This window comes from Bradyrhizobium sp. AZCC 1578 (genome assembly GCF_036924675.1).
Lineage (GTDB): Bacteria > Pseudomonadota > Alphaproteobacteria > Rhizobiales > Xanthobacteraceae > Bradyrhizobium.
Map to the genome: position 1 here is coordinate 2,267,368 of NZ_JAZHRZ010000001.1, position 111,894 is coordinate 2,379,261.

Below are 111,894 nucleotides of genomic sequence, written 5' to 3' on the forward strand. Positions count from 1 at the left end.
TTCTGATTACCGCCCTCCTTCCACCCGGCCGTAAGATATTTCTTGCAAGCGTCTTCGGCCATCTTGAACTGCTCGAACAGCATCGCCGTATCGGTGTGCTCGAAATTGTGCCGGGAATATTCCTGCTCGGCCTGCAGGAAGACGTCACCATAGGTGACCTTGTCGGCGCCGTCGCGGCCATTGAAGTTGAGATCGTAGACGCGGTCGACGCCCTGCACATACATCGCAAGACGCTCGAGTCCGTAGGTGAGCTCGCCGGAAACGGGTGCGCATTCGACGCCCGCGACCTGCTGGAAGTAAGTGAACTGGCTGACTTCCATGCCGTCGCACCAGCACTCCCAGCCCAGCCCCCATGCGCCAAGCGTCGGGCTTTCCCAATCGTCCTCGACGAAGCGGATGTCGTGCAGGCTCGAATCGATGCCGATCGCGGCCAGCGACTTCAGGTACAGATCCTGAAGGTTCGGCGGCGACGGCTTCATGATCACCTGAAACTGATAATAGTGCTGCAGCCGGTTGGGGTTCTCGCCGTAGCGTCCGTCCTTCGGCCGGCGCGAGGGCTGCACATAGGCCGCATTCCAGCGCTTCGGCCCCAACGCGCGGAGCGTCGTCGCCGGATGGAAGGTGCCTGCGCCCATTTCCATGTCGTAGGGCTGCAGGATCACGCAGCCCTGCTCCGCCCAGAACCGCTGGAGAGCAAGGATGAAGCCCTGGAACGAACGTTCCGGGCGCATATGGGCAGGCAAAGCGTCCATCGGCAGAATCGGTCTCGCGAAGGGGGGTTTTAAAGTGCGCGGGACCGTATCGGCGTAGGGGCGTGGAATCAAGGCGATGGAGCCCTGTATTCCTCATGGTGAGGAGCGCGGCGGGCCGCGCGTCTCAGGACGATGCCAGCATCGCCGAGCGAGCCATGAGGCCCCGAACGTGTGGGCCATCCTTCGAGACGCGGGCTGTCGCCCGCCCCTCAGCATAAAGGCCGGAGGCTAGCCCGGCCGGTAGGCGCCGGTGACGGGGTCGCGGCGCAGCGTTGGGATGTCGGCCGTCTGTGTGGCCTCGGCGACGCGCGCCAGCCGTGCCTCTTCGAGTTCCCTGTTGATGCGGACGGCGGTCTTGTAGGCCCAGCGGACCACGGCGAGCCCTCCCAGGGCACCCGCGAATGCGATCAGCGGCGGCATCGGTCGATCCTTGTCGTTCACGTGTCAGCCCCCAATGGCTCGCATTCTCGCCGAAGCCGGCCTGCATCGCAATTACGCTTTTGGGACTAAATGGCGCGGGTACCCCCGGCCTAGAACCCGAATTTGGCCCAAATTGCCCGGGTCTCCAGCGCCGAAATCAGGTCATCCGGCAATCCCCCGATACCGTCGGCCAGCGAACCCGCGCCCGGTGATCTCCGGCCCAAGAGCCCGGCCAGCATTCCGCTTGCCGGCGCGATAAGCGGCGTCAGCACTTTGTCACCATAGCGCTCGCGCAGCGTCGAGCGGAGATCGCCGATTTTGTCCGCAAGGCCGAGCGACACCGATCTCTCGCCCGCCCAGTATTCGCCGGTGAACAGGACGTCGTCGGCCCCCTTGAGGCGTGCACCGCGGCTGCCTTTGACCAGCGCGATGAAGATGGCGTGGATCTCGCGCTGAAGCGTCTTCAGGCGGGCGACGTCATCCGGGTCTTCGGGCAAGAAGGGGTCCAGCATCGCCTTGTGCTCGCCTGCCGTGTAAAGCCGCCGCTCGACACCAATCCTCTTGATCAAGTCCTGAAAGCCGAAACTGCCGCCGACCACACCGATCGAGCCGAGGATCGAGGACGGATCGCAGAATATCTCGTCGCCCGCGCAGGCGATCATGTAGCCGCCGGATGCCGCGACGTCCTCGACGAACACCAGCACCGGCAGTTTCTTTTCCGCAGCAAGCTGCCTGATCCGCAAATAGATCTGTCGCGATTGCACCGGCGAGCCGCCGGGCGAATTGATCACCAGCGCCACCGCCTTGGCGTGTCGGGTGGCGAACGCGCGTTCGAGCGTTTTGGCGATGCCGGCCAGCGTCAGGCCCGGCCGCAATGGCGTCACCGCACCGATGACGCCCGACAGGCGAACCACCGGAACGACCGGGACGTCGCGCCGGAATTTTGCCGGAATGAATCGTTTCATCCTGTCAATGAGGCCCGGCAATCCCGTGCGATCACTTAATTGTTCACTCATGCCGTTACCTCGAATTAACCATTTTTTATCACACCAATGTCATTGGAAAGGCCGGAACGCCTTTTGGCAGGACGCCTTTTGCATCGCAGACGAGAGACTGCAATGGCGCAGCGGAGACTGACATGAAAATCTACCTGCTGATAATGCTCATCGGCAGCCTTCTGACCGCGATTCACTTTACGTCGGCGCCCAAACAACAGTCCGAGACGCTTCCGCAATAGCGAGTAATTGGGAGTTGCGGGCCGACTTTACAGGTTCGCCAACGGCAAGGTTCCCTTCCCGGCCAGAATCTCCTGCACCCTTTTATGGGGCTGACCTTGCTCGTCATTGAGCATCAGGGCGGGATGGATTTGCGTCGGCGCCCGCCCACCCTTGATGGCGCGAACCAGGATGCGATTGGCAGGCCCCCGTGCGTCACCGTGAACCGGCAGCACCTGCAGGCTCCCGAAACCGTGATCGAGCGCCGAGAGCACCTCGGCGATTCCATCGGCACGCCAGATCAGCGTCAGCGCCCCCTTCGATTTGAGAATGCGCCGCGCCGCGTGAATCCATTTCGAGAGCGTTGTTGCGGTCGCCATATGCGCGGTCCCGCGTGCCGTGTCCGGCGAGACGCGATGCCGCGCCGGGTCGTTGAACGGCGGATTCATCAGCACCGCATCGACCCTGTCAGGAAGGAGTCCGGCAGCGGCAAAGGCCGTGGCATCGGCCTCCACGTCAAGCACGATCACGTCGGCTCGAATCGCATTCGCCTCCGCATTGGCGCGCGCAAGGCCCGCCAGCACAGCATCGATCTCGACCAGAACCAGATCGATGCCGGCCACGCGCCTGGCGACCGAAAGCCCCGCGACGCCGACGCCGGCGCCGAGATCGGCCACGCGGTCACCCGGACGGGCTGCCGTCGCTGCCGCCAGCAGCACTGCATCGTGACCGGCGCGATGTCCCGATTTCAGTTGCTTCAAACGCAATTGCCCGCCGAGAAACGCATCCTCGGTGAGTTCGAGGTCAGTCATCGGGGCGCAATTCGTGAGCCAGACCCGCCTCGGCCAGCAACTGGCGGGCTGCGCGATTGTCGTCCTCATGAACCAGGATGCGGCGTGGCAGGATGCCGATCGATCCCTCGATGACGCTCATGTTCTGGTCCAGCACCAGATGATGGATATTGGCGCCGTCGAGCAGCGCGCCGATCGCAGAAACCAGCACGATATCGTTGGTCCTGACCAATTCCCGCAAGTGGTGTTCTCCTTTTCGCCCCGATGCGACGCGGCACCAGGTCTGTCAACTGCTACGTGCCCTTGCCGCGATTGCCGGCACTTTCTATTGTAGAATAAGGATAGTGCGAATTGGCCAAAATTGGAGACCCGTGTGGCGGTTATTGTACCCTTCGAAAGCCCGTCGAACGCTTCGATAGATGCGCTGGTCGGGCTGGTCGCCGCCGACATGGAGCGGGTCAACGCCACGATCCTGTCGCGCACGGGATCGGAAGTCACCATGATTCCGGAAGTCGCCAACCACCTGATCTCATCCGGCGGCAAACGTCTGCGCCCGATGCTGACGCTGGCGATGGCCCAGCTCTCCAACTATTCCGGGGACGGCCATATCAAGCTCGCCGCCGCGGTCGAGTTCATGCACACGGCAACCCTGCTGCACGACGACGTAGTCGACGAGAGCGAACTGCGCCGCGGCAAGCTGTCGGCGCGGATGTTGTGGGGCAATGAGGCCAGCGTGCTGGTCGGCGACTTCCTGCTCGGCCAGGCCTTTCGCATGATGGTCGAGGTCGGCTCGCTGCGTGCGCTCGACATTCTCTCCTCGGCTGCGGCCACCATCGCCGAAGGCGAAGTGATGCAGCTTGCGGCGGCCAAGAACACCGCGACCACCGAGGACGAATACCTCGCCGTGATCAGGGGCAAGACCGCCGAATTGTTCGCCGCCGCCTGCGAAGTCGGACCCGTGATCGCCAACCGCCCGAAGGCCGAGCAGACCGCATGCCGCTCGGTCGGCATGAATCTCGGCATCGCATTCCAGCTCGTCGACGACGTGCTGGACTATGGCGGCAAGGCCGCGAAACTCGGCAAGAACATCGGCGACGATTTCCGCGAAGGCAAGATCACGCTGCCGGTGGTGCTGGCGTTCCGCCGCGGCAATGACAGCGAGCGGAAGTTCTGGATCAAGGCATTGGAGCGCGGCGAGATCGGCGACAGCGATCTCGATCACGCCATCGGCCTGATGACCAAGCACCGCGCGCTGGAGGACACGATCAGCCGCGCCCAGCACTACGGCGCAATGGCCGTTGACGCGCTCGCGCTATTCCCGGCCTCGCCGATGAAAACCGCACTCGAACAGGTCGTGGCGTTCTGTCTGGCGAGGTCACATTGATTCCGCTTCCGTCATACCCCGCGAAGGCGGGGTATCCAGTACGCCGCGGCCTATCGATTCAATCACTGATGTCTCTGGAATACTGGATCACCCGCCTTCGCGGGTGATGACAGCGCTCTGCCCATCCTCCGAGAGAGATCGCATTGAACAGCACCAATTTCACGTTGTTCCTCTTGGCCGCACTCGTCATTGCCGCCGTCCCCGGTCCAGGAATCTTTTACGTCGCCGCACGGACGCTGTCGGGCGGCAAGAGCGCCGGTATCGCGTCGACGTTCGGGACTGCGCTCGGCGGCTTGGTGCACGTGGTCGCGGGCGGGCTTGGGGTCTCGGCGCTCATCCTGGCCAGCGCTGAGCTGTTCACCGCGCTCAAATTCGCCGGCGCAATCTATCTCGTGTGGCTCGGCATCAAGACGTTTCGCGAAGCGCGCGATCTGCTGCCGCAACAAGCCGTCGCGGTCGGTACAGAGCGGGCGTTTCGGGAAGGCGTGCTGGTCGAAGCCTTGAACCCGAAGACCGCGGCGTTCTTCCTGGCCTTCATTCCGCAATTCCTCGACCCGGCCGGCAGCTATCCGGCGCTCCAGTTCATGGCGCTGGGCCTGATCTCGGTCGCGCTGAACACGCTTGTCGATATCATCGTGGTAATGATGGCCGCGACGGCGCGCAGTGGTCTCACGCGCAGGCCGAACTTGCTTCAACGATTGCGACAGGGCTCGGGGCTGTTCATCGCGGGCCTCGGTGTTTCGCTGGCGCTGGCGCGGCGGCCTGCGAGCTAACTCAGCGTTCCCGCATACACCCACCATCCGGGGTGATCGCGCCGGATCTGCTCTGCCGCGCGTCCGGCTTCGACGGTGTTCTCGTAGATCGCAAAGCAGGTGGCGCCGGAGCCGGACATCCGCGCCAGCCAGGCGCCGTTGGTCGCGTTGAGCGCTGCGATGACCTCGCCGATCACGGGCTGGACACGCATGGCGGGCGCTTCCAGATCGTTGGAGCTGGCGGCGAGCGCTTCGACCCAATCCTCCAGCGATGCCTTCTCGTCCGGCCAGCGGTCCCGCAGCAGCACGTCGGTGACACCGACAAGCAATTCGCCGCTGCGGAGGCCCAGCGCATTGAAAACGTCGCGGGTCGCGACGGCAACGCCGGGGTTGACCATCACGCACGGCATTTTCGGCAGACTGAGCGGCTGCAGCGTTTCGCCGACGCCGGCCATGACGCAGCCGCGTGAGTTAACGCAGACCGGCACGTCGGCGCCGGTCAGTTGCGCGACCTCGACGATACGGGGATCGTCGAGCGCGAGCCCGTTCAACTGTGCAAGCAACCGCAGCGCCGCCGCGGCATCGGCCGAACCGCCGCCGATTCCGGCCGCGACCGGCAAGACCTTGTCGAGCGTAAAGCTGCCGACTTTCATGTCCGGTACGCGCTCGGCCAACAGGCGCGCGGCCTTGAGCACCAGATTGTCCGAGGTCTCGCCGCAGGCCTGCGCCAGCGGTCCCGACATCTTCAAATCCAGATCCGAACCCGGCGTCAGCGTCAGCCGGTCGGCGCAGTCGGCGAACGCCACCACGCTTTCGAGATCATGGTAACCGTCGGCACGGCGGCCATTCACCCGCAAGGTCAGGTTGACCTTGGCGCGCGCCTTGTCATTCAACAGCGGCATTGCCGAACAGCCCCCAAAGTCCTTGCCTCAGCCACCCCTACCGTCTTCTTTCTTCTTGTCGGCGGAAGCCGCGGAGGAAGTGTCTTCGGGCAGGCCGTTGGCAATCTTGGCTTCGATCTTCGGCAATTCCTCCGCCTCGGGCTTGAGGTCGCGGGCATGGGCCCACTGGAATTTGGCTTCCAGCGTCCGCCCGACGCGCCAATAGGCGTCGCCGAGATGGTCATTGATGGTCGGATCCTCCGGCTTGAGGTCGATCGCACGCTCGAGATGCTTTACCGCGTCTTCAAAATTGCCGATCCGGTAAAACGCCCAGCCCAGCGAATCCACGATGTAGCCATCATCGGGGCGCTGGTCGACGGCGCGCCGGATCATCTTCATGCCTTCGTCGAGGTTGATGCCCTGGTCGATCCAGGAATAGCCGAGATAGTTCAGGACATGCGGTTGCTCGGGCTGCAGCTCCAGCGCCTTGCGCATGTCGGCCTCGGCCTTGCTCCACTGCTTGGAACGTTCCTCGCAAATGCCGCGATAGTAATAAGTGACCCAGGTGTTCTTGTCCGTCACCCCGGGCATCGCGTCGATCGCCAGCGTATAGGTATTGGCGCAATCGCTGAACTTCTTGCGGCCGCGCTCGATGTTGCCGAGCGCCATGATGGCTTCGATGTCCTTCGGCGCGTCCGCGGTGACGCCTTTCAGGATCTTGATCGCCTCTTCGCTGCGGTCGGCGGCGTCGAGATTGGTGGCGAGCTGGATCTGCGCATTGCGCTTGAGCGGCGAACTGGCCGGCATGCGCTCGTAGACCTTGATCGCCATCTGCGGTTTCTTCACGGACTCGTAGAGATCGGCGAGCGACAACAGCGCCAGCGGATGATTGGGCTGCAGGTAGAGCGCGAGCTGCAGATAGACCAGCGCCAGATCCTCGCCGCCGCGGCGTGTCAGCGTGGCGCCGATGCCATACAGCGCCTCGGCCGCGCCGGCCTGCGCCGAATCGACCAGCGCCGACATCTTCTTGCCGGCCCGGGTCTCGCGCAGGCCTTCCTGCACCAGCGGATGCCGCGGCAACTTCTTGTCGAACGCTTCGTAAATGCCGGCCGCCGCCGCGCCATCCTTGTTGCGAGACAGCCAGCGCGCATAGGCGTCGGACACGCGCAGCATTGAATCGTCGAGTTTGTAGGCGCGCTCGAACCGCGTGCCGGCGTCCTTGTCCTTGCCCGAGATCTCCAGGATCATGCCGGTGTGGAGATCCTTGAAGATCGGATACCATTCAGGCCCGGTCAGCTTGTCAATATTGGCAACCGCGGTCTTGGCATCGCCCGCGCCGTAGCTCGCCCATCCCGACAACAGCGTCGCCACCAGGTCGGTGATCGGTCCGCGGATCGACTGGTTGATGTTGAGCTGCGCGGCCGCATATTTCTTCTGCTTGAGGTCGCGGACGCCGACCACCAGCCGCGCGACGCGGTTCGCCTTGTCCATCGTCAGGATGCGATCGGCGAGCTTGACCGCTTCATCGATGTCGCCATCGGCGAGCGAAGAGATGAAGGCGCGATCCAGGAGTTCGTTGTTCTTCGGATCGGTGCGCAGCGCGGAGCGATAGAATGCCGCAGCCGAGGCCGCATCGCGCTCGACGCTGGCATGGCGCGCGGCGAGATAGCTGCCTGCCGTCGTCAGCGACTTCAGATCGGATTTGGTGGGGAATTGCGCGGCGTTGTCGGCCGTATGTTCGGGCGTCTGGGCCCAGGCCACGCCAGGCGCGGCCAGGCTAGCAACAGTAATTGCGGCGATGGTCCAACGATTCATACGAGTGGAAAGCATCACAGTTCGCCTAGCTCCAGGATGTATGGCGGGATCGTTACGATCGGTCTCGAATGCAAACCCAAGCGGCGGCATCTCAGCCTGCGACAATGCCGCTTTTGGCCTTCAACCGCAAGGATACGGGTTGGCGAATCGATTGGCAGATAGGCCCTTAGGGCTCCGATTTAGCCAGCCCAACCCGGAAACGCTTTTACTGTGGCGGTATCGTGGCCGGAGGCGGTATCACCCTCCTCCAACTCACGCAATCGTGGTCTATACGGCCTCTCTACATGCCCTGGTAATTCGGCCCACCGCCGCCTTCCGGCGGAACCCAGGTGATATTGCCGTTCGGGTCCTTCACGTCGCAGGTTTTGCAATGGACGCAGTTCTGGGCGTTGATCTGGAAGCGCGGACCTGAAGCCTCCTCGACCCATTCATAGACGCCGGCCGGGCAATAGCGGTTCGACGGACCGGCATAGACATCGTGCTCGGATGCCTTCTGCAGGTTCATGTCGGCGACCTTGAGATGAACCGGCTGGTCCTCCTCATGGTTGGTGTTGGAGAGGAACACCGAGGACAACTTGTCGAAGGTGAGCTTGCCATCCGGCTTGGGGTAGGCGATCGGCACATGCGCCTTGGCCGGATCCAGCGTCTTGCGGTCGGACTTGGCGTGCGACTGGGTTCCGAACAGCGAGAAGCCCAGCGTGTTGCACCACATGTCGAAGCCGCCGAGCGCCACGCCGATGATGGTGCCGAATTTCGACCATAGTGGCTTGACGTTGCGGACCCGGTGCAGGTCTCGACCTACGGCGGAATCGCGCCAGGCGTTTTCGTATTCCACCAGTTCGTCATTGGCGCGGCCGGCGCCGAGCGCCGCCGCAACATGTTCGGCCGCGAGCATGCCGCTGCCCATCGCGTTGTGCACGCCCTTGATGCGCGGCACGTTGACGAAGCCTGCCGCGCAGCCGATCAGCGCGCCGCCCGGGAAACTTAAGCGCGGCACCGACTGATAGCCGCCTTCGGTGATGGCGCGCGCGCCGTAGGAGATACGCTTGCCGCCTTCGAACACGGTTCGGATGGCGGGATGCGTCTTAAAGCGCTGGAATTCGTCGAATGGCGAGAGATACGGATCGTCGTAATTGAGATGCACGACGAAACCGACCGCCACCTTGTTGTCGTCGTAATGGTAGAGGAACGAGCCGCCGCCGGTCTTGTTGTTGAGCGGCCAACCGAACGAATGCTGGATCAGGCCCTTCTGGTGCTTGGCGGGATCGATCTCCCAGACTTCCTTCAACCCGATGCCGAATTTCGGCGGCTCGCTTTTCGCGTCGAGCGAGAATTTCGCGATCAGTTCCTTGCTCAGGCTGCCGCGCGCGCCTTCGGCGAACAGCGTGTATTTGCCGAGCAGTTCCATGCCGCGGGTATATGAATCCTTGTGGCTGCCGTCCCTGGCGATGCCCATGTCGCCGGTCGCGATGCCGCGCACCGCGCCGTTATCGTCATACAGCACCTCGGCCGCGGCAAAGCCGGGATAGATTTCGACGCCGAGCGCCTCGGCCTTCGGCGCCAGCCAGCGGCAGACATTGCCGAGCGAGCCGATATAGCAGTGATGATTGTTCATCAGCGGCGGCATTGCGAAGTTCGGCAGCCGGATCGCGCTGGTCGCGGTGGTCCAGTAGAAGCGGTCGTCCTTGACCTCCGTCTTCAGCGGGCAATCGGCGTCCTCACGCCAATCCGGAATCAGCTTGTCGAGCGACACCGGGTCGATCACCGCGCCCGACAGGATGTGCGCGCCGACCTCGGAACCCTTCTCCACCACGACGATGCTGAGATCGGCATCGAGCTGCTTCAGCCGGATCGCCGCAGCGAGGCCAGACGGCCCGGCGCCGACGATCACGACGTCGAATTCCATGGATTCGCGGGGAGGAAGCTCTTCTGCACTCATGATCTGATCTCAGCCCAATTGAGAACGGCTCTAAAGGCTCGTTGTTTCCGATTTTTGCGGGGAGGACAACCATGGAAATGCAATGCGAGGCGTTTCACGCCGGCGCGATCCATACTAGATTGGCATCATGGATTTGATCTCCGAACCCGCGCCTAATGTCAGGCAATTGCTGGCTTTTTATCTGGAGGCCGGGGTCGATTGCGCGTTGATGGAGGAACCAGTCGATCGGCTGACCGAGCCCGCCCCCCCTGCTGCCCCCATCGCTGTCCGCGAGACTGCGCCACCCCGCCCCGTCAGGGAAATGCCCGCCGCGATGCCGGCGGTTCCGCGCAGCGAAATAGCGCCCGCGCCGGAGGCGGCCATCGCGCTTGCGCGCGAGGCGGCGCGAACGGCGCCGACGCTGGAAGCGCTGCGCGCGCTCCTGGAAACTTTCGACGGCTGCGCGCTCCGAAACACCGCGACGCGGCTGGTGTTTGCCGACGGCAACCCGCAGGCGCGCATCATGTTCGTCGGCGAAGCACCTGGACGCGACGAGGACATCGAGGGCCTGCCCTTCGTCGGCCGTTCCGGCAAGTTGCTGGACCGGATGATCGCGGCAATCGGACTGGACCGCAGCAAGGCCTACATCGCCAACGTGATTCCCTGGCGGCCGCCCGGCAACCGGACGCCAACGCCGCAGGAGACGCAAATCTGCTTGCCGTTCATCCAGCGGCAGATCGAACTCGTGAACCCCGACATACTGGTGACGCTCGGCAACCCCTCGACGCAAACGCTGCTGTCGACCCGCGATGGCATCATGAAGACCCGCGGAAAATGGTTCGACTACGACACCGGCACCCGCACGATCCGCGCCATGGCGACGTTCCACCCGGCCTATTTGTTGCGCTCGCCGTCCTACAAGCGCATGTCCTGGCAGGACCTGCGCGCGATCGCAACGGCGCTGGAGCAAGCGAATTAGCTCGTGTCCCGGACGCGGTGCAGCGCCTCTACTGCGCCTTCGGCCGTACGATCGCCCAGCCGATCCGCAGCAATGGCTGGCGGCCGTTCACCATCCATTCGAAGGCGCGCGGCACTTCCGGCACCAGGCCGGGAAAGCGTTGCGCGATATCGGGCGGCGGCGCGCCTGAGGTATCGGAGGCGCGCCAGACCACGACACCGCCGGTTTCGTTGAATTTCGCGACCGACAGCCATGGGGTTCGCTCCGGCGTGGCATCGAGCAACAGATGCGGACGTCCGCTGTTCATGGCGATGAAGCTTGCCAATTGCGGATCGCCAGCGACCGCACGCAGGCGCTGGTTGGTCCGGCGCTCGAAGCTGTCGCCGAAGAAATGCGCGATCGCCTTTGCTGGCAGCGAGGTCGACACTTCGCTCGCGGTCCACGGCAAAAACAGCGTGGCCGCGATCGTCACCAAGGCAGGCGCGACGACCGCCGCCGCCCATGCCGTCCGCAACAGGCGCTGGCGCCGCAGATGGATCAGATCGCCGCTCGCCACGATTACGGCGAGCCCCGACATCAACAAGGCGACGCCCTCCCCGCCGACGACATGATCGAGGTTGAAGATGCCCGCGATCAGGCTTCCGAGCAGCGCCGGCGCAAGCGCAAAGAAATAGACGAAGTCGCGCGCCAGCGGATCGACCGGCGGCCGGTAGATAATCGGCGCCTCCCCGGCATGGCGGGCGAACCGGCCGGAGTTGAGGATCGCCAGCAGCACGATGGCAGACATTGCGAGCACGAGGCCAACGAGTAGCCAGCCCCATTGCAGGACGCGCCCGCCCAGATCGTAGATCGCGGGCCACGGCGGCATCGCGAGCGCATCGGCGCGGAGCAACCAAATCAGATAGGGCAAGACCAGGACGGCGATCACGAGCAGCGCATAGAGCGGATCGAGCGACATCAGCACGCGCCGCCCCCGCGCGGTGGCAACGGCAAATCCGGCGAGCAGCAGCAGCAATCCGAGCGCAGCCGGCGTCGTCAGCAACAAAAGCCCGGCCTCGATCGACCAGGCGAACCAGGCGTTGCGCCGGTTCTGGCCGATCAATTGCCAGGAATGCAGCAAAAGCAGCGCCCATAACGGGCGCGCCAGCACCAGCGGGCCGAACTCGACGCCGGGCGAGCTGAAGGCCACCACCGTCATCGACAGCAGCACCGCGAGCACCGCCTGCTGCCCGCCGACAATCGCGCGGCCCAGTTGATAGTAGATCCAGAAAGTGACGACGGCGCAGACCTGCGCCAACAGATAGACGCCGAACATATGGTTGCCGGCGGCACGAAACGCGATATCGGCGAGCCAGAACGCCAGCGGCGGACCGAGCCATGTTCCGACCTGGTATTCCCGGCCGAAGGCCAGCGCGGTCGCAAGATCACCGGGCGGGCTGCGGTACAGCAGCATCGGCAGGATCAGCCAAATTGCGGCCTGCACCAACACCACGAGCCAGACCACCAGCCGCGGCCGGGCGCGGATCAGTTCGACAACGAGCGATGTGAAGCGCATGAAACGTCCGAATGCCGGGCCGGGCAGCCCTGTCCCCCGACGGTTGATAGAGCGCAGGAGCCGTCGAGGCAACCGATCTCAGATCGTGGCCGAAACCTCGGAAGCAATCTCTCCGTCCACGCTGAAGAGGTCGGGTTCGACCGTCTCTTCGACTGTCTCGGGGAAGTGTTTCAGCCGCGCGGCAATGACGGGTGCAAAAAACCGGCGGTGGTGGATGCTTGGACCGAGGCGGTCCAGCGCCTCGCGGTGTTCCGGCACCGCGTAGCCCTTGTGGGTTTCGAAGCCATAGCCCGGGCAATCCAGCGCCAATGCGCTCATCAGGCGGTCGCGCGTCACCTTGGCGATGATCGAGGCGGCTGCGATCGACACGACAAGGCCGTCGCCGCCGATCACGGCGTCACAGTCGCAGGGCGCATCGATCTTGTCGCGGCCGTCGACGAATACATGCTTCGGCATTTCGGGCAGCGCGCGCACGGAACGCGCCAGCGCCCAGAGCGAAGCGCGCAAGATGTTGTCGCGGTCGATCCGCGCGGGCGAGGCAAAGGCGACCGCAAACGACGAGGTGGCGCAGATCTCCTCGAACAGTTCCTCGCGGCGTTCGGGCGTCAGCCGCTTGGAATCGTCGATGCCTTTGGGGATTCGCTTGGGATCGAGGATGACCGCGGCCGCCACCACCGGACCCGCCAGCGGGCCGCGCCCGGCCTCGTCGCAGCCGGCAACCGGCCAGACGCCGCGCTTGATCAGCGCCCGCTCGCGGCGAAAGCTCGGCGGGGCAAGCGTGATCACGCCCTTGAGCAGCTCGGCATCTTCCTTGCCGGCTTTCTTGGCCGATTTCCCGTCAGATTTCTTGGCAGACTTGTCCCGAATCATGGTCGAGATTCGTGCGCCAGCGCGCGGCGGCGCGCAACCGGGAACCCGGCACAATTCCCGTTATTCAGCGTGACCTCGTCGCCACTCCCCGGCCTCGATCACATAAACGCCCCGGCTGCCGCGCTTGGGCTCCGCAATCGTCTGCCGGTAACGCATTCCGAGCTTCTCGAGGGCATGAATGGATGGCACATTTCTCGGGTCGACGAGTCCGAGCAATCTTTCGCATTTGAGTTGGTCGAACCCGAAAGCGAGCTGCGCCTTCCCAATTTCGGTCGCGATCCCCCGGCCCCATACCCGGCGCGCAAGCACAAACCCGATCTCGAAATCGTTAGTTCCCAACGCATCGCATGGGGACAAGCCGGCAAAGCCGATGATTTCACCCGCAGGCTTTTCGGTCAAAACCGCCATCCCCGTGGGGCTGCCACCGAAGGTGAAGAATCGCCGAATGAAATCCTCGGCAGCCTCCCTTGCCAGCGGCGCCCCGGCGAATGCAAAGCGCATTACATCGCTATCGCCAAGAATCAGATCCTGCAGGACCGGTATGTCCCTTTCAGCCGCAGCGCGCAGAATCAGGCGCGGCGTTGTCAGAATGACGAGCGGCTGCTCTTCCGACGCTGGCGCGGGCTGCTGGTTCATCAAACCGCAATACGGCAATTCACCGGCCGGGAGAAGTGGCGCTGCCGCAACGTCGCGCGTTTAATCCGGCAGGTGCACCCGCCGGTCCTCGCCGACCTCGATACCGGGCGCCACCACGACTTCCCAAATGTGGTTGTCGGGATCGCCGAAATAGCCGGAATAACCGCCGTAATCGGTCTTGTGCGCCGGCTTCAACAGCGACGCGCCGCAGGAGATGGCGAAATCGAGCGCAGCGTCCACCTCCTTTGTAGAGCTGCAATTCCAGGCGAGCGTCGTGCCGCGAAACGTCTTCGGCCGCGGCTGATCCGGCAGCTTGGCGTCGCCGGCGAGTTGATCCCACGGGTAGAGCGCAATCACCGTGCCGCCGGTGTCGAAGAAAGCGACGGCCTCACCGGTTGCGCGCATTTTTCTTGCAAAACCGAGCGCTTCATAAAAGGCGATGCTGGCGCGCATGTCGCTGACGCCGAGCGTGATGACCGTGAACCGGGGGATTGGCCTGCCAGTGCTCATGCAAATCTCCATCCGTCATTGCGAGAAGCGGAAGCGGCGACGTGTCCGCCGTAGCCCGGAGAGCGAAGGCGGAACCAATCCATTCTTCCTTGCTTGGCGCGATGGATTGCGTCGCGGAGCCTGTCATCGGGCGCGCATTCGCGCGACCCGTTGGCTCACAATGACGACAACGACCTAGAACAAACTAAGTTGCTGTCCGCTTCGCTTCGGCTTGACGAAATGATCGGTCGTCAGTTTCGAACGCCGCTTGTTGAGGCCGAGCTTCTCGCAGGCAATTTCGAACCGCCGTCCGATCATCCAGGCCATCGGGCCGGTGCCCTTCATCCGCGTACCCCATTGCGAGTCGTAGTCGCGCCCGCCGCGCATGTCGCGGATCAGGGTGAAGACGTGACGGTAGCGGTCGGGATAATTCGCCATCAGCCATTCGCGAAAGAGGTCGCGCACCTCAAGCGGCAGCCGCAGCAGCACGTAGCTCGCCTCCTTGACGCCGGCGTGAGCCGCAGCATCGAGAATCCGTTCGATCTCGGAATCGTTCAGCGCGGGAATAACGGGTGCGACCATCACGGTGGCAGGGATGCCGGCCTGCGACAATTGCCGCAGCGCCTCCAGCCGCTTCGGCGGCGTCGAGGCGCGCGGCTCCATCGTGCGGGCGAGCTTGGGGTCGAGCGTGGTCACGGAAATCGCGACCTTTGCCAAATGACGCTTTGCCATTCGCTGCAGAATATCGATGTCGCGCGTCACCAGCGCCGATTTGGTGACGATGCCGACGGGATGACCGGCCCGATCGAGGACTTCGAGAATGCCGCGCATGATTTTGTGCTCACGCTCGATCGGCTGATAGGGATCGGTGTTGGTGCCGATCGCGATCATGCGCGGCTCGTAACCGGGCGCCGCCAATTCTTTCTCGAGCAATTCCGGCGCATCCGGCTTGGCGAGCAATTTGGATTCGAAATCGAGCCCGGGCGACAGGCCGAGAAAGGCGTGGGTCGGCCGCGCGAAGCAGTAGACGCAACCGTGCTCGCAGCCGCGGTACGGATTGATCGAGCGGTCGAAACCGATGTCGGGCGAGTCGTTGCGGGTGATGACCTTGCGCGAGGTATCGAGCGATACCGTGGTCTTGAACGGCGGCAGCTCGTCCAGACTCTGCCAGCCATCGTCGAAGGCGACCCGCGCCTCGGCTTCGAACCGGCCGCTGTCGTTGGACTGCGCGCCGCGGCCGCGCCGCCGCTGGCGTTCGATGGCGACCGCGAGTTCGGGAAAAGGTGTCGCACCCGCCGGTTCGGAGGGCGGCTTGACCGGCGGGTGCTTGAGGGCATGAGAGGATGCTCGGCTCATGAAGCGAACATAGCACACACCAAGAACAAATCAAGAACATAACCGACAACAATTCACCGGAAGCGCAAACACCGGCGACGGAGCCGGCGCCCGATGCCGCAAAAATCTGCACGCAAGCGGCTGTTTTGATTGTGACAAGATGATAACTGTGCAGCGTTTTTCACTGCTCGAGCCATCGAAAACCTCACTCATGTTGAGCGTGATCATTCCGACCGAAGGAATAGAACAGCCCGCCGTCGCCACGCTGGCAGCGTTGGTGCCGGGAGCCGCAGCCGGCGTCATCCGCGAGGTGCTGCTGGTCGACCGGGCCGGCAACGGCGTGATCGAACGGGTGGCCGACGTGGCCGGTTGCCGCTTTCTTAAATTCGAGGGAACACGCGCCGCGGCATTGGCCGCCGGGGCGCGGGCGGCACGCTCGCCATGGCTGATGTTCCTGCACGCCGGCGCGGTGCTCGACAGCGGCTGGATCGACGAGACCACACAGTTCATCCAGAACGTGTCGCTCAGCGGCCGGCCGCGCGCCGGCGTCTTTCGCTATGCCCGATCGCCCTATGCCGATACGAGCCTGCGCGACGGCTTGAAGTTCATGGCCCGCATGATTGTCGGACCGTCGGCGGAACAGGGGCTGTTGATTGCCCGCGATCATTATGAGCGGCTCGGCGGCCATGGTGTGGATTCCCGCCGTCCCGAGACGCGGCTACTCCGCCAGCTCGGTCGCGCCTCGCGCACCCAGTTGCGCAGCCGGATCATGGTCGTCGCCTAAAGCGATACGCCGCAGGCCCGACACAAAATATCGAAAACAACCCCATGCAAAGTAGAAGCGGAACGAGCCGGTGCCTCCCCCATGAGAATATACTTGCCAAAGTCAAATATCTATTTGACAATGGCAAATATCGAGGTGCCCGAGGTCCCAGATGAATTCCGAACAAGAAGTCGCGGCAGTTCGCGCCTTCAACCGTTTCTATACGCGCAAGCTCGGGATTATCGAGCCGAAGCTGCTGCATAGCCCGTTCACGCTGCAGGAAGCGCGCATCATCTACGAGATTGCGCATCGCCCGGCCTGCACCGCCACCGACCTCACCCGCGACCTCGGGCTCGATCCCGGCTTCCTGAGCCGCACCCTGCAGGCGCTGCAGCGCCGCCAGATCGTGACGCGAAAGCCCTCAAAGGATGACGGCCGCGTCAACGAACTCTCGCTGACCGCCAAAGGCCGCGCCGCCTCTGCCGAGCTCGAGCGCCGCTCGCGCGAGGAGGTCGGAAGCCTGCTCGCTTCGCTCGAAGACAGTCAGCGCGCCGCTGTCGTGCAAGCGATGACGACCATCGAGCAGGCGCTGGAACGGCCCACGGCGAAGCCAGCCGCCTTTCTCCTGCGCAGCCACCGGCCCGGCGACATCGGCTGGGTGATCTCGAGCCAGGCAAAGGCCTATGCCGAGGAGTATGGCTGGGACATCAGCTACGAGGCACTGGTCGCCGAGATCTGCGCGCAATTCATCAAGACCTATGACGCTTCGCGCGAGCATTGCTGGATCGCCGAAGCTGGCGGCGAGCCGGTCGGCTCGATCTTTCTGGTGAAGGGCAGTGATGACGTCGCCAAGCTGCGGCTGTTGCTGGTGGAGAAAAAAGCGCGCGGGCTCGGCGTCGGCCGCGCGCTCGTCGAGCAATGCGTCCGCGCGGCGCGCGAGAAAGGCTACAAGAAAATGACGCTGTGGACCCAAAGCATCCTTGTCGCCGCGCGAGGTATCTATCAGGCCGCGGGCTTCCGTCGCGTCAACGAAGAGCCGCACCACAGCTTCGGCGTCGATCTCGTCGGCGAAACCTGGGAGCTGGAACTGTGAAGCCCGGGCGCCGCGATACCTCGCGGCGCGTCACGCCGGAATTGCTCGCGTTCCATACCAGGCACGCGCATCAATTGCGCGTCGAGGGCCTGGCATAACATGTGGCGTGCGTTATGGGCGTTGCTGGTCAGGCTGAAGCGCCTTGGGCTTTAGGCCGCCGCAGGTGCTCATCCAGCCGCGGCATGATCTCGACGAAATTGCACGGGCGCGTGCGGTAGTCGAGCTGGGCGGCGAGAATGCCGTCCCATGCATCGCGGCAAGCGCCCGGCGATCCTGGCAGGCAGAAGATGAAGGTCGCCCCCGCCACGCCGGCGGTGGCGCGGCTCTGCACCGTCGACGTGCCGATCTTGGCATGGCTCAGCATGTGGAAGGCGATGGAAAATCCATCCATCCGCTTTTCGAACAGCGGCTCGACCGCCTCCGGCGTCACGTCACGGCCGGTGAAACCAGTGCCGCCGGTGGTAATGATCGCATCGACGCCAGGATCGGCGATCCAGCGCTTGACGATGACGCGGATCGCATCGACGTCGTCGACAATGATCTCGCGCGCGGCAAGGTGATGGCCGGCCGCCGTCAGCCGGTCGGCCAGCGTGGCGCCGGATTTGTCATCGGCTAGCGAACGCGTATCCGAAATGGTCAGCACCGCGATGTTGAGCGGCACGAATTGTTTTGATTCATCGATGGAGGACATGTCGCTTTCCCCGTGTCCCGGACGCGGTGCAGCGCGAAGCGGTGCGCCGCAGAGCCGGGACCTATGTGTGTCCAAGTGGTTTGGGCCCCGGATCAGCAGCGCATCGCCGGAGTCGCGCGGAGCGCGATCCCGGACGCGCTGCGCAGCATCCGGGGCACGAGACCATCACAACGCACCCGCCGCAAACGTGTTGCAGGCCTGCACCGTGCCTTGCTGATAGCCGGTCATGAACCACTGCTTGCGCTGCGCTGCCGAGCCGTGGGTGAAGCTGTCGGGCACCACCCTGCCCGTCGACTGCCGCTGCAGCGTGTCGTCGCCGATCGCGGTTGCCGTCTTCAGTGCCGCATCGATATCGCCGGGCTCGATGAAGCCCGGACGCTTCTTCTCTTCGCGATTGACCCAGACGCCGGAAAGACAATCCGCCTGCAGCTCGACCTTGACCTGCAGCGCATTGGCTTCCGCCTTGCTGCCGGCCTGCTGCTGCAGCCGTGTCACGCGCGGCAGGATGCCAAGCAGGTTCTGGATGTGATGTCCCGCTTCATGCGCGATGATGTAGGCGGCCGTGAACTTGCAGGCACTGCCCGAACAGCCGCGGAAGCGCGTTTCGACTTCGCGGAAGAAACTGGTGTCGAGGAAGATCTGCTTGTCCGGCGGGCAGTAGAACGGCCCCATCGCCGACTGCGCCATGCCGCAGCGGCCGCCATTGGTGGCGTTGCGAAACAGCACGATGCGGGGACCGGTGTAATTTTGGCCGCTGGACTGGAAGATCTCGCTCCAGCGGTCGTCGATCTCGCCGAGAATGCCTGCTATCATGCTGCCGACTTCATCCTTCGGCGCGCCGGTCTTGGCCGGCCCGGACCGGCGATCGGTCTGGTAGGTCGGCGCCTGACCGCCGCCGGTCAGGATTTCGGCGCCGCCGATCAGGATGCGTGGATCGATGCCGAAGGCGTAGCCGACGAGGCCGAGCACGATGATGGTGCCGATGCCGAGCCCGCCGCCGCCCATCGGCAGGCCAAAGCCGCCGCCGCCACCCATTCCGCCGCCGCCCTGGTCGCGACGGTCTTCGATGTCGTCGCTGCGGCGGAAATCATCGTAACGCATGGCGCTATTTCCTCATCCCCGGCTGTCGGCCCGAACCTTCAACGCGGCAATCACGTAAAATTTCCATTCCATTAATCAATAACCCGCCCGGCAAAAATTGCCTAGTGCGCAAGCCACCGCAATCTCTGCTGGCAATCTGGCCGATGATCTCTCTTCGCATTCTGCGTCGATAACTTTCTTGGTTAAGTCGATTTTTACTTTGCCCGGTCAATGTATCGCCAGTCGGTTGTTTAGTCCCGCGTCGCCGACAGCGTCGCCTGAGTCAGAGTAATTGAGTCATGGTTGTGTCGCGTCGCGGGGCGTCTGCAAGGGCGCCCCGCACCAAATTTGAGTCTGACTCAAGCGTGCGTATCGTCGTCGGCGATTGCGTCGCCGAGATGTCGAAGCTTCCGGCCGGTTCGGTCGATCTGGTGTTCGCAGATCCCCCGTACAACCTGCAGCTCAAGGGCGATCTGAAGCGTCCCGATGAATCCCATGTCGATGCCGTCAACGACGACTGGGACAAGTTTTCATCGTTCGCCGCTTACGATGATTTCACCCGCGCCTGGCTGCTCGCCTGCCGCCGCGTCATGAAACCGTCGGCAACGCTGTGGGTGATCGGCTCCTACCACAACATTTTCCGTGTCGGCGCGATCATGCAGGACCTCGGCTTCTGGGTCCTCAACGACATCGTCTGGCGCAAGACCAATCCGATGCCGAATTTCCGCGGCCGCCGCTTCACCAATGCCCATGAAACCATGATCTGGGCGGCGCGCGACGAGAAGGCCAAGGGCTATACGTTCAACTATGAGGCCCTGAAGGCCGCCAACGAGGACGTGCAGGCGCGTTCCGACTGGCTGATCCCGCTTTGCACCGGCGAAGAACGCCTCAAGGGCGCTGACGGCAAGAAAGTGCACCCGACCCAGAAGCCGGAAGGGTTGCTGGCGCGCGTGCTGCTGTCCTCGTCAAAGCCCGGCGATCTTGTGATCGATCCCTTCAACGGCACCGGCACGACAGGCGCCGTGGCAAAGCGTCTCGGCCGCCGCTACATCGGCTTCGAGCGCGAAAAGACCTATGCGGCTGCGGCCGAAGAACGGATCGCAGCGGTCGAACCGCTGCCCGAGGCGACGCTGGCGCCGTTCATGACGGCGCGCGACGCCCCGCGCGTGGCATTCTCCGAACTGATCGAGCGCGGCATGATTCCGCCCGGCACCAAACTGGTCGACTCCAAGAAGCGCCACGGCGCGCTGGTCCGCGCCGACGGCGCCATCATGCTCGGCGACAAGGTCGGCTCGATCCACCGCATCGGTGCGGTCGCCCAGGGCTCCGGCGCCTGCAATGGGTGGACCTTCTGGCACGTCGAGACCAAGAACGGCCTCAAGCTGATCGACGAACTGCGCGCCGAAATCCGCTCCGAAATGGCGGCGGGCTAAGGCCTGGTTCACCACATCGCGTCCCGTGCGCGGTCCGATGGCAGGGCCGCGCCAAAGCACCGTAACATGCGTACGGTTTGCGGGCCGACATGGCTCAAAATGCGGCTTGCCCAGACCATGCGCAGCCGGCGTGATTGGCCGGCATGGCAGCCGTGCCACGCTTGCAGGTGGCGTTGTGCCTTTTCGCCCCTATTTGAAGGCAAATAAGCTATATTCATTTTCCCATTGCGAGATTACGCCCATGCGCACACGAGGCTCCGAGTCCTTTATTGTGCTGCCGCTGCTGCCGATCTTCCTGATCGGCCTGTTTCCGATGCTGCTGTTGAGCTTGCTGGGTCCGGCTGGGCTGATCATCCTCGGCATTCTGGTCGCCTGCGCAGGTCTGACCGACATTCTCGACGCCAGCGGCACTTTCAGCGAGCAGATCATCGTCCACGGCTATGCGCGAGGATCGGAACGCGCGGGACAGCGAACGGCGCTGCGTTCGGAAGTGCGCTTCGCATCCGTCATGATCGCTGCCGGTGCGGGCCTGGCCGTCGCCGGCATAGGTGGTCTGGCGCTGTCTTAAGGGTCCGCCCCCGCCGGTCACAAACTCGTCGCTTGCGCATCCCGCAAAATTTGAGCATGGACGTGGCGCCCGGCGGTAATGCGCCGCTTGCCACCCAAGTTTTCCTTGCAAGAAGCAATGGAGGAGAATTCCAAATGCTCAAGTTCTATTTCAACGGCTCGCCCAACCCGACCAAGGTCGCGCTCTTCCTGGAGGAAGCCGGCATCGCGTATCAGCCGGTCGCCATCGACACCCGCAAGGGCGACCAGTTCAAGCCGGAATATCTCGCCATCAATCCGAACGCCAAGGTACCCGCCATCGACGACGACGGCGTCACGGTGTTCGACAGCAACGCCATCCTGCTTTATCTGGCGGAAAAGACCGGCAAGTTTCTGCCCGCGAACACGCCAGCCAACCGCGGTGAACTGCTGTCATGGCTGATGTTCGTCGCCACCGGCGTCGGGCCGTTCTCCGGCCAGGCCGTCCACTTCAAGCATTTTGCGCCGGAAAAGGTCGACTACGCCCACAACCGCTACCAGTTCGAGGCGCAGCGACATTTCGGCATTCTCAACGATCATCTGGCCAAGCGTCGCTACATGGTCGGCGACACCTACACCATTGTAGACATGGACGTGTGGGGCTGGGCACGCATGATCCCCTTCGTTCTCGGCGAAGAAGCGGCCGCAAAATATCCCAACGTCAAGCGGCTGGTCGACGAGATCTCGGCCCGTCCGGCAGCGGCCAAGGCGATCGCGCTGAAGGACAATTTCAAGTTCAAGGCCGAGATGGACGACGAGGCCCGCAGCAACATGTTCAGGCATCTGTCGGTGAAGGCCGCTTGAGCGCAGCACAATAGATGAAACGGCGCCCTCGCGGGCGCCGTTTTTGTTTCAGTCATCACTTTCGCCAGAACGGCTTGGCCGCCTCCGCGGCGACCTCCGACCAGCTCGTGCCGATATCCTGCAACTCGCGATCGCTCATCGCGGCCAATTGATGCCGGACGCGAGCGCGCCTGCGCCAGATCCGCATAACCGCAAGGGCTCTTGTCGCGTACGCTCCGGCCCCCTGCAAGTGCAGTTCGTCGCGCGGCCGACTCTCCGCGCAAACGTGGTTCAATGTCTTAAACCGCGGCAGCAAGCTTCCGCTCTGCCGGGAACGGCCCGAGCACACGCTCGACCAGCGCGGAGTCGCAATATTCCCTGATCTCCTTGATCTTGCCGTCCTCGATGCGCCAGACCATGCAATATTGATTGTCGTAGCGGACGCCGTCCTTGGTGATGTTGTCGCCGCGCGCTTCGACGACAACGTAATCGCCTTCTGCGATGAAGTTGAAGGCCACCGTGCGCGGGCGTGCGGTAGCGAGACGTGAGCGCAAATGGCCCATCAGCCCGTTATTGATCGCATCGCGCCCCCTAAATTCGTGCGACCACGAATACTGGCCGGTAACGATCCAGGTTGCGTCCTCGGCAAGGTTGTCGAGAAATGTCGTCCCGCCGCGGTTGGCGGAATCCGTGTAGACCTGCTGCACTAGCCTCTTGTTCTCTGCTGCACTCATGGCGGCTTCTCCTTTGATCCGATGTCGACATCATCGCGCGCCGCACGCCATTCTTCCAATCAATAGAGACTATGATATATATTCGCTCCATGAATTTGCATTCGCTTGACCTCAATCTGCTGGTGGCGCTCGACGCGCTCTTGAGGGAAACCAGCGTCAGCCGCGCTGCGATGCGGATCGGGCTGTCGCAGCCGGCGGCGAGCCACGCGCTGCAGCGGCTGCGCGACCTGATCGGCGATCCGCTGCTGGTTCGAACCGGCGCGCGCATGGAATTGACGCCGCGGGCGCAAGCCCTGCGCGCGCCGCTGGCGCAGGCGCTCGACCAGGTACGCTCGCTGTTCATCGCCGATGAATTCGACGCCGCACGGAGCGAGCGCCAGTTTCGCTTGATGATGCCGGATCTGGCGGTCGAGCTTCTGATGCCGCCGCTGATGGAGAAGATCACCAAGGCTGCGCCGAACGTCCGGATCGACGTGGTACCATGGCGCGGGCCGGCGATCTTCACCGCGGAATTCGCTCGCACCATCGATCTCGTGATCTCGATCGGCAACGCCTTCACCGGATTTCATCGGCAACGTCTCTACACCGACAGCGACGCGCTTGCCGTCCGGCGCGGTCATCCCGCCGGCGCGCGGCTGAAGCGGATCGAAAGCTTTCTCGACGCGCGCCATGTCGCGGTCGTGATCCGCGGCCAGAGCGAGGACCTGATCGACATATGGTTACGCCCCAAGGGCATCGAGCGACGGATCGCGCTGGTCGTGCCGGGCTATATCGAGGCGCTGCACGTCGCCGCGCGCACCGATCTCGTCGCCTTCGTGCCGCGCCGGCTGATCGGTGCGCTGGCGAAGCGATTGTCGCTTTCAACCGTCGCGCCGCCGCTCGATCCCGGAATCGACGAGCAGTTCATGTTCTACCCGACCCGCGCCCAGATGGACCCCGGCTCGATCTGGCTGCGTAACATCATGCTCGGCATCGGCCGCGAGATGGAGCGCGCCACGATTCGTGCGTCATAACAACTGTCGTCCCTGCGAACGCACTAGGGCATCTACACGCTTGCCGGGCCATATACGAGGAGTTGGAAGCGAGCCATTCCCATGTGGAAGGTGATTGGTCCAGGTGGGCGATGAGAGGCGTAACCGGTCCATCCGCCGAGCTTTGCGATGATCCATGCCGCCCAGGCGACAGTGTTGGGGCGATGGTGGTTCTTCTGGAGCTCGGTGCGGCCTTTCAGGGTTTTGTTGATGGCCTTGAGCGCTTCGATCTCGTCCGGCGTGAACACAAATTCGACCTGCAATTGTTCGCCGCCATTGCGGGCTTGAACGAGCTGGATGACGATACATGCTACTCTGGTGGCGATCGCCACGAGTTTGATCAGGCCTTCAGCGCTGTCGAGCTGACTATCCTCGATGCGCAGACCCTGGCTCTTCAGCGAGCGAAAGAGCTGTTCGATGATCCAGCGCTGCTTGTACCAGGAGACGATCCGCCAGGCATCGGCGGCGGTGACGACCGGATGAGTGGTCAGGAGCAACCAATGAATGGGCTTGGCGCTCTTCGGGGGGTGCAACTCGACGACCTCCACGAAGCTGACTTTGACGCCCTGTGGCAGGTCTTTCACGCCGGGGCGCTGCGGTCGTTTGAGCACAACGGTTCCGAGGCGCATGGAGAGGTGGGCCTGGCGACCGTGGCGATCCATTCGCTTTGGTAGATCGATCACCGCCTTGTCGCAGAAGCGGGCCCGCGCGACCGCCTGATAAAGCGTGCCGCCATCGACCAGCGCATGGTCGTGCATGGCGCGCGACAGGAGGTGGACATTGTCAGCGGGTGTCAGCGACCAGTGAGCAAAGAAATCCCCCTCGCGGTCGTTGACGACGGTGATCATACGAGCAGCGACCAGAACCTCGCAGCCTTGCTTAGCCGTCGTCACCCAGCGCGCCGATTCCTTGTCGGCCAAGGCGCGCTTCTCGTGAGCGATCCTGGCCTTGCGCTTGCGCGTCCACACCTCACCGCCGGTGAGCCCGAGACAGACCCCGCTATCGGCATCGACCGCCATCATGGCATGCAGCAGCACGCCGCGAGCATTGCCTTTGCCGACCTTGCCCAAGTCGCGCCGATGTCCCGGACGAGTGTGGAAGTTGATCTCGCTGGTGTCCTGGATCGACAGCACATGACGCCCGCTGACCGCCATCGACGTCTGCAGGCTCCAGCCTTCAATCAGCTTGTCGATCGTGACTTGCGGATTGTTCACAAACCGCCAGAACGCCATGTTCGCGGCCCAGTTGCCCTGCGCCATCTGGCGCAAACAGACACTGCGCGTGCAAAGCATAGCCCGGAGAAGCACCGCCCCCTTTTATCGAGGCGAACGTCTCCAAACTTACCCAGGGACAAATCCGGTTCCTGCTGCATCTCTGGCGCTCCTTCGAATCAAAGCGCCAGAGAGAGAATCATACAAAACGCTGCGGCGAACGCACATCATGCCGCCCCGAGTCAATCTGTCGCGTCCCCAAGACGTGTAGATGCCCTAGTGCGAACGCAGGGACCCATAACCACAGCGCGATGTTGCTGAAACGAGCTGTGGTCCCAGCGAAGCACAACATTGGCGTTCGTGGTTGGGTCCCGGCTCGCGCTTCGCTTGGCCGGGACGACGGCTTAAGCCTTCTCCTCCGCCAGCACCGTCACTACCGCTGGCCGCTCCTCCATCCGCTTGCGATGCGCGACGACCTTCGGCAGCTTGGATAGATCAACACCGTCGGCCTCCAGCCAGCCTGCGATGGTGTAGAGATAGGGGTCGCAGATCGTGTACTGCTCGCCCATCACCCACGGCCCCTTCAGCATGTCGCGCTCGATCAGCGCAAAGCCGGCGGCCATGGTCTCCGGCACCTTGCGCTTCATATCGGCAAACGAGGACTCCTCGGCCGCCCAGCGATAGCCGCGCATTTTGTGGGCGTGGGACACATGCACGGTGGAACAGAGATAGCTGTTGAAGGACTGCGCCTGCGCGAAGGCGAAGGGATCTTCGGGCGCAAGCTGCGCCTTCGGAAAACTGCTCGCAATGAAGGCGAGGATCGCCGGCGTTTCGGTCAGCGTGCCGCGGTCCGTCACCAGCGCGGGCACGCGGCCCTTCGGGTTGATGGCAAGATATTGCGGGGTGGTCTGCTGGCTGTTCTTGAAGTCGAGCCGCTCTGCCGTGTAGGGGGCGCCGGCCTCTTCCAGAGCGATATGCGATGCGAGTGCGCAGGTGCCGGGGGCGTAGTAGAGCTTGAACATAGCTGTCCTCACGGGAAAGCCGGACGTTAACGGCATGCTCATCCGCCGTCCACACCCAAGTGTGTGGAGCGGCCTTCGCAGTTCAATTCGCCCGCGGCTGAAGCGTTCCCTCGATATAGACGCTGACGATCGTATCGTCGGGGGGATAGTGCTCGGGAGCCACCGCTGTTAGCTGGGCCTGGATGCACTTCCACGCGCCGTTCTCGAACAGATATGTGTCGGTGTACATGGTCATGCCGGTCACTTCGTTGCCGTCGCGGCGGCGGATGTGCTTGTTGGTCGAGCGCACCAGCGCAACGTCGCCGATGATGGTGATGAACTCGTCACGGACGTCCCAGTAGACGATAACGTTAGGATCGAAGGCGGTCGCCCAATAGTTCAAATAGGTCGCGCGATCCCACCGCTGGCCGGTCGGCCAGATATTGATGAAATCAGGGTGCAGTAGTGCATCGTGCGAGGCCACGTCGCGCGTTACGAAATTATGGATGAAGCGGGCGTTCAGGGCACGCAGCTCGTCCATCGTCCCGCCCGATGGATCATTCCGCAGGGCATGCTGCATTTTTGTCTCCCGAACTTTGTGAAAGGGCCATCTGGTGCGCCTTCCTGGCGGTCGCATTATCAGCCGGAAAGAAGCACTCGATCTTGATCTGCTGCAGAGCTGCGTCCATCGGCATCGCCAGCGTCGTGAAGGTGGAGAAGAAGGCGAGACGATAGTCGCCCTTGGCCAGGTGCATCGTCATGACCGGCGAAGACGCCTGCGGATGCCGCGGCAGCCGCCAATCGGCCGACAACCCCGGATAGGCCATGATTTCATCGAGCAGTCGCGCCGCGGCCCGGCTGCCCTGCGCGACGTCGCGGTGCAGGATCTGGATCAACTGTCGCGCGAACTCGTCCCAGTTCAACATGAACTGCCGCAGGCCCTTTGGATGAAAGACGACGTGCATGGCGTTGTCTGCAAGGCGATTTTCCATCTCATACGAATCGCGGAAAGGCTTTAGCAGGCGGGCCGACGCCTGATTACGGATGCGAACGTCCCAATCCCCGTCGATCACAATGGTAGGATACGGCTCCTGCTGCCGGAGAATGAAGTCCAGCGCCTGCCGCACCGGCTGCAAATTCTCGGCCGCCAGCCCCTTGTCGCCGAAAGGCGGCACGAAACCCGCGGCGACGTGCAGGGCATTGCGCTCCTCGAGCGGCAGGTCGAGCGCGCTGCCGAGCAACTGCACCATCTCGCGGCTCGGCTGCGAGCGGCCGGTCTCCAGAAAGCACAAATGCCGGGCCGACACGTTTGCGTCCGCCGCCAGTTCGATCTGGGTCAGCCGACGAACGCTGCGCCAGTGCTTCAGCAGGCGGCTGAAATGTCCAGCCGGGATTTCGTGCGAGTTCGTGTCTGAAGCAGCCATCCCGACAATCTAGAGCATCGCTTCGGAAGGGCAATTACCTCGGATGTAAGTGACGAGCTTCGGAATTCCTTGCAGAGTGAACCCTGTAGAGACCCGAAGTTCAAGGACAGCACGGATGGACAAGAGCGCAATCGCGAAAACCGTAACGCAGTACATGGCGGCATGGAACGAGCCGGACGATGCGGCTAGACGCACCCTGCTCGCGCAATGCTGGAGCGACAACGGCGTTTATCTCGATCCGAACGTCTCGCTGGCCGGATGCGACGCGCTGGTGGAGAAGATCGGCGAGGTGCTGGCCAGCCGGCCCGGCGCGCGGCTGGAGTTCATGAGCGGCATCGATGTCCATCACCATGTGGTCCGCTTCCTCTGGCGCCTGGTGCGTGCGGATGGAACCTGCGGCGACACCTCGATCGATTTCGGCGAGGTCGGTCCCGATGGCCGGCTAATCAGGATCGTCGGCTTCTTCGGCCCGGCCCCGCCGCTTCCGTAAATGACCGGGGCCGTGAGGGACTTCTGCCGGCCCTTCGCAGTTGCCCCCTGCCCTCCCTCATGCCATGACGCCTGGGAAGCAACAGGGGCGTACCATGACTGTTCTCATCGCGGGCGGCGGCATCGGCGGGCTGACGCTGGCGCTCAGCCTGCATCAGATCGGCGTATCGGCTAAAGTTTTCGAAAGCGTGCCCGAACTGCGGCCGCTCGGCGTCGGCATCAACGTGTTGCCGCATGCGGTGCGCGAGCTGATCGAGCTCGGGCTGTATGATGTGCTTGATGCGGCCGCCGTCCGCACCAAGGAGCTCGCGTATTTTTCCAAACACGGCAAGCCGATCTGGAGCGAGCCGCGCGGCATCGAGGCCGGTTACAAATGGCCGCAGTTCTCGATCCATCGCGGCACGCTGCAGCAAATCCTGCTCGACGCCGCAATCGAGCGGTTGGGAAGAGAGAACATCCTGACCAGCCATCACCTCTCCGGCTGGACCGAAACGGAGAATGGCGTCCGCGCCGAATTCATCGACAAGGCGACCGGCAAATCGCAAGGCGCTCACGATGGCGCGCTGTTGGTCGCGGCCGACGGCATCCATTCGGCGGTTCGGGAAAAGCTCTATCCCAACGAAGGCCCGCCGATCTGGAATGGACGCATCCTATGGCGCGGCATCACCGACAGCGACGCCTTCCTGTCCGGCCGCACCATGATCATGGCCGGCCACGAAATTCTGAAATTCGTCTGTTACCCGATTTCGAAGCAGGCCGACAGCGCCGGCAAGTTCCGGATCAATTGGGTGGCCGAGCGGCACATGCCGCCGACCTATCAGTGGCGGCGCGAGGACTACAACCGCACCGCAAAACTCGAAGAGTTTCTGCCCTGGTTCAAGGACTGGAAGTTCGACTGGCTCGACGTGCCCGGCCTGATCGAGAACTGCCCGCACGCCTACGAATATCCGCTGGTAGATCGCGATCCGATCCCGCAATGGACATTCGGCCGGGTTACACTGATGGGCGATGCCGCGCACCCGATGTACCCGATCGGCTCCAACGGTGCGTCGCAGGCAATTCTGGACGCGCGCGTCATCGCCCGCGAGATCCTCGCGAAAGGCACGACCAATTCCGCATTGTCGGCGTATGAAGCCGAGCGCCGGCCCGCCACGACCGACCTCGTGATGCTCAACCGCCGAAACGGCCCCGAGCAGGTGATGCAGATGGTCGAGGAACGCGCGCCTGATGGCTACAACGTCGTGACCGACGTGCTCTCGCTGCAAGAGCTGGAAGACATCGCCGCCAATTACAAGCGCGTCGCCGGCTTCCAGGTCGAAGGCCTCAACGCCAAGCCGCCGATTGTTCAGATTATGCGGGAAGCGTCGCGGGCTGGCGCCGGCTAAAAAACCAAGGCATCGGCATGAGCGACTGGCTGCATAATTTACCGGTGTGGGCCATGGCGCTGGTCGTCTTCGGCTTCACCTATCTGCTCGCCATCGCCGTTTTCCTGGGCGTGACCGCCTTCGCGACGGAGGAGCGGGCAAAGTCGTTCAAGACCATCTCTCCAGGCATGCTGCCGGTACTGGGCATCATGTTCGGCCTGTTCGTTGCATTCACCGCTGCGCAGGTCTGGAATGACGGTGACCGCGCCGCCGCGGCGGTGAGCCGAGAAGCAAGCGCGCTGCGAGCTGCGATGCTTCTCGCCGCCGGCTTGCCCGCGGAGAATGAGGCCAAGTTGCGCGGTCTCGTTCGCGACTATGTCGAACACTCCGCAACGGTGGAATGGCCGATGATGGCGCGCCAGACAGCCTCGCTGCGGGCCGCTCCGCCGGCGCTCGTCGAAGCCCTGCAACTCGTCGTCGCGATCGCGCCACAGGGAGAAGGTCAGCAGAACGCGCAGCGCGAAATCATCTCCGCACTTCAGTCCGCCCTGGATGCGCGAAGGCAACGCATCATTGTCAGCCAGGCTGAGGTGAACCGGGTCAAGTGGTGGTGCCTCTATCTGCAGGCGATATGTGAGCTGCTGGTGATCGCGATCGTTCACTGCGACAATCGGCTGGCGTCGGCCATTGCGTTGGCGCTGTTCGCGACCGGTGTTGCCGCGTCAGTGCTGCTGATCGCCGCACATGACCGACCGTTTACGGGCCAGATATCAATCGGTCCGGAGCCCCTGCTGCAAATCATGCCGAGCGATCTCACCAGCCGGTAAACGGCTTGCGGCCCGCCCGGCCTTATCAAACTATCGAATGGCCTTTGTGCTCTCGACCAGCCGCGCGCTGGTCGTAGCCGTCGCCAGCAGCGTGCCATCCTCGGCCGTCAGCCGTCCCTCGACAAAGGCGACGGTCTTGCCGAGCTGGGTGACATTGGCCTCGCCCGTGATCGGCCCCGGCCTGGCGGGGCTGAGAAAATTCACCGTCATGGTGATGGTTGCGGTGTAGAGCCTTCCCTCGGTCATGGCGAACACCGCAGGCCCCATGGTGTCGTCGAGCATCGCCGAGAGAATGCCGCCCTGCACGAAGCCGGCCGGGTTACAGAACTCCCGCTTGCCGTCGAATCCGATACGGATCCAGCCGTCCTTGGGACGCGCGTCAAGCAGATGCCAGCCGAGCAATTTGGAAGATGGCGGGGCGGTGAAATTGTCGAAGACAGTGCTGATCATGGGAACCTCCGTGAGGCTCCCTCCTAACGCAGCCCTGCTGCCAGCATGGTGTCAGCAGCGAGCAGCCTCGCATTTTCAAATGTCCAGCCCGTGGGCAATCGCCTTGCGCATCACATTGGGCAACGCCTCGTCGGCGAGCGTTGCAATCGGCACCCAGCGCATGCCCGCAGGTGGGCGCGTGCGCGCGGCGACATCGGCGGTGTAGATCACGAGCTCGAGCGGAAAATGCGTGAATACGTGAGTGACGACGCCGGTCTTGCGGTGCCAGCGCGTCACGCCGTTGAGCTCAGGCGCCTGCTTCAGCGCCATCTTGTCGTCCTGCCCGGCGAGCCAGGCCGAGCCGGGTACTTCCGTCATACCGCCGAGCAGGCCTTTCTCCGCCCGGGTGCGAACGAGGAGTTCGTCGCCGCGGGTGACGATGAAGGCGGCTCCGTGGCGCAGCGTTCCCGCTTTCTTCGGCGCCTTGCGCGGAAAGGTCTCTTGATCGCCGCGCAGGCGAGCGGCGCAATCATCATTCAGCGGACACAGCGCGCAAGCCGGCTTCTTCGGAGTACAGATCGAGGAGCCCAAATCCATCAGCGCCTGCGCGCTATCGCCGGGGCGGGAAGGCCCCAGCAACGTCTCCGCCAATTCCCCGATCAGCGGCTTCGCCTGCGGCAATGGCTCCTCGACCGCGTAAAGCCGCGACACCACGCGCTCGATATTGCCGTCGACCGGCATGGTTCTGATATCGAAAGCGATCGCTGCGATGGCCTTTGCCGTGTAAGGCCCGATTCCCGGCAATCGGCGCAGGCCTTCCTCGGTATCGGGAAATATCCCGCCATGGTCACGCAGCACGGCGACCGCGCAGGCATGCAGATTGCGCGCGCGCGAATAGTAGCCGAGCCCGGCCCACATCCGCAGCACGTCATCCAGCGACGCGCGGCCGAGCGCAGCGACATCGGGCCAGCGCGCCAGAAATTTCTCGAAATACGGCCCGACCGTTTTGACGCCGGTCTGCTGCAGCATGATTTCCGACAGCCAGACCCGATACGGATCGGCCCGCTCGCCCGCTGCCGCCCGCCACGGCAAGCGACGGCGATGACGGTCGTACCAGTCGAGCAGCAGCGCGGGGCGGGAGGCGCCGTGTTCCGTAGCGGTCTGTTTCTTGCGGGCAGCGAATGAGGGCACACCCTACCTTAAAATCGGATTCGAGCCATGACCAGAGTTTACAGACTATAACGCAGCACGTTATAGTCGAACATGATTCAAAGCTTCACCGATCCGGAAGCAGAGTTGATCTGGTCCGGCCGGCGGAGCCGAAGACTGCCGGCCGATATTCAGAATGTCGCGCTCAGAAAACTTCGTCTTTTGAACCAAGCGCGGGTACTCGGCGATCTCCGTGTTCCCCCGGGCAACCGACTGGAAGCTTTGAGGGCAGACCGGCAGGGCCAGCATTCGATCCGGATCAACGACCAGTGGCGGATATGCTTTGTCTGGCATGAAGGAGGACCGACGCATGTCGAAATCGTCGACTACCACGACTAAGAGCGGGTTGCTCCAAAATCCACACCCTGGCGAAATTCTGCTGGAAGAGTTCCTCAAGCCGATGGGGCTCAGCCAGAACGGACTGGCGCGCGCAGTGCACGTCGCGCCGCGTCGGATCAACGAGATCGTACTAGGTAAGCGGGATATTACTGCCGATACCGACCTGCGGCTGGCGCGCTATTTCGGTGTGTCGGAAGGATTTTTCCTCGGCTTGCAGATGGATTACGACCTGATGCAGCGGCGACGTGAGATTGACCGCGATCTGAAGACGATTCGTCCGCGTGCGGCGTGACCACGGCGGTTGCCTCGGATAGAGTCGCCCCATGTCCAAACCCCTCCCGATCTCGGCGAAACCTCTCTCCGTCCTGCTCGGCGACGTCTTTTCCGACGCCTATGCCAAGCAGGGATTTGCCGCACGCGAACTGGTGACGCGCTGGGCCGAGATCGCCGGGTCCGAGATCGCCGCCCATTCCGAGCCGCTCAAGATGCAATGGCCACGGCCGGTGGAGGGGCAGCCGCAGGAACCGGCAACCCTGGTGCTGCGGGTGGAGGGCCCGATGGCGCTGGAGATCCAGCATTCCTCCGACGTGATCCTGCAACGGGTCAACCGCTTTTTCGGCTGGAGCGCGGTCGGCCGGCTGGCGCTGCGGCAGGCGCCGCTGTCGCGGCGAAATCGCCCCGCGCCGCCCCGCGCGCCCGACCCGAAATCGGTCGCGAAGGTGGCCGAAACCCTGTCCGCCGTAGAGGATGAGGAACTGCGCGCTGCGCTGGCCCGGCTCGGCGCCTCGATCAAGCGAAATTGAGCCCACAGCGCGGCACGACCGCCACGACCCGCCATTGCCACAACTGGCGTTTCAAGCTAGCGAAGGCTTCTTTTTCGCAGTTCTTTCGGGCGTGAACGCGCCATTCGGGAGCAGACTTTGATGATCACGCGCCGCGCCTTCACCACCGCTCTCTCGCTGACCGGGTTTGGCCTGCTCGCCGGCTTCTCGCCGCTGCGCCTGATCACCGATGCGATGGCGCAGAGCCCCGCTGACGTCGCCAAGCCGCAGTCGCTGCCCGACATGGCGCTCGGGCCCGCCAACGCGACCGTGACCATCACCGAATACGCCTCGATGACCTGCCCGCATTGCGCCGCGTTCGGCGAAAAAGTGTTTCCGAAGATCAAGTCGGAATTCATCGACAGCGGCAAGATACGCTACGTGTTCCGCGAATTCCCGCTCGACATCAAGGCCGCCGCCGGATCGATGCTGGCCCGTTGCATCGCCAAGGATGACGCCCCGAAATATTTCGCCGTCATCGATCTCCTGTTCAAGCAGCAGAACGACTGGGTGGCGAAGAATACCACGGAGACGCTGATCCGGATCGGCAAGCAGGCCGGGCTTACGCAAACGCAGGTCGAGGATTGCCTGAAGGATCAGGCGCTGCTCGACAAGATCGCGGCCGACCAGAAATATGCCGCCGAGGTGCTGAAGGTGCAGTCGACGCCTACCTTCTTCATCAACGGCGAGATGATCAAGGGCGAGCAGAGCTTCGAGGAGTTCGCAAAGCGCATCAATGCAATGTTGAAGAGCTGATTCGCGCGAACCGGATTCATTCGCGCTCTTAAGTCCAGCAAAAGGCGCCACACAAGCGCCTCAAATCCCTTGGGAAAAGCCCGCGGGGGCGTTGCCCTCCGGCCTCGGCCTCGCCATTGTCGCGGCTCATAAGCGCCGCAACGGGCGGCTCATCCACACTGACATTGCCTTCTATGGTATTGTCACGGCAGGGAGATTCGCGCCCGGCCAACAGAGAATTGTGTTCATGAAACTCACGCGCCTCCGCCTCCACGGTTTCAAGTCGTTCGTCGAACCCACTGATTTCATGATCGAACCCGGCCTCACCGGCGTGGTCGGACCGAACGGCTGCGGCAAATCGAATCTGGTCGAAGCCTTGCGCTGGGCGATGGGCGAAACTTCGCACAAATCGCTGCGCGCCGCGGACATGGATGCGGTGATCTTCGCCGGTTCCGGCAACCGTCCGGCGCGCAACCACGCCGAAGTGACGATGACGATCGACAATGCCGATCGCACGGCGCCGGCCGCCGTCAATGACAGCCAGGTGCTGGAAATCTCCCGCCGCATCGAGCGCGAGGCCGGCTCGGTCTATCGCATCAACGGCCGCGACGTACGCGCCCGCGACGTGCAGATCCTGTTTGCCGACGCCGCCACCGGCGCGCGGTCGCCGGCGCTGGTCCACCAGGGCAAGATCGGCGAGATCATTCAGGCCAAGCCCGAGCAGCGCCGCCGCGTGCTGGAAGATGCCGCCGGCGTCGCCGGCCTCCACGCCCGCCGCCACGAGGCCGAGCTGCGGCTGAGGGCTGCCGAAACCAACCTCACCCGCGTCGAGGACGTGATCGGGCAACTCTCCGGCCAGATCGACGGGCTGAAGAAGCAGGCGCGGCAGGCGATCCGGTTCCGCGAAGTTGCGGCCAAGGTGCGCAAGGCGGAGGCCACGCTGTTCCACCTGCGCTGGCTGGAGGCCAATGCCGACGTCGCGGAAGCCGCGCATACGCACGACGTCAACGTGCGCGAGATGGCCGAGCGCACCCGCGAGCAGGCCGAAGCGGCGCGTATCCAGGCGATCCGCGCTTCCGAATTGCCGGCCTTGCGCGAAGGCGAAGCCCGCGCCGCGGCGGGACTGCAGCGCCTCACCAACGCCCGCGAACAGCTCGACCGCGAGGAAGAGCGCGCCAAGGAGCGTGTTGCCGAGCTCGACCGGCGGCTGAATCAGTTCGCCGCCGACATCGCGCGCGAACAGCAGCAGACATCCGATGCCGAAATCGCGCTGCAGCGCCTCGACACCGAGGACGCCGAGCTGAAGGAAGAGATCAAGTCACGCGTCGAAAAGCGTTCTGGCGTCGACGAGCGCGTGTCGGAAGCGGAAGCGACACTGGCCGCGGCCGAGCGCATGTTCGGCGAACTGACCACGGCGCTCGCCGACCTCACGGCCAAGCGCAACCAGTTAGAGGCCGGCGTGCGCACCCATCGCGACCGGCTGGCCCGGCTCGACCAGGAAATTGCCACCGTCCAGGCCGACGAAGAAAAGCTCGCGCAGGAGACCGGCAATCTTGGCGACCTCGACGCGCTCGCCGCCGCCATGGAGACCGCGCAGGAAACGCTGGCCGTATCCGAAGCGGCAGCGCAAGCCAACGAGACCGGCCACATCGCCGCACGGCAAAAGCTCGAAGCTTCCCGCGCCCCGCTCACCGAGGCCGAAAAGCGCGTGCAGCGGCTCGAGACCGAAGCGCGCACGATTTCAAAACTGGTCAATGTCGAGACCAAGAATCTGTGGCCGCCGATCATCGACGGCGTCACCGTCGCCAAGGGCTATGAGAAAGCGCTCGGCGCCGTCCTCGGCGACGATCTTGACGCGCCCGTCGATCCCTCCGCGCCGATGCGCTGGACCAATGCCGGTGCAAGCTTCGACGATCCGGCCCTGCCGGACGGCGTGGAGGCGCTGGCTGCGCATGTCGAGGCGCCGGCCGAACTGGCGCGCCGTCTCGCGCAAATCGGCGTCGTGCCGAAGGAGCGTGGCGCGGAGTTCGTTTCGCAATTGAAGACCGGCCAGCGGCTGGTCTCGCTGGAAGGCGACGTCTGGCGCTGGGACGGCTTTGTCGCCGCCGCGCATGCGCCGACCGGTGCCGCTCGGCGTCTGGCCGAACGCGCCCGCCTGGTTGATATCGAACACGAGCTGGACCAGGCCCGCACTGACGCCGCTGCCAAGCGGCAGGCCCTGGATGACGCCGAGGCGGAACTGAAGATGGCATCCGCTGCCGAAACCGCCGCCCGCGAGGCCTGGCGGGCCGCGCAGCGCGAGGCCGATGCGGCGCGCGAACGCCATGCCGCGACCGAGCGCGAGATCAATCGCCACGCCGCGCGCAAATCGGCGCTGACCGAAGCCCATACCCGTCTTGCCGCCGACCGCAGTGAAGCGGAGGCCGCGCATGAGAGCGCCACTGCCGCGCTGACCGAACTGCCGCCGACGGATGAGACGGAAGCGAAACTGAGCGCCGTTCGCACCGAGATCGACGGACACCGACGCTTTGCCGCGCAGGTGCGGGCCGAAGCCCAGGCGCTGGCGCGCGAAGCTGAATTGGCCGACAAGCGCGTACAGGCGATCACGGCCGAACGCACCGAATGGCAGAACCGCAAGCAAAGCTCGGCCTCACAGGTCGCCACCGTCGAGGCGCGCATCACCGAAGTAACGGCCGAGCGCGCCGAGCTTGAAAATGCACCGGCCGTGTTTGCCGAAAAGCGCCGCGCGCTGATCAACGAAATCGAGTCTGCCGAAGGTGCCCGCCGCGTCGCCGCCGACGCATTGGCCGCCGCCGAAAGCCTGATGGCGGAGACCGATCGCGCGGCCAAGGCATCGCTCGAAGCGCTCTCCTCTTCCCGCGAGGCCTGCGCCCGCGCCGAGGAACGCATGGAGGGCACCAAGCGCCGGCTTTCCGACATCGAGCGCGAAATCCACGACATGCTCGAAGTCGAGCCGCACGCCGTCGCCACGCTCGCCGAGATCGAGCCCGGTGCGGAATTGCCGCCGCTTTCCGAAATCGAGGAAAGCCTCGAAAAGCTGCGCCGCGACCGCGAGCGCCTTGGCGCTGTCAATCTGCGCGCCGAGGAAGAATTGCGCGAGGTCGAGACCCAGCACACGGCGCTGACCACCGAACGCGACGATCTGGTCGAAGCCATCAAGCGGCTGCGCCAGGGCATCCAGAGCCTCAACAAGGAAGCCCGCGAGCGGCTGTTGACCTCGTTCGAGACCGTCAACGAGCACTTCAAGCGGCTGTTCGTCGAACTGTTCGGCGGCGGCGAAGCGGCGCTTCATCTGATCGAGAGCGACGATCCGCTGGAAGCCGGCCTCGAAATCATCGCCAAACCACCCGGCAAGAAGCCGCAGACGCTGTCGCTGCTTTCGGGTGGCGAGCAGGCGCTGACCGCGCTGGCGCTGATCTTCGCGGTGTTCCTCACCAACCCGTCGCCGATTTGTGTGCTGGACGAAGTCGACGCGCCGCTCGACGACCACAATGTGGAGCGGTTCTGCAACCTGCTGCACGAGATGACCTCGTCGACGGAAACCCGCTTCATCATCATCACGCACAACCCGATCACGATGGCGCGGATGAACCGGCTGTTCGGCGTCACCATGGCCGAACGCGGCGTCTCGCAACTGGTCTCGGTCGGCCTCGACGACGCCGTGAAGATTTTGGATCAGAACGTGGCGTGAGGCAGTTCGCCTCCCCAGTTGACGTCATCATCCGCGAAGGCGGATGATCCAGTACACCGCGCTGTCCGTGATCGTCACAGCCGCCTCGGCGTACTGGATGCCCGCCTGAGCCTGTCATCGGGCTCGCCGAAGGCGAGACCCGGTGGCGGGCATGACAGGAAACGATGACCTCACCCGATCTCCCCGCCGAACTGAAAGCCGCGCTCGATGGCAAGCTGCGGGGTTTTTCGCGCAGCGACGCCGCCGGCCGCGCAGCCGTCATCTCGAAAAACTACCGTGAAGGACGCGGCTCCACGACCATCCGCTCAGAGACGGACGCGCTCGCCTATGCGCTGGCGCGGATGCCTGCAACCTATGCCGCGGTCACGGCCAGCCTGAACGCGCTCGTCGAGAACAGACCTGACTTCGCTCCAAAGACCCTGCTCGACGTCGGCGCCGGGCCGGGTACGGCCTCCTGGGCAGCCGCCGAAGCATTCCCGTCGCTAACAGGTTTCACGCTGCTGGATGCCAACGCGGCGTTGCGCACGCTGGCGCTAGATCTGGCGCACGACAGCACCCGGTTACGCGGCATCGGCTACCAGCTCGGCGAGGCCCGCGCCGCGCTTGCCAAAGCGGATACGGCAGACCTTGTCGTGGCGAGCTACATGATCGGCGAGATCGGCGAAGCGCAGCAACGCGCGCTCGCCGAACTGTTGTGGCAGAAGACCCACGACACGCTGCTCGTGGTCGAACCAGGCACGCCCGCCGGCTATGCCCGGATCATTGCGCTGCGCGCGCACCTGATCACGCTGGGCGCACATGTCGCCGCCCCCTGCCCGCACGACAGCCAATGCCCGCTACAAGCACCGGACTGGTGCCATTTCACCCAGCGCCTGCAGCGCTCACGCGCGCACAAGCAGGTCAAGGGCGCAGAGCTGCCATACGAGGACGAAAAATTCTCCTATGTCGCGTTGACGCGCGCGGCGGTGGAACGGCACCCCTCTCGCGTGCTGGCGCAACCGATCGTCACCAAGGTCGAGGTAACGGCTAAGCTTTGCACGCCTGAAGGTCTCAGCTTCGCGAAAATGCCCCGCCGCGCCAAGGCAGATTATGCCCGTGCGCGCCGCTGGCGGTGGGGCGATGCGGTGATCGAGGAGAGCTGATCTATTACCGGTCGCGTGCCCCGGACGCTGCGCAGCGCGCCGCGCTTGCGGCGTGATGCGCAGCAGAGCCGGGGCCCAGCTCTGCTGGCGACAGTGGGTCCCGGCTCTGCGGTGCACCGTCAAGAGACGCTGCACCGCGTCCGGGACACGCAAACCGACACAATCCGGTCTTGAACTTATCCCGCCCCACTTCCGACTAAAGCCATGCCCCACCTCACGGCGGGCTGCCGCACGCCCCGGTTTTCGTCTAGGTTCGCTGTCTTTCGTCCCCTTTAGGAGTTCTCCATCATGTCGACCGGCTGGATCGTTCTCGGCGTCATCGTCATCATCGTGCTGTTTGCCTTCGCTGCGTATAACCGCCTGGTCGCGCTCAGCCAGCGTGTCGGCCAGGCCTTTGCCGATATCGACGTGCAGCTCAAGCAGCGCCACGACCTGATCCCGAACCTGGTCGAGACCGTGAAGGGCTACGCCTCGCACGAACGCGGCACGCTTGACGACGTCATCAAGGCGCGCAATTCCGCGATGTCGGCGCAGGGACCGGCCCAGGTATCGGCGGCGGAGAACCAGTTGAGCGGCGCGCTCGGCCGGCTGATCGCGCTGTCGGAGGCCTATCCGGACCTCAAGGCCAACGCCAATTTCCAGCAACTTGCCAGCGAACTCTCCGACCTCGAAAACAAGATCGCGGCCAGCCGCCGCTTCTTCAACAACGCCGTCCAGGAATACAACACCGGCATCCAGCAGCTTCCGGCGGCGCTGTTTGCCGGCATGTTCGGCTTCACCCGCAAGGAATTCTTCGATCTCGGCACCAGCCGCACCGAAGTCGAGACCGTGCCGAGCGTGAAGTTCTGAACGGATGAGAACTCACTACCGCCGTCATTCCGGGACACGCCAAAGGCGTGAACTATGGTGCGCAATTGCGCACCTGAGAATCTCGAGATTCTCCGATGTGCAATTGCACATCGTAGTTCGCCGCTTCGCGACGCCCCGGAATGACCGTGGTTAGCGAAAGTCCATCATGGCCGCGTATGGTCTCTACACGCATATCGCATCGAACAAGTTTCGTTCGATGCTGCTGCTCGCCGGGCTATTTCTGCTGATCTACGTGCTGGTCTTCGCCGGCGCGCTGGTTGCGGAAGTGGTACTCAACAGCGGTGCTTCACTCAACTATTATCTGACGCGCGCCTCTCGCGACCTGATCTCAGCCCTCCCCTATGCGACAATCATCGCCGCCTTGTGGATCGTGATCGCCTATTTCTTCCACCAGAACATGATCGACGCCGTGACCGGCGGCGAGCGCGTGACGCGGCAACAGCAGCCGCGGCTCTATAATCTCCTGGAAAACCTCTGCATCTCGCGCGGCATCACGATGCCGAAGCTGAAGGTGATGGACAGCCCGGCGCTGAACGCCTTCGCCACCGGGCTCAACCGGCGGCAATATTCCATCACGGTGACCTCGGGCCTTCTGCAGGCGCTCAACGACCAGGAGATCGAGGCCGTGCTCGGCCACGAGCTCACGCATATCCGCAACGGCGACGTGCAGTTGATGGTGATCGCCATGATCATCGCCGGCGTGGTGGGCTTCTTCGGCGAACTGTTCTTTCGCACGTTCACCAACCTGTCGTGGAACTCGACCGGCAGCGATTGGTCTTCATCTTCATCCTCCTCCTCCTCATCATCATCGTCCTCTTCTTCGTCCGACCGCGGCAAGGGAGGCGGCGGCGCCATCATGGCGATCATTATTGCGGTGGTGCTGATCCTGCTGGCCTGGCTGCTGTCGCAAGTCGTCAAGCTGGCGCTGTCGCGGTCGCGCGAACTGTTGGCCGACGCCGGCTCGGTCGAACTGACCAAGAACCCCGACGCGATGATCACGGCGCTGCGCAAGATCGAAAATCGCGGCGAGCTGCCCGGCGCGACGTCTGCGGTCATGGAGCTCTGTGTCGACAATCCGCGCGAAGGCTTTGCCGACCTGTTCGCGACCCATCCGTCAGTCGACCGGCGCGTCAAGGCGCTGGTGCAGTTTGCCGGTGGCCGCGATCCCGGCCCGCTCGCCCTCCCGTCCGATACGGCGGATGAACCCGAGTCGGAGGAATCTTCCACGGAGCAACTCCAGCCGCCGGTTCCCCCCGGCCCGTGGAGCGACGCCAGCGAGCCTGCCGGCGTTCCGGGCGCCCGCTCCGGCCCCCTGGACGGCCCTTGGGGCCCGCATCGCTAAACAGCGCCCGCCGACGCGCGGGATTAACGAATTCCGTGCGGAATAATGGCGACGGCCGTCTAATGAATTGAATTCTCCCTTGTTTCTGCCATGTTCGCGCCCAAAGCAGGGAATGGGGCAAGCCGGCCGCTCCCGCGGTCGGAACTGCTGTTCAAGGGAATTCCATGGCAAAGCCAGTCGTGATTGTGGTGGGCGCGGACAAGGGCGGGGTCGGCAAGACGACCGTGTCGCGGACGCTCCTGGACTATTTTAGCGCCAATAACGTGCCGACCCGGGCATTCGATACCGAATCGCCGCGCGGTACCCTGAAGCGCTTCCACCCCGACATCACCGAGATCGTGGACATGACGACGACATCGGATCAGATGAAGATATTCGACACGCTGAGTGCCGGGCCTTCGGTGACCGTAATCGACGTCCGCGCCGGACTGCTGTCGCCGGCGCTGGCTTCGCTCCGCGACATCGGCTTTCTCGATGCCGCGAAGGCCGGGCAGATCACCTTTGCCGTGTTCCACATCCTGGGCCCCTCGATCGCCTCGCTGGACGAAATCGCCGAGACCGCGAACTTCATGCACGGTGCCAAATATTTCCTGGTGAAGAACTTCATCAACGACACCCAGTTCTTCCAGTGGGATCAGTCGACCTACAACTCCTACTTTCACCGCATCAAGGACGCCACCGACCTCACGATCCCCAAGCTCAATGAGATGGCCTATGAGCAGGTCGAGGTTTCCTCGGTGCCGTTCCTCAAATTCGTCGCCAACAAGGGCAAGGACGACGAGGCCGCGAACTATTCGTTCGTGCTGCGCGGCTATGTCCGGCACTGGCTCGCCAACGTCTGGAGCGAGTTCGACCGCATCAAGCTGACCGATCTCGTCGGTGCCAAGCCTGGCGTGCGCGGCGGCGAAAAATAGTCGGATAGCCGCCGCGACGGGGCTGGATTAGGCGAAAAATTCCTTTGATATAGCGGGTGATGAGCTCCACGCCTGTCTACATCATCTGCTCGCCCCGGCCGCTAGTCGGCAAGACGCTGCTCGCGCGCCTGTTGAGCGAGTTCCTGCTGCTGAAGGATGGGACGGTATCTTCCTTCGACATCAACCTGAAGGAACCATCGCTGCTCGAATATCTGCCGCGCATCACCGAGACCGCCGACGTGATGGACACCTATGGCAAGATGCAGCTCATGGATCGCCTGATCGTCGACGACGGCGTCGCCAAGGTGATCGACCTCGGATTTCATGCGTTCGACGAGTTCTTCAAGATGATCAACGAGATCGGTTTCCTCAAAGAGGCCGCACGGCGTGGCGTGGCGCCGATCATCCTGTTCGTGGCCGATACCGACCGCGTTTCCGCGCGCGCTTATTCGACGTTACGGGAGCAGATTCCGCTGAAAGCGCTGATTACGGTCGACAACGAGTATGTGGTGCGTGGCGAACTGCCCGAGGCGATGGGCCTGGGTCGGGTGCTGCGCATATCAGCGCTGCCCTCGTTCCTGAAAACCTATATCGACCGGCTGACCTTTTCCTTCACCAACTACCTGCGCAACGAGCGGGACTCGTCGACCGAGCTGCATCAGTGGATCCGCAGGAACTACACCTGTTTTCGCGAGCTCGAGTTCAGCCTGCTCCCGCAGCGGCCGTGAAGCCTCCACGACGGCAAATATTACCCGGGTAATATTGACGCTGGGCGGCCAGTCTGTTAGTGCCTCCTCCTACCCCTGACCATTTCCCGCGAGGCATCCCGTGACATCAGCCAGAAAGGCAGCCATTGCCGCCTACAAGGAGCGGAAGACCATCGCGGGGGTCTTCGTCATCCGCTGCAAGGCGACCTCCGAGACATGGGTCGGCCAGACGCCCAATCTGGAGAAAATCCAGAACCGCATCTGGTTTTCGCTGCGCCAAGGGAGCCACCCCTGCCGCAGCCTGCAGGCGGCGTGGGCCGCGCACGGGTCCGACAGCCTGACGTTCGAGACATGCGAGCGGCTGGAAGACGAAGAGACGTCCGATATCCGCGACGCGCTTTTGAAGGAGCGCGCTGCATTGGAGGGTGGAGCTCAAAGCAGAGGCAGTTTGATCTAGTCCGGATAATTGGTGGTCGTCGTCCCTGCGAACGCAGGAACCCTACCGCGTTGCTCTCGCGGTTGAGGCGACATGGCTGACGTTTTTTCTACCAACTAATGACGGTGGCTATGGGTCCCTGCTTTCGCAGGGACGACGCGTGGAGAGTTTCGCGCGCAAAAAAACTTAATGCCCCTCGAACGCCATCAGCGTGCGCACCGGCACTTCCATCGCGCGCAGCTTGGCGGCGCCGCCGAGATCGGGCAGATCGATGATAAAGCAGGCCGCGACCACGTTGGCGCCGATCTGGCGCAGCAATTTCACCGCGCCTTCCGCGGTGCCGCCGGTGGCGATGAGATCATCGACCAGGATGACGCGCTCGCCAGGATGGACCGCGTCGGCATGCATTTCCATTTCATCGAGGCCGTATTCCAGCGAATAGGCGATCCGCACGGTGGTATGCGGCAGCTTGCCTTTTTTCCGGATCGGAACAAAGCCGGCGGAAACCTGATGCGCGACCGCGCCGCCGAGGATGAATCCCCTCGCCTCGATGCCGGCGACCTTGTCGATCTTCAATCCCGCCCAGGGCTGCACCAGCTCATCGACCGCACGCCGAAAGGCACGCGCGTCCGCCAGCAGGGTCGTGATGTCGCGAAACAGGATACCCTTTTTCGGGTAGTCCGGAATGGTGCGGACGGTGGCCTTGATGTCGTGATCGAATGTCATTGGTGCTTATCTCGCTTTCAATTGTCCCCAATGTCATTGCGAGCCACCCGGTCGGCGCAAAGCGCCACCGGATGACAGGCTCCGCGAAGCAATCCACCGTACCACGAAAGGTATGGATTGCTTCGTCGCTTCGCTCCTCGCAATGACGGTCAATCAATTCATCCCACATTCAGCCGAAACGCATTCTCGACGATGCGCAGTCCCACCTCGCCGCCGAGCGACATCAGCGATTCCGGGTGAAACTGCACGCCGCCGACCGGCAAGGTCTTGTGTTCGATCGCCATCGCGACGCCGTCCTCGGTGGTCGCGGTGACTTCGAGAACATCGGGCACGCTGTCGCGCTCGACATAGAGCGAATGATAGCGGCCGATCACGATCTCATTCGGCAGGTTCTGCATCAGCCGTCCGCCGCGGACCTGAACCCGCGACGGCCGTCCATGCGCCGGCTGGGTGAGCTGACCGAGCTGGCCGCCAAAATACTCGCCGATCGCCTGCACGCCGAGGCAGACACCGAAGATCGGCAGTTTTCGGTCCAGCGCCGTTCCAATGGTCTTCGAGATTCCAAAATCTTCAGGGCGACCCGGGCCCGGCGACAAGACCAGGAGATCCCAGCCCTTCCGCTTCAGCATCTCCTGTGCATGCACGTGCCGGACCACGGTTACGCTTGCGCCGACCTGCCGGAAATAATCCGCCAGCATATGAACAAAACTGTCGTCGTGGTCGATCAATAGCACCTTGCGGCCCGAGCCGGTCGCGTCGGGCGCAAAGGTCGAGAGCGGCTTCGGCGCGTCGCCCCGCAGCGCCTGGAACAGCGCAGCCGCCTTCACCTGGCACTCGCGGTCTTCGGCGGCCGGATCGGAATCGAACAGGCAGGTGGCGCCGACGCGCACTTCGGCCAGCCCATCCTTCATGCGGATGGTGCGGATGGTCAGCCCGGTGTTGATGCTGCCGTCGAAATTCACGGCGCCGATGGCGCCGGCGTACCAGCGCCGCGACGAACGCTCATTGTCCTCGACGAACTGCATGGCCCACAATTTCGGCGCACCGGTCACGGTAACCGCCCAGGCGTGCGTCAGGAAGGCATCCAGCGCATCGAAGCCCGGGCGCAGCATGCCTTCGACATGGTCGACGGTGTGGAACAGCTTCGAATAGGTTTCGATCTGCCGCCGCGCCAGCACCTTGATCGTGCCGGGGACGCAGACGCGCGCCTTGTCGTTGCGGTCGACGTCGGTGCACATGTTGAGCTCGAACTCATCCTTCTCCGAGTTCAGCAATTGCCTGATTTGCTCGGCATCGCCGATCGCATCGACGCCACGCGCGATGGTGCCCGAAATCGGGCAGGTCTCGACCCGGCGGCCGTCGGAGCGCACGAACATTTCCGGCGAGGCCGACACCAAAAATTCGCCGTCCCCGAGATTCATCAGCGCGCCATAGGGCGACGGGTTGATGCGGCACAGCCGCTGGAACACCTCCGCCGGCGAACGCTCGCAGGGCTCGGCGAAGAGTTGCCCCGGCACCGCCTCGAACAGGTCGCCGCGCGCAAACGCCGCACGCGCGACTTCGACCGTTGCCTGATATTCGCCGGGCGCATGATCGGCAAATCCCTGCCGCGGCGTTTTGGCGTAAACGCTCTCGGCGGTGTCGCGCGGCAGGCCCTGGGTGGACCTTCCCTTCCAGGAGAAATCGTAGCTCAACACCACGCCACGGCCGGTGGCGCGGTCATAGGCCAGAAGGCGATCCGGCACGTAGAGCACAATATCGCGCTGGTCAGCCTCGCGCGCCCGCTTCTGCACGAGGTCCTCGATCTGGAACACGAGGTCGTAGGCGAAGGCACCGAACAAACCGAGCAGCGGATCGTCGTTTGCGGTGAAGGCGGCGACGAGATCGCGCACCAGCGACATCACGCTGGCACGGCGGGTGCGCTGATCTTCCTCGACCGGCGCGGCGCCGCGGACGATGTGGCCCGCCAATCGCCGCTCGCTCCGCTCCGAAATGACGACGCAGGGCTCGCGCAGCACATCGCCGAGGAAGGCGATCAGCACCTCGCCGCGCGCGTTCAGCGCTTGGAGCGAGAAATTCGAGCCGGCCGTTTCCAGCACCAGCGGCGGATCGGCAAAGCCGAGGTCAAAGCTTTCGTAGCGCCCCGGCACCGTGGTGCCGGAGGACAGCACCACGCCACGGCGGCGATCGAGCAGCTCGATCAGGTCGTCAAGGCGCTTGGCGTTGCCGGTGAACTGCTCGACGACGCGCGAAATCGCCAGACCGCCGCTGGTCCGGTATTCGCTGTGCTCCGGCAGGGAGAAGGCTGTCCTGTTCATGTGATCCTCTTACGAAACCTCGGGAGGGCGCGCCACACAGGACAAACGAAGGAACCGTCGCACTGCGATGGCGACCTTCGACGATTGAAAAAATGAAATCGCACCGGCCACCTCTTAGGAGGTGCGCCACCAGAGACGGCAGGGGGCAACAACGGTGCTCATGGGAACCTAATCACCATCCGGCGGAGGCGATGTCAAGGGAGGGATGGGCCGGGACGCCCGCCCCAAGCCCAACTTTGGGTGGTTCGTGGTCAGAAGTATCGCCCAACAAACCGCGTCGTCCCTGCGAACGCAGGGACCCATAACCACAGGGAGCAGTCGTTGCGCGAAGTCGTCGAACAGCCTTGCTAAAATGAGAGGCCGCGGCGTATGGGTCCCTGCTTTCGCAGGGACGACAGTTGGGTTGCGGCGCTACTCCCGATAACACCCGCTCTCGATCTCCTCGATCAGTCCCCGCGCCTTCGGCTGCCAGCCAAGTTCCTGCCGCGCGCGTTTCGCCCGCACCCTGCTGTTCGACGCCATCGTGTCCTCGGCCGTGCCCTCGCCCCATTCGGCGGCGGCTTCGGCCATCGACATCGCCGTCGGCGGTCCCGCAAAACCGAGCATGCGGTTGATCGCCTCGCACGCTTCACGCATCGAGCTCTCGCCGTTCTCGACGAAATAGAAGCTACCTGCCGGCGCCTTCTCGATGGCAAGCGCGTAGAGCGTCACGAGATCGTCGATATGCACGTTCGACCAGACGTTCTCGCCGGGCCCGGCATGCGCCGCGTTGCCGCGCTTTTTTGCGAGATTGATCAGCAACGGCACCTGCACGCTGTCTCGCCCAGCGCCATGACCGAGGCCATAGATCAGGCTCGGACAGATGATGACCGGCCAACATCCCTTATTGCGATGGGACAGAATGAACTCGTTCAGCGCGACCCGCGCCGCGCGCGCGGGCGATGGCGTAATGGGCGTGTCTTCGTCGAAGATCGCATCCGATCGCTGGCCCTTGGCGCGGGTGCCGACGATGCTCGATCCCGATGTGTGGATGAACGGCTTGCCGCTTCCCACGAGCGCGCCGAGCAGGCTCTCGACCGCGCCTCTGTGGTCGGCGCTCGCCGCATTGACGACAATTTCGGCGGCCTGCGCCGCTTGCGCCAGAACGTCCCTGTCGTCGAGCGTTCCCAGCAAGGGCTGGACGCCGCGCGCGCGAACCGCCTCGGCCTTTTCAGGCGAGCGAACCAATCCGGTCACCTGATGTCCGGCGGCAATGAGATGAGCCGCAACCGACCCGCCGATATAGCCCGATGCGCCCGTGCAGAAGATTTTCATGCGCGGCCAACTCCTTCGCCGAGATACGCTCAACTTAGCCGAGATGCTTCCTGAAAAATTCCGTCGCCCGGCCCCAGGCAAGCTCGGCGGCCTGGCGGTCATGCACGGCCATGCGCTGCTCGTTCACGAAGGCATGTTCGGCATCGTAGCGGAACAGCTCGAGCGACTTGCCAGCATCCTTCATCGCCTTTTCGAAGGCGTCGACCGCGGCCGGCGTGCACCAGTCGTCCTTGTTGGCGAAATGCGCCTGCAGCGGGATTTTCACGTCGGCAGGTTTAGCGGCCTGCTCCGGCGGGATGCCGTAGAATATGACGCCCGCCGTGAGCTCCGGAATTTTGGTGGCGCCGATGATGGTCACGGCGCCGCCGAGGCAAAAGCCGGTGAGCCCCACCTTGGCGCCGTTGCGTGCGAGATATTGCGCGGCGCCACGTACATTTTGGGTAGTGGCGTCCATGAAATCGAGCGAGGTCATCTGCGCGTTGGCCGCGTCCGTATCGTGATACGGCACCACGACGCCCTTGTAGAGATCGGGCGCCAGCGCATCGAAACCGGCCGCCGCAAAGCGGTCGCACAGGCCCTTGATGTTCTCCGACAGGCCCCACCATTCCTGCACCACCACCACGCCCGGTGCGTTGCCGCGCGCGGCATTGGCGAGATAGCCGGCGGTTTCCTTGCCGTCCGGACGCTTGAAGGTGATGTGGGTGCCCATGGGTTCCTCCGGGACTGCTTCTTGAATGTGCGGCCATTTTGGCGGCTGCAAAAGCCGGACGCAATCGCCTGTCGGCGCATTGCTGCACCCAACAAAAAAAGCCCCCGCAGGGGCTTTTCCGAAATCGCGTTAAAGACGTCGTGATCAGTGGGCGTTGGCCCAGACCTTCTTCTTGGTGAAGTACAGCAAGACGGTGAGGAGGATCAGGAACACGAACACCTGCAGGCCGAGCTGCTTGCGCGCCTCCATGTGCGGCTCCGCAGCCCACATCAGGAACGTGGTGACGTCCTTGGCGTATTGCGCAACTGTGGCCGGCGAGCCGTCGTCGTAGGTGACCTGACCGTCGTTCAACGGCTTCGGCATCTTGATGGCATGGCCGGGGAAGTAGGTGTTGTAGTAGGAACCTTCCGGCAGATTGAAGCCAGCCGGCGGCTTGTCCTCATAGCCCTGCAACAGCGCCGTGACGTAATCCGGGCCCTGCTCCTGATACTGGGTAAAGAAGTCGATCAGGAACATCGGGAAGCCGCGGCCGTAGCTGCGCGCCTTGGTGATCAGCGATAGGTCCGGTGGATACGCGCCGCCATTGGCCGCGCGCGCCGCCTGCTCGTTGGGGAACGGCGACGGAAAATAATCGGCGGGCCGGCCCGGCCGCTCGAACATCTCGCCCTGGTCGTTCGGGCCGTCCTTGACCTTGTATTCGGAGGCGAACGCCTGGGCCTGCGCCACCGAGTAACCGGGACCGCCGGTTTCGGCGAGATTGCGGAAGGCGACGAACGACAGGCCATGGCAGGAGGCGCAGACCTCCTTATAGACCTTCAGACCGCGCTGCATGGCGCCGCGGTCGAACTTGCCGAACGGGCCCGAAAACGACCATTTCTGCGCCGGCGGCTTGGTGCTGCCTTCGGCGGCGCGAGCGCTCTCGGCGCCGCCGAGGAGCAGACCGCCGGCCACCATCAGCGCGATCACGGCCGAGACCATCGGCGCAGCCTTGCCGCCCGACTTAGCCAGCACGTCGTCCGCGATCGAGTTCGGCACCGGACGGGGCTTCTCGATCCGCGCCAGCAACGGCAGCAGGATCAGGAAATAGGCGAAGTAGAGGAAGGTCAGGATGCGGCCGACGATGACATAGATGCCCTCCGGCGGCTGCGCGCCGAGATAGCCGAGCCCGATGCAGACGGCGACAAAAACCCAGAAGAACTGCTTGGCCAGCGGGCGATATTTCGACGACCGCGTCTTGGCGCTGTCGAGCCAGGGCAGGAAGGCCAGGATGAGGATCGCACCGAACATTGCAATAACGCCGGCAAGCTTATTCGGGATCGAGCGCAGGATCGCGTAGAACGGCAGGTAGTACCATTCCGGTACGATGTGCGCGGGCGTCACGGCCGGATTGGCCGGAATGTAGTTCTCGGGATCGCCGAGATAGTTCGGCATGTAGAAGATGAACCAAGCGAAGAACAGCAGGAAGCAGGAGACGCCGAACATATCCTTCATGGTAGCGTAAGGCGTGAACGGCACCGTGTCCTTTTCGGTCTTCGCTTCGACGCCGGCCGGATTGTTCTGGCCCGCGACGTGCAGTGCCCAGATGTGCAGCACGACGACGCCGGCGATCACGAACGGCAGCAGGTAGTGCAGCGAGAAGAAGCGGTTGAGCGTCGGATTGCCGACGGAGTAGCCGCCCCACAGCAGCGTCACGATGCTCTCGCCGAAATAGGGTACGGCCGAGAACAGATTGGTGATGACGGTAGCGCCCCAGAAGCTCATCTGGCCCCACGGCAGCACGTAACCCATGAAGCCCGTCGCCATCATCAGGAGATAGATGATGACGCCGAGGATCCACAGCACTTCACGCGGCTCCTTGTACGACCCGTAATAGAGGCCGCGGAACATGTGGATGTAGACCGCAAAGAAGAACATCGACGCGCCGGAGGCGTGGATGTTTCGCAGCAGCCAGCCGTAATTGACGTCGCGGACGATCAGTTCGACCGACTTGAAGGCCATATCGGCATGCGGCGTGTAGTGCATCGCCAGGATCACGCCGGTCAGGATCTGCACGCCCAGCATGAACGAAAGGATGGCGCCGAACGTCCACCAGTAGTTCAGGTTACGCGGCGTCGGATACGCCACGAACGACGAATGCATGAGTCCCATGATCGGGAGGCGCCGTTCGATCCACTTCAAGGCGGGATTGGTCGGCTGGAAATCGGATGGTCCGCTCATTGATGCGATCCTGAGGAAGTAAAACGACGCAACGGCTTAAGGAGAGGTCTCGGACTGGCGTCCGAGCCCTTAGCCGATCTGGATTTTGGTATCGGAAACGAAGGTATAGGGCGGCACGGCCAGGTTGGTCGGCGCGGGTCCCTGCCGAATCCGGCCCGACGTGTCGTACACCGAACCGTGGCACGGACAGAAGAAGCCGTCGTACTGGCCCTCATGGGCGATCGGGATGCAGCCGAGGTGGGTGCAGATGCCGACCACGACCAGCCACTCGTCATGGCCCGGCTTGACCCGCGCCTCGTCGCTCTGCGGATCGGGCAGGCTCGACACCGACACCGCGCGGGCCTCGTCGATCTGCTTTTTGGTCCGGTGGCTGATGTAGATCGGCTTGCCGCGCCAGAACACCTTGATGTCCTGCCCTTCGGCGATCGGGGTCAGGTCGACCTCGATCGGCGCACCGGCCGCGACCGTGGAGGCATCCGGATTCATCTGCGAAACCAGCGGCCACACCGTGGCAGCCGCGCCTACGGCGGCGACGGCTCCCGTTGCAACAAAAAGGAAATCACGGCGTGTCGGATGGTCCGCCGAAGACGCTGTCGTCACGATCTCAAGCCCTTTCTTATCTGCAGCCAGCGGAACCGCCCCGGACCCGCGCAAAAGCGCGCCCCGGAGGAGGCTGCCGGCGCCCGCGGCCCCCGCGGCGGCAGAAAAAACCGCTTTTCCTCCCCCATTCCGGCGGAACAAGCAGTCCAGAATCGTTCTATTGGCACCCTTGCCGTGAGAGCGCAAGCCCGCTATCGGCTCGATAGCGTGCAATGCACTAAATCGGCGCCCGGCCGTGATTTATTCGAAACATTTCATTCGCGCCACCAAAGCCTGACACCATGCAGATTGCGCTTTTCCAGCCCGACATCCCCCAGAACACCGGGACGATTCTGCGCCTGTGTGCCTGCCTGGGCGTGGCCGCCCATATCATTGAGCCGGCGGGATTCCCGACCTCTGATCGGCATTTCCGCCGCGCGGGAATGGACTATCTCGATCATGTCGTCCTTACCCGCCATGACTCATGGCCAAAATTCGAGCAATGGCGTAACGAGGCTGGTTCCCGGCTGGTGCTGTTTACGACCAAGGCGGCCGGTTCCTATCTGGATTTCCGCTATCGAAGTGACGACGTCCTATTATTCGGGCGGGAATCCGCAGGAGTTACCGACGAGGTCGTCTCCGCGGCCGACGCTCGGGTGACGATCCCGATAAGGCCGGGCTTGCGTTCGCTCAATGTGGCGATGGCGGCCGCCATGGCACTAGGCGAGGCGATGCGTCAGACGGGTCATCCGATTGCAGGCGAGATCGGGTCCAAGGAGAAGGTGTGAGCTACGCGGTCAAGGAAATATTTCTGACGTTGCAGGGCGAAGGCGCACATGCCGGCCGCGCGGCAGTGTTTTGCCGTTTTTCCGGCTGCAACCTCTGGAGCGGCCGCGAACAGGACCGCATGAGCGCCACCTGCCAGTTCTGCGATACCGACTTTGTCGGCACCGACGGCACGCTCGGCGGCCGCTATGCCACGGCGGACGAACTCGCCGACACCATCGCCGGGCAATGGACCGGCGAGAATACCAACCGCTACGTGGTCCTGACCGGCGGCGAGCCTCTGCTGCAGGTCGATCCCCCCTTCATCGATGCGCTGCATGCGCGCGGCTTCGCCGTTGGCATCGAGACCAACGGCACGATCGAACCGCCCGAAGGGATCGACTGGGTCTGCGTCAGTCCGAAAGCCGGCGCCGATCTCGTAGTGCACCGCGGCCACGAATTGAAGCTGGTCTATCCGCAAGCAGGCGCAGCGCCGGAAGATTTTGTGAGGCTCGATTTCGAGCGCTTTTCGCTGCAGCCGATGGATGGACCCGACGTGCTCGAAAACACCGCGCGTGCGGTCGACTACTGCCTGCGCCATCCGCAATGGCGGCTCAGCCTGCAGACGCACAAGACACTTGGCATCAGATAACTTGGCATCAGATAGGATTTAGATTTTCAAGATGTGGGAACTGACGAAATCGTTTCGCTTCGAAGCTGCGCATTCCCTGAAGGGAACGACCTTCGGCGCGGCCAGCGAGGAAATTCACGGCCACTCGTTTCGCGCCGAAGTGAGCGTGCGCGGCACGCCCGACCCGGAAACCGGCATGGTGCTCGATCTCGGCCTGCTCGAACGCAGCATGGAAGAAGTTCGCAAAGCACTCGACCACAAGCTCCTCAACAAGGTCGAGGCGCTGGGGACGCCGACGCTGGAAAACATTTCGCGCTACATCTTCGAGCGGGTCCAGCACGCAGGCCAAGTTACTCGCGTCAGCGTTCATCGCGACAGTTGTAACGAGAGCTGCACGTATTTCGGGCCGCAAGGCTAACTTTCACCGTCATTGCGAGGAGCGGAAGCGACGAAGCAATCCAGTACTTTCATGCCACGATGGATTGCTTCGCTTCGCTCGCAATGACGGAAAGGTAACGTTGGGAATTCCTAATGGACGTATCCGTCATCGAGGATCGCAAGACGCGCGCGAGAGCCTGGTTCGAAGCGCTGCGCAACGACATCTGCGCGGCCTTCGAAAAGCTGGAAGACGACGCGCCGCCTGCCCTCTATCCCGGCGAGGCCGGTCGCTTCGTCCGCACGTCCTGGGACCGCACCGACCACACCGGCAAGCCCGGCGGCGGCGGGGTGATGTCGATGATGCGTGGGCGGCTGTTCGAGAAAGTCGGCGTGCACTGCTCGACCGTGCATGGCGAGTTCGCGCCGGAATTCCGCGCGCAGATACCCGGCGCGGCCGACGATCCCAGGTTCTGGGCGTCGGGCATTTCGCTGATCGCGCACATGCGCAACCCGCATGTGCCGGCGGTGCACATGAACACCCGCTTTGTGGTCACCACCAAGGCCTGGTTCGGCGGCGGGGCGGATCTGACGCCGGTGCTCGACCGCCGGCGGACCCAGGATGACCCCGACACGCTCGCTTTCCATCAGGCGATGAAAGAGGCCTGCGGGAGATCGAACGGCGTGGCCGATTACGACAAGTACAAAAAATGGTGCGACGAATATTTCTATCTGCCGCACCGCAAGGAAGCGCGCGGCATCGGCGGCATCTTCTACGACTGGCACGATTCAGGTGACTGGGACGCCGACCTCGCCTTTACGCAGGAGGTCGGCCGCGCCTTCCTGAAAATCTATCCTGAACTGGTCCGCCGCAATTTCGCCCTTCCCTGGAATGCCGCCGACCGCGAGGAACAGTTGATCCGGCGCGGGCGCTACGTCGAGTTCAACCTGCTCTACGACCGCGGCACGATCTTCGGGCTAAAGACTGGCGGCAATGTGGATTCCATCCTCTCGTCGATGCCGCCGGAGGTAAAGTGGCCATGATCGCATGATCGGGTTGTCATGACTGATCGCTATGGTGCGATTCGTGTCATGTCATCCGAGGAGTAGATCATGGATTTGAAACCAGGCGACGTCGTCATTCTGAAGTCCGGCGGCCATCCTCTCAGTGTGGTGGAGGTCAAGGACGGCAACGTTGCGTGCGTATGGATGGGCAATGAAGGCGATCTGTTCCGCGAGACGCTGCCGCTTGCCGTCCTAGAGCTCGCCGAAGCCGATACGTCAGAGGACGACGAAGACGAAGAAGACGACGAAGACGAGGACGAAGAGGAAGCCGAGGACGAGGAAGAGGACGACCGCGCCAACAAGGTTGCGTGAGGCACTTTTTGACGCCGCCGGGCTTCCATGGTCCGGCGGCGTGGTTTCCCGGGATTGGACCCGGTGCGGGTGATCTGATATTCGCGACAAGTGCGCCGCTGCTTCCCGCGGCCGATGACGCTTGAAGTGAGATGGCCGCGAAACAATGATCCACCTGCCCCGCGCGATGCTGATCGATATGGACGACACCATCCTGTCGGCCTATGGACGTCCGGAGATCGCCTGGCACAATGTCACGTCCGAGTTCGCCGCCGAGTTCGAGCCCCTGACCTCGCAGCAGGTTGCCGTCGCCGTTCTGGACTCCGCGCGCAAATTCTGGGCTGTTGCCGAAGCCGAATGGCGGCTGAAGCTCGATGAAGCACGGCGCCTCACCGTCAGAAACGGATTTGCCGCGCTTGCCGAAGACGGCCACGTCCTGCCTGAAGACCTCGCGACACGGTTGGCCGACCGCTTTACCGCCTACCGCGAAGAGGAAATGTTCGTCTTCCCCGGCGCGCATGACGCCATCGACGAATTGAAGGCACGCGGCGTGAAGCTGGCGCTGGTCACGAACGGCGCCGCGGGTACCCAGCGCGCCAAGGTCGAACGCTTCGCGCTATCGCACCGCTTCGATCACATCCAGATCGAAGGCGAGCACGGTTTCGGCAAGCCGGACGAGCGCGCTTATCTGCACGCGATGCAGGCGCTCGGCGTCACCGCGCCCGAGACCTGGATGATCGGCGACAATCTGGAATGGGAGGTGGTGGCGCCGCAGCGGCTCGGCATCTATGCCATCTGGATCGACGTGCATGGCGACGGCCTGCCGCCGGATTCAACCGTGAAGCCCGACCGCATCATCCGCTCGCTGACGGAACTGCTGCCCCGCCAAGGCTGACGGCCCAAGAGCTGACGGCGCCCCTGAAGTCCCTGCCGCTCCCCGCCCATCACACGATCGCGTGTAGTGTGAGTTGTCTCACAGAGCCGAGGCCGACAATCCCAGATTGTGTCGAGATTGGTTCAAGGTTGAAGTCCAAGGGTTGGGGAGTTCACCGATGCCGAACGACGACACGCATGACATCGCACCGAAAGCCGCCCCGCTCAGGTGGCTCTGGAAGTTCAATCACGGGCTCGACATCGTCTAGGCCTGTCGCTGGTTACGGTGCTGAGCAGCCTCTTGGTCGGCTACTTCCAATATCTCAACGCCTATCAGGAGAAGGTGAGCAGCCAGGCCAAGGAAGACATGAACTCGGCCGCCGCAACTTTCACCGAGATCTCACACGCATTCTCCAAAATGCAGGGGCTGCAGCAAACCCTTTACACCGATTTCGTGCGCGCCGTCGGCGAGAAATCCGATGCCAGCGACAAGGCGCTGGCCACCAGCAACGCGCGGGCGATTTCGGAACGTTATGAGAAAGCACGGAACGAACTTCGTGAAAACATCGACCTCCTCACCCGAAAGGCCGAAATCTACATCGACTGGGCCAGCAATACATATCGCGATCCGGCCGAAAAGCGTAACGTTGACGAGGACCCGCTGTCACGACGGGTGTTGCGCGACTACGCCTTCGATTGTTCCGACAAGTTCAATTTTCCGGCCTTCGGAAACGTGCACGCGCCGGATGACGGCACACCACCCAAGGAAGTTGCCGACGACAAATATTGCGCGATGGCCGAAAAACGTGGCGTTGACGATACGACCAGACCGAAAGACGCGTTCATCCGAATCTGCGCCGGCCCTCAAGACAGGGCAGCAAAGCGAATCTACTGGTACAGCGCCAAGCACCATGTCCTGACGATGCATTACTGCTTCGAGGCCGCGCACAACAAGCTGGCGGCAGCGCGGCAATGGGCCGCCGGGAGCGTCGGCGAAGCCGCGAAGGAAAGCGATATTCTGCAGGGAGAAAAGGAGATCAACGCCGAACTGGACGATCTGGCTGGCCGGATCAATGCGTTCAGCAGTCTGGCGCTGTATCAGTTGGAGCAAATTCGGGTGAAATATCGCCCGGCCGGCCTTTGGTGCAACGTGCCCTTTGTCTGGAACATATCAAGCTTGAACTGCTTCCCGATCCGCACGGCGTCGCTCACGCGTTGATCCCGATCAGTGCCGCAGCGCCGCGGTGATCATGACGAGGCCGCCGACAATCACGGCGGCGTCGAGGATCGCAGTATGGATATGCACCGGCATGCGTTCAACGAAGGCCTTGGCAAGGAACGCGCCGGGAATTGCGATGGCGCCGATCAGGAGCGCGAAGGCAAGCACCTGCGCGGTGACGACGCCGGCAAGGCCGAACACCAAAATCTTGATGAGACCGGTCACGACCGAGATCACCGCGTCGGTAGCGATCACGGCAGCTCCCTCGAGGCCGGACGCCATCAGCAGCGACAACAGGATCACGCCCGAACCCGATGTGCCGCCGACCACCACGCCATAACCCACTGCGCTCACGCCAAGGCCGGTATCGCCGATCTTGATATCGCGGTGCTTGGCCAGCCGGCGTAGCGGCACGCTTAGGATCAGCATGCTGCCGATCACGAACGCCGCGCCGGCGCTGGTCAGCCGCGTGTAGCCATAGGCGCCGAGCGCCGTCGTCAGCATGGCGGCGCCGATCACGATCAGGGCGCGACGCCGGTCGGCGTAGCGAAAATACGCCACGAAGCGGCTGATATTGGTGAAGATCGCTGAGATCGCGATGATCGGCACCACGGGCTCGGCGCCGACCAGCGGCACCAGCACCAGCGGCATCAAGGCGCCGGTACCATAGCCAGCAAGCCCGCCGATGACGGAGGCCAATAGCGCCATGCCTCCAACCAGCACGAGTTGACCGAGCGAAACGTCGGCAAACCCGGCCAGAATATTCACAGCCGGTGATCGCGGGTGAAACGGGCGGCGGCCTGGTCGGCGATCGCGGCAAGGGCGGATGGTTCAAGCGGAAAATCCGCGGCCAACCAGGCGTCTTCCGCAAGCGCCAGCACGTGACCGAGACCGGGACCTTCGGCAATGCCGCGGGAGATAAAATCGGCAGCCTTCAGCGGAAATTTCGGCGCGCTCCAGCGCTGCGGCAAGGTTGCAAGCTCATGCCAGCGCGCGTCGCCATTGCCGACGCCGCCTGCCCGCGCCCACGCCAGCATCAGCCGGTCTCGATACGGATCCTCGCCGAGCCGATAGAGAAGCTGTCGCGCACGCGCGTCGTCCTTGCTCGCGAGCCGCCACCAGCGATGGCCCATCGAATCCAGCGCTTTGGTTTCCGCGTTGGAAAGCCGAAGCCGTGCCGAGACGCGCCTGGCGTCCTCGGTGACGGCGACCGTGAGCGCGGCCAGCCGGCGCACGGCGCTTGGCGGCAGGCCCAGCGCCCGTTCGGCCGCGATCATCGCCGCGAATGTCCCCGTATAGGTGACGCCGCCGAAGATCGGTAGCAGCAGGCCGGCATCCGCCATCGCCTGCACCGCAACCGCGGCGCCTTCTGCGATCAACAGCTTCAACATCTCCATGCGCACGCGTTCGGCGGAAAGGCTCGAAAGCCCGGCGCGCCCGTCGATGCAGGCGAGATATCCGGCACGGTCGGGCTCGCCCGCCCCGTAGGCGGCATGCATGCGAAAGAAGCGCAGGATGCGCAAATAATCCTCAGCGATGCGCTGGCCGGCGTCGCCGATGAAACGCACGCGTTTGGCCTGGATATCGGCAAGCCCGCCGACGTGGTCGTGCACGACGCCCTCGGCATCGACCGAAAGCCCGTTGATGGTGAAATCGCGCCGTTCCGCATCGCGAACCCAGTCCCGCCCGAACGCAACCCTGGCCTTGCGGCCAAAGGTCTCGGTATCCTCACGCAAGGTCGTGACCTCGAATGGGTGCGATTCGACGACCAGCGTGACCGTGCCGTGGTCGATGCCGGTCGGGACGCATTTGATGCCGGCCGCCTTGGCGCGGCGGACGACCTCGTCGGGCAAGGCCGTCGTCGCGATATCGATGTCGCCGAGAGGAATTTTCAGAAGCGCATTGCGCACGGCACCACCGATCACGCGGGCTTCCTCGCCATCGCCATTAAGCAACGCGAGCACGCGCGCGGCCGGACCGGATCTGAGCCAGGGCGCGTCCGACAGCACGCGTGCCTCGCTCATTTCTCCCCCCCGTGAACCAGCTTGCCGTCTTCCAGATGCGCGGGAACGTAGGTCGAATTCGGCGGCGCGCCGGAGAATTGGGCGAGCAGCACGAAGCTGATCGCGACCAGCAGCAGCGATCCCAGCGCCAGTTTGGCGACAAGATGTGCCGGCCAGGAGGAGGACGCGAACACGCCGGAACGGGTGGCAATCAGAAACAACGCGTAGGCCACGAACGGGACCAGGAATATTGCGATCTCGGTCAGAACCGGACGGATCATGCGAGATAAATCCGCTCATACAGCACGCGCAGGATTCCCGCGGTCGCACCCCATATGTAACGCTCGGCGAACGGCATGGCGTAATAGGAGCGCTCCATGCCGCGGAATTCCTTGGAATGGATCTGATGGTTCTCGGGATTCATCAGGAACGCCAGCGGCACCTCGAAGGCGTCGACCACCTCGCCTTCGTTGATCGTCAGCTCAAAGCCGGGCTTCACACGCGCCACCGTCGGCAGGATGCGAAACCCGAAGGCGGTTCCATAAAGATCCAGATAGCCGATCGGCTCGATGAACTCGCGCTTGAGGCCGATTTCCTCCTCTGCCTCGCGCAAGGCGGCATCGAGCGGGGAAGCGTCGATTGCGTCGATCTTGCCGCCCGGAAAGGAAATCTGGCCGGCGTGGCTGGAGAGATGCGGCGAGCGCTGCGTCAGCAGCACCGTCGGCTCGCGGTGATCGACCACCGGGATCAGCACCGCCGCCGGGCGCACCGGCTGCTCGCGCGCCACGATCTCGAGCATGCGATCATTGCCCGCATCGCCCGTCTTCGGAATGACATTGGGATCGACCAGGCCGGGCGGCACGTCGAAGTTCAGCCGGGTCTTGCTTCGCGCGAAGAATTCCGTCGAGCTGATCGGAGCCGCCTCCATCTTCGTCAGCATCGGCTCGTTCAAACCGCATCCCTCACCTGCTTCGCGTCCGCCATGGCAAAGAACTCGCCGCCGGACTCGATGCCAAACATCGGCTGACCATCGACCATCCGCTCCTCCCCCATGTCAACCAGATCGTAATAGAGCGCGCGTGTCACCTTCGCCCACAGATCGGCGCGGACGTGCAGATAGGGCGTCAGCCCGCCGTCGGCGGCCATCTCGAAGCGCAGGCGATGGCTGGAATCGCATGGCACCCAGTCGTCAACGTTGGTGCGGAAGCGCAACAGCCGGCCGCGATCGCCGGCATCGTTTTGCATCTCCACTGCCAGGAACGGCGCATCGTCGACGCGGATGCCGACCTTCTCGACCGGGGTAACGAGAAAGTGCTTGCCGTCCTCGCGCTTGAGAATGGTCGAAAACAGCCGCACCAGCGCCGGCCGCCCGATTGGCGTCCCCATGTAGAACCACGTCCCATCGCCGGCGATTCGCATGTCGAGATCGCCGCAGAACGGTGGATTCCACAGATGAACCGGAGGCAGTCCCTTCCCGGTTGGGGCGCGATTGACGGCTTCGGTGGCAGCAACCGTCAGACCTTCAAGACCTTTGCTGTCGTGGCCCTTGCCTTCCTGACGCTGGCCGCTGGTTTGCCCTTGCTTCGCCATTGTTTGCCCTGAGTCTCGGCGCCTCGATTGGCACGATTGGTGCACATATACCGAGATATGTGTTCCCGACGATTTGTGTCCGTACTATTGCGGATCAAGTCGCCATATCGTGATGCCGTTCATACCCCGAAATACCGATAATGTGGGGATAGTTTAATTCAACGAATGCATGGCCTTTACACAGGTCTAGCATGAGGTTCGTGGCATGACGACGCAACCAACGGCGTCATGAAGCGGTTAGGTTGTTGAAGGAGAAAGACATGGCGAGCGCAGACGGTGTCGAGAAACTCGAGGACGCGATCGTCCGGTCGGCCGAGCAGGTCGCCGGCCAGATCCGCGCCGCGAAGGAAGCGATCTCCACCGTCATCTTCGGCCAGGTTCGGGTGATCGAAAACACCCTGGTGACGATCCTGTCCGGCGGCCACGCGCTCTTGATCGGCGTTCCCGGCCTCGCCAAGACCAAGCTTGTCGAAACCTTGGGCATCACGCTCGGGCTGGATGCCAAGCGCATCCAGTTTACGCCTGACCTGATGCCCTCGGACATTCTGGGCGCCGAGGTGCTGGACGAGAGCAATTCCGGCAGGCGGTCGTTCCGTTTCATCTCCGGACCGGTGTTTGCGCAGCTTCTGATGGCCGACGAAATCAACCGCGCCAGCCCGCGGACGCAATCGGCGCTGCTGCAAGCCATGCAGGAACAGCACATCACCGTTGCAGGCGCGCGGCATGATCTCCCCAAGCCGTTCCACGTGCTCGCCACCCAAAACCCGCTGGAGCAGGAAGGCACCTACCCGCTGCCCGAGGCGCAGCTCGACCGCTTCCTGATGGAAATCGACGTCGATTATCCCGATCGCGACGCCGAACGCCGCATCCTGTTCGAGACCACGGGCGCGGAAGAGACGCTTGCCAAGGCCTCGATGGACGCGGAAACCCTGATCGCGGCGCAGCGGCTGGTGCGGCGCCTGCCGGTCGGCGACAGCGTCGTCGAGGCGATCCTGTCGCTGGTGCGCGCCGCACGCCCCAACACCGAAGACGGCGGCGACAAGCTGATCGCCTGGGGGCCTGGCCCGCGCGCCAGCCAGTCGCTGATGCTGGCGGTCCGTGCCCGCGCCTTGCTCGACGGCCGCCTTGCGCCCTCGATCGACGACGTGCTCGATCTCGCCGAACCCGTTCTCAAGCACCGCATGGCGCTGACCTTCTCGGCGCGCGCGGAAGGCCGCACCATTCCCGACGTAATCAGACAATTGAAGACGCGGATTGGTTGATGGCCGCAGAGACCAGCCACGAGAACAGGGAGATTGTTGCGATCCGACGTGCCGATGGCGAAAGCCGAACGCTCGCCGCATCGCTGCCCCGTCTCGTGCTCGATGCCCGCCGCATCGCCGCCAACGTCATCCATGGCCTGCACGGCCGGCGCCGCGCCGGCGCCGGCGAGAGCTTTTGGCAATATCGCCGCTTCGTCTCCGGCGAACCGTCGCAGAACGTCGACTGGCGGCGCTCGGCGCGCGACGATCATCTCTATGTCCGCGAGCAGGAATGGGAGGCGGCGCATACGATCTGGCTGTGGCCCGACCGTTCGCCGTCGATGGCATTTGCTTCCAAGGGGGCCCGCGACTCCAAGCTGGAGCGTGGCCTGATCGTGACCTTTGCGCTCGCCGAACTCCTGGTTTCGGGCGGAGAGCGCGTCGGCATTCCCGGCCTGATGACCCCGACCGCAAGCCGCAACGTGATCGACAAGATGGCGCAGGCGATGCTGCATGACGATGCGGTGCGCGCCAGCCTGCCGCCCTCCTTCGTGCCGTCGGCCCTGGCCGAAATTGTCGTGCTGTCCGACTTCTGGTCGCCGATGAGCGAAATCAGGACGATGCTCGCCGGGCTTTCGGCCTCCGGCGCCCATGGCACGCTGATCCAGGTCGTCGATCCTGCCGAAGAGACCTTTCCTTACGCCGGCCGGATCGAGTTCGTCGAGCCGGAAGGTTTTGGCGTCATCACCGCCGGCCGCGCCGAGAGCTGGGCCAGCGACTATGTCGCGCGCGTCACGCTGCATCGCGATGAGATCCGCAGCGAAACCAACAGGCTCGACTGGCTGTTCTCGACCCACACCACCAGCCGGTCCGCCGCCGAACTGCTGCTGTTCCTGCATTCCGGCATGATGGCAGCCAAGGGAAGCGTGCGCGGCTCAACGGTCAAGGCGGGGCGCAGCGCATGATGGCGGGCATCCCCTTAAGCTTTGCGCAGCCGCTGCTTCTGCTGGGCCTGCTGAGCCTGCCGGTGCTGTGGTGGCTGTTGCGCGTGATGCCGCCGCGGCCGAGACGGATCGAATTTCCGCCGACGCGGCTGTTGTTCGACATCAGGCCCAGGGAAGAAACCCCGTCGCGGACGCCGTGGTGGCTGACGGCGCTGCGTCTCGCCGCCGCGGCGCTGGTCATCCTTGCCGCCGCAGGCCCGATCTGGAATCCGCAGACCGGGGTCGGCGGCAGCAATGCGCCGCTGGTGATTCTGCTCGACGACGGCTGGAGCGCGGCCGCAAGCTGGGACACCCGGATCAAGGCCGCGGACGAATTGATCGCCAACGCCGACAACGACCGCCGCGGGGTCGCGTTGGTTCCGCTCTCCGAACCCGCACGTGACATCACGCTGATGCCAGCCGGTACCGCACGCGTCGCGCTGCGCCAGATTGCACCAAAGCCGCATTCGATCGACCGCGTCGACACGCTAGGCGCGCTCGACCGCTTCCTGAAGGCCACCGGTGATGCCGAGATCGCGTGGCTGTCCGACGGTGTCGATACCGGGCGCGGCGCCGAATTCGTCGAGAATCTCGCCAAGACCATCGGCGACCGCAAGCTGACGGTGTTCGAGGGCGGCGCGGCGCCAGCGCAAGCCTTGGTCGCTGCCGAAAACGCCGCGGCGAAAATGACGGTCAAGGTGCTGCGCACCACCGGCGGCGTCGCAGCCGGCGTGGTCCGCGCGATCGACGCCAAGGGCTCGCCGATCGGCGAGGCGCGCTACGCGTTCGGCATGCAGGACCGCGAAAGCGAAGCGGCATTCGATCTGCCCGTCGAACTGCGCAATGACATTTCGCGGCTGGAAATCTCGGGTGAACGATCGGCCGGTGCGGTGCAATTGCTCGACAAACGATGGCGACGGCGCGCCGTTGGCGTCGTCACCGGCGCGACCAGCGATACCGCCCAACCGCTATTGGCATCGACCTTCTACCTTACCCGCGCCCTGTCGCCATTCGCCGACGTGCGGCTCGGCGACCGCGGCGCGCCGCAACAGGTGATCGCGCAGTTCCTCGATCAGCGGCTGCCGATGATCGTGCTCGCCGATGTCGGCACGCTGTCGCCGGAAATCCGCGAGCGGCTGAACGCATGGATCGATCAGGGCGGCGTGCTGGTGCGTTTCGCAGGTCCCCGCCTGGCGCAGGCCGATGACGATCTGGTGCCGGTGAAACTGCGTCGCGGCGGCCGCGTCCTCGGCGGCAGTCTGACCTGGGAAAAGCCACAACATCTGGCGTCCTTCGCCGCCGACGCTCCGTTCGCGGGCCTCGCGGTGCCCAAGGATGTCACCGTGAACCGGCAGGTGCTGGCCGAGCCCGATGCGGTGCTCGCCACCAAGACCTGGGCGTCGCTGGAAGACGGCACGCCGCTGGTGACCGGCGAGCATCGTGGCAGGGGCATTGTCAGCCTGTTCCATGTCGGCGCCGACTCGCGCTGGTCTGACTTGCCGATGTCCGGCAGCTTCGTCGAGATGCTGCGGCGGCTCGTTGACATGTCCGGCTACACCACGAAGCCCGGTGCTGGCGTTGCGAGCGAGGCGACCAACGTCGAGACGGTTGCGCCACTACGCACCCTCGATGGTTTCGGCGCATTCGGGCCGCCGCCCTCGACCGCCAAGCCGATGCCGGCGGATTATCGTGATCGCGGTACATCGGAACATCCCCCGGGCTTCTACGGCCCGGCCGATGGCCCGATCGCGGTCAATACGCTGGCTGCAGCCGATCGTATCGCGCCGCTCGAAACATCCTCGTTGCGCGCGCAGCGCGCCAGCTACACCAATGCCGAACCGCGCGATTTGCGCGGCATCCTGCTGTCGTCGTCGCTGGTGCTGTTCCTGATCGACGCGGTCGTGGTCGCGATGCTGGGCGCGGGCCTTGCCGCGCTGTGGCGGCGGCGCACGGCGACGGCCGCCGTTCTACTTGCCCTGATTCTGGTCGCGGCCTCGACTGCACCTTCGCCGACGCGCGCCCAGGGCAACGATGAATTCGCCATCAAGTCGGTGTCGCAGACGCGGCTTGCCTATGTCGTCACCGGAAATGCCGACGTCGATTCCATCGTCAAGGCGGGCATGGCCGGACTGACGCTGTTCCTGGCGCAGCGCACGGCGCTGGAGGCCGGCGATCCCGTCGGCATCGATCCCGCAAAGGACGAGCTGGCATTTTTCCCGCTGATCTACTGGCCCGTTGTACCGGGCGCGCCGAAGCCGCCGCAGGACGCCATCAACCGCATCGACGCCTATATGAAACAGGGCGGCACGGTGCTGTTCGATACCCGCGACGCCGTCGAGGCCCCGCCGGGCGAGAACGGCGCGTCGCAGACGTCGGGCATGCGCACCTTGCGCGAGATTCTCTCCTCCCTCGACGTGCCTGAACTGGAGCCGGTGCCGCGCGAGCATGTGTTGACCAAGACGTTTTATCTGCTGCGCGATTTTCCCGGCCGCTTCACCTCGGGCCAGACCTGGGTCGAGACCCTGCCGCGCGAGGATGAAGACGATACGGCCTCGCGCCCGGCACGCGGCGGCGACGGCGTCTCGCCCATCATCATCACCTCGAACGATCTCGCCGGCGCCTGGGCGCATCGCCCGGACGGCCAGCCGATGCTGCCGCTGACGCCGAACGAGCCGCGCCAGCGCGAATTCGCCTTCCGCTCCGGCGTCAACATCGTGATGTATACATTGACCGGCAACTACAAGGCCGACCAGGTCCACGCGCCCGCCCTGATTGAACGGTTGGGGCAATAGGCCATGCAGTACGGCATCGCGTTTACTCCTCTCGTTCCGACACTCGTGCTGTGGATCGCGCTGGCCACGATCGTCGTCATCGCGGCGCTGCTGCTGTTCAGCCGCGCGCGCGGTGCGGCCGTGCGGGTCGCGGCGCTGGCGCTGATCCTGCTGGCGCTCGCCAACCCCTCCTTCACCCGCGAGGACCGCGAGCCGTTGTCATCGGTCGCCGCCGTCGTGATCGACAAGAGCCCGAGCCAGAATTTCGGCACCCGCAACCAGGAGACCGCGAAGGCGCAGGAAGCGCTGGTCGACACGCTGAAGAAGATCAAGGGACTGGAAGTCCGCGTCGTCGAGGCCGGACAGGCCGACGGCGAGACCGACGGCACCAAACTGTTCGGTGCGCTGTCCTCGGCGCTATCGGATGTTCCGGTTGACCGGGTCGCTGGCGCATTCCTGATCACGGACGGCCGGGTGCACGACATCCCCGCAAATGCCGCTGCGGTCGGCTTCCAGGCGCCGGTGCACGCGCTCGTCACCGGCCGGAAGGACGAGCGTGATCGCCGCATCGCAATCACGGCCGCGCCGCGTTTCGGCATCGTCGGGCAGCCGCAGACCATCACCTACCGGCTGGACGACCAGGGGGTCACCGGCCAGCGCGCCAAGATCGTGGTGCGCCGCGACGGCGAGGTGATCAGCGAGCGCAATCTGGTCAGCGGCCAGACCGCCAATGTCGACGTCGATATCAAGCATGCCGGCCCCAACATCGTCGAGATCGAGGCCTCGCCGCTCGAGAACGAATTGACGCCGGTCAACAACCGCGCCGTGGTCGCGATCGACGGCGTCCGCGACAGGCTGCGCGTGCTCCTGGTGTCGGGCGAGCCGCATTCCGGCGAGCGCACCTGGCGCAACCTGCTGAAATCGGACGCCAGCATCGACCTCGTGCATTTCACGATCCTGCGCCCGCCGGAGAAGCAGGACGGCACGCCGATCAACGAGCTATCGCTGATCGCGTTTCCGACCCGCGAACTGTTCCAGCAGAGGATCAACGATTTCCACCTGATCATTTTCGACCGCTACGCCCGCCAGGGGGTGCTGCCGATTGCCTATTTCGACAATATCGCGCGCTATGTCCGCGCCGGCGGCGCGGTGCTGGTGTCGGCTGGTCCCGATTACGCCTCCACCACCAGCATCTGGCGCACGCCGCTCGATACGGTGCTGCCGGCCGAGCCCGTCGGCGTCACCGAAAAGCCGTTCTATGCGCACTTGAGCGACGCCGGTAAGCGCCATCCGGTGACGCGCGGCCTCGAAGGTTCCGCCAGCGAACCGCCGCGCTGGAGCCGTTTCTTCCGCACCGTGGAAACGCGCAACGCGATCGGCGCGCCCGTGATGACCGGTCTCGACGGCAAGCCGCTGCTGCTATTGTCGCGCTTTGGCGAAGGCCGCGTAGCGCTCCTGCTGTCGGACCACATCTGGCTGTGGGCGCGCGGCTATGAAGGCGGCGGGCCGCATCTGGATCTGCTGCGGCGGATGTCGCACTGGCTGATGAAGCAGCCCGATCTCGACGAAGAGGCGCTGCGCCTGCAGATCCAGGGCAAGGACCTCGTGGTGCTGCGCCAGACCATGGCCGACAACGTGCCGCCAGTGACCGTGACCTCGCCGAGCGGCGCCACCAAGGAGCTCACGCTGACCGCGAGCGAGCCCGGCACCTGGCGCGCGACCATTCCCGCCAATGAGCTCGGGCTGTGGCAGGCGACCGATGGCGCGCTGAAAGCCCTGATCAATGTCGGGCCGACCAACCCGAAGGAATTTTCGGAAGTCACCTCCACCACCGAGATGCTGAAACCTCTGGCGCAGGCGACCGGCGGCGACGCGCGACGCGTGGCCGAAGGCGGAAGCATCGACCTGCCCCGCGTGGTGCCGGTGCGCGCCTCCGGTATCTTCCACGGCGACGGCTGGATGGGCGTCAAGATGCGCGAGGCCAGCGTCGTCAAGGGCGTCGGCGTGCTGCCGATGTTTGCCGGCCTGGTCGGGCTGTTGCTGCTGCTCGGCGCCTTCGCCGCGACCTGGGTGCGCGAGGGGCGCTGACGGCACGCCCGCCTCGTCGATGCGCCATCGATCATGATGCGATTTCGTAGAATCGCATCATGATCGCATCTCTTTGTTTGAGCATGATCTTTTCGGAAAACCGCTTCGCACTTTTCCGGATCATGCCCTACGCAGCCTCGTCCGCGCGTCGCCACCTCGGAAATGGATCGGCAAGCCCGGACCATTCCGCAACGCGCATTCCCGGCTTTCCTGAAACAAGGCACGCATCGAGACGCGCTGTAATGGCGTCCTGATCCATATTCGTGCCGATGAAGACGATCTCCTGCCGGCGATCGCCGTACACCTCGCTCCAGTTCTTCTTGAGCGATTGTCGCCAGAACGGATCGTTCGGCCAGCGATCTGCCGGCACATTCGCCCACCAGAAGCCCAGCCCTTCGGTTCGGACGATCGCTCCGGCCTGACTCAATTCACCGAGCCATTGCGGGCGAGTCGCTATCCAGAAATGTCCCTTGGCGCGGATGACGCCAGGCCAGCTTTCTTTCAGGAATTGATGAAATTTCGCAGGCTCGAACGGCCGTCGCGCGCGATAGACGAAGTTCTTGACGCCATATTCCTCCGTCTCGGGCGTATGACCTGCAAAGCCATAAAGCTCCTTGAACCACAGCGGGTGTTGCTGCGCGCGCTCGAAATCGAAGCGGCCGGTATTGAGAATGCGCTCCAGCGGCGCATTGGAGAAGTTGGTCTCGATGATATCGGCCTCGGGATTCAGAGAGCGGATTATCATTCGGGCGGAGTCGCGTTCTCCCTGCGACGCCGCATCGATCTTGTTGAGCACGATCACATCGGCAAATTCGATCTGCTCGACCAAGAGATCCACCAGTGTGCGCTTGTCATCTTCACCGAGCGACTCGCCGCGATCCGCTAGAAAAACGGTAGAGGAATAGTTCTTCAGCAGATTGACGGCATCGACGACCGTGACCATCGTGTCGAGAACTGATACGTCGGACAGGCTTTCTCCGTCTTCGGACCGGAAATCGAAGGTTGCCGCGACCGGCAGCGGTTCCGAGATGCCGGTGGATTCGATCAGCAGGTAGTCGAACCGTTCGCTCTCGGCGAGCGCCCGCACTTCCTTCAACAAATCGTCGCGCAGCGTGCAGCAGATGCAGCCGTTGGTCATCTCGACCAGCTTTTCGTCAGTCCGCGAGAGGTTCGCACCGCCATCGCGGACGAGGTCTGCGTCGATGTTGACCTCGCTCATGTCGTTCACAATCACCGCCACCTTCAGGCCCTGGCGATTGTTGAGCACGTGATTCATCAAAGTTGTCTTTCCAGCCCCGAGGAAGCCGGACAAGACGGTGACGGGGAGTTTTCGCATGGAGATCGAAAAGCCTCTTGAGCTCACGGGGCCCCAACCGGGGAGGACGACGCATGCGAGGGACCCCGTTGGTGCGATGGATCATGTTATGTTATAACATAACAATCCAAAATCGAGAGATTGTCAATTGGCGAAACAGGCGGGGTACGCAGGGCAAAAGCGCCGATGTTGCGCGAATCTCACACTTGGCGGAATTGTCAGGGCTCCGGAAAGACGGCAGCCCGGTGTCGATTGACACTCCGCGGTGTTCGCGACGTTATAATGTTACATTGGGGCGGCGAGATGCCCAGAGCCGCCCAGGGGACAAGGCGTCAATCGTCGTGAACTGGTTCCGAAAGCACCTCAAGCACGGCTCGCGGCTGGCGCTGTTTGCGCTCGCCATCCAGCTTGCGCTGTCGTGCGGGCATTTTCACGCGGCAGCCACGCAGGCCGCACCGGCCGTTCAAAGCGGGCTGACCGACGCCAATCTTGCGATCGCCACATCCGTTGCCGCACAAGATGCGCACCCCGAAGCCGCGCAGCCGCTGCAGCCTGCGGACCACGATGACGACCACCACACGGCCAATGTCTGCGCGGTCTGTGCCGTCCTCTCATTGGCGAACAATTTCCTGTTCATCACGCCGCCCGTACTGGAGTTGCCGGGGGCTGTCGAACTTTTGTACCTGGCCACCGGCGCTGAATTCGCGCATCTCGGCTCGTCCCATCTCGCGTTCCAGTCTCGCGCACCGCCCACCTCCTGACGCCGATTGAATCAATGCACTCCCCAAGGGATTGCCGCGTCAGGCGCGGTTCCTGAGGAGAAATCGGAATCGTCCGTCGCACATCGACGGAGTCAGGATCGGGACAATGACATTCAAGAAGAAGCGTGCGTTCTACATCGGTGGGGCTAGTTGGCTATTGCTATGCGCGATGGCCGACGGGGCGATGGCACAGGCCACGTCACCGGCATCGACGCAACTGCCTGAAATCACCGTGACGGCGCCGAGCCCGATCGTGCGGCGCAAACCCGCGCCCGTACGAACGCCGGCGCGCGTCACCCGCGCAGCGCCCGGCCAGACCCGCGAGCGCGCGCCAGAACCACAACCAGCCCCGGTCATCGCAGCGCCCCAACAAGGCGTGCTGCCGATCGTGACTGATCAATTCGCAACGGTTACCGTGGTGCCGAACGAGGAGATCCGCCGCCAAGGCACCGCCCAGCTTGGCGATCTCCTGTTCTCGAAGCCCGGCATTACCGGCTCGACCTTCGCGCCCGGTGCCGCGAGCCGGCCGATCATCCGGGGTCTCGATGTCAATCGCGTCGGCATCCTCGAGAACGGCACCAACGCTGGCGGCGCCTCCGATCTCGGCGAAGACCATTTCGTGCCGGTCGATCCACTGGCGACAAACCAGGTCGAAGTCATCCGCGGTCCTGCGGCGATGCGCTACGGATCGACATCGATCGGCGGCGTCGTCAGCGCAACCAACAATCGCATCCCTGACGCCTTGCCTTCATGCGCGGCGGCACCCTTCCAGACTTACGGGCTGCCGGCGAAGGCGCCGCTTGCAAACGTGGGGTCACCTTCCTGCGTCACGGTCGAAACCCGAACGGCCGTCAGTTCCGTCGACCGGGGTGTCGATGGCGGCATCCTGATTGATGCCGGCGGCGGCAATTTCGCGTTCCACGCCGACGCCTATGGCCGCAAGGCCAGCGATTACAGCATTCCGAGCTATCCGTACTTGTTCGACCAGACCCGCCCGGTCAACGGCCGGCAGCCCAATTCGGCGATGCAGGCGGCTGGTGCATCGATTGGCGGCTCCTACATCTTCGATGGCGGATTTATCGGCGCGGCGATCACGCAGAACGACACGCTCTATCGGATTCCGGGCATCGACGGCGCCGATCACCAGACCCGCATCGACGCGCGTCAGACCAAATTCACGGCCAAGGGCGAATACAGGCCGGACGCGGCGGCAATCGACGCAGTACGTTTCTGGGCGGGCGCGACCAATTACAAGCACGACGAGATCGGTCTTGCAGATCCCGCCGACTTGTCGTCCGCCGGGGTGCGGCAAACCTTTACCAACAAGGAGCAGGAAGGGCGCGTCGAGGTGCAGATGGCGCCGTTCAACGCGCGCTTTGCCGCTGTTACGACCGCCTTCGGTCTGCAGGCGGGGCATCAGGAACTGACGGCATCAAGCCCGGACGATCCGGGCAGCCCGCTCAACGGGTTGTTTGATCCTAACAAGAATAACAGGGCCGCCGGCTACGTCTTCAACGAGTTGAAGTTCACTGACTCAACCAAGGCGCAGATCGCGGGCCGTATCGAGCATGTCAGTCTCAGCGGAACGACGCCGGCATTTGTTCCGGAGCTGTTCGACCTCAACGTCGACCCTGCTGCCATTGGTCCTGCCACACCGCGCAACCTGAACTTCACGCCGAAAAGTGCGAGCGTCGGTCTGCTCCAGGATTTGCCAGGGGGTCTTGTCGCAAGCATTACCGCCCAATACGTCGAGCGCGCGCCCAAGCCGGCGGAATTGTTTTCGCGCGGACCGCACGATGCGACCGCCACGTTCGATATCGGCAATCCCAATCTCGGCATCGAAACCGCCAAATCGATCGAGATCGGATTACGACGCGCCACCGGCCCCTTCCGATTCGAAGCAACTGCGTACTACACCAAGTTCAATGGCTTCATTTTCCGTCGCCTCACCGGCAACACGTGCGAGGATGTCGCTTGCGTCGGTCCTGCGGACCCGGCTTTTCCCCTTGAACTCAACCAAGCGATCTATTCGCAGCGCGACGCCACCTTCCGTGGCGGCGAATTCCAAAGCCAGTTGGACGTCGGGCCGCTCTACGGCGGCATCTGGGGCATCGAGAACCAGTTCGATGTCGTGCGCGCGACCTTCAACGACGGCACCAATGTCCCGCGCATCCCACCCGTGCGCGTGGGTGGCGGCCTGTTCTGGCGCGATGCCAATTGGCTCACGCGGATCAACCTGCTGCACGCCTTCGCCCAGAACGATATCGCCCCGATCGGCGAGACGCCGACGGCGGGCTATAATCTGTTGAAGGCGGAGGTCAGCTACAGGACGAAGCTCGATCCAACCTGGTTCGGCGCGCGGGAAATGCTGGTTGGGCTCGTCGGCAACAACCTCTTGAACGAGAACATCCGCAATTCGGCGTCCTTCAACAAGGACGAGGTCTTGCTGCCGGGCATTGGCGTGCGGGCGTTTGCCAATCTGAAGTTTTAAGCCGCATGAGCAGACGGGTGGCGTTAGCTGGTGCTACCAGCTAACGTCCAGGTGGGATGACGGGGGACACCAGGCGCAATCCCGCGTCAGATGTCCCCTGCCCACTGAAAGCGGATGCTCGACGAATAGATGACCTCGTCCATCAATGTTCCCGTCTACAGCGACGCGCTCGTTCTGCTCGGCACCGCGGGCGTCGTCATTCCCTTGGTGCGGCGGTTCGGCCTCAATCCCGTTCTCGGCTATCTAGGCGCCGGCGCGATCCTGGGCCCTCTCGGCTTGGGATCGTTCATCGAGAGTTTTCCGCTTCTCTACTGGTTCACCGTTGTCGATCCCAAAAACGTCTCCGGCATTGCGAACCTCGGAGTTGTGTTCCTGCTCTTCCTCATCGGGATGGAGCTATCGTACGATCGATTGAAGGCAATGCGCCGCCTGATATTCGGGCTAGGCAGCTTGCAGATCGTACTCTCCACGGTGGCGATCGGCGTGGTCGTCGCCCTCCTGGGCAACAAAGCTCCGGTGGCCTTCATCCTCGGTGCCTGCCTTGCCTTGTCCTCGACGGCCATTGTCGTCGAGATGCTTTCCAGGCAGCGACGACTTAGTACAAACGCAGGCCGGGCAAGCTTCGCGACGTTGCTGGCGCAAGACCTGGCAGTCGCCCCTCTCCTGCTCTTTATCTCCATTTTTGGCGCAAGCGAGTCCGGTTCGGTCGTTGCGACGCTCCTTCTCGCGCTCACCAACGCAGCCATCGCGCTCGCGGTGATCGTCATCGTCGGCCGCGTCGTGATGCGACCGCTGTTCCGTCTGGTGGCATCAGTGGGCATGAGCGACCTGTTCGTCGCCACGACGCTGTTCGTGATCGTCGCAACCGGCGTGGCTGCCGCCGTGGCTGGCTTTTCCATGGCGCTCGGCGCCTTTGTCGCCGGACTGCTGCTTGCCGAGACGGAATTTCGCAAGGCGATCGAGACCGCCATCGATCCGTTCAAGGGCCTCCTGCTTGGTCTGTTCTTCTTCACGGTCGGCATGAATATCGATTTCCGCGAGCTCGCGCGTGACCCGGTCTGGCTGATCGCGGCTGCGGCCGGGCTGATCGCCGTAAAGTCCGTCATCCTCATCTTCCTGGCGCGGATGTTTCGCCTCTCATGGCCCGCTTCTATCGAAGTCGGGCTGCTGCTGGGTCCCGGCGGCGAGTTCGCTTTCGTCGGGATCGGAATGGCGACGACGCTTGGTCTAATCGATGCCAGCGTATCGAGCTTCACGGTCGCACTGACCTCGCTGACCATGATGCTCACCCCGGCGCTATCTCATGTCGCACGCCGACTGGCGCCGATGATGCGCGAAGACAAGCCGCCTGACCCTGAACTCGCCGTTGCGCCAAGCGGCGGGAGCGGCCATGCCATTGTCGTCGGACATGGCCGGGTGGGACAGGTCGTCTGTACGATGCTGGACCGGCACCAGTTCAAGTACATTGCGGTCGACAATGATGCCGCGGCCGTCCCCGAGCAGCGAAGACAGGGGCGTACCGTCTTTTACGGTGACGCAACAAACCCGGAGTTTCTGAAGAGCTGCGGCCTCATGGACGCCGCCGCTGTCGTCGTCACGATCAATCAACCTGAAAACATCGACGAAATTGTCGCGCAGGTCCGCGCGCTGAGGAAAGACATGCTGGTGGTTTCACGCGCCCGCGACGCCGACCACGCGCGGCATCTCTACCAAATCGGCGTTACCGACGCGGTGCCGGAGACCATCGAGGCTAGCTTGCTGTTATCGGAAGCCGCCCTGATCGGGCTCGGGGTGGCGATGGGTCATGTCGTCGCCAGCATCCACGAAAAGCGCGAGGAGTTCCGGCACGAATTGCAGAAGGCGGCGGGAAGCGCCGCGGTCACGCCGGTTCGGACGACCGGCACCAAAAAGCGGCGATTTTTCTGATGGACTGCGGCGGCGGCACGCCAACGGCCCTATCGCGCCTTGCTCCAGTCCGGCCGGATATTGCCGGACACGCCGTCGAACGCGCCCTCGACCAGTTCTGCCACCAACAGGCGGCTGTAGTCGACGGGTCCCGGCATGGTCACCCGTCCCTTCGGTATCACCCTGAAGCCGACGCGGCTGTAATAGGGTTCGTCGCCGACCAGAATGACCAAACGATGGCCCTTGGCCTTGGCGTCCTGCAGCGAACGATCGAGTAGCATGCGGCCGACGCCGCGCTTCCGGAACGGCGGCTCGACCGTCAACGGCCCGAGCATCAGGGCCGGCGTGTCGCCGATGCAAATCGGCAACTGGCGCACTGAGCCGACCAGCAATGTGCCGATCCGCGCCGTAAACGAGAGGTCGAGCAGATGATCGACATGCTCGCGCAGGCGGTAGGCGCTCAGCACGAAACGGCCGGGACCGAACGTGCGCTCGTGCAGCCGTTCGATCGCCTGGGCGTCCTTCGGTGTTTCGGCCAGGATGGTGACGTCAAGTTCGCTCATGATGGAGCGCGGGATAGCATCTGGCGACGGCGCGGTCCATCGCTGGAAGACGGCAATCCCTGTATTGCCTCAATCCCTGACAGGGGCGGGCTGGGACAAATAGGCCAGGAGCTTCATCTCGCGGCGGCCGCGTGTCACCGTATCCAGCACCAGCCCCGAGCTGACCGACAGCACCGCCACGATCATCAGGCCCATCGATAGCACCGCAGTCGGTAGCCGCGGAACGATGCCTTCCTCGAGATAGGTGACGATCACGGGGATCGCGAGGCCGATCGAGACCAGCATCAGGAAGATGCCGATCACCGTGAAGAACCGCAGTGGCTTTTCCGACCGGTACAGCTTCAGGATGGTGCCGAGGATCCGGAAACCGTCGCGCCAGGTGTTGAGCTTGCTGAACGATCCCTCGGGCCGGGCGTAATATGGCGTCTCGACTTCCGTCACCGGCAGCGCCAGTTCGAGCGCGTGAACGCTGAGCTCGGTTTCGATCTCAAAACCGTCGGACAGCACCGGAAAGGATTTGACGAAGCGACGCGAGAACACGCGATAGCCCGAAAGGATGTCCTTGAATGCCTGACCGAACACCGCGGAGAGGAAGCTCGTCAGCATCCAGTTGCCGGTGCGGTGGCCGGGCCGGTACGCCGCGACCGATTGGTCGACGCGAAAGCCCACCACCATGTCGAGGTGGCCGCTGACCAGCGCGTCGATCATGCGCGGCGCGCTCGGCGCGTCATAGGTGGCGTCGCCATCGACCAGTACATAGATGTCGGCATCGATGTCGGCGAACATGCGCCGCACCACATGCCCCTTGCCCTGGCGGCGCTCGCTGCGCACGATGGCGCCAGCCGTGCGCGCGACCTCGATGGTGCGGTCCCTCGAATTGTTGTCGTAGACGAAAATCTGAGCCGTCGGCAGCGCCTTGCGGAAGTCGGAGACCACGGTAGCGACCGAGGCCTCCTCGTTGAAGCACGGCACCAGAACCGCGATCCGTAGCGCTGGTGCCGTCATCGCGGGCACACAGAATCAAGTCTGTTCATGGAACATCTATACCGCAATCAGGCACTGGCCGGTTGAGGGAAGGCCGACTTATCCGCGGGCAAATCGAGCGTTGCGAACAGCAGGGTCCAGAGCGATAGCATGTCGATCGGAATAATATAATAAGGCGTAAAGATCGGATGGGTCATGAAGAAAATCAGGTTCACGGCGAGGTTTGCAGCGACCAGCAGGGCAACTCCTCTGGCTCGGCCCCGATCGGACCACCACAACCAAGCGGTCCAGCCGACCGATATCGCCAGCAAGGTGAATTGAACGTCAACAAGATAGCTCAAGAGTACGCCCGCATTCAGTTCAGGCGGCACGACATCGACGCTGCCGTAGGTGGTCGAGAACGGGCTCCCCGCATTGATCGCATTCGCGATCAGCGTCGGCACAATCCCGATCAGGAACGAAACACCAAACGCGAGCCCGTGCAGGAAAGTCTCCTTGCTGCGCGCCAGCAGGAACGCGCCGGCAAAACACAGGCAATAGCCTGCCGCCAGAAACAGGTTCGGCAAACGAAAGTTGACGGAAAGACCGATCAGCAGGCCCACCAGCGCAATGATAAGGAGCCGACGCTGTCGCCGGACCGCGAAGAGCTTCGCGGTCAGGAAGCCCGCGGCCGCGCATACCATCATGGTCGGCGCCACCGAATAGCTCGCCTTGCTCGGGTTGATCATCAGGTAAAGCGCCGCAAAGCCGAACACCGCCGCCAGCGCGAGCGATGCCGGTTCGCGTGCGCGGAACAGCGCAAGCAGCGCAAACGCGAAGATCGTGGCATTCGCCAGCACGTAGAGCGGAATCGCCTGAAATCCAGTGGGAAACAGCGAGAGGACGAAGCCGGTCCCCGGCGGATACTGCAGCACATACTTGTCCACTGCGGGAATGAAGGGATGGCAGGGCGCGCGCTTCACGTCATGCCATTCCGCGTAGCCGATCGCCTTCAGGCCGTTCTTGAGATAGTGGTCGTCGTCAAAGGTGACGTTGGTGTCGATGCCTCGGAGGCCGAACCTCTCGAACAGATGCGCCTGCCGCAGATAGCAGATGTCGTCATAGACACCGCGGCTTTCGCTCCAGCGCGAAATGCTCCAGACGTTGCTGGCCAGCACCGCCAGGAAGCCAATGGCGCAAAGTAGCCTCAGGACCCCCATCCTGCCCATGTCGATTCCCGCCCCCGTTTCCCCGCTTCTATGCATTGCGGGGCGGCGAAGCAACCGAGTCTTGCGTCAGCGCCAGGTCGCAGTCCGCGCGGCACCGTCGAGCACTTCGGCGATCCGGAGCCGTGTGCCCCTGGTCGTCTCCGCCGGCAGCGCGCCTGCCGCATAGAACCCGCACTCGACGATCTCGTGGTTGGGCTCGGGCAGGCGGTCCTGCCGAAACTGCCTGACGACATAGACCGCGACATGGTCGCGGCGGGAAACGTGGCCGTTGAAGAACAGGCCGTGCAGGACCGGCTCTCCGGTCAATTCGATCCGCCCCTCTTCCACCAGCTCCCTTCGCAAGGCTTCGAGAAAGGTTTCGCCGACCTCGACCCCGCCGCCCGGCAGGTGCCAGCCCGCGACATAGCTGTGCCTGACCAGGAACACCTTGTCATCGCCATCGACCACGACGCCGCGAACCCCGAGCGTCATGCCGCGGGCCATCCGCCAATAGAGGTGAAATACGCGTCGCAACTGCCGTTCGAAACGTTTTCGCAAGTGCTGCAGCGCCGTCACGCAAACCTCGGATGGACAGTTATCACGTTTGATCCTTATATCGCCGACATGATGGTGCGACGGCTCTATATCACAGAGAATGCGGCGGAGCGCGAATGACCGATACCTTCACGCTGGCGCATCTGTCGGACCCGCATCTGCCACCGCTGCCCGCGGCGCGGCTGCGCGACCTCGCGGGTAAACGTGCGCTCGGCTATTTCAATTGGACCCGCAACCGCCATAAATATCACCGCCGCGAGGTGCTGGACGCATTGGTTGCCGATATGCAGGCGCAGCGGCCGGACCACATCGCGGTGACCGGCGATCTCGTCAACCTGGCGCTGGAGGCGGAATTCATCCCGGCCCAGGCCTGGCTCGAAAGCGTCGGCACGCCGCAACAGGTGACCGTCGTTCCCGGCAATCACGACGCCTATGTGCGGGCGACGCGGCATCATTTCACCGGCGCGTTCGAGCAATATCTGCGCGGCGATGCCGCGGCGGACGGAGCGTCGTTTCCGTTCGTGCGGCGGCGCGGTCCGCTGGTGCTGATCGGAGTCTCCTCGGCGGTGCCGACGCTGCCATTGATGGCAACCGGCCGGCTCGGCCGCGCGCAGCTCGATGCGCTCGACCGCCAGCTTGCCCAGTTGCCGCCGGACGAGGCATTCCGGGTGCTGCTGGTCCATCACCCCCTGCAATCGAGTTCGCGGATGAAGCGACTGACCGACTCGAAGGCGCTGCGCGCCGTGCTGAAGCGGCGCGGCGCGGAACTGGTCCTGCACGGCCATGACCACATCCATTCGACGATGTGGCTTGAAGGCGCCGGCCACCAGATCCCCGCGGTTGGCGTGCCCTCGGCATCGGCGCTGGCGCACCGGCATTATCCGGCCGCTGCCTACAACCTGTTTTCGATCACGCGCGACGGCGGCAAATGGCGCTGCGTACAGACCGTGCGCGCCGTGGATGCCGACTTCCGTGTCAAGCAAATCAAGCAGGCGACGCTGCTTTAAAAGTTCTTCAAGCTTGCATACAGCGCCAATCCGAACAGCGCCACCGCGCCCAGCACGAAGCCGAGCACGAACATGCCCAGGCCGCGGCGGCGCGGTTTCTTTTCCACAACAGGTTCGGCCACGGGCATTGCCACCATCGCATGCTCGCGCTCGATCATGCGGCGCGCGACATAGCCGGTGACGGCATCGACGATGACGGGCACATCATGCGACTCGGCAAGCACGATGCGGCCGAAGCGCGTATCCTGCACGAAGCGGTAGATGCGCTTGTCGCGTCCCATCACGATATGCGCGACCACGTCGATCCACAGCCGCGGCGTTTCGCCCTGACTGACACCGCGATCGAACAAATCGATTTGCTCCGGCACCTCCGCGAACAGCGGATCGAGCGCCTCGTTCAGGATCTCGAGCCGCGCGACCTCGGCATCGCGCAGTTCGACCACGACGCCGGTCCGATCGGCGGCCTCGATCCGGGCCTGGCGGAGCGCATCGCGCAGCCGGGTCGGTCGCATGTCGCGGGCTTCGTTGCCGGTATTTTGCGCGTTTGACATCGGGAGCCGCCTTTATCCTGCAGGGGTTAGCCTAGGCTTAACCTAGCAGTAACCATGCCCTGCGCAATGGTTGTTTGTTTTCAATGAGTTATGCTTCCGGCTTTATCCCCCGTGGCGGCCCCCCACCCGGCCGTCCCTTGCAAGCGGGAGGGTGCTCGCTGAAAAAAGCAAACGGCCCCAGCCGGAATTCCGGATGGGGCCGCCTGTCCTTGGACGTTTCTTCTGATAGGTGGGCAGCAGCCGGTCAGGCCGAGACGCGCGAGGGCTCTTCGACGATCGAGAAGCGTACGCCGGCTTTATGGCGGCTCTCTTCCGAGACCTCCTTCCAGCACTCTTCGGCTTCCTTGCGGGTCTTGAACGGGCCTTTGACCTGGGCCGAGCCTTCGACGAGCTTGTGAAAGTTCATCGAACCGAACTCGCCGCCGATCACCCAGAAATTGCTGCCTTTGGTCATTTTCAGTCTCCTGTTGTCCGAGTAGCGTGATCAGTCTGGAATCCGGCCAGGCCCCAGACTGATCAATTCCACCGTTAGCCGAACTGGTTCATCGTGTTGTGGACGCCGCCCGCCTTCAGAGCGGCTTCACCGGCGAAATACTCCTTGTGATCGTCGCCGATATCGGAGCCGGCCATGTTCTGATGCTTGGCGCAGGCGATACCCTGACGGATCTCCTGGCGCTGAACATTCTTCACATAGCCCAGCATGCCCTGCTCGCCGAAATACTCCTTCGCGAGATTGTCAGTCGACAGAGCTGCCGTGTGATAGGTCGGCAACGTGATCAGATGGTGGAAGATGCCGGCACGCTTTGCTGAATCGGCCTGGAAGGTGCGGATGCGCTCGTCGGCTTCAATGGCCAGCGGCGTATCGTCGTATTCCGGCTTCATCAGCTCGGCTCGATTGTACTTGCTGACATCCTTGCCAGCTTCCTTCATCGCGTCGTACACCTGCCAACGGAAGTTGAGCGTCCAGTTGAACGACGGCGAGTTGTTGTAGGCCAGCTTTGCGTTCGGAATGACCTCGCGAATACGGTCTACCATCTTGGCGATCTGCTCGATATGCGGCTTCTCGGTCTCGATCCACAGCAGGTCGGCACCGTTCTGCAGCGAGGTGATGCAGTCGAGCACGCAGCGATCTTCGCCCGTGCCGGCACGGAACTGATAGAGGTTGCTGGCAAGCCGCTTCGGACGCATCATCTTGCCGTTGCGGTTGATGATGACATCGCCATTCCGGGCCGTGGCGGCTGTCACTTCCTCGCAATCCAGGAAGCTGTTGTACTGATCGCCGAGGTCGCCGGGCTTGTGGCTCACAGCGATCTGCTGCGTGAGACCGGCACCCAACGAGTCGGTGCGGGTCACGATGATGCCGTCTTCGACGCCCAGTTCGAGGAAGGCATGGCGGCAGGCCCGGATCTTCGCCAGGAACACCTCGTGGGGCACGGTCACCTTGCCGTCCTGGTGGCCGCACTGCTTTTCGTCGGAGACCTGATTCTCGATCTGCAGGGCGCACGCACCCGCCTCGATCATCTTCTTGGCGAGCAGGTAGGTTGCCTCGGCATTGCCGAAGCCGGCGTCGATGTCGGCGATGACGGGCACGACATGGGTCTGGAAGTTGTCGATCTTTTCGATCAGCGCCTTTTCCTTCGCCTTGTCGCCTTCCTTGCGGGCCGCGTCGAGCGCGCGGAAGATATCGTTGAGCTCACGGGAATCCGCCTGACGCAGGAAGGTGTAGAGCTCTTCGATCAGCGCCGGCACCGAGGTCTTCTCGTGCATCGACTGATCAGGAAGCGGTCCGAACTCGGAGCGAAGCGCGGCGATCATCCAGCCGGAGAGATACAGATAGCGGCGATCGGTCTTGCCGAAGTGCTTCTTGACCGAAATCAGCTTCTGCTGCGCGATGAAGCCATGCCAGCAACCGAGCGACTGGGTGTACTTGGTGGGATCGGCGTCATAGGCAGCCATATCACTGCGCATCAGCGCCGCGGTGTACCGGGCGACGTCCAGGCCGGTCTTGAAGCGGTTCTGCAGACGCATGCGCGCCACGGCTTCGGCGGTGACGCCATTCCAGGTCGGCTGGGCCTTCAGGAGTGCTTCAGCAGCTCCAATCTCGCTCAGATAGGAAGCCGGTCCCTGGATAGTCCGGTCACTGATTCCACGCGGCTGGTAGTTCATGTGCATGATCCTTGTCTTCCACTGTCTTCAATCGACATTCTTGACAGTGCATTGCGAAACGTCCTGAGAGCTAAACGCGGAAAAGAGAAATTCGTACAGATACCTTGCATTTTATTGGTGATGTCTTGTAACATATGAACTTGTAACAGATGTTATTTTGTAAATTTTGTCACAATCTTAGATCAGGAACCTTGCTATGGCCGCCGAATCCGGAAAGAAGCTTTTTGTCGGGCCGAGGTTCCGGCGGATCCGCCAGCAGCTTGGGCTGTCGCAGACCCAGATCGCCGAGGGGCTCGGGATCTCGCCGAGCTACATCAACCTGATCGAGCGGAACCAGCGGCCGGTGACGGCGCAGATCCTGCTGCGGCTGGCCGAGACCTATGATCTCGACCTGCGGGACCTCGCCACCGCCGATGAGGACCGCTTTTTTGCCGAGCTGAACGAGATTTTTTCCGATCCGCTGTTCCGCCAGATCGACCTGCCGAAGCAGGAACTGCGCGACCTCGCCGAACTCTGCCCGGGCGTGACCCATTCGCTGCAGCGCCTCTACGCCGCCTATACCGAGGCCCGCCGCGGCGAGACGCTGGTGGCGGCCCAGATGGCCGACCGCGATGAGGGCGCCCGCTTCGAGGCCAACCCGATCGAGCGTGTCCGCGACCTGATCGAAGCCAACCGCAATTATTTTCCGGAACTCGAACAGGCCGCGGAAAATTTGCGCGACGAACTCCACGCCTCTGCCGAGGAACTGTTTGCCGCGCTCGTTGCGCGGCTGCGCGAAAAGCATTCGATCGTCACCCGCATCATGCCGGTCGACGTGATGCGAGAGACGCTGCGGCGGTTCGACCGCCATCGCCGGCAGCTTCTGATCTCCGAGCTGGTCGACGGCTCGGGCCGGGCCTTCCAGCTCGCGCTGCAGATTGGCCTCGCCGAATGCGGCGCATCCATCGACGCCATCGTCAACCGCGCCGGCCCGCTCGACGACACGCCGAGGCGGCTCTATCGGATTACGCTGGCGAACTATTTCGCCGCCGCCGTCATGATGCCCTATCAGCCATTCCATAGTGCTGCGGAAAACCTGAACTACGATGTGCACGTGCTGGCGCAGCGCTTCAATGCCGGCTTCGAGCAGGTGTGCCATCGCCTCACCACGCTGCAGCGGCCGAACGCGCGCGGCGTGCCGTTCTTTCTGCTGCGCGTCGACAATGCCGGCAACGTCTCCAAGCGATTCTCGTCTGGCACGTTTCCGTTCTCGAAGTTCGGCGGCACCTGCCCCCTTTGGAACGTGCATTCGACCTTCGACACGCCGGACCGCCTGCTCAAGCAGGTGATCGAGCTGCCCGACGGCACGCGTTATTTTTCCATCGCGCAGATGGTGCGCCGGCCGGTCGCACCGCACCCGCAGCCGCAGCCGCGCTTTGCGATTGGTCTGGGCTGCGAAATCCGTCATGCCTCGAAGCTCGTCTACGCCGCCGGGATGGATCTGGAGAAGGCGGAGGGCACGCCGATCGGCGTCAACTGCCGGCTTTGCGAACGCGAAAACTGCAGCCAGCGCGCCGAGCCGCCGATCACGCGGACGCTGATCCTGGACGAGAACACGCGACGGGTGTCGTCGTTCGCATTTTCGAATGCACGGGAGTTGTGAAGCCCACACGCTCTCCCCACGTCGTCCCTGCGAACGCACTAGGGCATCTACACGTCTTGGGGACGCGACAGATTGACTCGGGGCGGCATGATGTGCGTTCGCCGCAGCGTTTTGTATGATTCTCTCTCTGGCGCTTTGATTCGAAGGAGCGCCAGAGATGCAGCAGGAACCGGATTTGTCCCTGGGTAAGTTTGGAGACGTTCGCCTCGATAAAAGGGGGCGGCGCTTCTCCGGGCTATGCTTTGCACGCGCAGTGTCTGTTTGCGCCAGATGGCGCAGGGCAACTGGGCCGCGAACATGGCGTTCTGGCGGTTTGTGAACAATCCGCAAGTCACGATCGACAAGCTGATTGAAGGCTGGAGCCTGCAGACGTCGATGGCGGTCAGCGGGCGTCATGTGCTGTCGATCCAGGACACCAGCGAGATCAACTTCCACACTCGTCCGGGACATCGGCGCGACTTGGGCAAGGTCGGCAAAGGCAATGCTCGCGGCGTGCTGCTGCATGCCATGATGGCGGTCGATGCCGATAGCGGGGTCTGTCTCGGGCTCACCGGCGGTGAGGTGTGGACGCGCAAGCGCAAGGCCAGGATCGCTCACGAGAAGCGCGCCTTGGCCGACAAGGAATCGGCGCGCTGGGTGACGACGGCTAAGCAAGGCTGCGAGGTTCTGGTCGCTGCTCGTATGATCACCGTCGTCAACGACCGCGAGGGGGATTTCTTTGCTCACTGGTCGCTGACACCCGCTGACAATGTCCACCTCCTGTCGCGCGCCATGCACGACCATGCGCTGGTCGATGGCGGCACGCTTTATCAGGCGGTCGCGCGGGCCCGCTTCTGCGACAAGGCGGTGATCGATCTACCAAAGCGAATGGATCGCCACGGTCGCCAGGCCCACCTCTCCATGCGCCTCGGAACCGTTGTGCTCAAACGACCGCAGCGCCCCGGCGTGAAAGACCTGCCACAGGGCGTCAAAGTCAGCTTCGTGGAGGTCGTCGAGTTGCACCCCCCGAAGAGCGCCAAGCCCATTCATTGGTTGCTCCTGACCACTCATCCGGTCGTCACCGCCGCCGATGCCTGGCGGATCGTCTCCTGGTACAAGCAGCGCTGGATCATCGAACAGCTCTTTCGCTCGCTGAAGAGCCAGGGTCTGCGCATCGAGGATAGTCAGCTCGACAGCGCTGAAGGCCTGATCAAACTCGTGGCGATCGCCACCAGAGTAGCATGTATCGTCATCCAGCTCGTTCAAGCCCGCAATGGCGGCGAACAATTGCAGGTCGAATTTGTGTTCACGCCGGACGAGATCGAAGCGCTCAAGGCCATCAACAAAACCCTGAAAGGCCGCACCGAGCTCCAGAAGAACCACCATCGCCCCAACACTGTCGCCTGGGCGGCATGGATCATCGCAAAGCTCGGCGGATGGACCGGTTACGCCTCTCATCGCCCACCTGGACCAATCACCTTCCACATGGGAATGGCTCGCTTCCAACTCCTCGTATATGGCCCGGCAAGCGTGTAGATGCCCTAGTGCGTTCGCAGGGACCCATAGCCACCGGCGGACGTTGTGAGAGGCGCTGTAGCCACGGCCTGGCAGAACATGAACATTTGTGGTTATGGGTCCCCTGCGTTCGCAGGGACGACGGATAGATATGCGCTCGCATCCTCGCGGCGCGTTGCGCCCGAGTTGTGCTTGAATTCTTCACCCCCCTAAAAATCAGAGGGTGCAGGGAAGGCCGGGTGCTGGCTGGCACCCGCGGTCTCGTGTGCAATAAGCGCTAAAGAAACGCACACGAGCATACAGGTATCAGCCGAAACAACCGGCCTTCCCTGCGCAATGGTTTGACGGCTTATGCCGAGCTCTCCCCGGAGACGAATTCCTCTTGCCTCCGTCGCCGGCGAATTGGCGGCTCGCATCGCCCGGTTGAGCTTTGCAAACCTCCGCCGGCTTGACACCAGCCACGGGTGCCAGGACCACACGGTTTCGCCGTACGCGACCCGCCTTCGCCGATGCTTCGCCAGGCCTGGTACTCGCCCGTCGAGCTCTTAAGCGAAGGCGAAGGAAACGCCGTTCGTCTGGCGCGCTGGCATCGCTCACGGGAAGCCCGCCCTGCGATTCCGATCACGCGCCCGGCGCTTTCGCGTCCAGCGCAGCCCGGCCCAACGTTCGTGACGATGGCCAACGCCCCTCTTGCGGGCCGGGATGGCGGGAGTTGTAGGACTGATTTGGGTCGCGCGAGAACAGGTTTCTTTTTTCGCGCAGGACTGGACCGGGCAAATCAGCTTGAAATGATTGAGAAACTTTTTGTTTGCGCGCAATGCCCGTGGGGTTGATTAGCGGCAGCGTCAGCCACCAAACTAAAAGGCATGCGGCGGATGATGCTGTCGCCAATCCGGCCTGCGACCTGGGCCACCTGAGCACGAAATTTCGGCGCGAAGATGAAGGACTGTTCATCAGCATTACATCGCGGGTCGGTCCATCGGGAAAAACCGGAACATCGCTGCATCCAGGACGTTGCATTTCGTCCAACGACACGAAGGAGAGACCAATGCTGAAACCATTGATTGCCGCGACCGCCGCCCTGCTGGTCGCAACCTCGGCGTTTGCGCAGAGCGACAAGATGAAATCCTCGGATTCCTCTGAGTACTCGTCGGCACAGAAGAAGATGCAGAAGACGTCGGAACAGAAGATGAAGAAGAGCAAGGCTTCGACCGCGAAGGGGGCACCGGAAAGCGCACCCGGCACGACCACCGGAGCGGGTGCGAAGAAGTACTAATTCTCCAACAGCGCGGCCCGGCATCGATGCCGGGCCGTTTCGCGTGCGCATGTCCACAGGTTCGATCTTTCTATAGGTCCTCTCGTGTCTTTGGCGCAGTGCGATACATCAATGGACCGCTTTCTCCCGCCGGCAAGCCGCTTCTGTGTCCCGCTGGTGACGATCACATTTAAAACGTGGGTATTCCGCAATTTTGCGATGGAACGGCCAAGCCGATTCGCTAGTTTAAAAGTAGCGATTCTCAGAACTCGCGGATGGATGCAGGGCCAATGTTGCGACGCGTCAAGCTGATGAACCCGTTCGAAATCGTCCAGGACCGGCTTGCGCCGGAGCGGCCGCAGCCGATCGAGCGTAAGGTCGTCAATCGCGCCGCCCGTTCCACGCCGGTCTGCGACGCCTGCGGTTCCGACGACATCATCTGCCACGCCACGGCGCAATGGAGCAACGAAGCGCAGGAATGGCAGCTCGCCAACACTTTTAACCAGCCGGCGCACTGCAACACCTGCCACCGCGACGTCAATTTGGTGTGGCTGACGCTGAATTAGAGCACTACGCCCTACTCTCTCCATCGTCATGCCCGGGCTTGTCCCGGGCATCCACGTCTTTGCTCGCGATCGAGATAGTCAAATCGTGGATGGCCGGGACAAGCCCGGCCATGACGGAGAGCGCATCAAATCTCCGCATACACCTCCAGCAGGTTTCCATCCGGGTCCCTGAAGAATAGCGTGCGATGGCCGAACGGCTGGTTGGTCGGCGGCTCGAGCAGATCGACGCCGTGCCGCACCAGCTCGTCGGCACAGCGATCGACGTCATGTGCGCCAACCTTGAAAGCGAGCTGCAGCGACGCGCTGCCTGTGGGCGTCGGCGCATCCTTCGCCGTCCGGCTCGGCCGGGCCAGAGCGAGCGTGTTGCCGCCGATCTGGTATTCGATCCAGCCCGCCGACAATTCGCGCGTCAGGGATAAGCGAAGGACGTCCTCATAGAAGCGGCGCATCGCCGCCATGTCGCGCACGAAGATCACGGTGTAGTCGATCGCGCGGATGGATTGGAAGGGAGAAGTGGTGGGTGCGTTCTGATCGGTCATGATGGCTTTCGAATTCGGCGCGCAGCCCGGATCGGTCCGCGACCTAAGCTTTCTCGAAGTGAAAAGCAACCACGCGACCGTTCTGCGGAGGCAGAGAAACATCGCCCGGCAGTTTCCAATTACCCGGTTCACCGCTGATCCAGGTAGTCCCGTCGATTCCCGACGTTACGACTACGTCGGCCAGCGCGGTTAGAAAGACCTCGGCCCGATCGTGGAACATTCCGCCACTTGGCATCGGCACCAAGCGGTGGAACGACTCGAACGACACAATACCGTCCTCGGACATCAGCCAGTCCCTTGCCGCGGATATCAAATACCACGAACCATTTCTCGCGATCTGGACCGGCCCGGAGTCCAGCAGAAGCAGATATTCGACGACACGCGCCGCAAGACGCGCGCCGGTTGGGTCACTGCCAACGAACATCTCTGGCCGTTCTCGGATGCAGGTGACGGCGTTAGCTACGATCTGGATATCCTTCTCGGAGTAGACTGGCTGCTTATCCATTCGCTGATTCTCCCCGATGGTCTGCCGGTCTGGGCCCGCCCCAGATCCGCTCCTCCGTCCAACCCAGCTCCGCGAATTCCGTCGCCCGCAACGGCGCTTCACCTGCCGAGAAGAACTCGTCGAGTTGCGGCGGGCTCACCGAGGTGCCCGAGAGCATGGCGTGGGCCTGGCCGCGATGATGCACCTGGTGCTGGAACAGATGCAGCAGCAAGCGGTCCATCCGTTCGCGCTGGATGGAGGTGCCGCGATGCACGGAGACGATACGCTGCAAGCCCGCGCCGTCCAGCGCTTCGACGACCGTGAGCAAACGTTGATCGACTGCGGCCTGTGCTTCCTTCAGCGTGGCGACCGTTGCGCAAGGTTCCTGATCCGCCCAGGCGGCCGGGCCGAGCGTGCCGCCTTCCATCGCATCGACGTAAAAATGGTCGATGATCAGGATGTGATTGAGCGTGGCGCGCAGGCTTGGGAAGAAGCCGGTTCGCTTCGCGGTGAATTCATCCTGCGACAGCCCGAGGCAGGCTGTGAGCAGCCGATGGTTTGCCCAGGCGTTGTTGTACGCCATGGCGCGATAGGGAAGTACGTCGCTCATTTGCGTTGCCAGCCAGTAGCCCGCATGAGCGCAGCGATATGCGGAGAACGATAGTGAAGGTCCCGGATATTGCTTCGCTCATCCGGGCATCTACGCACGCCCGTCATTGCGAGGAGCGAAGCGACCGAAGCAATCCATATCTCCATTTGCCGCGCTATGGATTGCTTCGCTTCGCTCGCAATGACGGCTCGGCGATACGGCCTCCCTACTCCGCCGCCTGCTGCGTCGGCGCTTCCAGCACCTCCAGCACCTTCGGCGGCGACATCGGCAACGCGTAGAAGCGTTTGCCCAGCGCGTTGTAGATCGCGTTCGCCACCGCGGCCATCACAGGCACCAGCGGCACTTCGCCGACGCCCTTGACGCCTTGCGGGTGTTTCGGGTTCGGGATCTCGACCATGATGCAGTCGATCATCGGCAGGTCGGAGCAGACCGGCATGCGGTAGTCGAGGAAGCCGGGGTTATCGACCTTGCCCTCTTTCGTGTAGATGTATTCCTCGTTCAGCGCCCAGCCGATGCCTTGCGCGACGCCGCCCTGGAGCTGGCCCTCGACATAGCCGGGGTGGATGGCGCGGCCGACATCCTGCACGGCGGTGTAGCGGATCACGCGCGCGATGCCGAGATCGACGTCGACCTCGACGTCGCAGACATGCGTGCCGAAACCGCCGTCGGCGCCTTGGGTGTTGAGCTGCACGCCGGCCCCGATGGGGCCGCCCATCGCAGGTGCTTTCTCGGCGAGCTCTTCCAGCGTCAGCGGCTCGAACTGGCCGGCGTTCGGGCTCGCCGGATGGGCCGCGCCGTTCTCCCACTTCACCGCTTCGGGATCGATCTCCCAGATCTTCGCCGCGCGCTCGCGCAGCGTCTGGATGATCTTCTCCGTCGACTGCGTCACCACCATCGACGAGGCGAACAGCACGCGGCTGCCGCCGGTCAAGTTGGAGAAACCGACCGTCTGCGTGTCGCCGATGATGACGGAGACGCGGCGGTAGTCGATGCCGAGCAACTCGGCGCAGATGTTGGCGATGCCGGCGCGCGAACCGCCAATGTCCGGATGCCCGGTGGTGACGACGACGTTGCCGTCTTCGGTGATGTTGACCTGCGCGGAAGATTCGCCGCCGGCGTTGAACCAGAAGCCGGAAGCGACGCCCCTGCCTCGTAGTTTTCCTTGCAGCTTGCCGTTGCCGTCGCCGAGCGGCGCGGCGTAATGCGGCGAGGCTTTAGCCGCTTCCACCGTCTCGACATAGCCGATGCGCGGGAACACCGGGCCGTGCGCGGCCTTGGTGCCTTCCTTCGCGGCGTTGTTCAGGCGGAAGTCGAGCGGGTCCATCTTCAGCGCTTCGGCGACTTCGTCGAGCACGCATTCCACCGCATAGGCGCCGATCGGCGCGCCCGGCGCGCGATAGGCCGCGACCTTGGAGCGGTTGGAGCAGACGTCGTAGCCTTCCGAGAGCAGGTTCGGAATGTCATAGGGCGTGAAGCTGCAGCCCGCGGCGCCGCGGATCGGCGAACCCGGGAAGGCGCCGGCCTGCAGGTAGAAGGTGCCATGCGCGGCGACGATCTTGCCGTCCTTGGTGGCGCCGATCTTCACCGTGCTTTTCGAGCCTGAGGTCGGGCCGGTCGCGCGCATCACTTCCTCGCGCGTCATCACCATCTTCACCGGGCGGCCGGATTTTTTCGCAAGCAGCGTCGCGAGCGGTTCGAGATAGACGATGGTCTTGCCGCCAAAGCCGCCGCCGATCTCGGCGGGGATGGCGCGGATGTCACTCTGCGGGATGCCGGTGAGATAGGCCGTCATCGCGCGCACCATGAACTGGCCCTGGCTGGAGCTCCAGATCGTGGTCTTGCCGTCTGGCGCCACCGAAATCAGGCAGGCATGCGGCTCGATATAGCCCTGGTGCACCGGGCGCGTGGTGAAGGTGCGCTCGATGACGAGGTCGGCCTTCTTGAAGCCTTCCGCGATGTCGCCCTTCTTGTGCTCGAGGCGGCCGACGATGTTGGAGGGCTTGCCGTCGAACTTGTTGAACTCGTGCAGAACAGGCGCATCGGGCTTGAGCGCATCGTCAATCTCGATCGACCACGGCAACACCTCGTAATCGACCTCGATCAGCTTGCAGGCTTCCTCGGCGATCGCTTCCGTGGTCGCGGCGACGGCGGCGATGGGGTGTCCCGGGAACAGCGCCTTGTCGCGCGCCATCACGTTGCGGCACATCCAGCGCATGTCCTGGATGCCCAGCATGACAGCGCCCTTCTCGATCGGGAAATCGACGATGTCTTTTGAAGTAACGACGGCCTTCACCCCCGGCAGTTTCTCGGCCTTGGAGGTGTCGATCGATTTGATGCGCGCATGCGGATGCGGGCTGCGCAAAACCTTGCCCCAGATCATGCCGGGCATGGTGGTGTCGGCGGCAAACTGGGCGCGGCCGGTGACCTTGTCCATGCCGTCGGGACGGATGGTGCGCTGGCCGATCCATTTGTTGTTGGTGACGAGGTTCATGGGGCTGTCTCCCGAGAATTAGTGCGCGCGCATTTCGGCAGCGGTTTCCATTACCGCGCGGACGATCTTGTCATAGCCGGTGCACCGGCAGAGATTGCCGGCGAGCCAGAAGCGGACTTCCTCTTCACTCGGGTCCGGGTTTTTCTTGAGGAGCGCGTCGGACGCGACCAGCATGCCCGACGTGCATATGCCGCACTGAAGCGCGGCCATTTCGAGAAATTTTTGCTGCAGCGGATGCAATTTCTCGCCCTGCGCCAGGCCCTCGATGGTCCTGATGTCGTGGCCCTCGGATTCGACCGCGAGCATCAGGCAGGAGCAGACCAGCCGATCGTCAATCGTGATCGAGCAGGCGCCGCAATCGCCTGAGGCGCAGCCTTCCTTGGAGCCGGTCAGGGCAAGCGGCCCGCGTAGCGCGTCGAGCATGGTATCGCTGGGCTCGCACAGAAATTCCATCGGCTCGCCGTTGATGGTGGTCGTGACGTGAACTTTAGCCATGAATTACTTTCCTTGCGCGCGTTGGGCGGCGATCGCGGCGGTGCGCTTGAGCAGCACGCCGGCCACCTTGATGCGATAGGCGATGGTGCCGCGCTTGTCGTCGATCGGGCGGCAGGCGGCGGAGCAGGCGCTGGCTGCCTTCGCCAGCGCGGCGTCGTCGAGCTTTGAGCCGATCAGCGCTTTCGCAGCGTCTTCCACCAGCAGCACGGTCGGCGCCACCGCCCCCAAGCCGACGCGGGCTGATGTGACGATGCCGTCCTTCATGGTGAGGCTGACACCGCAGCCGACCACGGCGATGTCCATTTCGGTGCGCGGTATCATGCGCAAGTAAGCATCGCTCGATCCGGGCGGGCGCGGCGGCAGCGTGAAGCTGACGAGGATCTCGCCGGGCTTTAAGTTGGTGCGGCCGGGGCCGGCGGGGACGTCCTCCACCTTCATCTCGCGGCGGCCATCCGGGCCCTGCACGGTGACGGTGGCGCCGGCCGCGACCATCGCGGGCACGCTGTCGCCGGCGGGCGAGCCGTTGCAGAGATTGCCGCCGGCGGAGGCGCGGCCCTGCACCTGCTTGGAACCGATCAGGTTGACCGCTTCGAGCACGCCAGGCCAGACCTTGCCGAAATTCCGGTGTTCGGCGAGCGCCATGCCGGAGACCGCGGCGCCAATGCGAAAGCCGCCATCGGCGGTCTGTTCGATTGCCGTCATCTCGGGGATTTTCTTGATGTCGACGATCACGCCCGGCTTGAGCACGCCCGATCGCATTTGCACCAGAAGATCGGTGCCGCCGGCCAGGATGCGCGCGGCGCTGCCGGCTTTCGCAAATGCACCGACCGCTTCGTCAAGCGTATCAGGCGCCAAATATCGGAGTTCCGTCATGGTCTTCCGCCATCTCCCTCGTTCCGCCCGCCCCGGTGATTGTCGGCTCACCTTCAAAAGTCGGGCAGACCGCAAGCCTACACGGGGAAAAGCGGTTGGAACAGCCTGCGAGATCAGGTTGATACGGCAGGCTCCTATGCGCATGACGGGGCTTGCGCGGCCGATTGCGCCGAGGCGGGGATCGCTTGGGCAGAGTCCCATCCGCCGTCATTGTAATGACGGGGCTGGCACCGTTGGCTAATGCAGTCAGCCGGTCTAAAACCCGGGCTTCGGATTCACGATTTTTGTGGGGGATGGATGCCGCTTTTCAGATTCCTCGTTGCTGCCACGGCGTCCCTGACACTTTCATCCCCCGCCATCGCCCAAACGGCTCCCTCGCCTGTCCGTTCCGCACCGAGACCTGTGGTCGCACCGGCACCCGGTCAGCAGCCGCCGGCCGCCGCTCCGCGCGCACCCCGCGGCGCGGCTTGCCACAACGGCCTGTCGTTCGACCGCTTCCTGGCCGACCTCAAGCAGCAGGCCGCCGCGGAGGGCGTGTCGCAGCGCACGTTGGCCGAAGCGGCGCCCTACCTCGTCTATGACCAGGGCATCGTCAACCGCGACCGCGGCCAGCGCGTGTTTGGCCAAGTGTTCACCGAGTTCGCACGGAACAGGGCGTCCGATGGCGCGGCGAAAAATGCGCAGGCGCGAATCCGGATGCATGCGGCCGCGTTCAACCGCGCCGAGAAGGAATATGGCGTGCCGCCGGCCGTGATCGCTGCGTTCTGGGGGCTGGAGAGCAGTTTTGGCGCCGAGCTAGGCAATCTGCATACGCTGCGCTCGCTGGTGTCGCTGGCCTACGACTGCCGCCGCTCCGAGATGTTCAGCAAGGAAACCATCGCCGCGCTGAGGATCATCGAACGCGGCGATCTGACGGCAAGCGAGATGATCGGCGCATGGGCCGGCGAACTCGGGCAGACGCAGTTCCTGGCGACGCACTACTTCAGCTACGCGGTGGACTATGACGGCGACGGCCGCCGCAACCTGTTGCGCAGCGCGTCCGACGTGATCGGCTCGACCGCGAACTATATCGCCAACGGTTTGAAATGGCGGCGCGGCGAGCCGTGGCTGCAAGAAGTGCGCGCGCCGCAGAACTTTCCGTGGGAGCAGGCTGACCTCACGACAAAGCTGCCGCGCGCAAAATTCGCGCAGCTCGGCGTCACCTATCCCGACGGCCGGCCGCTGCCGAACGACGACCTGCCGGCCTCGCTGCTCTTGCCGATGGGCCGCACCGGACCGGCGTTCCTGGCCTATGCGAATTTCGCCGCCTATACCGAGTGGAACAACTCGCTGATCTATTCGACCACCGCCGCCTATCTCGCCAGCCGCATCGCCGGCGCCCCGCCAATGCGGCAGCCATCGGCGCCGGTCGCACAACTGCCGCTCAACGAACTGAAAGAGCTGCAGCAACTCCTGGTGCGCGCCGGCTACAATGTCGGCAAGGTCGACGGCGTGATGGGACAGTTGAGCCGCACGGCGGTGAAGGCGATGCAGATCAAATACGGCCTGCCGGCGGATTCCTGGCCGACGGCGGAGCTCTTGGCGCGGATGCGCGGCCCCAGCGTCCAGGCGCAGCCCGCCGGCCTGGTGATGCCGGCGGCGCGGTAGCTCTTCTCCCTCTCCCCGCTCTTCGCGGGGAGAGGGTTGGGGTGAGGGGCTCGATCCGCGAGCGAAATCTATCCGAGAGACCTGTACCCCTCACCCGGATCGCATCTGACGATGCGATCCGACCTCTCTCCGCAAGCGGGGCGAGCTTCAGCAGCGTCACGCGCGTTCGGAATATTTCGCTGCATCAGCATCCTGCCCGAGTTGCATTTCCTAGGGCGCTTCCCATCTCGAGCAGCACCTCATCCTCTTGAGATGAATTTCCACATCACGAAAAGAGCATCGCATGTCTTTCCACGACCTAACCGTGCCCGCCTTCCTGCAGATTCTCGGCAGCCTTTCCGGCCTGCTCGGCAAGGCGGAAGCGCATTGCAAGGCAAAGAACATTCAGCCCGAAGTGCTGCTCAATGCCAGGCTTTACCCGGACATGTATCCGCTGACACGCCAGGTGCAGACTGCCTGCGATTTTGCCGCGAAGACCTGCGCCCGGCTGACCGGCAACGAAGTGCCGTCCATACCCGACACCGAAAAGAGCTTTGAGGAATTGCAGCAGCGGATCGCGAAAACGACCGATTATGTGAAGGCATTCAAGCCGGCGCAGTTCGAGGGCGGCGAGACGCGCGAAGTGACCTTCCCGATCGGCCCCAGCAACACCATGACGATGAAGGGCCAGCAATATCTCGTCAATTTCGCATTCCCGAATTTTTACTTCCACGCCGCCACCGCGCACGGCATTTTGCGCCATAACGGCGTCGAGATCGGCAAGCGCGATTTTCTCGGGGTGAGGTAATCGTCAGCGCAAAGCGGCTAGCTCGCGCGCAAGGTTTTCGCGGGCTTGGCCGTCATATCTTGCGGCAAAGGCCGGATCGGGAAAGATCACTGGCCGCGCGGCGAACTGGCCGAGCACATGAGCGCGGCCGGCGCGATAGTCAGCGTCCGGCACGTGGATGAACTCCTGCCGGATCGCGGCAGCGTAAGCGTCGTAGCGCGCGGGCTCCGCGCCGAGAATGCTGAGGTCGATCGAGATCAAAATGGCGCCCAGGCGATCGTCGCCCTGGACGTCGTGTGTCTTTGTCAGGCGGATCAGGCGGGCTACTTCCGCTCCGATGTCCTCGCGGACGTGCTGCTCGGCCAGCCGCGCGCTGAGCTCTTCATTGTCCGAGCGGGTCGGGTCGTAAACGACATCGTGCCACCAGATCGCCTCGGTCAGGATTTCGCGCTCGCGCTCCGAAAGATTGTCAACGCGCGCGAGCGCAGCGAGGCAGTCTTCGATATGCGTGAGGTTGTGGTAGTGGCGGCCCGGCGCGGTGTATGCGGCGATCACCTGTTCGCGGTTCATCGCAAGGCTCCGCGTCTCTGCTGTAGGGTGGGCAAAGTCGCGAAGCGACGTGCCCACCGTACAAGTGCTACCGCATCGTGATCGCTAATCCGCTGAGATCGGCGTTCGCCATCAAGCCGACCTGGTGCCCGGTCAATTCCAGCACCGCGCCCTTCTGGTTGGTGAGCACAATCGCGCGCGCGCCGCGGCCGACCGCCAGGCCCGCGCCGGCGGCGCCGTAGACGCCCGCGACATCGGAGGGGCGCCAGATGTTGCTGACGCGGCCGCGCAGCACGGTCTTCGATCCGCCGAACACCAGGCCGTAGTCGAGCCCGCCGGTCGACAGCGGATAGCGTCGCCCGTGAAAATTCAGAACACCGCTGCCGCCGGAGCCGCCGATGATCCATCCTGCCTTGTAGATCGTGAGCTGCACGAAACCTTCGTCGGCATGCGCGGCGGAGGACAGCGTGACGCCGGCGAAGGCCGCAAACGCGAGCACGGTGGCGCGAACGGCGGATGGCATGTTCATGGATCGTATCTCCGGAGGTCTTGCAAATCGGAAAAGTGTCAGGCGGGGTTTGCGTTGCAGATTGAGTCGCAACTATCGGATTGTAGCCAATCGGCGCAAGGGGCAAAGCATATTCAGGCCCTGCGCGACGCGCTCTGTGCCGACCCGCGCCGTATGCGCGACACAATTTCATCACGATTGCACGAACAAAAAATTGCGGACCTGTGAACTGCATTACTGTCACAGCAAGCGTAACCCGCTATTTCGTGTCGGGTGAATTTCCCAGACGGGCGGGACCGTCAAACCTATCGGCGGGTCGTGAAGCGCGTGCGCCGCTGCCTTTCCAGCGAGGCAGCGGCGCGCTAGGCTTCAAGGCACCGAACCATCCACGAGGTGTCCCATGCCCCCGATCCAGCATTTTGCGCCACCCGCCGGCGTCAAGGCCCCGCCGCTATCCTTTGCCACGCGCACCGGCGACCTGCTGTTCATCTCGGGCATTCCGGGTTTTGACGACAAGGGCGCGCTGGCGGATGGTTTCGAGGCGCAGTTCGGCTTCGTTGTCGCCAATATCAAGCGCGTGCTCGACGAGGCCGGCGCGACGTTTCGCGATCTGGTCAAGGTCAACGTGCTGCTGACGCGCGCATCCGACGTCGCCACGATGAACGTGCTGTATGCGTCGGCGTTCGGGCCGGCGCCCTACCCCGCCCGCACCACCTGCGTGGTGCAGGCGCTGCCCGACCCGAAGATGCTGATCGAGATCGAAGCTGTTGCCTCACTGACGAAGGCGTAGAAAGCGTAGGGCGACTAGCGAAGCGTAATCCGCCATTCACGGCAAGGTCGGCGGATTACGCTACGCCAATCCGCCCTACGGAACATCTCACGGCTTCGGCATGGATTCCTTCAGTGTATTGCCGACGAAATCGGCGGCATGGCGATAGGCGGCATCGTTGTCGCCGCGGAACGTCACCGTTCGCCGCATCAACAGTTTCTCGGCTTCGACGTCGAGCAACTGGATTTCGCCCCATTGCACCAGCGTGCTCATCTTGCGGATGCCGCCATAGACCACGAGTCGCGCGCCGGCCTTGCGCGCGGCGGCGATGAAGACGTCCTGCGACATGCTGGTGGCGGTGCAGGGGTGATCTGGGCATTCGATCGGCACCACGCGATAACCGCCCTGCGCCGCGAGATTATCGCGCAGCAACGCGGCAAACGACGCCACTCGCGCCTGATGCTCAGCGCTCTGGTCCGTGACCTCGCCGGAAGTATCGAAATAATCGAAATCCGCTACCGCGACCGCGATTGGCGCGGCGGCCGGCGATCCGCTCGATGCAAGCGACAATGCGGCCAGCGCGCAGAGCATCGTCAGCACGGCGCTCGCGCCATCGCGCCGGCGTGAGGCGTGCCATCCGGTTGCCGTTTGCGTCATGCCTGGCCTCCTTCAACTCCGACCGTCAGCATCGCCACGCTGCCGACCGGAGCAAATTGTAACCGACATATGTAGGGTGGGCAAAGGCGCGCAGCGCCGTGCCCACCTTTCTTATGTCTTCGCGATGGTGGGCACGCTGTCGCTTTGCCCACCCTACGAAATCGTCCCTCTTGTACAAGCGGGCGCGCTTGCTATCCTCTGGCAAAACCAAGCAAGAGGAAACGCGCCATGCCCCTTCTCCAAAATCACATCGCCGTCATTACCGGCGCAGGTTCCGGTATCGGGCGCGCGATTGCGAGCGGCTATGCACGGGAGGGCGCGCGGGTCGTGCTGCTCGACAGGGACGAGAACGCGGTAGCAGAAGCGGCAAAGGAAATCCGCGACGCCGGCGGCAATGCGGACAGCTTTGCGCTCGACGTCAGCAAACGCGAGGATTGCGTCGCGATGGCGAAGCAGATCGCCGATAAGGTCGGCCAGGTCTCGGTCCTCGTCAACAATGCCGGCATCGTCCGCCGCAACGGCATGCTGGGCGCGGCAGAGGCCGTGATCAGCGACTGGGAAGACATCATCGCGATCAACCTCACCGGCGTCTTCAACGTGACGCATGCCTTTCTCGATCCCTTGCGCGCGAGCAAGGGGCGCATCGTCAACATCGGCTCGATCCAGTCCTTTGTGCATGTGCGCACGCCGAGCTCGCCGGCCTACACCGCCTCCAAGCACGGCGTGCTCGGCTTCACCAAGGCGCTCGCCGCCGAACTCGGCAAGGAAGGCGTCCGCGTCAATGCAATCGGCCCCGGCTTCATCGCAACGCCACTGAACGCCAATGCCCGCGCCAACAATCCGGAACTGGTGAAGACCTTCATGGATCACACGCCGCTGGGACGTGCCGGCACCGCGGAGGACATCGTCGGCCCCGCGATCTTCCTGGCGTCCGATCTGTCGGCTTACGTCTCCGGATCGATCGTGATGGTCGACGGCGGCTATCGGGCGGTGTGAGGTCATCATGTCCAATGCCCCGCATTTCGACATCGACGTCCCCGCCTTCTGGGCCGATCCCTATCCCGCGCTGGCGAAGATGCGGAAAGAGACGCCGATCGCGTTCGTGCCGCAGCTCGGCTCGACCGTGTTCACCCGGCGCGACGACATCTTTACCCAGGAGAAGCGCATCGACGTGTTCTCCTCGCATCAGCCGAACGGGCTGATGAACGTGCTGATGGGCCACAACATGATGCGCAAGGACGGCGAAGCGCACATGACGGAGCGGCAGGCGATGTTTCCCGCCGTCTCGCCGCGCACGGTGCGCGATACCTGGATCCGGCAATTCCAAGCCCATGCCGACCGCATCCTTGATGAGCTCGTGCCGCAAGGCTCCGCCGATCTCTGCAAGGCGTTCGCGCTGCCGCTGTCGGCCGAATGCTTAAAAGACGTCACCGGGCTGACCAACATGCGCTACCAGGACATGGACGCATGGTCGCAGGCGATGATCGATGGCATCGCCAACTATACCGGCAACAAGGAGGTCGAGGCGCGCTGCCATGCCGCGACCGCCGGCATTGATGCTGCGATCGACGACATGATTCCGGTGGTGAAGAAACACCCCAACACCTCGATCCTGAGCGTGCTGCTGGCATCAGGCCAGAACATGGAGAGCATCCGCGCCAACATCAAGCTCGCGATCTCCGGCGGCCAGAACGAGCCGCGCGATGCGATATCAGGCGCGACCTGGGCCTTGCTGACGCATCCCGATCAACTCGCGCTGGTGCGCGAGGGAAAAGCAAAGTGGATCGACGTGTTCGAGGAGTATGCGCGCTGGATCGCGCCGATCCAGATGTCGCCGCGCCGCGTCGCAAAACCGTGGACGTATCACGGCGTCGACTTCGAACCGGAGGACCGCGTGTTCTTCATGTTCGGATCGGCCAACCGCGACGAGGCCTGTTTCAACCACCCCGACCGTTTCGACATCACGCGCGATACGCAAAAAAGCATCGCCTTCGGCGCCGGCCCGCATTATTGCGCCGGCGCGTTCGCCTCGCGCGCCATGGTGGCCGACGTGGCGTTGCCGGGCCTGTTCGCGCGGCTGCAAGGCCTGCGGCTGGACGAGCGCGAACCAGTGCGGATCGGCGGGTGGGCGTTTCGGGGGTTGCTCAATCTTCCGGTGAAGTGGGATGCGAACTAGCGTCTCTCTGCCGCGCAGGCATCAATCGTGCGGCAAGAGCCGCATGCGGCGGAACGACCAATGCATCGCGCGGTACCAGAAATAGCCGGCCAGCGCGCCGCAAACCGAGAGAATGATGATATTGGCGGGATGATACTCGCCGCTCCACCACAACATTCCGCCGACCCAGAAGATCGTGAAGAAGATGGCGCCGAGCTTCAACCGCGTTGCCTGATCCATGATACCCCTCCGATGGCTGGCGATGGATGGCACCATGAGCGCTGCGACCTCGCCGCACCGTGAGCAGCGTCACGCTGCGTCGAGGCTATGAACCCACAAAATCCAGAGTGGTTGGCGGACTTCCGCTTTGATGCGCGCTCCGGACTCACATCGGACATCGCGTGAGGTCCGAAAGGGCCAATAAGCGAACATGCAGTAACCGCATCTACAGGGGTCGGGTCTATAGACGTGCCGCTAAGTGAGGCGAGAGAATGAAAGCAGATAATCGGCTGGCGGTGTTTTGCCTGGTAGTGCTGTCCATCATCATTGCGGGCATCATGGTCGAGAAGTTTTGGGACTGTCGTCTCAAAGGAGGAGCGGAAGAGGCCTGCTTGTTCACGCCTGCTCCTTACACGCCACCATAGGGCGCCAACTGAGGCAGCCTAATCGTAGCCCTTGCCATTAGGTCTGCTGGAGCGAAGACCGCAATGGGTCAAAAGCGTCGTTTTCACCGTCTGACGAAGACTTCCGGTGTACCCCGGTGAACGGACATCGCCAGGGCCGGTCGGCATGTCTCAAAAGGGCCAATTCCAGACCTTGGCACTTGCAGACGAGAAAGTCTCAAAGGCGATCATCCTGAAATCACGCCTTGGGGCCAGGGTAGAAGCACGATCTTACCGCCGAGTCCGCCGGCATCGATGCGGGTGTGGGCCTCGCGCGCGGCCGCGAGAGGCAGACGGTCGATAACTACGGGATGGATAGCGCGGTCGCGAAGTAGGTCGAACAGCGTGACCATGTCAGCTTTGAAATCTTCTGGGTGCGCTGATCGGCGTGAGGTGATGTTGTAGAACACGGCGTGACGGCCGCCAAACAGACCGCTCAATGCGTTCCACAGTTTGAGCCGCGCCAAACCGAGTGCCGCTGACGCCAAGCCTGCGCCGCCAACTGCCATTGTCTGGGCACCGTAGCCGACGAGTAGGCCGCCGGGTGCGAGGCAAGCGAATGACCGCGCGAAATGCGCGCCGCCAATCGCATCGAAGGCTGCATCGACGCCGACCCCGCCCGCACGCCCTGCGGTGAGCCCGCGCACAGCCGCGACGAAGTCGCCGGCGCGATAGTCGATCGCCGTTGCGCCGAAGCGCTCTACCACAGCCATGTTGGTCGCCGAGCAAGTGCCAATCGCCTTCAGGCCGAGATGGCGCGCCAGATCGAGTAGCGCCGTGCCGACCGTGCCAGAGGCACCAATTACGAGGATAGTTGCTCCGCGCGGTAGGCGACCGTATCGGGTGAGCATTTGGTAGGCGGTGAGATAGGCCAGCGGGATGCACACGGCTTCGGCGGGATCGACGCCATCGGGGACCGGCACGAGAAAGCGCGCGGGGCGGATCGCATACTGTGCGTACCCACCGACGACACAGAGATCAGCAACCAACTGTCCGGTGAGCTGGGCAGGCACGCCGGGTCCGGCCTCTTCGACGACGCCGACAAGGTCGTAACCCGGGGTGAACGGCAGTGGCCCCTTGAAGTCTGGGTAACGGCCGCGCCGGATGAAGGTATCGGTGAAGCCGGTGCCGGCAGCGAGCACCTTGATGCGGACCTCGCCATGGCCGGGCTGGGGAATTGTCGGCTGTTCCGCCAGTTCTAGGACCTCGGGGCCGCCGAACCGAGCGATACGAATGTATTGCAACGCCATGCGTCGAATATAGCGACGGGTTGACCGCTTGTCGAACGTACATGTCCGTCATGGGTCAGTTGCGTCGTTCTGACGGCGCGCAGGCCACTTCCGGTCTACCTCAAAAAGCAGACATGTTTAGAGTCCGGAGGCACGTCTCAAAGGGGCCAATTCCAGACGCTCGGATTCAATGCAGGCACTACCGCTACCGCTTATACCGGTGATTAACCGGCGCAGGCCGAAAGCGCAGGTGATTGATTGCGATTCTTGAAAAGCAGAGCCTTGGCCGTGAAGAAAATCGGCGTCTTTCTTGTGTTCCTGCCTGCGGCAGTTGCGGCCGCCGCCTTGTTCGGCATGATACACGATCAGATTAGCTACTCCGTCTCGCCGGAATACTACACGAAGTTCAAGTTTATTCAGTTTCGAGTGATCGATCTTCACGTTCCTGATCGCATTCGCTTTGCAATCGTGGGTTTCCGCGCATCATGGTGGATGGGAATTCCATTGGGCATCCTCTGCGGCTGGCCGGCAAATGAGGCTGTCCGCGCGGCGTTCAGCAGGGCGACGCGACTTCCGAAATGTCATTCGCGTCGATGAGCCCACGCCCCTACCCGAACCGCGCCCGCGACCGCTCCCTCGCCTTCTCGGCCTCGACCTCGCGGTCGCGCGGCGGCGCGTTGGTCTGCAGCGAGGCGAGCAGACGCCGCGCGCTGTCGGAGACTTCGGAAACCGCGCGGTTGAACGCCTCGGCGTTCGCCTGCGAGGGCGAATTGAAGCCGGAGAGCTTGCGCACGAATTGCAGCGCGGAGGCATGGATCTCCGCGTGCGTGGCCGGGGGATCGAAATTGAACAGGGTCTTGATGTTACGGCACATGGTTCTCTCTTCTGCAGAGGTCTTCGATCAAGGACGAACGGCCGGTGCAAAATCCGACGGCTAGGCTTATTCTGTCATGAAACTAGCGGCGTGTTCACCCCTGTCGGCACCTGCAAGCAGCGAGTTCCCGATGCCCCACGTGATCTACAAGATCGTCGAACATGACGGCGGCTGGGCCTACACCGTCAACGGCGTGTTTTCCGAGCCGTTTCCGAACCGCGCCACGGCGCTGGCAGCCGCCCGGCGCGCGGCCGCCGAGCAGCGCGTGCCCGGGCGCACCGAGGTGATCGAATACGAAACCGATGATGGAAAATGGCGGTCGGAGACCGCCGCCGGCAATGACCGGCCGGAAACCGAAGTGGAAGGTTAGTGCATTGTTCGGCGGTCTGGTGTGCTAGGTTCCCCTGTCAAGCGGTCCGCAAAGACGGCCGCAGTTTTTGGGGAGACCATGATGAATTTTTCGCACGCCGCCTTTTCGGCCGCCGCATTGGCCCTGACCTCCATCACCGCCTTCGCCGCCGATTATCCCGCACCCAAGCAGGGCGACTGGATCGCCAAGAATTTCAAATTCCACACTGGCGAGACGATGCCGGAATTGCGGTTGCACTACACCACGATCGGCGAGCCGACCGGTCAGCCCGTGCTGGTGTTGCACGGCTCGGGCGGCTCGGCGGCCAGCATGCTGACGGCCGGATTCGGCGGGGAGTTGTTCGGCCCCGGCCAGCCGCTCGATGCCGCGAAATATTACATCATCATTCCGGATAGCGTCGGCCATGGCAAATCGTCAAAGCCTTCCGACGGCATGAAGACGGCGTTTCCGAAATACAATTACGAGGATATGGTCGACGCGCAGCATCGCCTGGTCACGGAAGGACTCGGCGTGAAGCACGTGCGGCTCGTGATCGGCAATTCGATGGGCGGCATGCACACCTGGATCTGGGGCGGCAAATATCCTGACTTCATGGACGCGCTGGTGCCGATGGCCTCGCAGCCGACCGAGATGGCGGCGCGCAACTGGATGCTGCGGCGGATGATGCTGGAGACCATCAAGAACGATCCCGATTACAATCGCGGCAATTACATCACCCAGCCGCGCATGATGAAGTACGCCATCAACGCCTTCGGCATTGCGACCGGCGGCGGCACGCTGGCCTATCAGGCGCTGGCGCCGACGGCGGCGAAGGCCGACAAGATGGTCGACGACCGGCTGGCAACCGCTGTTACCGCCGATGCCAACGACTTCATCTACCAGTGGGAAGCCTCGCACGATTACAATCCGGCGCCTTCGCTCGAGAAGATCGAGGCCACGCTGCTCTTGATCAATGCCGCCGACGACGAGCGCAATCCGCCGGAAACCGGCGTCACCGAGGCAGCGATGAAGCGCGTCAAGAACGGACGCCTGTTCCTGATCCCGGCCTCCAGCGAGACGCGCGGCCATCTCACCACCGGCAATGCGAAGTTCTACAAGAAGGAGCTGCAGGAGTTGCTGCAGAGCGCGCCGCAACGGGCGATGTAAGCCTGGGCCTTTGGAAAGGGCACAATCCGCGCGCAAGAAGCCATGATTTCGCACCGCATCAAGTCTGCTTCGCTCACATCGCTCATTATTTGAGCGTGCATCGACAAGCGGGCTCCGCTTGAATTGTCCTCAGATTACGAATCGTGAGCGGCATGCGCCGTCGCGAGGAAGAGGCAACGCAGCGGAGGATCGGATGCGAAGGCTTGCGCCATTCGGCTTGCTCGTCTGCCTTTCGGTGCTGGCCGGCGCAGCACTCGCTGTCGACAGGGGCCAGTACGACCACGTGCCGCCGGATATCCGCGCCTGGTTCAAGAGCGTGATCGCGCCGAACGGCGTGCCATGCTGCGATGAGTCGGACGGGCATCGCACCAGCTACGACGTTCGCGACGGGGCCTATTGGGTGCCGATCGAGGGCCAATGGATGCAGGTGCCCGAGCGCGCGGTCATTCGCGACCAGGGCAACCCGGTCGGCGAAGCCGTGGTGTGGTACGTGCACCACCGCGGCAGCATCATCATTAGCTGCTTCGTGCCGGCGGACGCGGTCTAGTCCAAGATGACGGTGGCACCGGCGGATGATAATCTGAAGGAAAATCGAAAGGAGCCGCCCTTGTCCGATCTTGCCCCTGGCGACCTCGCCACGATCTATCCCGCTCCCACGCCGCGCGTGGTCGCCAAGGCGCGGCCGGAGATCGACGCGCATGCGAAAAAATTCATCGGCATGTCGCCGTTCTGTGTGCTCGCCACCTCAGGTTCGGACGGCAGCGTCGATGCATCGCCGCGTGGCGGCAATCCCGGCTTCGTCCATGTCGCGGGACCGAACCTGCTCTTGATGCCGGATCGCTCGGGCAACAACCGCATCGACAGCTTTCGCAACATCGTCGAGGGCTCGGGCTTCGTACAGTTGATCTTCTTCGTGCCCGGGATCGACGAGACGCTGCGCGTCGGCGGCAAGGGCAAGCTATCCGTCGATCCGGAGCTGATGGCGTCGATGATCGAATTCGGCAAGCCGCCGCGCGCGGTGCTGCATATCGACGTGAGGGAAGCCTATTTCCACTGTGGCAAGGCGCTGATGCGCTCGAAACTGTGGGCGGCCACGCAGGTCGAACGCTCGGTGATGCCGAGCATCGGCGAAGTGATCCACGACCAGACCGGACTTGGCGAGCGCGAAAGCCAGGCGGAGATCTACGAGCGCTACAAGACGCAGTTGTAGGATTGTCTCGGCAGGATCCTGATCACCCCCCTGGAGGGGTCCGGACGAGCGAAGCTCGCTCGGGGGTCGGCGCTCATGAAATGAGCGGCGGGGTGGGGTGACGGTCTCTCCGCTCGATCAGCCCCCGAGTGGAGAGACCGTCACCCCGCCCCGTCTTGCATTCGCTTCGCTCATACGAGCCGCCCCTCCCGCTCCAAGGGGAGGGTATGAAAGTCAGTCCCCGTTCTCGAGGCCGCCGACGTGCTTCTGGGTGTAGAGCTCAAGCCCGATGCGCTGGATCAGGTCAAGCTGGGTTTCGAGGAAGTCGATGTGATGTTCCTCGTCCTTCATCACGGTCTCGAACAAGTCGCGCGAGACGTAATCCTTCACGCCATGGCAGTAGGTCGCCGCTTCCTGATAGAGCGTGCGCGCGGTCATCTCAGTTGCGAGATCGCATTCGATGATTTCCCTGACGTTCTGGCCGATCCGGAGCGGATCGAGCACCTGCATGTTGGGAAAGCCGTCGAGGAACAGGATCCGGTCGGTGAACTTGTCTGCGTGCTCCATCTCCTCGATGGATTCCTTGCGCCAGACCTTGGCAAAATCCAAAAGGCCCCAATTGTTCAGGAGCCGGTAGTGCAGCCAGTACTGGTTGATCGCGGTGAGCTCGCTGCGCAGGCCCTTGTTGAGATAGTCGATGACCTTGGGATCGCCCTGCATGGGTCCACTCCAATTTCCTCAGGCCGACACGGCCTGACACTGTATTTAGAACGCTTCTAAATCAGTTTGGAGCCAAGAGCAACTGTTCCGCGCAAAAATGCGGCGGGAACCGGGGAAATCGGGGAAATTCGAAGGGATTTCAGACGGATTTCAGCAGGCCGCGAGGGCGAAGGCCGGAGCGGTTTCCTGCGCCGGCTCGTCGTTGGCGGCCTGGCGCGTGTGTGGGCAACCGGAGCAGCACTCCTTGGCGCAGGCGCCGAGCGCTTCATCGATGATGGTCTTGATGGTGCGCGCGCAGCGGCCGCATTCGGCACTGCAGCCGAGGCACCCGTAAATCTGCTTGGGATTTCGCGGCAGATCCGAAGCTGCAGTCACAGCATTACGGACATCGTGGTCGCTCAGGACGTTGCAGGAACAGACGATCATGAAACCGGTAGAACCCTTGGTGATGCCTGCTCATCGATATGGAAGAGAGCTGCGAGATGCAAAAGGAAAAGCCGCATTTTCAAGCAATTCCAAACTGATGCCGGGGAAATACTGGAATGAATCTAAAAGGCGGTGTTGCGGTAGATCAAATGGGCGCTGATCTCCCGATGTTTCCGGCATCAGTCGCCGCCACTGCTGCCGCCGCCTCCGCTCAGCGCCCGCCAGCATGAATACCGTGATTCCGCTCCTCGTCGCCGTGTCCTGCGTTCAAGGAAAAAGAAGAACATTTCGGTGTCTTCGCACCGTGACCTGCCTCACTTCCCGTTTCGTCGCCCCCGCCCTGCGCGGCCGTTCATTGATCATTCAAGCGAAATGTGGAACTTTTGCCGGGACGGAACTTAACGTCGTTTGCTCCACGAGAAAGGTGAGGCCATGAAGAAGACATTGATGGCGCTCGGCGCCGCCGCCGCGTTGGCCGTTTCGGCCGTGGCTGTTCCCGCTCCCGCCCAGGCGCAGCGCGGCGTTGCGGCAGGCGTCGCCGCCGGATTGATCGGCGGCGCCATTGTCGGCGGCGCGATTGCTTCGCAGAACGGCTACTATTACGGCCCGGGCTACTATGAGCCCGGTTATGGCGGCCCGGCCTATGTCGTCGATCCCGGCTACGGCGAGTCCTGCATCTGGCAGCGACAGCGGTTCTGGGATGGCTATGGCTGGCGGGTCCGCAACGTCAGGGTCTGCGACTAGAGCCGCTTCGCTCGAAAACGCTCGAGCTGCCGTTCATCTTCATTAAATTGCACCCGACACCCCGGAAAAGGCAGTGCTTTTCCGGGGTGTATGCGATTTCCGGCCCGAAAAAGACCGCTTTTTTCGACGACCGTTTGAAGACGTTTACTTTCGATTGACCCATGTGCGCTTTTTTAGCGGAGCGGCAGTTCGAAACAGCGTGTGAGTCATCCCCTAAACCCGGCGCCCGAAGGCGTCACTCCAGGAGAGCCCAGGACATGAAGAAGACATTTGCTGCCTTCGTCGCGGTCGCAACGATTGCCGGTTCGCTTGCCTCGACGCCCGCGAGCGCACAGCGTGGCGTTGCCGCAGGTGTGGCGGCCGGCTTGCTCGGCGGCGCGATCATCGGTGGCGCGATCGCCTCCAGCCGCCCGGCTTACGGCGGTCCGGTGTATGTGGAAGAGGCGCCCTATCCGGCGTGCCGCATGGTTCGCGAGCGCTTCTGGGATGGCTACGACTGGCGCTATCGCCGCGTCGAGGTCTGCCACTGATCTGACATCAGCGCGATCTGCGCGTGTTGATCAAGGCCCGGCCGATATCTCGGCCGGGCCTTTTGTTTTCGCCACAGAAATCCGGATGTTTGCTCACCCTCCCCTGGAGGGGGAGGGTGACTATCGGCCCGCGCTCATCGAACGCAGCACCGCTTCGCTCGGCCAGCAATCGACCTTGAGGCCCGCCGACTTCTGATACGCGCCCAATGCCGCACGGGTCTGCATGCCCGCCTTGCCGTCGAGCTTGTCGTTGTAGAGACCGATGCGCGTCAAATGACGCTGCATGGCCTCGACATCGGCGGAGCGCAACTGCGTCGAGGCCGACCACGGGGTTGCGAACGGTAGCGGGCTCGTCATGCGGTCAGCGAGATGGCCGACGAACAGCACATACAGATCGGAGAAATTGTATTCCTTGATGACGAAATAGTTCTTCGTCGTGAGGAACGACGGGCCGTAGATGCCCTCCACCTGCAATAGCGAGGCCGGCTGCGCCTGTTCGGCCGCACTCAGCCTTTGTCCGCGCACCGGCACAAAGCCGGCGCGCAGCCACTCGGCGATCGGCTTCGTCACCTCGGGCACGCCCATGGTGCAATCGGCATTGGCGGGCGCCTTGACCTCATAGGCCCAGCGCACGCCCGCCTGCCAGCCCTTGTTGACGAGCTGCTGCGCGGCGGACGCCAGCGCGTCCGGCACGGAATTCCAGATGTCGACACGACCGTCGCCGTCGAGATCGATGCCGTGCTTGTAGTATTCGGACGGCAGGAACTGGGTGAGGCCGGTGGCGCCGGCCCAGGACGAGCGGAAATCCTTGCGCGCCACCGCGCCCTCGCCGAGAAGTTTGAGCGCCTGAATGAACTCGGTGCGATACTGATCCTTGCGCCGGCCGACATAAGCCTGCGTCGCGACCACGCGGAGCATATCGTGCGGCAACCGGTAGCGGCCGAAATCAGTCTCGCGGCCCCAGATCGCGAGCACGATGGATGCAGGAACGCCAAAGCGCTTTTCGATCTCGGTGAGAGCGGCGCGATGCTTCTGCATCAGCTTCTGCCCCTCGGCCGCCAGCCGCGCGATCGAGGATTCCTTCACATAGTCGGCCGGCACCTGCACAAATTCGGCCTGCGACGGCGCGCCGGTGGGCGGCCGCCCGGGCAGCAAGAGATCGGGCAGTTTGTAGTCAGGCTCCAGTCCTTGCGTTTCGCGATCGAACGTCGCGCGCGACACGCCGGCCGCCTGCGCCTCCGGCCATAGCGAAGCGACGAACTGGGTGAAGGCGGCGTCGGCGGCGAACGCCGGTTGCGACGCGGCGAGCGTCACCGCAGCCACTATCAGAACTGCGGCAGCCGCCCTCGTTCGCAAAGCTGAAAATCCGATGATCGACAGGCCGCCCATCAATGCGAAGTGGCGCGCTTTGCTTCGTCGATAGCCATGTTCGACACCCGGTCGACATAGGCAATGCCGATGGCCGACAGAATGAAGACCGTGTGAATGATGGTCTGCCACATGACGCCAGTTTCGGTGTAGACGCTTTTTCCCGACGCCAGTGCACCGGCCTCGATGAAGGTCCGCAAGAGATGGATCGAGGAGATGCCGATGATCGCCATCGCCAGCTTGATCTTGAGCACGCTGGCGTTGACGTGACTGAGCCATTCCGGCTCATCGGGATGGCCCTGCAGGTTGAGACGGGAGACGAAGGTCTCATAACCGCCGACGATCACCATCACCAGCAGGTTCGAGATCATGACGACGTCGATCAGGCCCAGCACCGCCAGCATGATCTGCTGCTCGCTGAAATCGAAGGCATGGGCGAACAGATGCCACAGCTCCTTCAGAAACAGCACGACATAGACGCCTTGCGCCACGATCAGGCCGACGTAAAGCGGCAATTGCAGCCACCGCGAGCCGAAGATCAGCATCGGAACAGGGCGCAATGCCTTCCCCTTACCTTTCGGCGGCAAGGGTGTTTCGGGGGTAAGGGACATCAGAGGTGGCTCGCTGGAGGATTGGAACTGCGGAATGAAGCCTATATCTACGCACTGTCACCGCCGTGTGAAGCGACAACTGGCCGCAGCACAAGCAGGACACTAATCATGCAATCGCCCGATTGGTTCACCTCGTCAGCTTCTTGTACTTCACGCGGTGGGGAATGATGCTGTCCTGGCCGAGCCGGCGCATCTTGTCCTTTTCGTAATCCTGGAAGTTGCCTTCGAACCATTCGACATGGCTGTCGCCTTCGAAGGACAGGATGTGGGTGGCGATGCGGTCGAGGAACCAGCGATCGTGGCTGATGATGACGGCACAGCCGGCGAAATCCTCCAGCGCCTCTTCCAGCGCGCGCAGCGTATCGACGTCGAGGTCGTTGGTCGGTTCGTCGAGCAGCAGCACGTTGGCGCCTGATTTGAGCATCTTGGCCAGATGCACGCGGTTGCGCTCACCGCCCGACAGCGCGCCGACCTTCTTCTGCTGGTCGGCGCCCTTGAAATTGAACGACGAGCAATAGCCGCGCGAATTGACCTCGCGCTTGCCGAGCAGGATCAGTTCGTTGCCGCCGGAAATCTCTTCCCACACCGTCTTCTTGCCGTCGAGATCGTCGCGCGACTGGTCGACGTAGCCGAGGTGGACGCTCTCGCCGACGGTGATGGTGCCCTTGTCCGGCTCTTCCTGCCCGGTGATCATGCGGAACAGCGTGGTCTTGCCGGCGCCGTTGGGGCCGATCACGCCGACGATGCCGCCCGGCGGCAGCTTGAAGGTGAGATCGTCGATCAGCACGCGGTCGCCGAACCCCTTGGTGAGCCCTTCGAAATCGACCACGTTCTGGCCGAGGCGCTCGGCCACGGGAATGGTGATCTGCGCGGTCTGAGTCTGCTTCTCGCTCGCCTGCTTGAGCAACTCCTCATAGCGCTGATAGCGCGCCTTGGACTTGGCCTGGCGTGCCTTCGGTGAGGACGCGATCCATTCCTGCTCGCGGGCCAGCGTCTTCTGGTGCGCGGCCTCCTCGCGGCCCTCCTGCTCGAGGCGCTTCTGCTTCTGCACCAGCCAGGACGAATAATTGCCCTCGTAGGGAATGCCGCGGCCGCGGTCGAGCTCGAGGATCCAGCCCGTGACGTTGTCGAGGAAGTAGCGGTCGTGGGTCACGATCAGGATCGCGCCGGGATAATTGCGCAGGTGGCCTTCCAGCCACGACACCGACTCGGCATCGAGGTGGTTGGTCGGCTCGTCCAGCAGCAAGAGGTCCGGCTGATCGAGCAGCAATTTGCACAGCGCGACGCGGCGGCGCTCGCCGCCGGAGAGTTTTGTCACGTCGGAATCGTCGGGCGGGCAGCGCAGCGCGTCCATCGCCTGGTCGACCTTGCTGTCGAGATCCCAGAGACTCGCGGCCTCGATCTCGTCTTGCAATTTGGTCATCTCATCGGCGGTTTCGTCCGAATAGTTCATCGCCAGCTCGTTGTAGCGTTCGAGGATCGCCTTCTTCTTGGCGACGCCCAGCATGACGTTTTCGCGGACGGTAAGCGCAGGGTCCAGGTGCGGCTCCTGCTCGAGGTAGCCGACGCGGGCGCCCTCGGCGACCCAGGCCTCGCCGGTATATTCCTTGTCGAGACCAGCCATAATCTTGAGCAGGGTCGACTTACCGGAACCGTTGACGCCGAGCACGCCGATCTTGGCGTCCGGGTAGAAGCTCAGATGGATGTTATCGAGCACCTTTCGGGTCGGGTAGCTCTTGGTCAGACCCTGCATGAAATAGATGAATTGGCGAGCCATCGCGATCCTTGGAATCGTTGGATTTTACGGAAATTTGCTGCCGCTGATGTAGCGGCGCGGCCCCCAAAGGGCAACCGCGGCGGGGCGTTTTCCATCCGTTCACCACGGATGAATACGGGATCGTCACCATGTCCGCCGAGATCCCGACAATTGAAACTATCTTTTAATAAATCAGGCGAAAACTCGTTTTCAGCGCCGAAAAAGGCGTCTTGAAAACAAGGGCCCGCGTCATGGCTACGATCGCTTCGGCATCCCTTTCCGCCCCGGCTCATGCAAGCGCCGGACTGGCAAAACCGTTGGCAGAACTCCGCGCTTTCTGGCGCCAGTTCGTGGCCAGGGCGTTCAACCCCTACCGCCCGGAACTGCACTATATGCGCGGCCCGGGACCGGCCTGGCGCGCCAAGCATCCCGGCCATTCGAACTGAGATTTCCTGGTTTTTGAGCCTGCCCTGCATTTGAGCCTGCCCTGCGTTTAGTCCGCTTGCGCCGCTACCGATTGCGCGCAACCATGGCGACCTTTCCGACGGCGTTTCCCGCCGTCATCCTCGCCATCAACGGACCTCTCAAATGACGCGGCTGCGCTGTGCAATCCTCGACGACTATCTCAATGTGGCGCTTAAGGTCGCCGACTGGTCCAAGGTCACCGACCGTGTCGACATCACGGTATTCAACCAGCCGTTTGCGAACGCGGAAGCCGCGGCCGCCGCGCTCAAGGATTTCGAGATCATCTGTGCGATGCGCGAGCGCACCCCGTTCCCGCGCACCATGTTTGCAGGCCTGCCCAACCTAAAACTCCTGATCACCTCGGGCTTGCGCAATGCCGCCATCGATATGGAGGCCGCCAAGGACCATAAGGTGGTGCTGTGCGGCACGAAATGGGGCCGCGACCCGACGGCGCCGCTGACCATGGGCCTGATCCTGGAGCTGACCCGCAATATCGGCCGCGAAAACGCCCGCATGCATGCCGGCGAGCCGTTGCAGGCACATGTCGGCATGGAGATCGAGGGTCGCACGCTCGGGGTGATCGGCCTCGGCAAGCTCGGCACCAAAGTATCGAAGCTGGCGCAGGCCTTCGGCATGAACGTTATCGCCTGGAGCCAGAACCTGACTGCTGAAAAGTGCAAGGAAGTCGGCGTCAGTTATGTGAGCAAGGAAGAGCTGTTCTCGACCGCCGACATCGTCACCATCCATGTGGTGCTGAGCCAGCGCACGCGCGGGCTGGTCGGACGCGATGACCTCGCGCGGATGAAACCGACCGCCTATCTCGTCAACACCGCGCGCGGGCCGATCGTCGACGAAGACGCGCTATTGGAAGCGCTGACGCAAAAGATGATCGCGGGCGCCGGCGTCGACGTGTTCTCGGTCGAGCCGCTGCCGGTCGACCATCCCTTCCGCAAGCTCGACAACATGGTGCTGACGCCGCATCTCGGCTACGTCACCGAGGACAGTTTTCGAAACCACTATCAGCAGATGGTGGAAGGCATCGACGCCTGGTTCAACGGCGAGCCGAAGCAGCGGCTCGCCTGAGAATGGCCGATCTCGCTCCCAACCAAAAACATCGAAAACAACCCCATGCAAAGTAGCAGGCAGCCGCTGGCATCGAGACTCCGAGCGTCCGCTTGCGGGGGAGGTCGGCGCGGAGCGCCGGGTGGGGGCTCTCTCCACTCGGGCAGTATCGCCCGCGGAGACACCCCCACCCGAGCCCTCCCCCGCAAGCGGGAGAGGGAGCGCACCTTCTGCGTGGTCGCAGTCAAATCTAATTTCACCAAGCTTTAGTCACGCTTACGCTGCGTGCTGCGTGGTTGCGCCGCTGGCGACCTCTGCAAATCCCTGACGCCACGACGGATGCGCCGGCTGCCAGCCTAGCTCCCGCCTGGCCTTGGCGTTGGAGCTTGCCTGCACCTCGGTCATCATGGAAACCAGGTGCTCGCCGGCGAACAACCGGCCGAGCCAAGCCGGCACGCGAATCGGCGGCCTGGCTCCGACCAGCGTGGCAAGCGCAGGCAGCCACTCGCCGACCGGCGCAGGGTCGTCGTCGACGATGCTGTAGATTTCGCCTGATATGCCGCGCTCGATGGCAGCGACGGTAGCGGACGCCGCATCATCGACATGGATGAACGACCACCTTCCGCCACCGCCGCCGATCAGCGGCACGCGGCGGCGCTGCACCTGTGCGATCATCGCGCGTGAGAGCATGCCGGTGTCGGGGCCATAGAACGATCCATATCGCAGGACGATCCCTTCGAGATTCGCCGAGCTGGTGACGGCGTCCTCCAGATACTGAATCGCGTCCAGCGTGCGGCGCAGTTGTTCCGGCGGATCGAAATCGAGCGGATCGGCCTCCGTCTTGATCGGGTCGCCGCTGCGGCCGTAGGTCCAGCCGCAGAAGCTCTGGGCGATGAGGCGCTTCACGCCGGCCCCACGGGCAGCCGCCAACAGAAAATCGGTGCCCTGCGTGCGCAATCGATTGGTGCTGGCGAACGCACGATCGAAATGTCTGAGATCCGTGACCCCGGCAAGATCGGTCATCTGGTCGATGATGACATCCGGCTTCGCTGCAAGCACTGCGG

Annotated in this window: 116 protein-coding genes and 1 pseudogene (2 of these 117 cut by a window edge); 57 read left to right on the plus strand and 60 right to left on the minus strand. The window is 63.3% G+C overall.

The features are described 5' to 3' along the window. The 5 genes from V1290_RS11020 to V1290_RS11040 all read right to left on the minus strand — a co-directional run. A protein-coding gene (locus V1290_RS11020) for a glycine--tRNA ligase subunit alpha (RefSeq protein WP_334364431.1) crosses the window boundary here: on the minus strand, positions 1–752 show its 5' portion. The gene continues 184 nt to the left of window position 1, outside the view; the window shows 752 of its 936 coding nt (coding positions 1–752); it begins with the start codon at positions 750–752; its stop codon lies off the left edge, out of view. 228 nt (positions 753–980) lie between these two features. Continuing rightward, positions 981–1,172, minus strand: a complete 192-nt coding sequence (locus V1290_RS11025; protein WP_028346932.1) for a hypothetical protein — start codon at positions 1,170–1,172, stop codon at positions 981–983. A gap of 110 nt (positions 1,173–1,282) precedes the next feature. Next, on the minus strand, positions 1,283–2,188 hold the full coding sequence (locus V1290_RS11030; protein ID WP_334364432.1) for a S49 family peptidase: 906 nt from the start codon (positions 2,186–2,188) through the stop codon (positions 1,283–1,285). 248 nt (positions 2,189–2,436) lie between these two features. Next, a complete protein-coding gene (locus tag V1290_RS11035; RefSeq protein WP_334364433.1) occupies positions 2,437–3,198 on the minus strand; it encodes a tRNA1(Val) (adenine(37)-N6)-methyltransferase in 762 nt (253 codons plus the stop codon). Continuing rightward, positions 3,191–3,418 (minus strand): putative signal transducing protein, encoded by a 228-nt coding sequence (locus V1290_RS11040; RefSeq protein WP_028346935.1) that lies wholly within the window; start codon positions 3,416–3,418, stop codon positions 3,191–3,193. Before V1290_RS11040 ends, V1290_RS11035 begins: the two co-directional genes overlap by 8 nt. A 132-nt stretch (positions 3,419–3,550) precedes the next feature. Between V1290_RS11040 and V1290_RS11045 the strand changes: the two genes are divergently transcribed. Together V1290_RS11045 and V1290_RS11050 are read left to right on the plus strand one after the other, a co-directional pair. Continuing rightward, a complete protein-coding gene (locus tag V1290_RS11045; RefSeq protein ID WP_334364434.1) occupies positions 3,551–4,561 on the plus strand; it encodes a polyprenyl synthetase family protein in 1,011 nt (336 codons plus the stop codon). A 143-nt stretch (positions 4,562–4,704) separates the two neighbouring features. After that, the gene (locus V1290_RS11050; RefSeq protein WP_334364435.1) at positions 4,705–5,334 is read left to right on the plus strand and encodes a LysE family translocator; all 630 of its coding nucleotides are present in this window, start codon (positions 4,705–4,707) and stop codon (positions 5,332–5,334) included. Here the strand turns inward: V1290_RS11050 and V1290_RS11055 are convergent. The 3 genes from V1290_RS11055 to V1290_RS11065 all read right to left on the minus strand — a co-directional run bounded on the left by V1290_RS11055 (position 5,331) and on the right by V1290_RS11065 (position 9,948). Next, positions 5,331–6,215 (minus strand): 4-(cytidine 5'-diphospho)-2-C-methyl-D-erythritol kinase, encoded by an 885-nt coding sequence (locus V1290_RS11055; protein WP_334364436.1) that lies wholly within the window; start codon positions 6,213–6,215, stop codon positions 5,331–5,333. The genes V1290_RS11050 and V1290_RS11055 overlap by 4 nt on opposite strands. A gap of 27 nt (positions 6,216–6,242) precedes the next feature. Next, positions 6,243–8,024, minus strand: coding sequence for a tetratricopeptide repeat protein (locus V1290_RS11060; protein WP_334364437.1), 1,782 nt, complete (start codon positions 8,022–8,024; stop codon positions 6,243–6,245). Positions 8,025–8,289: 265 nt separating this feature from the next. Further along, positions 8,290–9,948 (minus strand): electron transfer flavoprotein-ubiquinone oxidoreductase, encoded by a 1,659-nt coding sequence (locus V1290_RS11065; RefSeq protein WP_334364438.1) that lies wholly within the window; start codon positions 9,946–9,948, stop codon positions 8,290–8,292. A gap of 133 nt (positions 9,949–10,081) precedes the next feature. On the opposite strand from V1290_RS11065, the gene V1290_RS11070 reads away from it, so the two are divergent. Continuing rightward, on the plus strand, positions 10,082–10,906 hold the full coding sequence (locus tag V1290_RS11070) for a uracil-DNA glycosylase (RefSeq protein WP_334368993.1): 825 nt from the start codon (positions 10,082–10,084) through the stop codon (positions 10,904–10,906). A gap of 28 nt (positions 10,907–10,934) precedes the next feature. Here the strand turns inward: V1290_RS11070 and V1290_RS11075 are convergent, their stop codons facing one another. From V1290_RS11075 to V1290_RS11095, 5 genes are all read right to left on the minus strand, one after another. Beyond that, positions 10,935–12,440 (minus strand): glycosyltransferase family 39 protein, encoded by a 1,506-nt coding sequence (locus V1290_RS11075; protein ID WP_334364439.1) that lies wholly within the window; start codon positions 12,438–12,440, stop codon positions 10,935–10,937. Positions 12,441–12,518: 78 nt separating this feature from the next. Beyond that, positions 12,519–13,310, minus strand: coding sequence for a ribonuclease HII (locus V1290_RS11080; RefSeq protein ID WP_334364440.1), 792 nt, complete (start codon positions 13,308–13,310; stop codon positions 12,519–12,521). Between the two features lie 60 nt (positions 13,311–13,370). Further along, positions 13,371–13,946: a GNAT family N-acetyltransferase gene (locus V1290_RS11085; RefSeq protein WP_334364441.1), complete on the minus strand. Its 576-nt coding sequence runs from the start codon at positions 13,944–13,946 to the stop codon at positions 13,371–13,373. Between the two features lie 60 nt (positions 13,947–14,006). Then, positions 14,007–14,456 carry a VOC family protein gene (locus V1290_RS11090; protein ID WP_334364442.1) on the minus strand — a complete coding sequence of 150 codons (450 nt, stop codon included), beginning with the start codon at positions 14,454–14,456 and terminating at the stop codon, positions 14,007–14,009. Between the two features lie 174 nt (positions 14,457–14,630). Further along, complete coding sequence (locus V1290_RS11095; protein ID WP_334364443.1) at positions 14,631–15,791, minus strand: PA0069 family radical SAM protein; 1,161 nt, start codon at positions 15,789–15,791, stop codon at positions 14,631–14,633. A 190-nt stretch (positions 15,792–15,981) separates the two neighbouring features. Here V1290_RS11095 and V1290_RS11100 point away from each other — a divergent pair, with 190 nt between their 5' ends. Together V1290_RS11100 and V1290_RS11105 are read left to right on the plus strand one after the other, a co-directional pair. Then, on the plus strand, positions 15,982–16,554 hold the full coding sequence (locus V1290_RS11100) for a glycosyl transferase (protein WP_334364444.1): 573 nt from the start codon (positions 15,982–15,984) through the stop codon (positions 16,552–16,554). A gap of 151 nt (positions 16,555–16,705) precedes the next feature. After that, the gene (locus tag V1290_RS11105) at positions 16,706–17,626 is read left to right on the plus strand and encodes a bifunctional helix-turn-helix transcriptional regulator/GNAT family N-acetyltransferase (protein WP_334364445.1); all 921 of its coding nucleotides are present in this window, start codon (positions 16,706–16,708) and stop codon (positions 17,624–17,626) included. Positions 17,627–17,753: 127 nt separating this feature from the next. On the opposite strand, the gene moaB is transcribed toward V1290_RS11105, so the two are convergent. Then, entirely contained in the window at positions 17,754–18,317 is a 564-nt protein-coding gene (moaB, locus tag V1290_RS11110) for a molybdenum cofactor biosynthesis protein B (protein WP_334364446.1), read from the minus strand. Positions 18,318–18,482: 165 nt separating this feature from the next. Then, a complete protein-coding gene (gene ypfJ, locus V1290_RS11115; protein ID WP_334364447.1) occupies positions 18,483–19,418 on the minus strand; it encodes a KPN_02809 family neutral zinc metallopeptidase in 936 nt (311 codons plus the stop codon). Between the two features lie 278 nt (positions 19,419–19,696). Between ypfJ and V1290_RS11120 the strand changes: the two genes are divergently transcribed. The 3 genes from V1290_RS11120 (at position 19,697) to V1290_RS11130 (ending at position 22,219) form a co-directional block, all read left to right on the plus strand. After that, the gene (locus V1290_RS11120; protein WP_334364448.1) at positions 19,697–20,830 is read left to right on the plus strand and encodes a site-specific DNA-methyltransferase; all 1,134 of its coding nucleotides are present in this window, start codon (positions 19,697–19,699) and stop codon (positions 20,828–20,830) included. A gap of 241 nt (positions 20,831–21,071) precedes the next feature. Further along, on the plus strand, positions 21,072–21,398 hold the full coding sequence (locus V1290_RS11125; protein ID WP_334364449.1) for a hypothetical protein: 327 nt from the start codon (positions 21,072–21,074) through the stop codon (positions 21,396–21,398). A 134-nt stretch (positions 21,399–21,532) separates the two neighbouring features. Continuing rightward, positions 21,533–22,219 carry a glutathione S-transferase family protein gene (locus V1290_RS11130; RefSeq protein WP_334364450.1) on the plus strand — a complete coding sequence of 229 codons (687 nt, stop codon included), beginning with the start codon at positions 21,533–21,535 and terminating at the stop codon, positions 22,217–22,219. 55 nt (positions 22,220–22,274) lie between these two features. On the opposite strand, the gene V1290_RS11135 is transcribed toward V1290_RS11130, so the two are convergent. Together V1290_RS11135 and V1290_RS11140 are read right to left on the minus strand one after the other, a co-directional pair. Next, positions 22,275–22,406 (minus strand): DUF1127 domain-containing protein, encoded by a 132-nt coding sequence (locus V1290_RS11135; RefSeq protein ID WP_334364451.1) that lies wholly within the window; start codon positions 22,404–22,406, stop codon positions 22,275–22,277. A gap of 91 nt (positions 22,407–22,497) precedes the next feature. Beyond that, positions 22,498–22,932 carry a nuclear transport factor 2 family protein gene (locus V1290_RS11140; RefSeq protein WP_334364452.1) on the minus strand — a complete coding sequence of 145 codons (435 nt, stop codon included), beginning with the start codon at positions 22,930–22,932 and terminating at the stop codon, positions 22,498–22,500. Between the two features lie 89 nt (positions 22,933–23,021). Between V1290_RS11140 and V1290_RS11145 the strand changes: the two genes are divergently transcribed. Next, the gene (locus tag V1290_RS11145) at positions 23,022–23,945 is read left to right on the plus strand and encodes a LysR family transcriptional regulator (RefSeq protein WP_334364453.1); all 924 of its coding nucleotides are present in this window, start codon (positions 23,022–23,024) and stop codon (positions 23,943–23,945) included. A gap of 32 nt (positions 23,946–23,977) precedes the next feature. Here the strand turns inward: V1290_RS11145 and V1290_RS11150 are convergent, their stop codons facing one another. From V1290_RS11150 to V1290_RS11165, 4 genes are all read right to left on the minus strand, one after another. After that, positions 23,978–25,222 (minus strand): IS4 family transposase, encoded by a 1,245-nt coding sequence (locus tag V1290_RS11150; protein WP_334368994.1) that lies wholly within the window; start codon positions 25,220–25,222, stop codon positions 23,978–23,980. Between the two features lie 356 nt (positions 25,223–25,578). After that, entirely contained in the window at positions 25,579–26,196 is a 618-nt protein-coding gene (locus tag V1290_RS11155; RefSeq protein ID WP_334364454.1) for a glutathione S-transferase family protein, read from the minus strand. An 82-nt stretch (positions 26,197–26,278) separates the two neighbouring features. Further along, entirely contained in the window at positions 26,279–26,755 is a 477-nt protein-coding gene (locus V1290_RS11160) for a nuclear transport factor 2 family protein (RefSeq protein ID WP_334364455.1), read from the minus strand. Further along, entirely contained in the window at positions 26,733–27,599 is an 867-nt protein-coding gene (locus V1290_RS11165) for a helix-turn-helix domain-containing protein (RefSeq protein ID WP_334364456.1), read from the minus strand. Before V1290_RS11165 ends, V1290_RS11160 begins: the two co-directional genes overlap by 23 nt. Positions 27,600–27,714: 115 nt before the next feature. On the opposite strand from V1290_RS11165, the gene V1290_RS11170 reads away from it, so the two are divergent. From V1290_RS11170 to V1290_RS11180, 3 genes are all read left to right on the plus strand, one after another. Continuing rightward, positions 27,715–28,089 (plus strand): nuclear transport factor 2 family protein, encoded by a 375-nt coding sequence (locus tag V1290_RS11170; protein WP_334364457.1) that lies wholly within the window; start codon positions 27,715–27,717, stop codon positions 28,087–28,089. Positions 28,090–28,183: 94 nt separating this feature from the next. Further along, positions 28,184–29,473 (plus strand): flavin-dependent oxidoreductase, encoded by a 1,290-nt coding sequence (locus V1290_RS11175; RefSeq protein ID WP_334364458.1) that lies wholly within the window; start codon positions 28,184–28,186, stop codon positions 29,471–29,473. 17 nt (positions 29,474–29,490) lie between these two features. Beyond that, positions 29,491–30,279, plus strand: coding sequence for a bestrophin-like domain (locus V1290_RS11180; protein ID WP_334364459.1), 789 nt, complete (start codon positions 29,491–29,493; stop codon positions 30,277–30,279). Between the two features lie 30 nt (positions 30,280–30,309). Here the strand turns inward: V1290_RS11180 and V1290_RS11185 are convergent, their stop codons facing one another. Beyond that, complete coding sequence (locus V1290_RS11185) at positions 30,310–30,729, minus strand: PaaI family thioesterase (protein WP_334364460.1); 420 nt, start codon at positions 30,727–30,729, stop codon at positions 30,310–30,312. Positions 30,730–30,804: 75 nt separating this feature from the next. After that, entirely contained in the window at positions 30,805–31,899 is a 1,095-nt protein-coding gene (gene mutY / locus V1290_RS11190) for an A/G-specific adenine glycosylase (protein ID WP_334364461.1), read from the minus strand. Between the two features lie 72 nt (positions 31,900–31,971). On the opposite strand from mutY, the gene V1290_RS11195 reads away from it, so the two are divergent. The 11 genes and pseudogenes from V1290_RS11195 (at position 31,972) to V1290_RS11245 (ending at position 42,951) form a co-directional block, all read left to right on the plus strand. Beyond that, positions 31,972–32,256 carry a type II toxin-antitoxin system RelE/ParE family toxin gene (locus V1290_RS11195; protein WP_334364462.1) on the plus strand — a complete coding sequence of 95 codons (285 nt, stop codon included), beginning with the start codon at positions 31,972–31,974 and terminating at the stop codon, positions 32,254–32,256. Beyond that, positions 32,228–32,548 carry a HigA family addiction module antitoxin gene (locus V1290_RS11200; RefSeq protein WP_334364463.1) on the plus strand — a complete coding sequence of 107 codons (321 nt, stop codon included), beginning with the start codon at positions 32,228–32,230 and terminating at the stop codon, positions 32,546–32,548. The genes V1290_RS11195 and V1290_RS11200 overlap by 29 nt, the downstream gene beginning before the upstream one ends. Before the next feature lie 31 nt (positions 32,549–32,579). After that, a complete protein-coding gene (locus V1290_RS11205; RefSeq protein ID WP_334364464.1) occupies positions 32,580–33,059 on the plus strand; it encodes a DUF721 domain-containing protein in 480 nt (159 codons plus the stop codon). 117 nt (positions 33,060–33,176) lie between these two features. After that, positions 33,177–33,833 carry a DsbA family protein gene (locus V1290_RS11210; protein WP_334364465.1) on the plus strand — a complete coding sequence of 219 codons (657 nt, stop codon included), beginning with the start codon at positions 33,177–33,179 and terminating at the stop codon, positions 33,831–33,833. 226 nt (positions 33,834–34,059) lie between these two features. Next, the gene (gene smc / locus V1290_RS11215; protein ID WP_334364466.1) at positions 34,060–37,524 is read left to right on the plus strand and encodes a chromosome segregation protein SMC; all 3,465 of its coding nucleotides are present in this window, start codon (positions 34,060–34,062) and stop codon (positions 37,522–37,524) included. A gap of 164 nt (positions 37,525–37,688) precedes the next feature. Next, on the plus strand, positions 37,689–38,666 hold the full coding sequence (locus V1290_RS11220) for a small ribosomal subunit Rsm22 family protein (RefSeq protein ID WP_334364467.1): 978 nt from the start codon (positions 37,689–37,691) through the stop codon (positions 38,664–38,666). A 288-nt stretch (positions 38,667–38,954) separates the two neighbouring features. Continuing rightward, complete coding sequence (locus V1290_RS11225; protein WP_028346966.1) at positions 38,955–39,515, plus strand: LemA family protein; 561 nt, start codon at positions 38,955–38,957, stop codon at positions 39,513–39,515. 166 nt (positions 39,516–39,681) lie between these two features. Beyond that, complete coding sequence (locus V1290_RS11230; protein WP_334364468.1) at positions 39,682–40,878, plus strand: M48 family metallopeptidase; 1,197 nt, start codon at positions 39,682–39,684, stop codon at positions 40,876–40,878. A 164-nt stretch (positions 40,879–41,042) separates the two neighbouring features. Beyond that, complete coding sequence (locus tag V1290_RS11235; RefSeq protein WP_213290309.1) at positions 41,043–41,792, plus strand: hypothetical protein; 750 nt, start codon at positions 41,043–41,045, stop codon at positions 41,790–41,792. 59 nt (positions 41,793–41,851) lie between these two features. Next, positions 41,852–42,520: a hypothetical protein gene (locus V1290_RS11240; protein ID WP_334364469.1), complete on the plus strand. Its 669-nt coding sequence runs from the start codon at positions 41,852–41,854 to the stop codon at positions 42,518–42,520. A 100-nt stretch (positions 42,521–42,620) separates the two neighbouring features. Then, positions 42,621–42,951 (plus strand): annotated as a pseudogene (locus tag V1290_RS11245) (GIY-YIG nuclease family protein). Positions 42,952–43,121: 170 nt separating this feature from the next. Here V1290_RS11245 and V1290_RS11250 read toward each other — a convergent pair. From V1290_RS11250 to petA, 6 genes are all read right to left on the minus strand, one after another. After that, positions 43,122–43,661, minus strand: a complete 540-nt coding sequence (locus tag V1290_RS11250) for an adenine phosphoribosyltransferase (protein WP_057841738.1) — start codon at positions 43,659–43,661, stop codon at positions 43,122–43,124. Positions 43,662–43,819: 158 nt separating this feature from the next. Further along, entirely contained in the window at positions 43,820–45,979 is a 2,160-nt protein-coding gene (locus tag V1290_RS11255) for an anthranilate synthase component I (RefSeq protein WP_334364470.1), read from the minus strand. Positions 45,980–46,390: 411 nt separating this feature from the next. Beyond that, positions 46,391–47,293 (minus strand): NAD-dependent epimerase/dehydratase family protein, encoded by a 903-nt coding sequence (locus V1290_RS11260; RefSeq protein ID WP_334364471.1) that lies wholly within the window; start codon positions 47,291–47,293, stop codon positions 46,391–46,393. 34 nt (positions 47,294–47,327) lie between these two features. Then, on the minus strand, positions 47,328–48,002 hold the full coding sequence (locus tag V1290_RS11265) for a dienelactone hydrolase family protein (RefSeq protein WP_334364472.1): 675 nt from the start codon (positions 48,000–48,002) through the stop codon (positions 47,328–47,330). 144 nt (positions 48,003–48,146) lie between these two features. Further along, positions 48,147–50,219 (minus strand): cytochrome c1, encoded by a 2,073-nt coding sequence (locus V1290_RS11270; RefSeq protein WP_334364473.1) that lies wholly within the window; start codon positions 50,217–50,219, stop codon positions 48,147–48,149. A 69-nt stretch (positions 50,220–50,288) separates the two neighbouring features. Then, positions 50,289–50,819 (minus strand): ubiquinol-cytochrome c reductase iron-sulfur subunit, encoded by a 531-nt coding sequence (gene petA / locus V1290_RS11275; protein ID WP_334364474.1) that lies wholly within the window; start codon positions 50,817–50,819, stop codon positions 50,289–50,291. 281 nt (positions 50,820–51,100) lie between these two features. Between petA and V1290_RS11280 the strand changes: the two genes are divergently transcribed. The 7 genes from V1290_RS11280 to V1290_RS11310 all read left to right on the plus strand — a co-directional run bounded on the left by V1290_RS11280 (position 51,101) and on the right by V1290_RS11310 (position 56,017). Next, a complete protein-coding gene (locus V1290_RS11280; protein ID WP_028346976.1) occupies positions 51,101–51,586 on the plus strand; it encodes a tRNA (cytidine(34)-2'-O)-methyltransferase in 486 nt (161 codons plus the stop codon). Then, positions 51,583–52,215: a 7-carboxy-7-deazaguanine synthase gene (gene queE, locus V1290_RS11285; protein ID WP_334364475.1), complete on the plus strand. Its 633-nt coding sequence runs from the start codon at positions 51,583–51,585 to the stop codon at positions 52,213–52,215. Before V1290_RS11280 ends, queE begins: the two co-directional genes overlap by 4 nt. A 31-nt stretch (positions 52,216–52,246) precedes the next feature. After that, complete coding sequence (locus V1290_RS11290) at positions 52,247–52,612, plus strand: 6-pyruvoyl trahydropterin synthase family protein (protein ID WP_334364476.1); 366 nt, start codon at positions 52,247–52,249, stop codon at positions 52,610–52,612. Positions 52,613–52,725: 113 nt separating this feature from the next. Beyond that, complete coding sequence (gene hemF, locus V1290_RS11295; RefSeq protein ID WP_334364477.1) at positions 52,726–53,613, plus strand: oxygen-dependent coproporphyrinogen oxidase; 888 nt, start codon at positions 52,726–52,728, stop codon at positions 53,611–53,613. Between the two features lie 69 nt (positions 53,614–53,682). Further along, positions 53,683–53,946, plus strand: coding sequence for a YodC family protein (locus tag V1290_RS11300; RefSeq protein ID WP_065745887.1), 264 nt, complete (start codon positions 53,683–53,685; stop codon positions 53,944–53,946). Positions 53,947–54,091: 145 nt separating this feature from the next. Continuing rightward, positions 54,092–54,820, plus strand: a complete 729-nt coding sequence (locus V1290_RS11305; protein ID WP_334364478.1) for an HAD family hydrolase — start codon at positions 54,092–54,094, stop codon at positions 54,818–54,820. A gap of 279 nt (positions 54,821–55,099) precedes the next feature. Beyond that, a complete protein-coding gene (locus V1290_RS11310) occupies positions 55,100–56,017 on the plus strand; it encodes a hypothetical protein (protein ID WP_334364479.1) in 918 nt (305 codons plus the stop codon). 6 nt (positions 56,018–56,023) lie between these two features. Here V1290_RS11310 and V1290_RS11315 read toward each other — a convergent pair whose 3' ends face one another. The 5 genes from V1290_RS11315 to V1290_RS11335 are packed head-to-tail and all read right to left on the minus strand — an operon-like array spanning position 56,024 to position 59,610. Next, positions 56,024–56,785 carry a sulfite exporter TauE/SafE family protein gene (locus V1290_RS11315; protein ID WP_334364480.1) on the minus strand — a complete coding sequence of 254 codons (762 nt, stop codon included), beginning with the start codon at positions 56,783–56,785 and terminating at the stop codon, positions 56,024–56,026. After that, positions 56,782–58,041 (minus strand): CCA tRNA nucleotidyltransferase, encoded by a 1,260-nt coding sequence (locus tag V1290_RS11320; RefSeq protein WP_334364481.1) that lies wholly within the window; start codon positions 58,039–58,041, stop codon positions 56,782–56,784. The genes V1290_RS11315 and V1290_RS11320 overlap by 4 nt, the downstream gene beginning before the upstream one ends. Next, complete coding sequence (locus V1290_RS11325) at positions 58,038–58,301, minus strand: DUF6111 family protein (RefSeq protein ID WP_334364482.1); 264 nt, start codon at positions 58,299–58,301, stop codon at positions 58,038–58,040. The genes V1290_RS11320 and V1290_RS11325 overlap by 4 nt, the downstream gene beginning before the upstream one ends. Next, positions 58,298–58,960 carry a CoA pyrophosphatase gene (locus V1290_RS11330; protein ID WP_442893666.1) on the minus strand — a complete coding sequence of 221 codons (663 nt, stop codon included), beginning with the start codon at positions 58,958–58,960 and terminating at the stop codon, positions 58,298–58,300. The genes V1290_RS11325 and V1290_RS11330 overlap by 4 nt, the downstream gene beginning before the upstream one ends. Positions 58,961–58,968: 8 nt before the next feature. After that, on the minus strand, positions 58,969–59,610 hold the full coding sequence (locus tag V1290_RS11335) for a DUF1285 domain-containing protein (RefSeq protein ID WP_334364484.1): 642 nt from the start codon (positions 59,608–59,610) through the stop codon (positions 58,969–58,971). Between the two features lie 260 nt (positions 59,611–59,870). Here V1290_RS11335 and V1290_RS11340 point away from each other — a divergent pair, with 260 nt between their 5' ends. From V1290_RS11340 to V1290_RS11355, 4 genes are read left to right on the plus strand one after another with little or no spacing between them, the layout of a single operon-like run. Further along, positions 59,871–60,872 carry an AAA family ATPase gene (locus V1290_RS11340; RefSeq protein WP_334364485.1) on the plus strand — a complete coding sequence of 334 codons (1,002 nt, stop codon included), beginning with the start codon at positions 59,871–59,873 and terminating at the stop codon, positions 60,870–60,872. After that, positions 60,872–61,816: a DUF58 domain-containing protein gene (locus tag V1290_RS11345; protein ID WP_334364486.1), complete on the plus strand. Its 945-nt coding sequence runs from the start codon at positions 60,872–60,874 to the stop codon at positions 61,814–61,816. Before V1290_RS11340 ends, V1290_RS11345 begins: the two co-directional genes overlap by 1 nt. After that, on the plus strand, positions 61,816–64,626 hold the full coding sequence (locus V1290_RS11350; RefSeq protein WP_334368995.1) for a DUF4159 domain-containing protein: 2,811 nt from the start codon (positions 61,816–61,818) through the stop codon (positions 64,624–64,626). Before V1290_RS11345 ends, V1290_RS11350 begins: the two co-directional genes overlap by 1 nt. A 3-nt stretch (positions 64,627–64,629) precedes the next feature. Then, complete coding sequence (locus V1290_RS11355) at positions 64,630–66,693, plus strand: hypothetical protein (RefSeq protein WP_334364487.1); 2,064 nt, start codon at positions 64,630–64,632, stop codon at positions 66,691–66,693. A gap of 127 nt (positions 66,694–66,820) precedes the next feature. Here V1290_RS11355 and zigA read toward each other — a convergent pair whose 3' ends face one another. Then, positions 66,821–68,029 carry a zinc metallochaperone GTPase ZigA gene (zigA, locus tag V1290_RS11360; RefSeq protein ID WP_334364488.1) on the minus strand — a complete coding sequence of 403 codons (1,209 nt, stop codon included), beginning with the start codon at positions 68,027–68,029 and terminating at the stop codon, positions 66,821–66,823. 320 nt (positions 68,030–68,349) lie between these two features. Between zigA and V1290_RS11365 the strand changes: the two genes are divergently transcribed. The 3 genes from V1290_RS11365 to V1290_RS11375 all read left to right on the plus strand — a co-directional run bounded on the left by V1290_RS11365 (position 68,350) and on the right by V1290_RS11375 (position 73,186). Then, positions 68,350–68,769, plus strand: a complete 420-nt coding sequence (locus V1290_RS11365) for a hypothetical protein (protein WP_334364489.1) — start codon at positions 68,350–68,352, stop codon at positions 68,767–68,769. Positions 68,770–68,875: 106 nt separating this feature from the next. Beyond that, positions 68,876–71,260: a TonB-dependent receptor gene (locus V1290_RS11370; RefSeq protein WP_334364490.1), complete on the plus strand. Its 2,385-nt coding sequence runs from the start codon at positions 68,876–68,878 to the stop codon at positions 71,258–71,260. A 129-nt stretch (positions 71,261–71,389) separates the two neighbouring features. Beyond that, complete coding sequence (locus V1290_RS11375) at positions 71,390–73,186, plus strand: cation:proton antiporter domain-containing protein (protein WP_334364491.1); 1,797 nt, start codon at positions 71,390–71,392, stop codon at positions 73,184–73,186. Between the two features lie 29 nt (positions 73,187–73,215). Here V1290_RS11375 and V1290_RS11380 read toward each other — a convergent pair whose 3' ends face one another. The 4 genes from V1290_RS11380 to V1290_RS11395 form a co-directional block, all read right to left on the minus strand. After that, positions 73,216–73,728 carry a GNAT family N-acetyltransferase gene (locus V1290_RS11380; protein ID WP_334364492.1) on the minus strand — a complete coding sequence of 171 codons (513 nt, stop codon included), beginning with the start codon at positions 73,726–73,728 and terminating at the stop codon, positions 73,216–73,218. A gap of 69 nt (positions 73,729–73,797) precedes the next feature. Further along, positions 73,798–74,733: a glycosyltransferase family 2 protein gene (locus V1290_RS11385; RefSeq protein WP_334364493.1), complete on the minus strand. Its 936-nt coding sequence runs from the start codon at positions 74,731–74,733 to the stop codon at positions 73,798–73,800. 47 nt (positions 74,734–74,780) lie between these two features. After that, complete coding sequence (locus tag V1290_RS11390; RefSeq protein WP_334364494.1) at positions 74,781–75,920, minus strand: hypothetical protein; 1,140 nt, start codon at positions 75,918–75,920, stop codon at positions 74,781–74,783. Between the two features lie 66 nt (positions 75,921–75,986). After that, entirely contained in the window at positions 75,987–76,475 is a 489-nt protein-coding gene (locus tag V1290_RS11395) for an NUDIX domain-containing protein (RefSeq protein ID WP_334364495.1), read from the minus strand. Positions 76,476–76,570: 95 nt separating this feature from the next. Between V1290_RS11395 and V1290_RS11400 the strand changes: the two genes are divergently transcribed. After that, positions 76,571–77,461 carry a metallophosphoesterase family protein gene (locus V1290_RS11400; RefSeq protein ID WP_334364496.1) on the plus strand — a complete coding sequence of 297 codons (891 nt, stop codon included), beginning with the start codon at positions 76,571–76,573 and terminating at the stop codon, positions 77,459–77,461. On the opposite strand, the gene V1290_RS11405 is transcribed toward V1290_RS11400, so the two are convergent. The 3 genes from V1290_RS11405 to V1290_RS11415 form a co-directional block, all read right to left on the minus strand. Continuing rightward, positions 77,458–78,012, minus strand: coding sequence for a hypothetical protein (locus V1290_RS11405; RefSeq protein ID WP_334364497.1), 555 nt, complete (start codon positions 78,010–78,012; stop codon positions 77,458–77,460). The two genes, V1290_RS11400 and V1290_RS11405, sit on opposite strands and share 4 nt — an antisense overlap. Positions 78,013–78,256: 244 nt before the next feature. Then, positions 78,257–78,466, minus strand: a complete 210-nt coding sequence (locus V1290_RS11410; RefSeq protein WP_036013800.1) for a DUF4170 domain-containing protein — start codon at positions 78,464–78,466, stop codon at positions 78,257–78,259. Positions 78,467–78,540: 74 nt separating this feature from the next. Then, a complete protein-coding gene (locus V1290_RS11415) occupies positions 78,541–80,178 on the minus strand; it encodes an isocitrate lyase (RefSeq protein WP_334364498.1) in 1,638 nt (545 codons plus the stop codon). Positions 80,179–80,374: 196 nt separating this feature from the next. Here V1290_RS11415 and V1290_RS11420 point away from each other — a divergent pair, with 196 nt between their 5' ends. The 4 genes from V1290_RS11420 (at position 80,375) to V1290_RS11435 (ending at position 85,135) form a co-directional block, all read left to right on the plus strand. After that, positions 80,375–81,820, plus strand: a complete 1,446-nt coding sequence (locus tag V1290_RS11420) for a helix-turn-helix domain-containing protein (protein ID WP_334364499.1) — start codon at positions 80,375–80,377, stop codon at positions 81,818–81,820. Positions 81,821–82,090: 270 nt separating this feature from the next. After that, the gene (locus V1290_RS11425) at positions 82,091–83,335 is read left to right on the plus strand and encodes an IS4 family transposase (protein WP_334368994.1); all 1,245 of its coding nucleotides are present in this window, start codon (positions 82,091–82,093) and stop codon (positions 83,333–83,335) included. A gap of 1,027 nt (positions 83,336–84,362) precedes the next feature. Next, a complete protein-coding gene (locus V1290_RS11430) occupies positions 84,363–84,590 on the plus strand; it encodes a hypothetical protein (protein ID WP_334364500.1) in 228 nt (75 codons plus the stop codon). A gap of 269 nt (positions 84,591–84,859) precedes the next feature. Next, positions 84,860–85,135: a hypothetical protein gene (locus V1290_RS11435; RefSeq protein ID WP_334364501.1), complete on the plus strand. Its 276-nt coding sequence runs from the start codon at positions 84,860–84,862 to the stop codon at positions 85,133–85,135. Positions 85,136–85,260: 125 nt separating this feature from the next. Here V1290_RS11435 and V1290_RS11440 read toward each other — a convergent pair whose 3' ends face one another. From V1290_RS11440 to V1290_RS11465, 6 genes are all read right to left on the minus strand, one after another. Further along, on the minus strand, positions 85,261–85,674 hold the full coding sequence (locus tag V1290_RS11440; RefSeq protein ID WP_334364502.1) for a VOC family protein: 414 nt from the start codon (positions 85,672–85,674) through the stop codon (positions 85,261–85,263). A gap of 43 nt (positions 85,675–85,717) precedes the next feature. Then, the gene (locus V1290_RS11445; RefSeq protein ID WP_334364503.1) at positions 85,718–86,179 is read right to left on the minus strand and encodes a hypothetical protein; all 462 of its coding nucleotides are present in this window, start codon (positions 86,177–86,179) and stop codon (positions 85,718–85,720) included. Then, on the minus strand, positions 86,172–86,768 hold the full coding sequence (locus V1290_RS11450) for a DinB family protein (protein WP_334364504.1): 597 nt from the start codon (positions 86,766–86,768) through the stop codon (positions 86,172–86,174). Before V1290_RS11450 ends, V1290_RS11445 begins: the two co-directional genes overlap by 8 nt. Before the next feature lie 205 nt (positions 86,769–86,973). Then, positions 86,974–89,259: a xanthine dehydrogenase family protein molybdopterin-binding subunit gene (locus tag V1290_RS11455; RefSeq protein WP_334364505.1), complete on the minus strand. Its 2,286-nt coding sequence runs from the start codon at positions 89,257–89,259 to the stop codon at positions 86,974–86,976. An 18-nt stretch (positions 89,260–89,277) separates the two neighbouring features. Next, positions 89,278–89,754 (minus strand): (2Fe-2S)-binding protein, encoded by a 477-nt coding sequence (locus V1290_RS11460; protein WP_334364506.1) that lies wholly within the window; start codon positions 89,752–89,754, stop codon positions 89,278–89,280. Between the two features lie 3 nt (positions 89,755–89,757). Next, entirely contained in the window at positions 89,758–90,627 is an 870-nt protein-coding gene (locus V1290_RS11465) for an FAD binding domain-containing protein (RefSeq protein ID WP_334364507.1), read from the minus strand. 297 nt (positions 90,628–90,924) lie between these two features. On the opposite strand from V1290_RS11465, the gene V1290_RS11470 reads away from it, so the two are divergent. Then, a complete protein-coding gene (locus tag V1290_RS11470) occupies positions 90,925–92,274 on the plus strand; it encodes a lytic murein transglycosylase (protein ID WP_334364508.1) in 1,350 nt (449 codons plus the stop codon). 283 nt (positions 92,275–92,557) lie between these two features. Continuing rightward, entirely contained in the window at positions 92,558–93,061 is a 504-nt protein-coding gene (locus V1290_RS11475) for a DUF1993 domain-containing protein (RefSeq protein WP_334364509.1), read from the plus strand. Positions 93,062–93,064: 3 nt separating this feature from the next. Here V1290_RS11475 and V1290_RS11480 read toward each other — a convergent pair whose 3' ends face one another. Both V1290_RS11480 and V1290_RS11485 read right to left on the minus strand, forming a co-directional pair. Then, the gene (locus V1290_RS11480) at positions 93,065–93,610 is read right to left on the minus strand and encodes an HD domain-containing protein (RefSeq protein WP_334364510.1); all 546 of its coding nucleotides are present in this window, start codon (positions 93,608–93,610) and stop codon (positions 93,065–93,067) included. 67 nt (positions 93,611–93,677) lie between these two features. Next, positions 93,678–94,118 carry a hypothetical protein gene (locus V1290_RS11485; protein ID WP_065745853.1) on the minus strand — a complete coding sequence of 147 codons (441 nt, stop codon included), beginning with the start codon at positions 94,116–94,118 and terminating at the stop codon, positions 93,678–93,680. A gap of 379 nt (positions 94,119–94,497) precedes the next feature. Between V1290_RS11485 and V1290_RS11490 the strand changes: the two genes are divergently transcribed. Beyond that, entirely contained in the window at positions 94,498–94,887 is a 390-nt protein-coding gene (locus V1290_RS11490; protein ID WP_213288421.1) for a RidA family protein, read from the plus strand. Between the two features lie 87 nt (positions 94,888–94,974). Here V1290_RS11490 and V1290_RS11495 read toward each other — a convergent pair whose 3' ends face one another. After that, on the minus strand, positions 94,975–95,523 hold the full coding sequence (locus V1290_RS11495) for a DUF2380 domain-containing protein (protein ID WP_334364511.1): 549 nt from the start codon (positions 95,521–95,523) through the stop codon (positions 94,975–94,977). Positions 95,524–95,751: 228 nt separating this feature from the next. Here V1290_RS11495 and V1290_RS11500 point away from each other — a divergent pair, with 228 nt between their 5' ends. Then, a complete protein-coding gene (locus V1290_RS11500; RefSeq protein ID WP_334364512.1) occupies positions 95,752–96,519 on the plus strand; it encodes an SDR family NAD(P)-dependent oxidoreductase in 768 nt (255 codons plus the stop codon). Positions 96,520–96,526: 7 nt separating this feature from the next. After that, positions 96,527–97,699 carry a cytochrome P450 gene (locus V1290_RS11505; protein ID WP_334364513.1) on the plus strand — a complete coding sequence of 391 codons (1,173 nt, stop codon included), beginning with the start codon at positions 96,527–96,529 and terminating at the stop codon, positions 97,697–97,699. Positions 97,700–97,720: 21 nt separating this feature from the next. On the opposite strand, the gene V1290_RS11510 is transcribed toward V1290_RS11505, so the two are convergent. After that, on the minus strand, positions 97,721–97,918 hold the full coding sequence (locus V1290_RS11510) for a hypothetical protein (RefSeq protein ID WP_334364514.1): 198 nt from the start codon (positions 97,916–97,918) through the stop codon (positions 97,721–97,723). Between the two features lie 251 nt (positions 97,919–98,169). On the opposite strand from V1290_RS11510, the gene V1290_RS11515 reads away from it, so the two are divergent. Then, positions 98,170–98,322, plus strand: a complete 153-nt coding sequence (locus V1290_RS11515; protein ID WP_156438217.1) for a hypothetical protein — start codon at positions 98,170–98,172, stop codon at positions 98,320–98,322. Between the two features lie 206 nt (positions 98,323–98,528). On the opposite strand, the gene V1290_RS11520 is transcribed toward V1290_RS11515, so the two are convergent. After that, positions 98,529–99,584 (minus strand): medium chain dehydrogenase/reductase family protein, encoded by a 1,056-nt coding sequence (locus tag V1290_RS11520; protein ID WP_334364515.1) that lies wholly within the window; start codon positions 99,582–99,584, stop codon positions 98,529–98,531. 273 nt (positions 99,585–99,857) lie between these two features. Between V1290_RS11520 and V1290_RS11525 the strand changes: the two genes are divergently transcribed. Continuing rightward, the gene (locus V1290_RS11525; RefSeq protein WP_334364516.1) at positions 99,858–100,166 is read left to right on the plus strand and encodes a hypothetical protein; all 309 of its coding nucleotides are present in this window, start codon (positions 99,858–99,860) and stop codon (positions 100,164–100,166) included. Between the two features lie 10 nt (positions 100,167–100,176). Here the strand turns inward: V1290_RS11525 and V1290_RS11530 are convergent, their stop codons facing one another. After that, positions 100,177–100,443, minus strand: a complete 267-nt coding sequence (locus tag V1290_RS11530) for a DUF2277 domain-containing protein (RefSeq protein WP_028347019.1) — start codon at positions 100,441–100,443, stop codon at positions 100,177–100,179. Between the two features lie 130 nt (positions 100,444–100,573). Here V1290_RS11530 and V1290_RS11535 point away from each other — a divergent pair, with 130 nt between their 5' ends. The 4 genes from V1290_RS11535 to V1290_RS11550 all read left to right on the plus strand — a co-directional run bounded on the left by V1290_RS11535 (position 100,574) and on the right by V1290_RS11550 (position 103,169). Next, the gene (locus tag V1290_RS11535; protein WP_334364517.1) at positions 100,574–100,813 is read left to right on the plus strand and encodes a DUF2188 domain-containing protein; all 240 of its coding nucleotides are present in this window, start codon (positions 100,574–100,576) and stop codon (positions 100,811–100,813) included. Between the two features lie 81 nt (positions 100,814–100,894). Beyond that, entirely contained in the window at positions 100,895–101,959 is a 1,065-nt protein-coding gene (locus V1290_RS11540; protein ID WP_334364518.1) for an alpha/beta fold hydrolase, read from the plus strand. Between the two features lie 193 nt (positions 101,960–102,152). Then, positions 102,153–102,506, plus strand: coding sequence for a hypothetical protein (locus V1290_RS11545; protein ID WP_334364519.1), 354 nt, complete (start codon positions 102,153–102,155; stop codon positions 102,504–102,506). Positions 102,507–102,512: 6 nt separating this feature from the next. Continuing rightward, entirely contained in the window at positions 102,513–103,169 is a 657-nt protein-coding gene (locus V1290_RS11550) for an MSMEG_1061 family FMN-dependent PPOX-type flavoprotein (protein ID WP_442893667.1), read from the plus strand. 213 nt (positions 103,170–103,382) lie between these two features. Here V1290_RS11550 and bfr read toward each other — a convergent pair whose 3' ends face one another. After that, on the minus strand, positions 103,383–103,868 hold the full coding sequence (gene bfr, locus V1290_RS11555; RefSeq protein WP_334364521.1) for a bacterioferritin: 486 nt from the start codon (positions 103,866–103,868) through the stop codon (positions 103,383–103,385). Between the two features lie 150 nt (positions 103,869–104,018). Then, complete coding sequence (locus V1290_RS11560; RefSeq protein ID WP_334364522.1) at positions 104,019–104,294, minus strand: (2Fe-2S)-binding protein; 276 nt, start codon at positions 104,292–104,294, stop codon at positions 104,019–104,021. Between the two features lie 432 nt (positions 104,295–104,726). On the opposite strand from V1290_RS11560, the gene V1290_RS11565 reads away from it, so the two are divergent. Together V1290_RS11565 and V1290_RS11570 are read left to right on the plus strand one after the other, a co-directional pair. After that, complete coding sequence (locus V1290_RS11565; RefSeq protein WP_057841790.1) at positions 104,727–105,038, plus strand: hypothetical protein; 312 nt, start codon at positions 104,727–104,729, stop codon at positions 105,036–105,038. Between the two features lie 257 nt (positions 105,039–105,295). Continuing rightward, the gene (locus tag V1290_RS11570) at positions 105,296–105,568 is read left to right on the plus strand and encodes a hypothetical protein (protein WP_057841791.1); all 273 of its coding nucleotides are present in this window, start codon (positions 105,296–105,298) and stop codon (positions 105,566–105,568) included. A gap of 120 nt (positions 105,569–105,688) precedes the next feature. On the opposite strand, the gene V1290_RS11575 is transcribed toward V1290_RS11570, so the two are convergent. The 3 genes from V1290_RS11575 to ettA form a co-directional block, all read right to left on the minus strand. After that, the gene (locus V1290_RS11575; RefSeq protein ID WP_334364523.1) at positions 105,689–106,957 is read right to left on the minus strand and encodes a lytic murein transglycosylase; all 1,269 of its coding nucleotides are present in this window, start codon (positions 106,955–106,957) and stop codon (positions 105,689–105,691) included. Then, complete coding sequence (locus V1290_RS11580; protein ID WP_028347030.1) at positions 106,957–107,547, minus strand: TIGR00645 family protein; 591 nt, start codon at positions 107,545–107,547, stop codon at positions 106,957–106,959. Before V1290_RS11580 ends, V1290_RS11575 begins: the two co-directional genes overlap by 1 nt. A gap of 127 nt (positions 107,548–107,674) precedes the next feature. Next, positions 107,675–109,324, minus strand: coding sequence for an energy-dependent translational throttle protein EttA (ettA, locus tag V1290_RS11585; RefSeq protein ID WP_334364524.1), 1,650 nt, complete (start codon positions 109,322–109,324; stop codon positions 107,675–107,677). 230 nt (positions 109,325–109,554) lie between these two features. Here ettA and V1290_RS11590 point away from each other — a divergent pair, with 230 nt between their 5' ends. Next, positions 109,555–109,749, plus strand: a complete 195-nt coding sequence (locus V1290_RS11590; protein ID WP_334364525.1) for a hypothetical protein — start codon at positions 109,555–109,557, stop codon at positions 109,747–109,749. Positions 109,750–109,891: 142 nt separating this feature from the next. Continuing rightward, the gene (locus tag V1290_RS11595) at positions 109,892–110,851 is read left to right on the plus strand and encodes a D-2-hydroxyacid dehydrogenase family protein (protein ID WP_334364526.1); all 960 of its coding nucleotides are present in this window, start codon (positions 109,892–109,894) and stop codon (positions 110,849–110,851) included. Positions 110,852–111,106: 255 nt separating this feature from the next. Here V1290_RS11595 and V1290_RS11600 read toward each other — a convergent pair whose 3' ends face one another. Next, positions 111,107–111,894 carry the 3' portion of an NAD-dependent epimerase/dehydratase family protein gene (locus tag V1290_RS11600; RefSeq protein WP_334364527.1) on the minus strand. The gene runs 178 nt beyond the window's last position, so 788 of the gene's 966 nt are visible here — the last part of the coding sequence; the start codon falls outside the window, past its right edge; its stop codon occupies positions 111,107–111,109.

Bases quoted from the DNA above. Each gene is read 5' to 3' on its own strand.
- V1290_RS11025 (WP_028346932.1), bottom strand. From the start codon at position 1,172: ATGCCGCCGCTGATCGCATTCGCGGGTGCCCTGGGAGGGCTCGCCGTG.
- V1290_RS11030 (WP_334364432.1), bottom strand. From the start codon at position 2,188: ATGAGTGAACAATTAAGTGATCGCACGGGATTGCCGGGCCTCATTGAC.
- V1290_RS11035 (WP_334364433.1), bottom strand. From the start codon at position 3,198: ATGACTGACCTCGAACTCACCGAGGATGCGTTTCTCGGCGGGCAATTG.
- V1290_RS11055 (WP_334364436.1), bottom strand. From the start codon at position 6,215: ATGCCGCTGTTGAATGACAAGGCGCGCGCCAAGGTCAACCTGACCTTG.
- V1290_RS11060 (WP_334364437.1), bottom strand. From the start codon at position 8,024: ATGCTTTCCACTCGTATGAATCGTTGGACCATCGCCGCAATTACTGTT.
- V1290_RS11065 (WP_334364438.1), bottom strand. From the start codon at position 9,948: ATGAGTGCAGAAGAGCTTCCTCCCCGCGAATCCATGGAATTCGACGTC.
- V1290_RS11075 (WP_334364439.1), bottom strand. From the start codon at position 12,440: ATGCGCTTCACATCGCTCGTTGTCGAACTGATCCGCGCCCGGCCGCGG.
- V1290_RS11080 (WP_334364440.1), bottom strand. From the start codon at position 13,310: ATGATTCGGGACAAGTCTGCCAAGAAATCTGACGGGAAATCGGCCAAG.
- V1290_RS11085 (WP_334364441.1), bottom strand. From the start codon at position 13,946: ATGAACCAGCAGCCCGCGCCAGCGTCGGAAGAGCAGCCGCTCGTCATT.
- V1290_RS11090 (WP_334364442.1), bottom strand. From the start codon at position 14,456: ATGAGCACTGGCAGGCCAATCCCCCGGTTCACGGTCATCACGCTCGGC.
- V1290_RS11095 (WP_334364443.1), bottom strand. From the start codon at position 15,791: ATGAGCCGAGCATCCTCTCATGCCCTCAAGCACCCGCCGGTCAAGCCG.
- V1290_RS11100 (WP_334364444.1), top strand. From the start codon at position 15,982: ATGTTGAGCGTGATCATTCCGACCGAAGGAATAGAACAGCCCGCCGTC.
- V1290_RS11105 (WP_334364445.1), top strand. From the start codon at position 16,706: ATGAATTCCGAACAAGAAGTCGCGGCAGTTCGCGCCTTCAACCGTTTC.
- moaB (WP_334364446.1), bottom strand. From the start codon at position 18,317: ATGTCCTCCATCGATGAATCAAAACAATTCGTGCCGCTCAACATCGCG.
- ypfJ (WP_334364447.1), bottom strand. From the start codon at position 19,418: ATGCGTTACGATGATTTCCGCCGCAGCGACGACATCGAAGACCGTCGC.
- V1290_RS11120 (WP_334364448.1), top strand. From the start codon at position 19,697: ATGGTTGTGTCGCGTCGCGGGGCGTCTGCAAGGGCGCCCCGCACCAAA.
- V1290_RS11125 (WP_334364449.1), top strand. From the start codon at position 21,072: ATGCGCACACGAGGCTCCGAGTCCTTTATTGTGCTGCCGCTGCTGCCG.
- V1290_RS11130 (WP_334364450.1), top strand. From the start codon at position 21,533: ATGCTCAAGTTCTATTTCAACGGCTCGCCCAACCCGACCAAGGTCGCG.
- V1290_RS11135 (WP_334364451.1), bottom strand. From the start codon at position 22,406: ATGCGGATCTGGCGCAGGCGCGCTCGCGTCCGGCATCAATTGGCCGCG.
- V1290_RS11140 (WP_334364452.1), bottom strand. From the start codon at position 22,932: ATGAGTGCAGCAGAGAACAAGAGGCTAGTGCAGCAGGTCTACACGGAT.
- V1290_RS11145 (WP_334364453.1), top strand. From the start codon at position 23,022: ATGAATTTGCATTCGCTTGACCTCAATCTGCTGGTGGCGCTCGACGCG.
- V1290_RS11150 (WP_334368994.1), bottom strand. From the start codon at position 25,222: ATGGCGCAGGGCAACTGGGCCGCGAACATGGCGTTCTGGCGGTTTGTG.
- V1290_RS11155 (WP_334364454.1), bottom strand. From the start codon at position 26,196: ATGTTCAAGCTCTACTACGCCCCCGGCACCTGCGCACTCGCATCGCAT.
- V1290_RS11160 (WP_334364455.1), bottom strand. From the start codon at position 26,755: ATGCAGCATGCCCTGCGGAATGATCCATCGGGCGGGACGATGGACGAG.
- V1290_RS11165 (WP_334364456.1), bottom strand. From the start codon at position 27,599: ATGGCTGCTTCAGACACGAACTCGCACGAAATCCCGGCTGGACATTTC.
- V1290_RS11170 (WP_334364457.1), top strand. From the start codon at position 27,715: ATGGACAAGAGCGCAATCGCGAAAACCGTAACGCAGTACATGGCGGCA.
- V1290_RS11175 (WP_334364458.1), top strand. From the start codon at position 28,184: ATGACTGTTCTCATCGCGGGCGGCGGCATCGGCGGGCTGACGCTGGCG.
- V1290_RS11180 (WP_334364459.1), top strand. From the start codon at position 29,491: ATGAGCGACTGGCTGCATAATTTACCGGTGTGGGCCATGGCGCTGGTC.
- V1290_RS11185 (WP_334364460.1), bottom strand. From the start codon at position 30,729: ATGATCAGCACTGTCTTCGACAATTTCACCGCCCCGCCATCTTCCAAA.
- V1290_RS11195 (WP_334364462.1), top strand. From the start codon at position 31,972: ATGATTCAAAGCTTCACCGATCCGGAAGCAGAGTTGATCTGGTCCGGC.
- V1290_RS11200 (WP_334364463.1), top strand. From the start codon at position 32,228: ATGTCGAAATCGTCGACTACCACGACTAAGAGCGGGTTGCTCCAAAAT.
- V1290_RS11205 (WP_334364464.1), top strand. From the start codon at position 32,580: ATGTCCAAACCCCTCCCGATCTCGGCGAAACCTCTCTCCGTCCTGCTC.
- smc (WP_334364466.1), top strand. From the start codon at position 34,060: ATGAAACTCACGCGCCTCCGCCTCCACGGTTTCAAGTCGTTCGTCGAA.
- V1290_RS11220 (WP_334364467.1), top strand. From the start codon at position 37,689: ATGACCTCACCCGATCTCCCCGCCGAACTGAAAGCCGCGCTCGATGGC.
- V1290_RS11225 (WP_028346966.1), top strand. From the start codon at position 38,955: ATGTCGACCGGCTGGATCGTTCTCGGCGTCATCGTCATCATCGTGCTG.
- V1290_RS11230 (WP_334364468.1), top strand. From the start codon at position 39,682: ATGGCCGCGTATGGTCTCTACACGCATATCGCATCGAACAAGTTTCGT.
- V1290_RS11235 (WP_213290309.1), top strand. From the start codon at position 41,043: ATGGCAAAGCCAGTCGTGATTGTGGTGGGCGCGGACAAGGGCGGGGTC.
- V1290_RS11240 (WP_334364469.1), top strand. From the start codon at position 41,852: ATGAGCTCCACGCCTGTCTACATCATCTGCTCGCCCCGGCCGCTAGTC.
- V1290_RS11250 (WP_057841738.1), bottom strand. From the start codon at position 43,661: ATGACATTCGATCACGACATCAAGGCCACCGTCCGCACCATTCCGGAC.
- V1290_RS11255 (WP_334364470.1), bottom strand. From the start codon at position 45,979: ATGAACAGGACAGCCTTCTCCCTGCCGGAGCACAGCGAATACCGGACC.
- V1290_RS11260 (WP_334364471.1), bottom strand. From the start codon at position 47,293: ATGAAAATCTTCTGCACGGGCGCATCGGGCTATATCGGCGGGTCGGTT.
- V1290_RS11265 (WP_334364472.1), bottom strand. From the start codon at position 48,002: ATGGGCACCCACATCACCTTCAAGCGTCCGGACGGCAAGGAAACCGCC.
- V1290_RS11270 (WP_334364473.1), bottom strand. From the start codon at position 50,219: ATGAGCGGACCATCCGATTTCCAGCCGACCAATCCCGCCTTGAAGTGG.
- V1290_RS11280 (WP_028346976.1), top strand. From the start codon at position 51,101: ATGCAGATTGCGCTTTTCCAGCCCGACATCCCCCAGAACACCGGGACG.
- V1290_RS11290 (WP_334364476.1), top strand. From the start codon at position 52,247: ATGTGGGAACTGACGAAATCGTTTCGCTTCGAAGCTGCGCATTCCCTG.
- hemF (WP_334364477.1), top strand. From the start codon at position 52,726: ATGGACGTATCCGTCATCGAGGATCGCAAGACGCGCGCGAGAGCCTGG.
- V1290_RS11300 (WP_065745887.1), top strand. From the start codon at position 53,683: ATGGATTTGAAACCAGGCGACGTCGTCATTCTGAAGTCCGGCGGCCAT.
- V1290_RS11305 (WP_334364478.1), top strand. From the start codon at position 54,092: ATGATCCACCTGCCCCGCGCGATGCTGATCGATATGGACGACACCATC.
- V1290_RS11320 (WP_334364481.1), bottom strand. From the start codon at position 58,041: ATGAGCGAGGCACGCGTGCTGTCGGACGCGCCCTGGCTCAGATCCGGT.
- V1290_RS11325 (WP_334364482.1), bottom strand. From the start codon at position 58,301: ATGATCCGTCCGGTTCTGACCGAGATCGCAATATTCCTGGTCCCGTTC.
- V1290_RS11330 (WP_442893666.1), bottom strand. From the start codon at position 58,960: ATGCTGACGAAGATGGAGGCGGCTCCGATCAGCTCGACGGAATTCTTC.
- V1290_RS11335 (WP_334364484.1), bottom strand. From the start codon at position 59,610: ATGGCGAAGCAAGGGCAAACCAGCGGCCAGCGTCAGGAAGGCAAGGGC.
- V1290_RS11340 (WP_334364485.1), top strand. From the start codon at position 59,871: ATGGCGAGCGCAGACGGTGTCGAGAAACTCGAGGACGCGATCGTCCGG.
- V1290_RS11345 (WP_334364486.1), top strand. From the start codon at position 60,872: ATGGCCGCAGAGACCAGCCACGAGAACAGGGAGATTGTTGCGATCCGA.
- V1290_RS11350 (WP_334368995.1), top strand. From the start codon at position 61,816: ATGGCGGGCATCCCCTTAAGCTTTGCGCAGCCGCTGCTTCTGCTGGGC.
- V1290_RS11355 (WP_334364487.1), top strand. From the start codon at position 64,630: ATGCAGTACGGCATCGCGTTTACTCCTCTCGTTCCGACACTCGTGCTG.
- zigA (WP_334364488.1), bottom strand. From the start codon at position 68,029: ATGCGAAAACTCCCCGTCACCGTCTTGTCCGGCTTCCTCGGGGCTGGA.
- V1290_RS11370 (WP_334364490.1), top strand. From the start codon at position 68,876: ATGACATTCAAGAAGAAGCGTGCGTTCTACATCGGTGGGGCTAGTTGG.
- V1290_RS11375 (WP_334364491.1), top strand. From the start codon at position 71,390: ATGACCTCGTCCATCAATGTTCCCGTCTACAGCGACGCGCTCGTTCTG.
- V1290_RS11380 (WP_334364492.1), bottom strand. From the start codon at position 73,728: ATGAGCGAACTTGACGTCACCATCCTGGCCGAAACACCGAAGGACGCC.
- V1290_RS11385 (WP_334364493.1), bottom strand. From the start codon at position 74,733: ATGACGGCACCAGCGCTACGGATCGCGGTTCTGGTGCCGTGCTTCAAC.
- V1290_RS11390 (WP_334364494.1), bottom strand. From the start codon at position 75,920: ATGGGCAGGATGGGGGTCCTGAGGCTACTTTGCGCCATTGGCTTCCTG.
- V1290_RS11400 (WP_334364496.1), top strand. From the start codon at position 76,571: ATGACCGATACCTTCACGCTGGCGCATCTGTCGGACCCGCATCTGCCA.
- V1290_RS11405 (WP_334364497.1), bottom strand. From the start codon at position 78,012: ATGTCAAACGCGCAAAATACCGGCAACGAAGCCCGCGACATGCGACCG.
- V1290_RS11410 (WP_036013800.1), bottom strand. From the start codon at position 78,466: ATGACCAAAGGCAGCAATTTCTGGGTGATCGGCGGCGAGTTCGGTTCG.
- V1290_RS11415 (WP_334364498.1), bottom strand. From the start codon at position 80,178: ATGAACTACCAGCCGCGTGGAATCAGTGACCGGACTATCCAGGGACCG.
- V1290_RS11420 (WP_334364499.1), top strand. From the start codon at position 80,375: ATGGCCGCCGAATCCGGAAAGAAGCTTTTTGTCGGGCCGAGGTTCCGG.
- V1290_RS11425 (WP_334368994.1), top strand. From the start codon at position 82,091: ATGGCGCAGGGCAACTGGGCCGCGAACATGGCGTTCTGGCGGTTTGTG.
- V1290_RS11430 (WP_334364500.1), top strand. From the start codon at position 84,363: ATGCTGAAACCATTGATTGCCGCGACCGCCGCCCTGCTGGTCGCAACC.
- V1290_RS11435 (WP_334364501.1), top strand. From the start codon at position 84,860: ATGTTGCGACGCGTCAAGCTGATGAACCCGTTCGAAATCGTCCAGGAC.
- V1290_RS11440 (WP_334364502.1), bottom strand. From the start codon at position 85,674: ATGACCGATCAGAACGCACCCACCACTTCTCCCTTCCAATCCATCCGC.
- V1290_RS11445 (WP_334364503.1), bottom strand. From the start codon at position 86,179: ATGGATAAGCAGCCAGTCTACTCCGAGAAGGATATCCAGATCGTAGCT.
- V1290_RS11450 (WP_334364504.1), bottom strand. From the start codon at position 86,768: ATGAGCGACGTACTTCCCTATCGCGCCATGGCGTACAACAACGCCTGG.
- V1290_RS11455 (WP_334364505.1), bottom strand. From the start codon at position 89,259: ATGAACCTCGTCACCAACAACAAATGGATCGGCCAGCGCACCATCCGT.
- V1290_RS11460 (WP_334364506.1), bottom strand. From the start codon at position 89,754: ATGGCTAAAGTTCACGTCACGACCACCATCAACGGCGAGCCGATGGAA.
- V1290_RS11465 (WP_334364507.1), bottom strand. From the start codon at position 90,627: ATGACGGAACTCCGATATTTGGCGCCTGATACGCTTGACGAAGCGGTC.
- V1290_RS11470 (WP_334364508.1), top strand. From the start codon at position 90,925: ATGCCGCTTTTCAGATTCCTCGTTGCTGCCACGGCGTCCCTGACACTT.
- V1290_RS11475 (WP_334364509.1), top strand. From the start codon at position 92,558: ATGTCTTTCCACGACCTAACCGTGCCCGCCTTCCTGCAGATTCTCGGC.
- V1290_RS11480 (WP_334364510.1), bottom strand. From the start codon at position 93,610: ATGAACCGCGAACAGGTGATCGCCGCATACACCGCGCCGGGCCGCCAC.
- V1290_RS11485 (WP_065745853.1), bottom strand. From the start codon at position 94,118: ATGAACATGCCATCCGCCGTTCGCGCCACCGTGCTCGCGTTTGCGGCC.
- V1290_RS11490 (WP_213288421.1), top strand. From the start codon at position 94,498: ATGCCCCCGATCCAGCATTTTGCGCCACCCGCCGGCGTCAAGGCCCCG.
- V1290_RS11495 (WP_334364511.1), bottom strand. From the start codon at position 95,523: ATGACGCAAACGGCAACCGGATGGCACGCCTCACGCCGGCGCGATGGC.
- V1290_RS11500 (WP_334364512.1), top strand. From the start codon at position 95,752: ATGCCCCTTCTCCAAAATCACATCGCCGTCATTACCGGCGCAGGTTCC.
- V1290_RS11505 (WP_334364513.1), top strand. From the start codon at position 96,527: ATGTCCAATGCCCCGCATTTCGACATCGACGTCCCCGCCTTCTGGGCC.
- V1290_RS11510 (WP_334364514.1), bottom strand. From the start codon at position 97,918: ATGGATCAGGCAACGCGGTTGAAGCTCGGCGCCATCTTCTTCACGATC.
- V1290_RS11515 (WP_156438217.1), top strand. From the start codon at position 98,170: ATGAAAGCAGATAATCGGCTGGCGGTGTTTTGCCTGGTAGTGCTGTCC.
- V1290_RS11530 (WP_028347019.1), bottom strand. From the start codon at position 100,443: ATGTGCCGTAACATCAAGACCCTGTTCAATTTCGATCCCCCGGCCACG.
- V1290_RS11535 (WP_334364517.1), top strand. From the start codon at position 100,574: ATGCCCCACGTGATCTACAAGATCGTCGAACATGACGGCGGCTGGGCC.
- V1290_RS11540 (WP_334364518.1), top strand. From the start codon at position 100,895: ATGAATTTTTCGCACGCCGCCTTTTCGGCCGCCGCATTGGCCCTGACC.
- V1290_RS11545 (WP_334364519.1), top strand. From the start codon at position 102,153: ATGCGAAGGCTTGCGCCATTCGGCTTGCTCGTCTGCCTTTCGGTGCTG.
- V1290_RS11550 (WP_442893667.1), top strand. From the start codon at position 102,513: ATGACGGTGGCACCGGCGGATGATAATCTGAAGGAAAATCGAAAGGAG.
- bfr (WP_334364521.1), bottom strand. From the start codon at position 103,868: ATGCAGGGCGATCCCAAGGTCATCGACTATCTCAACAAGGGCCTGCGC.
- V1290_RS11560 (WP_334364522.1), bottom strand. From the start codon at position 104,294: ATGATCGTCTGTTCCTGCAACGTCCTGAGCGACCACGATGTCCGTAAT.
- V1290_RS11565 (WP_057841790.1), top strand. From the start codon at position 104,727: ATGAAGAAGACATTGATGGCGCTCGGCGCCGCCGCCGCGTTGGCCGTT.
- V1290_RS11570 (WP_057841791.1), top strand. From the start codon at position 105,296: ATGAAGAAGACATTTGCTGCCTTCGTCGCGGTCGCAACGATTGCCGGT.
- V1290_RS11575 (WP_334364523.1), bottom strand. From the start codon at position 106,957: ATGGGCGGCCTGTCGATCATCGGATTTTCAGCTTTGCGAACGAGGGCG.
- V1290_RS11580 (WP_028347030.1), bottom strand. From the start codon at position 107,547: ATGTCCCTTACCCCCGAAACACCCTTGCCGCCGAAAGGTAAGGGGAAG.
- ettA (WP_334364524.1), bottom strand. From the start codon at position 109,324: ATGGCTCGCCAATTCATCTATTTCATGCAGGGTCTGACCAAGAGCTAC.
- V1290_RS11590 (WP_334364525.1), top strand. From the start codon at position 109,555: ATGGCTACGATCGCTTCGGCATCCCTTTCCGCCCCGGCTCATGCAAGC.
- V1290_RS11595 (WP_334364526.1), top strand. From the start codon at position 109,892: ATGACGCGGCTGCGCTGTGCAATCCTCGACGACTATCTCAATGTGGCG.